The sequence below is a fragment of the Paenarthrobacter sp. 10N417 genome, from assembly GCF_056394745.1.
In genome coordinates this window covers 1-115343 of sequence record NZ_JBFTIL010000018.1, presented here as the reverse complement: position 1 = coordinate 115343, position 115343 = coordinate 1, and the positions used below count along the sequence as shown (strand labels likewise).

The window sequence follows — 115343 nt, the reverse complement described above, 5'->3', positions numbered from 1 at the left end:
CAATCGACGAATGGCTGGACCTGCACGAGCCGGACGTCGTCGCCGTCGAGCGCGTTTTTTCGCAGATGAACGTCAGCACTGTGATGGGCGTGGCCCAAGCCTCGGGCGTTGTCATCGCGGCCGCCGCACGTCGCGGCATTCCCGTCGCCTTGCACACGCCTTCTGAAGTCAAGGCGGCCGTGACCGGAAGCGGTACTGCCAACAAGGACGCTGTCACCAAATTGGTGACCAAAATCCTGCGGCTCGATGCCCCACCCAAGCCCGCCGACGCCGCAGACGCGCTTGCCCTTGCCCTGACGCATGCTTGGCGGGCAGGGAGCGGCATGGGTGGAATCAGCGGGAGTTCGGGCACGGATTCCCTCACCCCGGCTCAGCGGGCCTGGGCGGAAGCGGAAGCGAAAGCGCGCCGCGGGCGGTGATTGTCGGTACCCCTTGCTAGGGTATTCGTAGATATGTTCGGATAGTCCGTTTGGCTGCCATGGATTCATGGCAGCACAGCAGGCAGTACCTCAGGAGCCGGGTCTTGATCAGTTTTCTCCGTGGAACAGTTGCCCACGTTGGCTTGTCGACCGCCGTGATTGACCTCAACGGTGCGGGAATGAGCGTTTTTGCTACACCGCAGACCTTAAGCCACCTAAAAGTAGGGGCCGAGGCCAAGCTCTTCACCTCCATGATCGTCCGTGAAGATTCGCTCACGCTGTTCGGATTTGCCGACGACGACGAACGCGAAGTCTTTGACGTCCTGCTCAGTGTCAGCGGGGTTGGGCCCCGTTTGGCACTGGCCGTACTTGCGGTGCACGAGCCGGAAGCCATTCGGGTGGCGGCTCACACTGGTGACAGCAAGGCGTTCACCAAGGTTCCGGGCATTGGGCCCAAGGTTGCTGGCCGGATTGTCCTTGAACTGGCGGGCAAGCTGGTCCCGCACGGAACCGGTACCGGTACAGCTCCCGCCGCAGCCCCGAACGCGGAATGGAAGCCACAGGTAGTCGCGGCCATGACCAGCTTGGGATGGTCCGAGAAAGACGCCAACGGCAGCATCGACAAAGCCATGGCCGACTCGCCGGAACTCGTAGACGCAGGAAACGTGGCCCAAATACTTCGGGCTACCCTGCGCTGGCTTGGCCAAGACGGGGCACGCGCCGGCAACCGCGTAGGCAGCCGTGGCTGAGCAGTCACTCGTCAGCGGGGGAGAGGAACCGGAAGAGCGGGTCATTGAGGCTGCTCTCCGCCCCAAGAACCTGCACGACTTCGTAGGACAGCATCGGGTCCGCAAGCAACTTGCCTTGGTGCTTGAAGCCTCGAAGATGCGTGGCCGCAGCGCCGATCACGTACTGATGTCCGGACCTCCTGGACTCGGTAAGACCACACTTGCCATGATCATTGCAGCGGAGATGAACGCGCCGCTGCGTATCAGCAGCGGCCCGGCCATCCAGCACGCAGGGGATCTCGCAGCCATCCTTTCCTCGCTCTCGGAGGGCGAGGTCCTGTTCCTTGACGAAATCCACCGCATGTCCAGGCCCGCAGAAGAAATGCTGTACATGGCCATGGAGGACTTCCGCGTGGATATCGTGGTGGGCAAGGGCGCAGGCGCAACTGCAATTCCTCTGGAACTCCCGCCTTTCACGTTGGTAGGTGCCACCACCCGCGCAGGACTTCTTCCGGGCCCCTTGAGGGACCGCTTTGGTTTTACCGGGCACCTTGAGTTCTATTCGGTGGCCGAACTCGAACTTGTCCTCCGCCGTTCTGCCGGGCTTCTGGACCTGAAGGTAAACTCTGCAGGTTTCACCGAGATCGCCGGACGGTCCCGGGGAACACCACGTATAGCCAACCGACTCCTGCGCCGTGTTCGTGACTGGGCGCTCGTTCATGGCATTGAGCAAATCGACGCACGGTCGGCGTCAGCTGCCTTGGATATGTACGAAGTAGACGAGCGTGGCCTGGACAGGCTGGACCGGTCCGTTCTTGAAGCCCTCATTACCAAGTTCAACGGTGGCCCGGTTGGCTTGTCCACCTTGGCGATTGCCGTGGGCGAAGAACCCGAAACGGTGGAGACCGTGGCTGAGCCGTTCTTGGTGCGCGAAGGACTGCTTGGGCGGACACCCCGTGGGCGCATCGCCATGGCACCAGCATGGACACACCTCGGTTATGCTGTGCCGGCGGGCGTATTCGGCCAGGAGACCCTTGCCTTGTTTGACGAGGATGAAAACCACGCTGAAAGCGTAGATACCATCGGTTAACACGCTGTATTCAGCTTTTCCCACTAGACTGGTATGACGCTCGGCACGTTCGAGTCCTTGATCCATGCGCCCGCTTCGCGGTGAAGCGCGTTGCTATGCGGGTTTGGTCCCGTGGCCGCAGGATCTGCCGGGGACGTTGCCGTGAACCAAAACGTAAGTAAAGAACGGAACTTCCCTGTGGATCCAATGACCATATTGCTGTTCGTCATGCTTGGACTCTTTGTCTTCATGATGTTCCGCCGCAACAAGAAGACCCAGCAGCAGCAGGCTGCGATGCAGTCCAAGTTCGCTCCGGGCGTCGATGTCATGACCAGCTTCGGTCTTTTCGGACGCATCGTGTCCATCGATGAAGCTGAGAACAAGGTCGTTATCGAGCTGTCTCCCGGAAACGAAGCTACGGTTCACCGCCAGGCCGTCACCAAGGTGGTCGAAAAGGCTGAAGAGGAAGCCCCTGTTGTTCCGGACGACGCTTCTTCGCTGACCGTTGCCGATGAGACCCCGGCTGCGACTGAGACGCCGGATGAAACCATCGCGCGCCTCAACAAAGAGGACAAGAAGGACAACTAGCACCGTCAGTCGCGGCAACACCGCGCAAGGACACTTCTACGGCAGCGGAAAGCCGCCGGCAGACGCTCACCAGCGTCCGCCGGCGGCTGTCCGGCGATAAAAGGAAGATCGATAATGGCACGGACCGGCCCCAAAAACTCAGCCCGCAGGGTGCTGACTTGGCTTGGAGCAATATTCGTTGTACTCACCGCTGTCCTGGGTGGCGGAGTCATTTCCGGCCATGCAAGCTGGGCTCCCAAACTTGCCTTGGACCTCGAGGGCGGTACCCAGATGATCCTGGCACCGCGGGTAGAGGGTTCCAGCGAGATCACTGAGGAACAGCTCAACCAGGCAGTTGCCATCATCCGGCAGCGTGTAGACGGCTCCGGTGTTGCCGAAGCCGAGATCAGCACCCAGTCGGGGCGCAACGTGGTGGTGAGCCTCCCGGGAACTCCGTCCAAGGAAACCCGTGATCTTATCCAGGCGTCGGCGGACATGAACTTCCGCCCGGTGATCGCTGCGGCTGATCCTGCTGCCGTCCCTGTCGAATCCCGTACACCGGATGACAAGCTGCCCAAGCCCACTGCAGAGCCCACCAACGCGAGCGACACCAACTGGGTGACTCCTGAGATCTACAAGGAATTCGAGGCGCTCGACTGCGTCAACCCTTCCACTGAGAAGCGGGAACGTTCTGATCCGGCGAAGCCTCTGGTGACCTGCGAACCGGCCACGGACAAGACTCCCGCCATCAAGTACATCCTTGGTCCGGTCGAGGTCAAAGGCCAGGACATCAGCTCCTCGTCCTTCTCGCAGGTCCAGGGCGCACAGGGATCGGTGACGAACTCCTGGGGCGTGAACATCACGTTCAACTCCGAGGCAACTGCCAAGTTCAAGGAAGTTACGGAGCGGCTGAACCAGTTCTACACCGCGTCCCTTGCCCAGGGCGGCAACGATCCCAAGGCGCAATTCGCCATTGTCCTTGATGACAAGGTCATCTCAGCACCGAGGTCGCTTGCTGTCATCACTGACGGAAAACCGCAGATCACGGGTAACTTCACCCAGGCCTCAGCAAAAGCACTGTCCGACCAACTCCGCTATGGTGCTTTGCCGATCTCCTTTGAGATCCAGTCCCAGGAACAGATCTCTGCCACGCTCGGTGGCGATCAGCTCCGGCTCGGCCTGCTTGCCGGACTCATCGGCTTGTTGCTGGTGGTTGTGTACTCGCTGTTCCAGTACCGGGCCCTTGGCTTTGTCACCATCGCTTCCCTGGTTGTCGCCGGTGGTTTGACCTACCTTGCCATCGCCATTCTGGGGTGGACTGAAAACTACCGCCTTTCCCTCGCAGGTGTTGCAGGCCTGATCGTGGCCATCGGACAGACGGCCGACTCGTTCATTGTGTACTTCGAACGAATCCGCGATGAACTTCGCGAAGGCCGCGGGCTCGTGTCCGCCGTCGAGAATGGCTGGAAGCGCGCCAAACGGACTGTCCTGGCCTCCAAGGCAGTGAACTTGCTGGCAGCCTTGGTCCTTTATTTTGTGGCTGTAGGCAATGTGCGTGGCTTCGCGTTCACGCTTGGCCTCACGGCTGTGGCTGACCTCATTGTGGTGTTTATGTTCACGCACCCCATGCTGCAGGTCCTTGCCCGCACAAGGTTCTTTGGCGAAGGCCACAGGTTCTCCGGCCTGTCACCTGACCGTCTGGGAGCTGTCCCGCTGTATCGGGGAGCCGGACGTCTTCGCACACCTGCTGAGAAACCGGCTGTTGTCCGTGCACGCAATACAGGTGCCGCGGCTGAAGCGGAACGCCGCATGACCATCGCCGAACGGCGCCTCGCCGAGAAGGGCCAGTTGACCGGTCCTTCCAACGGCACCAAGGAGGAGAAGTAATGACCACGAGCTTCGCAACCTTCGGCAACGAGCTTTACACGGGCAAGCGCTCTTACAACTTTGTTGATTCCAAGAAAATCTGGTTCATCATTGCTGCGGTCGCTGTGGCACTCTCCATCCTGATCCCGGTTTTGAAGGGCGGCTTCAACCTCGGCATCGAGTTCCGTGGCGGCTCCGAGTTCACCGTTTCGAACGTAAAGACCACCGATGCCGGCCTGGGCGAAAAGGCTGTTCATGACGTCGTATCCGGTGCCATTCCCCGCGTTGCGAACGTGGCGGGCAACACCATGCGGATTCAGACGGATCAGCTGACCGATGACGAGACCAACCGCATCAAAGAAGGCCTGACCACCGCTTACGGCGTAACGGACAACGAGGTGACATCAAACTTTGTTGGTCCCACGTGGGGTCAGGATGTCACACGCCAGGCACTCATTGGGCTGGTCGTGTTCGTCGGCCTCGCTGCTGTCCTCATGGCTTTGTATTTCCGGACCTGGAAGATGTCACTCTCTGCCCTGGTGGGCATGCTCGTCACCATGTTCACCACAGCGGGCGTCTACGCCCTGAGTGATTTCGAGGTGACGCCATCGGCCATCATCGGATTCCTGACTGTCCTGAGCTATTCGCTGTATGACACCGTGGTGGTCTTCGACAAGATCCGCGAGAACACGGCGGACATTTCCACCTCCACACGCCGGACCTTCGGTGAAGAGGTCAACCTTGCCGTCAACCAAACCTTGGTCCGCTCCATCAACACCATGATGGTTGCCGTCCTTCCGGTTGCGGCGATCCTCTTCATCGGGGCCGGACTGTTGGGCGCAGGAACGCTGCGGGACCTTTCCCTGGCGTTGTTCGTCGGAATCCTCATCGGAACGGCAGCGACCATCTTCATTGCGGCACCGCTCTACGCCTGGCTGCGCCAGGGCGAGCCGGACCTCGTGAAGCAGGCCAAGAAAGTGGCTCACCGCAGGGCCGAGGCCACTGTTTAGACTATTTCCACTGGGCATTACGTCCTGGAGCAGGACCCCGCTTTACAGCGGGGTCCTTTCTCTTTGACTTGCCGGGGCGTGCGTCATGTGCTGTCCGGTTGCGGAAGCATTCGCCTGCGGGAATAGACTGGAAGAATTAAATAGGTCGTGAGGGGTACTTCTGTGGAAGAACGTGCGACGTCGGCACCACCGACGGGCGGGGAGGACAGTCACCACGGTGTGGCGGTTCCGGCAACAAGCGTGGCTGGACGGACTGCTGGTACGGTTCCAGTCGATACTCCCGGCGTGCGTCCAACTTTTCCGGGTAGGCGGGAGCGCACGCGTTCCCGGCTTGCGCGATTGACCGGCCGGGGGATGGCGCCGTACTCGCCGATTCTGGAACCGCTCCTGCGAACGGTGCGGGCCAACAACCCCAAAGAAGACTTCGACCTCATTCAGCGCGCATTCGCCGTAGCAGAGCGCAGCCACCAAGGGCAGAAGCGCAAGAGTGGTGATCCCTACATCACCCACCCGGTGGCAGTAGCCACCATCCTTGCTGAGCTGGGGATGACAGGAACCACTCTGGCCGCTGCCTTGCTCCATGACACGGTGGAGGACACCCCCTACACCCTGAATGACCTCACCCGCGACTTCGGCCCGGAAGTCGCCATGCTTGTGGACGGCGTGACCAAACTGGACAAGGTCAGTTTCGGTGAAGCAGCCCAGTCGGAGACGGTCCGCAAGATGGTCGTGGCCATGGCCAAGGACATCCGGGTCCTGATGATCAAACTTGCCGATCGGCTCCACAACGCCCGCACATGGCGGTTCGTTTCGGCAGAGTCGTCGTCCCGTAAAGCCCGCGAGACCCTGGAGATCTTCGCTCCCCTGGCACACCGCCTGGGTATGAACACCATTAAGTGGGAGTTGGAGGATCTGTCCTTCGCGGCGCTCTACCCCAAGGTGTACGAGGAAATCGTCCGCATGGTGGGGGACCGCACCCCCGAACGCGAGAAGAGCCTGAGTGTCATCCGCAACCAGATTGCCGATGATCTTCGGACTGCGCGGATCAAGGCGACCATCACCGGCCGGCCCAAGCACTATTACTCGATCTACCAGAAGATGATCGTCCGCGATAAGGACTTTGACGACATCAACGACCTCATGGGCGTTCGCGTCCTGGTTGACTCGGTCCGGGATTGTTACGCGGCACTTGGTACCCTGCACTCGCGATGGAACCCCCTCCCAGGGCGGTTCAAGGACTACATCGCCATGCCGAAGTTCAACATGTACCAGTCCCTGCACACTACGGTCATCGGCCCGGGTGGAAAGCCCGTGGAAATCCAGATCCGTACCCATGAGATGCACCGCCGGGCTGAGTATGGCGTTGCAGCCCACTGGAAGTACAAGGACCAACCCAACCGTACTGCGGTTGGCCCTGGCAGCCCACGCGACGGCGATATGGGCTGGCTGCGGTCCTTGGTGGACTGGCAGCAGGAAACGTCGGACCCGGGCGAATTTCTCGATTCACTGAGGTACGAGATCAACGCACGGGAAGTCTTCGTCTTTACGCCCAAGGGCGAAGTCATGGCCTTGCCTGCCGGATCGACTCCCGTGGACTTCGCCTACGCGGTTCACACCGAAGTGGGTCACCGGACCATCGGAGCCCGCGTTAACGGCAAGCTTGTGCCGCTCAACAGCGAACTGAACCATGGCGACTGGGTCGAGATATTCACCTCAAAGGCGGAGGGCGCGGGTCCAAGCCAGGACTGGCAACACTTCGTCAAGTCAGCGAGGGCCCGGAACAAGATCCGCCAGTGGTTCACCAAGGAACGCCGTGAGGAAGCGATTGACCGCGGCAAGGACATGCTGACGCGGGCAATGCGAAAGCAGAACCTCCCACTTCAGCGACTTATGACGCATGACGCGCTGTCTGCCGTCGCCGAGGACTTCCACTACGTTGACATCTCCGGTCTGTACGCAGGGGTGGGTGACGGCCACACCTCTGCCCAGTCCGTCATGGAGAAGCTCGTAGAACACCTTGGTGGACACGAGACCCCGGATGAGGACCTCGACGAGGTCAGCATCCCCACGCAGGTTGCGAAGTCCAAGTTTTCCGATTCCGGTGTCATCGTTCGCGGCGTGGGAGACGTATGGGTAAAACTGGCCCGGTGCTGTACTCCCGTGCCCCCTGACCCGATCCTTGGATTTGTCACCCGCGGTTCCGGCGTGTCGGTCCATAGGACCGATTGCACCAACGTCTCCGGGTTGCGAGACCAGCCGGACAGGATCGTCGAGGTCGAGTGGGCACCAACACAGTCCAGTGTCTTCCTGGTGGAGATTCAGGTGGAAGCCCTGGACAGGAAGTCACTCTTGTCCGATGTCACGCGTGTCCTGTCTGAAAACCATGTCAACATCCTTGCGGCCTCGGTTCACACGTCAAGCGACAGGGTGGCGATCTCTAAATTTGCCTTCGAAATGGGTGACCCAAAGTATCTGCACCATGTCCTCAGCGCGGTGCGGCGTATCGACGGGGTCTTCGACGTGTATCGCACCACGGGTAACAGGCGCAGGAGCTAGTTCGGGGACATGAGCCGTGCGAGCGTAGCGAGCGCACGCTTCTTGTGGGGAACCCGCGGCGCTGCCTCCACGGCAAGGGTGAGTAAACGAAGCCTGATGCCGAGCTCCGGGTGGTCCAGGAGTCGCCGCAGGGCCGGCAGGGCCTGATCCGACTCGACGTGCAGTGCAATATCCGCTGCTGTTCTCAAGGGGCTGCTGACGAGCATCCCACCAAGGCTTACGACGTCGAGTTGGCCGAGCCGGACCTCATGGAGGTTGCACCCCCGGGCACTGCGCACGCTTGAGATACGATGCTTGGCATCCACCAGGAGTGATAGCCGCTCCGGAGGGCTGGCGCATCCGTAGATCCAGGCCGCGGTAAGCCTGCCCGCGACCACTTTGGTCCGCATCCGGTCCGGGACAGTCAGGGCAGCCGCACGGGCGCGGAGGCGGGGCGTGACTGCAATCCCGGGCGACGCATAGCTCCTTCCGTACAAGGGAAGCAGGATGCCATCCAGCGCCATGCCCTGCAATTCAGGCCAGGTGAAGATGCGGCTGGGTGCGTAGAGCTCGGGAAGAACGGGTTCCTGCAGTTGCGGGGCTGTGACGGGTGGGACCATTCATTGATCATTCCGTGTCCTGGCCGCAACAGTACAGGCCCCGTACCGGGCATGTGGATAACCGGTACAGGGCCTGCAGAAGAAACATGGTTCACCATGAACCCAAAGCTGGGTCAGGCGAGATCGCTCGCTGAGCGCTGGATCTGGTCCAGCCACGCCTGACGTGCTTCGAGAGCTTCACGCGCAGCCTTGATGCGGCGCTGGTCTCCGGCTTTTTCAGCCTTCTCCAGATCCTCCTTGAGCCCGGCAATCGCGGACTCAAGCTGCGACAAAGCGCTGTTGGTGCGGGCCTTGGTCTCCGGATTGCTCCGGCGCCACTTCTCCTCCTCAGCCTCGCGGACTGCGTCCTCCACCTTGCGAAGACCGGCCTCGATGCGGCCCATGTCCGCCCGGGGGACCTTACCGGCATCTTCCCAGCGGTCACGAATGGACTGCAGGGCCTTCTTCGTTGCGTTGAGATCGTTGATCGGCAGCAGCGCCTGGGCCTCAGCTACCAACTGCTCCTTCACTGCAAGGTTGGCCGTGTACTCCTGGTCGATCTGCTCGTTCGCGGCCTGCCGGTTGCTGAAGAACACATCCTGCGCGGCGCGGAAACGGCCCCAGAGCGCGTCGTCATCCTTGCGGCTGGCGCGTGGGGTGGCCTTCCATTGATCCATGAGCCTGCGGTACTCCCCGGCGGCATAGCCCCAGTCAGTGGAAGAGGAAAGCGCCTCAGCCTCTGCGATCAATGCTTCCTTGGCCACCTTGGCCGCAGAATTGTTGCTGTCCAGCTGCGAGAAGTACGCGCGGCGGTGGCGATCGAAGACAGTGCGTGCCGAGCGGAAGCGCTTCCAGAGTGCGTCTTCATTGCTGCGGCCAAGACGGACCCCGCTCTTCTGCGCAGCCTTCCACGTCTCGAAGAGTTCGTTCATTCGCGCACTGGACGTCTTCCATTGGATTTGCGCAGGATCCTGGCCAGCGATGGCCTCTGCCTCCGCCACAATGGCTTCGCGCGCGGCAAGCTCGTTGGCGCGGACGGCCTCATGGGCTGCCTTCTCGGACTTTTCCAGCTCGGCGATCTGCTCGGACAGCGTGTCCAGGCGTGCTTCGGCCGAACGGATGTCGCCCACCATGTTGCGCTCTGCGAGCTGCTCTCGGAGGTGGGTCACTGTTTTCTGCATGTCCGTTGCCGGGGCTTTGGATTCCACGCGGTGTTCCAGCAGGACTATCTGGGCAATGACGTCGTCGAACTTCCGGGCGAAGTAGCCCAGGGCTTCGTCAGGGCTAACACCCGGGTACTGGCCAACGGCAATCTCTTCGCCATCCAAAGTGAGGAATACGTGGCCGTCGCCTTCGGCGCGCCCCCACTTGGCTGCCTCTGCAAGCGAGGCGGCAGACACTGCTGGTGCAGCCGGAACGACGGCGGCAGGAGCCTTGGGGCGGGCCGCGAAGGCAGCAGGGGAAGGAGCGGGACGCGAATCGGCAGGCTTGGTTTCCTCCGCTGCCGGTGCCGCCTCAGCTGCTGGTGCTTCCTCCGCTGCGGGTGCCGCCTCAGCTGCTGGTGCCTCCTCGGCTGCGGGTGCCACTTCGGTTGCTTCTGCCGGTGCTTCGTCGGCCGCAACTGCGGGAGTTTGTTCAGCCGCAGGTGCTGCTTCAGTGCCGTTCGGGCTGTTTGCCTCGACTGCGTCTTGGTTGGCCACTACTGCTGTTTCGTCGGATTTCTGACTGTCTGTCACCGCTAAAAGTCTTTCGCTTGGAGGGACTGCTAAGGTACTGCACCCCGGACCGGGGCCAAAGGCTGGTTACTTCAGAGAAAACGAGTCTATCGTGACAGGTGCCACAGGGGCGCCGTCGGTCGCGTTTTCGCCGGGTTTCAGGCCTGCTGCAGCGATTTTCGTGATCACATCCAAACCACTGGTGACTTTGCCCACCACTGTGTAACCCCCGGCTGTGTCCGCAGGAATTGTTGTGTCCTTATAGACAATGAAGAACTGATGACCGTTGCCATAGGCGTTGTTTCCCGAGCGGGCAACGGCGATTGTTCCAGCCGGGTATGTGTTGTCCGTTGGTGTGTTCTCCAGGGGACCCCAGCGGTAGTTGGGATCGTCTGCGCCGTCTTCGGATTTGGCGCCGCACTGCAGCAGGCCGAATGTCTCGGAGGTTGTAAGGCGGTGGCAGAAGGCTCCGTTGTAGTAACTGGCATCGGTGAGGGACTTGATGACCGCCGCTGCCTGGGGCGCAGCAGTTCCGTTCAATTCCACTCCCACAACGCCGCTGTTCAGGGCGAGCTCGCCGGTGAAGGTTTTACCGGCTGCGGTGTCCGGGCTGGGTATGTCTGCGCTGTTGGAGGCCGAAGGAGAAGCCGACGGGGAGTTCAGTCCGGCCTCTGCGGCGGCGAACTCTGCCTCAGTGGGGTTGGAACTGAAAACTGTCAGTTGCAGCACCACCGCAAGGACCACAGCGGCAGCGCCCGCGCCGATGGCAACAGTGTTGTCGCGTTTGCGCCGCTTGCCCTGTTCCTGCCGCAGGGCACGCTTGGCTTCCATCTGCCGGATGCGGCGTCTCGCTTCGCGGTCATCCCGCGACCTTGTTGCCAAGAGTCCTCCTGATTGTGTCCACGTTCGCCGGCCGCCTGCAGGGACCGGGCATGCTGCATTAGATGTGCACGCGCGGAAAGCATAAACTGGCTGCCGCACATAGTTTATGCATGACCGGCTGGACGCCCGCCCCATAATCGCCGAAAAGGCCTTTAAAGCTGCGGTGCTCATTCCTGAGTCAGCTTTCTTCGAGGAGATTTATCCACCATGGCACGTACCGCCTCCCTGTCCGGATTCCCCGAGTGGCTTCCCCAGGAGCGGTTGGTGGAGCTCCATGTCCTGGACACGCTCCGGAAAACGTTCGAACTGCATGGTTTCTCCTCGATTGAAACGCGTGCTGTTGAAACGGTTGGCCAGTTGCTGCGTAAAGGCGAGATCGACAAAGAGGTCTATGGCCTGAGCCGCCTGCAGGACGACGAAGCTGAAGCATCCAGGTCAACCACCACGGACAAGGCAGACAAAGCCGATCCGAATGCGCTTGCCCTGCACTTCGACCTCACTGTTCCCTTCGCCCGGTACGTCGTGGAGAACGCGGGTTATCTTGCCTTTCCCTTCCGCCGGTACCAGATCCAGAAGGTCTGGCGTGGCGAGCGTCCGCAGGAAGGCCGTGCCCGCGAATTCACCCAGGCAGATATAGATGTGGTGGGCGATGGCGAGTTGCCGTTCCGCTACGACGTTGAAATCGCGTTGGTCATCGCTGAGGCGCTGAGCGCCCTCCCGATTCCGGACTTCCGCCTCCGGATCAACAACCGCAAGCTCGCTGAAGGCTTCTACCGCGGTATTGGCTTGACTGATACGGCCGGAGTCCTGCGGAGCATCGACAAACTGGAAAAGATTGGCGAAGGCAAAGTCGCTGAGCTGCTCAAGAGCGAGCTCGGCGCCTCGGATGAGCAGGCGGCACTGGCGCTCAAGCTTGCCACCATCCGCACGGAGGACACCTCGTTCGTGGATCAGGTACGTGCCCTGGGGGTGACTGATGACCTCCTCGAGGAAGGATTGAGCGAGCTCCAGCAGGTCATTGAGGCTGCGGTCCAGCGCGCGCCCGGCAAGGTGGTCGCTGACCTCAGCATCGCCCGGGGACTGGACTACTACACCGGAACCGTCGTCGAAACTGTCCTGGTAGGCCATGAACAACTGGGTTCGATTTGCTCGGGCGGCCGGTACGACGCCCTGGCCAGCAAGGGAAACCGGAAGTTTCCCGGCGTCGGCTTGTCCATCGGCGTCACCCGCCTGGTCTCGCGGATCCTGAGCCAGGAGCTTGCCACGGCTACCCGGGCAGTGCCGACCGCTGTCCTGGTCGCTTTGAATAACGACGACAGTTGGTCCGCGGCACAGGACGTCGCGGCACAGCTTCGCGGCCGAGGTATTGCGACTGAAGTTGCTGCGAAGGCTGAAAAGTTCGGCAAGCAGATCAAGTTCGCGGATCGTCGCGGAATTCCGTTTGTTTGGTTCACTGACGATGACGGCAAGCACCAGGTCAAGGACATCCGGTCCGGCGCGCAGGTGGACGCTGACCCGGCCAGTTGGTCGCCGTCGGAGGAAGATCTGCACGTCCGGGTCATCACCGCCTGATCCAGGCCAGGTGATTCAGCCGCGGCCGGGGCGGGTAAACTCGGACGGGATCGTCTTTGCAATGATCCCTTGAAAATTCATGCTGAAAGGAATGCTGTGCTGCGCACACATGACCTCGGATCTCTTCGCTCCGAGCACATTGGACAAACCGTTACCCTGGCCGGCTGGGTGGGCCGCCGCCGTGATCACGGTGGCGTTGCATTCGTTGACCTTCGTGACGCTTCCGGTGTCGCCCAGGTGGTTGTCCGTGAAGAAGAGGTCTTCCACGGCCTGCGGAACGAATACGTCCTGCAGGTGACGGGTACCGTCAACAAGCGTCCTGAAGGCAATGAAAACCCTGCGCTTGCTACTGGCGAGATCGAGGTCATGGCGGACAAGGTCATCATCCTGAACACCTCGGACCCCCTGCCGTTCCAAATCGACGAGCACGTCGAGGTTGGCGAGGAAGCGCGCCTTAAGCACCGCTACCTTGACCTTCGCCGCCCTGGCCTGGCCCGGAACCTCCGCCTCCGCTCAGAAGCAAACCGCATCGCCCGCGAGTTGCTGCACCAGCGCGGCTACGTCGAGATTGAGACACCCACGTTGACGCGATCGACGCCGGAAGGCGCCCGCGACTTCGTCGTCCCCGCCAGGCTTGCCCCGGGTTCCTGGTACGCGCTGCCGCAGTCGCCGCAGCTTTTCAAGCAGCTGCTCCAGGTGGGCGGATTCGAAAAGTACTACCAGATTGCCCGCTGCTACCGTGATGAAGATTTCCGCGCGGACCGCCAGCCCGAATTCACCCAGTTGGACATCGAGGCCAGCTTCGTTGACCAGGACGATGTCATCGAGCTCGGTGAAGCGATTGTGAAGGCCCTGTGGCAACTGATCGACGTCGAGGTCCCCACGCCGATCCGACGCATGACGTACCTGGACGCCATGGCAAAGTACGGTTCCGACAAGCCGGACCTGCGCTTCGGCCTGGAGCTGACCGAGCTGACTGAGTTCTTCAAGGACACCAACTTCGGCGTCTTCAAGGCACCTTACGTTGGCGCCGTCGTCATGCCCGGGGGCGCCTCGCAGGCGCGCCGTGCCCTGGATGCCTGGCAGGAATGGGCCAAGCAGCGTGGCGCAAAGGGACTGGCCTACGTTCTTTACAAGGAAGACGGCGAACTCGCCGGCCCCGTGGCAAAGAACCTCACCGACGAAGAGCGGGCAGGCCTGGCCGACGCCGTTGGTGCCAAGCCGGGTGACTGCATTTTCTTCGCCGCCGGCGAGAAGTCCGCATCACGGGCCCTCCTTGGCGCTGCACGTGTTGAAATTGGCCACCGCACTGGTCTGATCGATCCCAAAGACTGGGCTTTCGTATGGATCGTGGACGCGCCGATGTTCGAGCCCGCTGCCGCTGCAGTTGCCTCCGGTGACGTTGCTGTGGGTGCCGGCCAGTGGACAGCCGTGCACCATGCCTTCACCTCTCCCAAGCCGGAGTTCCTTGACACCTTTGACAAGGATCCGGAGTCTGCGCTGTCCTACGCCTACGACATCGTGTGCAACGGCAACGAAATCGGTGGCGGCTCCATCCGTATCCACGAGCGCGAAGTTCAGGAACGCGTCTTCCAGCTCATGGGCCTGGACAAGGAGGACGCCGAGACCAAGTTCGGCTTCCTGTTGGAGGGCTTCAAGTACGGCGCGCCGCCGCACGGCGGCATCGCGCTTGGTTGGGACCGCGTAGTGGCTCTGCTCGCCGGCGTCGAGTCCATCCGCGACGTCATTGCCTTCCCGAAGACCGGCAACGGCTTTGACCCGCTGACCGCCGCTCCTGCCCCCATCACGGCACAGCAGCGAAAGGAAGCCGGCGTCGACTTCAAGCCGGAAACCAAGCCTGCGGCCAAGCCGGAGACCAAGTCCGAATAAGACGGTAGCCAAAGGCTCCCCACTGATGTGGGGGGCCTTTGGTGTTCCTGCAGATGAAAGGTGCCTCGATCTTGGAACAAGCATTCTTGGAAACCCTCATGGATAAGGCGTGGCCGGCAGCAGAGCGCGAAACCCTTGACTCGGGAAGTGCAGGGGAGTGGGTGCTCCGTGCGTCCGATGGGGTCACGCAGAGGGCGAACTCCGTGTGGGCGAAGAACCTGCCCGGGATGCTGCCCGGCGCGCCGGACATGGCAAGCAGTCCGGACCTGGAAAGCATTCCGGACCTGGAAAGCATTCCGGATCTGGAGCGGTCAGTCAGTTCGGCGTCAGCGTGGTACAGGCAGCGGCGTCTCCCGCTCATTTTCCAGATATTCGATGACTCCCGTAGTGCAGGCCTTAACGCCGTCCTGGACGGGCAACGCTTCACCAGGCAGTCCGAAACCCTGATTATGGTCCGGGGCATGGACGTCTTGGAAACCTTGGATGCCGGGCCCCAGGGGGTAGAACTCTCGGACGCGCCCACCGATGAATGGCTTCGCTTGTGGTGGTCCGTGGATGGGCGTGGTGGCCAGGCGGAACTGGAGGTTGCCCGCGCCATTCTTACCGGATGCGAGTCTCTCTACGCGCTGGTGAGGGACAACGACGGCGTACCGGCCGCCGTCGGACGCCTCGCCCTGGTGGACGGCTGGGGAGGCCTCTACAGCATGGCGACCTCGGCCACCCACCGCAGGCGGGGCTACGGAACGATGGTCCTGTCAGCGCTACTGGATCAGGGAGCGGCCCGCAATCTCCGGGGTTTTTGGCTGTTGGTCACTGCATCCAACTGCGGTGCCCAGGCGTTGTATTCGCGGGCCGGGTTCGTGGAACAAGGGAGTTATCTGTATCGGCAGGCTCCCTTGAGGAGGGCGCCTGGAGGCTGCTGAGGATCACCTACGCCGGTGGATCAGTCACCAGGATCCGGATGGAACAAGCATCCGAAGCAGCTTTTGCAAGCGCAGCAGTTTTGGGTTCCTGGACGTCCAGGAAAGCAAGTTGGCTTCGGCTGGCCAGAGCGCGCATGGAGGGTTGCGCCAGAACCAGGTCCACCAAGGCTCTATCCCCGCCGGGTACAAGGTACTCAACACGGTGGCTGGCAAAAATACGCGCGGCGTGTTCCGCCGCGGAGTCCACCAAGGCGTCCGCCTGGTTGGAGCGGCGCCGGGCATACCGTTGTTGGGATTGGCCGCCTGCAGCGGTTCTGGACTGAACGTAGCGGTTACCGCTTTTGGATTCCAGGACCTTGCTTCCGCTCGCCACAGCCACGGCGAAACCGCCCCGACGCACCAGCAGGATACCAAGGCCACGTTCCTGGCCTGCAAGAGCGGCAAGCCGTTCGATGTCAGTGGTGCCCCGGCCTGGACGTCCATCCACCGGCCACGGTGCCTTGAGGAGGGCAGAAGCCCCGTCAGCGGCGCGGAGGAGGATTCCGCCGTCGTCAGTCTCTTCAGTGAGTGGGCCATGGCTGTGGGCAAAGCGATCCACCCAACCGGACAGCCGTGATGCGGGGACAAGGGCCGTGCGGCTGGAGGCCTTCGGCTGCCGTTGTTGCGGGGCGGATGCGCGGCGGTCCACGTCGATGTCTCCTTTGTTGGAACTATGAGTAGCCTATCCATGTGGAAGATCTCTTTGGTGCCGGTGCAAACAACGACGACGAGTCGGAGGATCTGCCTGCCGCCGGGGGAGCGTCCGACGCCGGATGGATGGCGTCCCAGCGGAGCCCCCTCGCAGTTCGGATGCGGCCCCGGACCCTGGATGACGTGGTGGGCCAACAGCATCTGCTGGGTCACGGTTCCCCGCTTCGGCAGCTCGCCGCCGGTGCAGAAGCTGCGGGGCCGGCCGGGCCGAGCTCCGTCATTCTGTGGGGGCCTCCGGGCACCGGGAAGACCACGCTGGCGCATGTCATTGCCCGCGGGCCGGGGCGGAAGTTCGTGGAACTGTCCGCCATTACTGCTGGCGTAAAGGATGTTCGCCGGGTGATGGATGAGGCCTTGACCGCCCGGGACCTGTACAAGAAGACCACTGTCCTGTTCCTTGATGAAATCCACCGATTCAACAAGGCGCAGCAGGATGCACTGTTGCCTGGCGTTGAAAACCGGTGGGTGGTCCTGGTGGCGGCCACCACCGAGAACCCATCGTTCTCGGTGGTATCACCGCTGCTGTCCCGCTCGCTCTTGTTGACGTTGAAGCCACTGACGGATGACGACATCGCAGGGTTGTTACAGCGGGCTGTTGCCGATGCCCGTGGGCTTGCCGGGCGCGTGGAACTCAGTCCGGAGGCTTTGGATCATTTGGTGCGGCTCTCCGGAGGTGACGCCCGAAGGGCGCTCACTGCCTTGGAGGCTGCGGCCGGCGTCGCTTTCGGAGACAGCAATGCCGTCTCAACCGCCGTCGAGGAGGAAGCCGCCGCCGGGACCCACACTGCCGCGGAGACCAATGTCACCGACGACGGCGAACCGGGGCTTGCCGGCGACGGCGCCCCCGACGCTCCTGTACTGGTGGAACTCAGGCACACCGAGCGTGCCCTGGATGCCGCTGCTGTTCGTTATGACCGGGCCGGCGACCAGCACTACGACGTCGCCAGTGCGTTCATCAAGTCCATCAGGGGCTCGGACGTTGATGCCTCCCTTCACTATCTGGCGCGGATGCTGGAGGCGGGGGAGGACCCGAGGTTCGTGGCGCGGCGCATCGTCATCTCCGCTGCGGAAGACATCGGCATGGCCGATCCCACCGCTTTGCAAACAGCTGTGGCAGCCGCGCAGGCCGTCCAGTTGATAGGGATGCCGGAAGGCCGGATTGTCCTGGCGGAAGCTGTCGTCCACCTTGCCACCGCACCCAAGTCGAATGCGGCGTACATGGGCCTGAACAAGGCAGTTGCAGACGTCCGTGCCGGGTTCGGCGGGGGAATCCCCATGCATCTGCGCGACGCGCACTATCCAGGTGCCAAACAATTGGGACACGGCAAGAGCTACAAGTACGCGCATGATGAACCGCATGGGGTGGCAACACAGCAGTACCCGCCGGATGACCTCGTGGGGAAGGACTACTACGAGCCAACAAACAACGGCGCCGAACGCGATATAGCCGCCAGGCTGGAACGGCTCCGGAAGATCATCCGCGGACAGTAGCGTGGTAGGATAGTTGCTTGTCTGGCATGACCCGACGCACAATCCCTTTGAAGATTCCTTCAATGGAGCTGTGCCGCGGGCCAGTAGCAAAAGGCAGCGGTTGGCCGATGCTCTCCCTGATGGAGGCCAGTAACACTGACACACCGCAGTAATTTGGAAGGACACAAGTGGCTAACAACACTCGTGCTCGCCGTACCGCACGCCTTTCGCGTGCACTCGGCATTGCTCTGACCCCCAAGGCCGCCAAGTACATGGAGCGCCGCCCGTACGGCCCCGGTGAGCACGGCCGTGCCCGCAAGAAGCAGGACTCCGACTACGCCGTACGTCTGCGCGAAAAGCAGCGTCTGCGCGCACAGTACGGCATCCGCGAAGCCCAGATGACCCGTGCCTTCGAAGAAGCACGCCGCACCAAGGGCCTCACCGGTGAAAACCTGGTTGAGCTGCTCGAAATGCGTTTGGACGCCCTGGTACTGCGTGCAGGCTTCGCCCGCACCATTGCACAGGCCCGCCAGCTCGTCGTGCACCGCCACATCATGGTTGACGGCATCCGCGTGGACCGCCCGTCCTTCCGCGTTGGCGAAGGCCAGCTCATCCACGTTCACAGCCGCTCCGAGGTCATGGCTCCGTTCCAGGTCGCAGCTGCTGGTGCCCACGCCCTGAACAACGTGCCGGCATACCTGGACGTCAAGCTCGACGCCCTGCAGGCCCGCCTGGTTCGTCGCCCGAAGCGCTCTGAGGTCCCCGTGATCTGCGAAGAGCAGCTCGTCGTCGAATTCTACGCTCGCTAAATTCAAGCAGCGCTTACAAGGAAGCCCGTGGCACACGCCACGGGCTTTCTTTTTGGATAGGGTACTGGGGAGGCCTTGGCCGAAGCCGGATTCCGGCCGTGCAGGGCAGCGCAACAATCTAGGAGATGAATTCTATGTCTGGTGGCGACATCGCCGGCCTGATCGCAGCAGGAGTCTTCGCACTCCTGGTCCTGCTGTTGGCCGTGCCTATCTTGAAGCTCGGTGGCGTCTTTGACGAAGTGCGCACCACCATCCGATCCATCAGCGACGGGGCGACGCCCCTCATGGATGAAGTAACCGCAACGGTTTCCACTACCAACCAGCAACTGAAAAAGGTCGACGGCATCGCCTCGAACGTGTCCGACGCATCGGCGAACATTTCAGCCCTGTCCTCCCTGGTGGCTGCCACTGTTGGTTCGCCGCTGATCAAGGTTGCAGCCTTCAGCTATGGTGTCCGTTCAGCCTTCGCGGGCCGTCGCGCTCCTTCCTCCGGCCGCCGCAGCCGCTGAACCAATTGGAGACCAGGAACACATGAAAAGAATTGTTTGGATGGGCATTGGCGTCGCCATTGGCATTATCGCCTTCCGCAAAGTCACCGAGGCCCAGGCCAGCATCGGCCCGGACGGCCTGAACCGTGCGGTTGGCCGCCTGGCCGATGGCTTGTTCGATTTCGCCGACGCCGTGCGTTCAGGCATGCATGAACGCGAAGAGGACTTGAGGGCCGCGTTGGGCATTACCAGTACGGATAACAACCCCAACGCCGGCCGGCGCTAGCGAACACGGTTCGCTCCCGCGCCCGCAACAGGGCAGAATGGAAAGCTGCGGAAGGGCAACAGCCGGTTCCGCGCACAACGTGTGCAGTGAATTGAGAAGGGTAAGTAATCAGCTAATGAAGTCGCAGGAGATCACCAAACGCTGGGTGGACTTTTTTGTCAGCAAGGGCCACACCGCCGTTCCCTCCGCGTCGCTCGTTTCAAGCGACCCGTCACTTCTCTTCACTGTGGCCGGCATGGTCCCATTCATTCCTTATCTGACCGCGCGCGAAGAGCCTCCCTACAAGCGCGCCACCAGCGTCCAGAAGTGCATCCGCACGGGCGATATCGAGGAAGTCGGCAAGACGGCCCGGCACGGCACGTTTTTCCAGATGTGCGGCAACTTCTCCTTTGGCGACTACTTCAAGGAAGATGCCATCAAGTTCGCCTTCGAGCTACTCACCAAGAGCGTTGACGACGGCGGCTATGGACTTCCGGCCGAGCGCCTTTGGGTGACGGTCTACGAAGAAGACGACGAAGCCAAGGAACTGTGGCTCAAGAACACCGGCATTCCGGCCGAGCGCATCCAGCGCATGGGCAAGGCTGACAACTACTGGTCCACTGGCCAGCCGGGCCCCGCCGGCCCTTGCTCGGAGATCTACTACGACCGCGGCCCTGCCTATGGCATCGAAGGCGGCCCGCTGGCTGACGAGACCCGGTATATCGAAATCTGGAACCTCGTGTTCATGCAGTACCAGATTGAGAACGTCCGCTCCAAGGTGGACTTCGACATCGTCGGCGAACTGCCGCAGAAAAACATCGACACCGGCCTTGGCATGGAGCGGCTCGCGATGATCCTCCAAGGCGTCGAGAACATGTACGAGACCGATCAGGTCCGTCCTGTCATTGACAAGGCTGCTGAGCTGTCCGGCCGTGAGTACACCTCTGCAGAATCCGCCGATGATCCCCACCACACTGACGACGTCCGCATGCGCGTTGTTGCAGACCACATCCGTTCGGCCCTGATGCTCATTGCCGACGGCGTGGCACCGTCCAACGAAGGCCGCGGCTACGTTCTGCGCCGCCTGATCCGCCGTGCTGTTCGCGCCATGCGCTTGCTCGGCGTCGAAAAGGCTTGCCTGCCGGACCTTCTTCCGGCTTCCCGCGACGCCATGAAGGGTGTTTACCCGGTGGTGGAGACCGATTTCGCCCGCATCAGCCGTATTGCCTACGCCGAAGAAAAGGCGTTCCTGCGCACCATTGCTTCTGGTACAGCACGCCTGGAGGATGCAGTGGCCGAATCCAAGGCTGCAGGCGTTCCCTTGTCCGGCGCTGACGCTTTTGCGCTCCATGACACCTACGGCTTCCCCATTGACCTCACTTTGGAAATGGCTGAAGAAGCCGGCCTCAAGGTTGACGAAGCCGGCTTCCGTTCGCTCATGCTTGAACAGCGCCAGCGCGCACAGGCAGATGCCAAAGGCAAGAAGGGCGGCCACGCCGACCTCAGCGCCTACCAGGAAATGCTGGGCCAAGGCGAGACCACCTTTACCGGCTACGACGAGCTTGATGGCGAGTCCAAGGTTCGCGGTATCCTCAGCGCGGGTCAGCGGGTGGCGCACGCCTCCACGGGCGACGAAATCGAAGTGGTCCTCAATGAGACGCCATTCTACGCAGAAGCCGGTGGACAGTCGGCCGATACAGGCCTCATCACCGGCGACGGATTCGTCGTCGAGGTCCTGGACGTCCAGCGCCCGGTAAAGGGCCTCAGCGTCCATAAGGCAATCGTCCGGGAAGGTGAGATCGCCACCGATGCCCTGGTGCGCGCCGCCGTCGATCGTGAACGGCGCCACGCAGCTGAGCAGGCGCACACTGGTACGCATATTGTGCATGCCGCGCTGCACCAGATCCTGGGCCCGGAAGCTACCCAGCGTGGTTCCTACAACAAGGCCGGCTACCTCCGCTTCGACTTCGCCTGGGGTGAGGGCCTGAGTCCCGCCACGCGATCGGAAATTGAAGAGGTTTCCAACATCGCTATCCGGAACAACTACCGGGTGGACACCAAAGTCATGGGACTGGCAGAAGCCAAGGCGCTGGGCGCCATGGCTCTGTTCGGCGAGAACTATGGCAGCGAAGTGCGTGTGGTGGAGATCGACGGCGCGTGGTCCCGCGAGCTTTGTGGTGGCACCCACGTGTCCAATACCTCCCTCATTGGCAGCCTTTCCCTGCTGGGTGAACAGTCCGTCGGCTCGGGAAACCGCCGCGTGGAGGCCTTCGTGGGCTTGGACGCTTTCCGCCACCTGGCCGCTGAGCGAGCACTGGTTACGGAACTCACGGAACTGCTGAAGGTTCCCTCCGGCCAGCTCGCGGACCGCATCTCCAGCACCTTGAACAAGTTGAAGGCAACAGAGAAGGAACTCGACCGCCTTCGCAAGGAGCAGCTGGCCGCAGCGGCCGCCAACCTCGTGGGTACCGCCAAGGACGCCGCGGGTGTGCGGGTTGTAGCCCACGATGCCGGCCAAGTGGGTGGAGCAGACGATCTCCGGAACCTTGCCCTCGATCTCCGCAACCGTCTGGGCTCCGAAGCCGCCACTGTGGCAGTTGCCGGTGTCAGCAATGATCGCCCCGTCATTTTGATTGCCACGAATGAAGCCGCCCGTGAAGCCGGTGTGAAGGCCGGAGCGTTGGTGCGCCTTGCCGCGGGCATCCTCGGTGGTGGCGGCGGTGGCAAGGACGATGTCGCACAAGGTGGCGGCACCGACGCTGGGAAGGTCTCTGAGGCCCTCACAGCGGTGGTGGATGCGATAGCCAAGCGTTAACGGTGAATTCCAGTACGAACAGCGGCGTCTACCCCCAAGGCATCAAGCTGGGGGTAGACGTCGGCACCGTCAGGGTTGGGCTGGCCATTTGCGACCCCGACGAAATCCTGGCCACGCCCTTCAAGACAGTGAGCCGCGACGCCAAGAAGAACTCCGATGTTCGCGTGGTGGTTAAACAGGCTGCGGAGATGCGGGCCGTGCAGATTTTCGTGGGCCTTCCAAAGACCATGAAGGGCGAGGAACGAAGCTCCGCGCAGATGGCAACGGAGTACGCCGAACTGCTGGTGGGCGAGCTTGCCCGCGCCGGTTTGGACGTTCCCGTGAACCTCGTAGATGAGCGTCTTTCCACTGTTACGGCGCACCGGAACCTGCACGAAGCTGGCATGAGCAGCAAGAACCACCGTAAAGTGGTTGATCAGGTTGCCGCTGCTGGAATACTTCAGCACGCGATCGACATGCAAAAAGCCAGAGGAACGGACGTTGGCCGCCGCGTAAATGCACCGGCGCAGTCCGATACATCCAGCAGTGCCCCAACGCTGCAGGCTTCCTCCGGCCCTGAACCAGATTCTTCTACGAGGGGACTGCAACTGTGAGCCCGGTCAACAACGACCCCTCCAGCGGGACCGCCGGCGGCGGCATGCCGCTGACCCGCAAGGAACTGCGGGCGCGGGAACGATTCCTCGCCACCCAGAACCAGAACGTCGTACCCGTTCCCGAAGCGACGCCGGGGGAAGCAGCGCCTTCGGCTGACGTTGAGCCTGAACTGCCCCGCCCGATTCCCGCTGTTCCCAGGCCAGCAGCTGCGCCTGCACCGGTTGTGCCGGAACGCGTTGCGCCTGAACCCGTTGCGCCTGAACCGGTTGCGCCCGAACCCGTGCGGGCGGTCGTGACTCCGCCCGTTCCGGAAGCAGCACCGGCAGTTGCGACGCCGGCTCCCAGTGAACACGTGGATGCCAGTGAACACGTGGATCCTGTGCTTTCGGAAGAGGAGCACCATGACGATGCCCTTCCGGTACCAGCTGTTGCACATGTCTATGCCGGTCATGCCAACGAGGCCCACCATTACGGTGTCCACGAAGGCTCGGTCCACGAAGGCTCTGTCCACGTTGACGATCATGCATTTGCAGAACATGCGCCCGAGTACGCTTACGAAGCCCACGAAGGTCACATGGAGCTCCATGAAGACCTTCATGAAGAGCTACATGACGAGCACCACCACCTCATCGCTCCAGTAGAAGTTACGGCCGCGTCCAAAGCCGCGGCCAAGAAGGCGCGGCGCCGCCGTCGTGTCCTTGCCTTGCTGATCACGCTGGGAGTCTTTGTTGCCGCCATCGCGATCGGCGCGCAATTCCTCAAGCCCCTCCTTGGCATGGACAAAGTCACCGATTACCCCGGTCCGGGCACTGGCTCCGTCAGCATTACGGTGCCGGAAGGGGCCGGCCCCAAGGCTGTGGCAACCGCCTTGGTGGAAAACCACGTCGTGGCAGATGCGGATTCCTTCGTCAAGGAATTCGTGAGCGAGGGCGGTGAACTCTCGCCGGGGGAATTCACCTTCCGTACCGAGATGAAAAACTCCGACGCCGTTGCGGTCCTCGCCAACAAAGACGCTTCCAAGGTGATCTACTTCGCCTTGAGTGCAGGTCTCCGGATCAACGAGTCGTTGGAGGCAATCTCCAAGGGCTCCGGCATTCCCATGGCCCAGCTCAATGGCTTCAACCAGGCGCCCGGACAATTCGGGGTGCCTGCGAAGGCCAAGAACCTGGAGGGCTTCCTCGCTCCGGGAGAGTACCGCTTCCCGCTGGGCACATCGGGTAAGGACATCATCCAGAAGCTGGTATCCAGCACCCTTGACGAGCTCAAGGCCCAAGGAATTACGGATCCGGCCAAGCAGTACGACACCGTAACCATCGCCAGCATCGTCCAGGCAGAGGGCGGCCAGGCCGACTACGGAAACGTCGCCGGCGCAATTTATAACCGGCTCAAGCCCAATAACACCGAGACCAACGGCCTCATCCAGTCAGACGCCACAGTCACCTATGGTCTGGGCAAGAAGTCCTTCCACCTCACGGATGAAGAGAAGGCTGACAAGTCCAACACCTACAACACCTATGCAAACCCAGGGCTGCCGGCCGGTCCGATTGGTTCCCCGGGCAAGACGGCGATCGATGCGGCGGCCAAACCGACGCAAAATGATTACCTGTACTGGGTGACCATCAACCTGGACACCAAGGAGACCAAGTTCTCCAAGACACTGGCCGAACACAGCACTTACGTTGAGCAGTACAACGCATGGTGCCAGGCCAACGCCGGACGGTGCGTGTGAGTCGTCGCGCCGCTGTCCTCGGGCACCCGATCTCACATTCGAAGTCTCCGGCGATGCACACTGCTGCCTATGCCAAGCTCGGTGTGGACATCGAATACTCGGCCATCGACCTGACAGTGGATAGGCTTCCGGCGTTCATGGATTCCCTTCGCGGGGATGGGGCGTGGTGTGGGCTTTCGGTAACCATGCCGTTGAAGTCGGCCATGGTCAGGGAAGTCGACGAGGTTCGTGGCGCTGGCGCCCACTTGGGTGTTATCAACACGGTGGTCTTCGAGAACGACGGCGGATCGGTCCGCCGCGTCGGCTACAACACCGATGTCAAGGGCATCGTGGAGGCAGTACGTTACGCAGGAATCGCTTCTGCACAGCATGCCGCCGTTCTTGGCGGTGGGGGTACCTCAGCTGCCGCCATCGCTGCCATCCACGAGCTCGGAGCTGAACACGTCGACGTTTTCGTTCGCGACACAACACGCGCCGTCGACGCGCAAGCCGCCGCGGCCGCCGTCGGAATTTCCCTGCGGCTCCGCCCCCTCAGTGAGGCGGCTACAGCAGTGGCCGGATCCGGGCTGGTCATCTCCACCTTTCCTCCGCGCGCGGCCGATGCGCTTGCGGAGGAACTCGCTGCCCTGCCAGGAACAGGGGCGGGGGTTTTGCTGGACGTCGCTTATGACCCTTGGCCGAGCCGCCTCGCCGAGGTTTGGCACGGCCATGGGGGAGCGGTGGTTCCCGGACTTGAAATGCTGATGTACCAAGCGGCGGAGCAGATCCGGCAGTTCAGTGGCTGTGACGTTGACGCCTCCGTCATAGATGTGATGTGCGACTCAGTTGGGCTCCCCCGGCGAGTGTTCTAGAGGCCTTACATGGCAGGATTGGTTATATGTTGCGTTGGTTGACTGCCGGTGAATCCCATGGTCCGGCTCTGATCGGAATTGTTGAAGGCGTGCCTGCCGGTGTTGAGCTCACCAGCGGGCAAATCCGTGATGCTTTGGCGCGTCGTCGCCTGGGCTACGGACGTGGCGCCCGCATGAAGTTTGAGCAGGATGAAGTCACGATCCTCGGTGGCGTGCGTCACGGCATCACCCAGGGTGGTCCGGTTGCCATTCAGGTGGGCAACACCGAATGGCCAAAATGGGAGCAGATTATGTCTGCTGATCCAGTGGACCCTGAAGTCCTTGCCGACCAAGCCCGGAACGCCCCGCTGACCCGCCCGCGCCCTGGGCACGCCGATTTCACCGGGATGCAGAAGTACGGCTTTGACGAAGCCCGTCCGGTGCTTGAGCGCGCAAGTGCGCGTGAAACCGCCACCCGTGTTGCTCTCGGTACCGTTGCCGCCCAGTTCCTTAAGCAGCTGGGCGTGGAATTGGTCAGCCACACCGTTTCCATCGCCAGCGTCACCGTACCTGAGGGCAAGGCGTTGCCTCTGCCCAAGGACGTCATCGCCCTTGACGCAGATCCCCTGCGCTGCTTCGACCGCGAAACGTCGGATGCCATGGTGGCCGAGGTGGATGCCGCCCACAAGGAAGGCGAGACCCTTGGAGGCGTGGTTGAGGTCCTTGCCTACGGACTTCCCCCTGGATTGGGCAGTTACGTCCATTGGGACCGCCGCCTCGATTCCCGCCTCGCCGCAGCGCTGATGGGTATTCAGGCCATCAAGGGCGTGGAGGTCGGTGACGGCTTCCTCACCGCTGCCCGCCGTGGTTCTGCAGCGCACGACGAAATCCTCAAGGATGAGAACGGCAAAATCATTCGTCAGACCAACCGTGCCGGCGGCATCGAGGGTGGCATGAGCATCGGCGAAGTTCTGCGCGTCCGCGCCGCCATGAAGCCCATTGCCACAGTTCCCCGTGCGCTGCGAACCATTGATGTCAGCACCGGGGAGCCAGCCAAGGCGCACCACCAGCGTTCGGACGTCTGCGCAGTTCCGGCAGCGGGCGTTGTGGCGGAGGCCATGGTGGCCCTTGTCCTCGCAGAAGCCATTGCCGAGAAATTCGGCGGTGACTCTGTTGCCGAGACCACGCGTAACCTGCAGAGCTACCTGGATAACATTCCGGCAACCTTGGACTCGGTCGGCCGGTAGTGGGCCGCGCTACCCAGGACGGCTGCGCTGGCCGTCCCGTTGTCCTGGTGGGCCCCATGGCAGTTGGCAAGTCTGCGATCGGCCAGCAACTTGCGCAGCAGCTCGGCGTTCCCTTCGTGGACACCGACGCCGTGGTGGTCGCAGCGCACGGCAGCATCGCTGACATTTTTGCTGGTCGGGGAGAACACGCGTTCCGGGAAATTGAAGCCCGGGCGGTGGCGAAGGCCATCGAGGGCGCCAAGCAACAACCAGCGGTGATTTCGCTGGGTGGCGGAGCCGTCCTGGACTCGGGAACCCAGCAATTGCTGGGGGAGTGCACCGTGGTTTACCTGGAATGCGATGCCTCGACTGTTGCGGACCGGATCGCGCGAAACACCGGAAGGCCTTTGCTGCAGGGCGACGCTATGTCCCGATGGGAGGCCCTGTTTGCCACCAGGCGTCCGGTCTATGAGCGTCTTGCAGATATCGTCCTGGACGTCCGTTCGGGATCCGTGGCTGAAATCGGCCTCCAGTTGGAGGAGCGGCTGCGCCAGCATGCAGCCTTGAAAGAGGAAGTTGAAAAGTGAGCAACGAAGCAACTGTCATCAAGGTGACCGGCCAATCAACCGCGGAGAACTACGACGTCGTGGTGGGCCGTGGCCTCCTGCAATCCCTCCCCGCCAAACTTGGCGAGCGGGTTCGGCGCGTGCTTGTCATTCACCCGCGCGCCCTTCGCCTGACCGGGGACACCGTCCGCGATGAGCTCGAAGCTGCTGGCTTTACGGCACTGACAGCCGAGATCCCGGACGCCGAAGAAGGCAAGCACATACAGGTTGCCGCTTTCTGCTGGCAGGTACTGGGACAGAACGACTTCACCCGCTCGGACGCTATTGTTGCCGTCGGTGGCGGCGCTGTGACCGACCTCGCCGGATTCGTTGCAGCCACGTGGCTGCGGGGAGTCAAAGTCATTCACATGCCCACCAGCCTGCTGGGTATGGTGGATGCCTCAGTTGGCGGCAAAACGGGTATCAACACTGCCGAAGGCAAGAACCTGGTGGGATCGTTCCATCCTCCTGCGGCTGTACTGGCGGATCTGGACACGCTCAAGACCTTGCCCAGGAATGAGCTGATTTCCGGAATGGCAGAGGTCATCAAGTGCGGCTTTATCGCCGATCCCGTGATCCTGGACCTCGTTGAAAAGAACACGGACGCAGTGATGGACCCGGAATCGGACGTTGTCCGTGAACTCATCGAGCGTGCCATTGCGGTCAAAGCCAACGTCGTCTCCCAGGACCTCAAGGAATCCGGGCTGCGCGAGATCCTGAATTATGGACACACCCTGGGCCATGCCATTGAACTCGTGGAGCGCTATTCGTGGCGCCATGGCGCGGCCGTGTCGGTAGGCATGATGTTCGCTGCGGAATTGGCCCGGAGCGTTGGACGTCTCTCGGACGCCGACGCCGATCGGCACCGCACCATCCTTGAGAGCCTTGGCCTCCCTATCACCTACCGCAAGGACCGCTGGCAAGGCCTGCTGGACGGGATGCGCCGGGATAAGAAGTCCCGTGGGGACCTCCTGCGCTTTGTTGTCCTGGACGGCGTGGGCAAGCCCGGCATTCTGGACGTCCCGGATACCTCCCTGTTGTTTGCCGCTTACCAGGAGATTGCTTCATGATGACCGCCCTCAGAGAAGGCGTCAGCGACTGGCCAACCGGCGGATTCCCGGGCGTCCGCACGAACCCCGATACTTTGCTGCCCGTCATCGTCAACGAAGACGCATTGGAGTCTGCGTTGGCGGCTTCGGAAGACCCTGCGGACCGGATCATGGCGCTGCTGCTGGAAAACCAGCCCAAGGAAGCGGCGGAACTGCTCGCTGAGGCACGCTACAAGGACCCGGAATCCTTCCGATTGCGGATTTTTGAAGCCGAAGTCCACCGGGCCACCAATCGCCTGGATCGTGCCATCCAACTGTTCCGCCAGCTGCTGCAGGAAGTCCAAGGTACTTCCAAGGAAGCGATCGTCCACCAGTATTTAGGCCGGGCATATTTCGTCAGCGGAAATGCGCTGGCAGCATCCGAGGAGTTCGCCAAGGCACTGGACCTAAGGGTTGCCAAGGCTGCCGATGCCGCACTGATCTACTCCTCTGCGGTGGCCCTCCAGCGGGCCAGGGATGTGCTGGAACTCGCGTCCTGATCCCGGGCGAAACCACCCGTAGGCAAGCCACTGTGCATTTGACGGTAGAATGGTTCTTGGATTTTTGATAAATACGCGCTGGCACGCCTTTTGGCGTGCTGGCTGGCATACCCGGCTGGAAGCTAGAAACCGTAGCTAGAACCAGTGAGAGAAACCAGAGGATACGAGTGGCAACCACAAACGACATCAAGAACGGAACCGTACTGAAGCTCGAGGGCCAGCTCTGGAACATCATTGAGTTCCAGCACGTCAAGCCGGGCAAGGGTGGCGCTTTCGTTCGCACCAAGATGCGCAATGTCATGTCCGGCAAGGTGGTTGACAAGACCTTCAACGCCGGACTGAAGATCGAGACCGCTACGGTTGACCGCCGTGACTACCAGTACCTGTACCAGGATGGCGAAGACTTCGTCTTCATGGACACCCAGGACTACGACCAAATCACCGTTTCCGGTGCCACGGTCGGCGACGCCACAAACTTCATGCTTGAGAACCAGATGGTGAACATCGCCATCCACGAAGGCACGCCGCTGTACATCGAGTTGCCGCCGAGCGTCGTTCTCGAAATCACCTACACCGAGCCCGGCCTCCAGGGCGACCGCTCCTCGGCAGGCACCAAGCCTGCGACCGTGGAAACCGGCTACGAAATCCAGGTTCCGCTGTTCGTGGAGCAGGGTACCAAAGTCAAGGTTGATACCCGCGACGGCAGCTACCTGGGCCGGGTCAACGACTAGTGAGCGCACGCGGTAAAGCCCGTAGCAGGGCACTTGAAGTACTTTTCGAGGCGGAGCAGCGCTCCGTTTCGGCTTTTGACGCGCTCAAGGCGCGTCGGGAGAAGACGGATCTCGTCATCAATCCTTACACGATGGAAATCGTTGAGGGTGTCGTCTCCATGCAGCCAACCATCGATGAGTTCCTGCAGACCTATGCCCAGGGCTGGACACTGGAGCGGATGCCTTCGGTAGACCGCATCATCCTCCGCATTGGCGCTTGGGAACTCCTCTACAACGACGAAGTCCCGGACGGAGTGGCTGTCAGCGAAGCTGTGGCCCTCGCCAAGACGATGTCCACGGACGAATCACCGGCCTTCATCAACGGCTTGCTTGGCCGGCTCCAGAAGCTCAAGCCGTCGCTTCTCGCCTAAGTGCACCGCCGGACCCGCATCCATTCAGGATGCGGGTCCTTCTCTTTAAGCGTGCTCAAGCTCCTAGTGCAGCACAGCCGCCCGAAGCGCTGGAATCGCACGAAGATGGTCAAGTTCATCCTGCTGATGAAGGAGCACATCGCGGCCGGTGAGGATGCGTTGGCGCGTGAACGCCAAGGCCGTGGCACCCTTGATGAATGCGCGCATCTGTGCGGCGCGACCACTGGAGGCCGCCCACCGAAGGGCATGTCGTCTTCCTTGGGATGTTGCCAGCATTTCAACTTCGGCAGGCGTAAACCATCCGGCCCTGGCATATTCGAGGAGCCGCTGGCGCGTGAGTTTGCCTTCGGCAATGCGCAGGAAAATGATGCCGAGGGCCGCGATCAGGAAGATTGGCACCTGCACCACGAAGTAGTCCAGCAGGAAGTCCTGGCCCATGCTGTTCCACCTGTTGTGCAGGAACATGGCCGGCAGGAGGCCGATGACGAAGGCCAGGACTGCATAGCCGGAATGCCACCTCCGGGCGGCGAATCCCATGACGAGGCCGGTTGTTCCCGTGAAAATGGCATGTGCGAAGGGTGACATTACCCCACGCAGGATGAAGATGCGGACAAGGTCCGTGCCGGGCTCCGATGATGACGCGATCTCACGGCCGAAGTAGAGGATGTTCTCCGTGAAAGCGAAGCCGGCGGCGATGGTAAAAGCAAAGACGACACCATCCACGGGGCCATCGAAGTACTTCCGGGCACCAAGGATGAGAAGCAACAGGCCTAGCGACTTGGTGAATTCCTCCACGATGGGAGCCTGGACCGTGGCCATGAAGTATGTGAATGCTTCTTCGCTGGTGGTAGGAGCTGCCAAGGCGAAGAGGGGCTGGATTAACAGGGTTCCGGCAATCGAAACTGCGGCTCCCCACGTGAAAGCGAACCAGAGCAGCCTTTTCGGTTCCGGCTCCCAACGGTCAATGAGCCGTACGGTCAGCAGCACTACCGACAACGGGATCAGGGAGGCGATGAACCCGATCACGAAGCCGGCGATTCCTGTATTGCCCAGCAGGAACGGAACCACCAGGAGAAGGCTGCCGAGGACTAATATGACGCCCGCCAGGAGCAGGGGGAGTGTGCCCGGCGACCGGCGTCCCCGGGATGCCGGTGGAGCCGCCCAGGTCTGCTGGGGAAGGTCGCCGGGGTTCCCGGGGGCTGGTTGGTAGTTTCCGGGATGTACGCGTCCGATCCATGTTGGATTGGCGGCTGGTTCCAGATAGGGCCGCGGGTAGGGCTGGTGTCCGCCGGCGTGCCCAGGATGGTTGCTGCTCATGGCCTAGAGCCTATTCCACAGCCTTGACTGTGAGCTTTAACTCACCGCCTCGTCCGCCGCCCGGTGAGGCTGCCAGTTTGCGCTGTGGTAGTTTTGGAAGGCAAATATTCCTTTTTTAATTCCGTCCCGTGAGGCGGGGAAAGGGGAGACGAGCGAATGACTGAAGTCACCTCAGCGCAGGTTCCGTCGCGGGTTGTTCTCAACCAAGCGGACATTGATCGCGCGCTGACTCGTATCGCCCATGAGATCCTCGAAGCCAACAAAGGTTCCCAGGATCTGGTTCTTTTGGGCATTCCCAGCCGTGGTTATCCCTTGGCCGTGCGGCTCGCCAACAAGATCGCTGCGGCTGACCCCAGCGTCAACGCGGAAACGATCGTCGGGCAACTCGACGTCACCATGTTCCGTGACGATCTTTCACACCAGCCCACCAGGCCGCCCCACCACACACGCCTGCCACTGTCCGGTATCGACAACAAGGTTGTTGTCCTCATTGATGACGTCCTGTATTCGGGCCGCACCATCCGGGCTGCACTTGACGCCTTGGTGGACCTTGGCCGTCCCAGGATTGTCCGCCTGGCCGTCCTGGTGGACAGGGGCCACCGTGAGCTTCCCATCCGTGCGGACCATGTAGGCAAGAACCTACCAACTTCCTCCGCGGAAAAGGTCCGCGTCCACCTCGAGGAAATCGACTCCGTGGACGGCGTTCCGGTCAACGAGGTAGTAATCGAGGCCGGAAAGTGAAGCACCTCCTCTCCACTGAGAACCTCAGCGCTTTCGACGCCATCCGCGTCCTGGATACAGCCGAGGAAATGTCGGCCGTCGGCGACCGCGAGGTCAAGAAGCTCCCCGCCCTCCGTGGCCGTACGGTAGTGAACCTCTTCTTCGAGGACTCCACCCGTACGCGGATCTCCTTCGAAGCTGCAGCAAAGCGGCTTTCAGCCGATGTCATCAACTTCGCCGCCAAAGGATCTTCGGTGTCCAAAGGCGAGTCCCTCAAAGACACTGCGCAGACGCTGGCCGCCATGGGCGCGGACGCGGTGGTCATCCGTCACTGGGCTTCCGGCGCTCCGCACCGGCTTGCCGCTACGGACTGGATCGACGCCGCAGTGATCAACGCAGGCGATGGCACCCACGAACACCCCACACAGGCGCTGTTGGACGCGTTCACCATGCGCCGCCACTGGTCCCAGCTCAAGGGGACGAAATCCACTGGTGCGGACCTTCGAGGCATGCGTGTGGCGATCGTCGGAGATGTCCTGCACTCCCGAGTGGCCCGGTCCAACGTCTGGCTCCTGCGAACGCTGGGTGCCGAGGTCACGTTGGTTGCGCCACCCACACTGCTGCCGATCGGCGTCGAGCACTGGCCTTGCAAGGTCAGCTACAACCTGGACGAAACGCTGGAAGCGGGCGTCGACGCGATGATGATGCTGCGAGTCCAGGGTGAGCGCATGCATGCCTCGTTCTTCCCGTCTACCCGTGAGTACTCACGGCGCTGGGGCTTCGACGACGCACGGCTTCGGGCACTGGATGACCTTGGCATGAAAGACACCATCATCATGCACCCCGGCCCCATGAACCGTGGCCTGGAAATTTCCTCGGCCGCCGCCGATTCGCCCCGCTCAACAGTGCTTGCACAGGTGCGGAACGGTGTTTCAGTGCGCATGGCCGCCCTTTACCTGCTGCTCTCCGGGGATTCCCGCGAAGCAACTGCCGCAACGGCAGCAACCCCCCACTCTGTAAGCCAGCCCACCAAGGAGAGCAACTGATGGCCGAGAACACGTACCTGATCCGCGGGGCCGCCATTCTCGGCGGCGAAGCTGAAGACCTGCTGATCCGCGATGGCATCATCGCCGCCCGGGGCAAGGATCTGCACGACGACGACGCCACAGTGATCGACGGGACGGGCCTGGTTGCCCTCCCCGGCATGGTTGACGTCCACACGCACCTGCGCGAACCCGGCCGCGAAGATGCTGAAACGGTCGAGACCGGCACTCGTGCCGCAGCCCTGGGTGGCTTCACGGCCGTCCACGCCATGGCCAACAGCAACCCCGTTGCTGACACGGCAGGCGTCGTCGAACAGGTCCACAGCCTCGGCCGCGCGTCCGGCTGGGTGGACGTGCGTCCTGTTGGCGCTGTCACGGTTGGCCTGGCCGGTGAACAACTTGCGGAACTGGGTGCGATGGCGGATTCCCGCGCCCAGGTGCGGATGTTCTCCGATGATGGCATCTGCGTGCACGATCCCGTGCTGATGCGCCGCGCGCTGGAGTACGTCAAAGCGTTCGACGGCGTGGTTGCCCAGCACGCGCAGGAACCCCGCCTTACCGCCGGGGCGCAGATGAACGAAGGCGCTGTCTCGGCGGTGCTGGGTCTCGCCGGTTGGCCGGCCGTGGCAGAGGAAAGCATCATCGCCCGCGACGTCCTGCTCACGCAGCATGTGGGTTCCCGCCTCCACGTTTGCCACGTCTCCACCGCTGGATCTGTTGAAATCGTCCGCTGGGCCAAAGCCCGGGGGATCAACGTCACGGCCGAGGTCACGCCCCACCACCTGCTCCTCACCGACGAACTGGTCCGCAGCTACGATCCCGTGTATAAAGTCAACCCGCCGCTGCGTACGGATGCGGACGTCCAGGCGCTCCGTGAAGGCCTGGCTGACGGCACGATCGATGTTGTCGGCACGGACCACGCCCCGCACCCCAGCGAGCACAAGGAATGCGAATGGGCCCAGGCGGCCATGGGCATGACTGGCCTGGAAACGGCATTGTCTGTTGTCCAGGAGACGATGATCGAAACCGGACTCATGACGTGGGCCGACTTCGCCAGGGTCACCTCTTTCACGCCGGCAGTTATCGGCCGCGTGGCGGACCAGGGCCGCCCGTTGGAGGAAGGCGAGCCCGCCAACGTCATCCTGGTGGACCCGGCTGCGCGTTGGACGGTCGACCCCCATAAGATGGCCACCATGGGCCGCAATTCACCGTTCAAGGGCAAAGAGCTGCCCGGATCCGTGGTGGCAACCTTCTTCAAGGGCCACCCAACGGTTCTCAACGGCAAGCTCAACACCCCGTACCGGTACGCCGGAAACTACCCAACCCCGGATGCCGCCGGGGCAGTCAGCGGTAGCTGATGAGCAACCAGACACTCACCGTGCTCATCACGGTGCCGTTGATCATCGTCGTCCTGATGATGATCTGGCTGGGGTGGCGGAACAGGCTCAGGCGACAAGCCGACGTCGAACGCCTCCCCGAGGTGCCGCAGCAGCTGACACCGGCCACGGTAGTAGCGGAGGGCCAGTACGTTGCCACTACCACGGCAGGTGACTGGCTGGACCGGATCGCAGTGCAAGGCCTCGGACTCCGCACCAATGCGGAACTGAGCATCCATACTGAAGGCATCTTGTTCGACCGCTCGGGCGCCGCCCCGGTGTTCATCCCGCGCGCCGCAGTGGCTGACAGCCGCCAAGCAGCCGGCATGGCCGGGAAGTTCGTGGAAAAAGACGGACTCCTGGTCGTCAGCTGGAAGCTGGGCGGCAAGGAACTGGATACCGGATTCCGGACCAGGCATGCAGCCGACAAAGAGCTCCTCCTCGAAGCCATTCAAGAATTGATCTCCGCAGCCCCTCAGGCAGATGCCGATAGTGGAAAGTAATAAAGTGACGGACAGTAAAGCAGCCACCACACCCACCCCCTCCGCAGCAGTACTGGTGCTGGAAGACGGCCGCATGTTCCGCGGCCGCAGCTACGGCGCCCAGGGAACGGCCCTCGGTGAGGCCGTCTTCGCCACCGGAATGACCGGCTACCAGGAGACCATCACCGATCCCTCATATGCCCGCCAGCTCGTGGTGCAGACAGCACCCCACATCGGCAACACGGGCGTCAACAGCGAAGACGCTGAGTCCCGCCGCATCTGGGTGGCAGGGTACATTGTGCGCGACGCTGCCCGCCGCCCCTCCAACTGGCGTTCGGAAGGCAGTCTCGATGATGAACTCGTGGAGCAAGGCATCGTGGGCATCCAGGGCGTCGACACCCGTGCCATCACCCGGCACCTCCGCGAGCACAAGACCATGCGCGCAGGCATCTTCTCGGGCGAGGCCGCCCAGGCATCGGACAAGGAGCTCCTGAACGCCGTGCTGGCAAGCGCCCCCATGGAAGGCGCGGCGCTGGCTGAAGAGGTGTCCATTGATGAGGCGTACGTCGTGGAACCCAAGGACCACGGCTGGGATGGCGAGCCCAGGTTCTCCATCGCCGCCGTCGACCTCGGCATCAAGGCCATGACCCCGGTCCGCTTCGCGGAGCGCGGCGTGCGGGTGCATGTCCTTCCGGCGACGTCCACCCTGGAGGATGTCAACGCGGTCAATCCGGACGGCTTCTTCATGTCCAACGGGCCCGGTGACCCTGCCACCGCAGACCACCAGGTCTCACTCCTGCGCTCGGTTCTGGACGAGAAACTGCCCTACTTCGGCATCTGCTTCGGCAATCAGATCCTGGGCCGTGCCCTCGGCTTTGGAACCTACAAGCTCCGCTACGGCCACCGCGGCATCAACCAGCCGGTGATGGACCGCCGCACCGGCAAGGTTGAAATCACGTCGCAGAACCACGGCTTCGCCGTCGACGCGCCGCTGAACGGTGCCACGATCGCCCCCGAGGAGCGTTACGGCCGCGTGGAAGTCAGCCACGTCTCCTTGAATGACGACGTCGTTGAGGGCCTCGCCTGCCTCGACATCCCCGCGTTCTCGGTCCAGTACCACCCTGAAGCTGCGGCTGGCCCGCACGATGCTGCGTACCTCTTCGACCGCTTTATCGACCTCATGGCCGAAACCAAATCGGCCACCGTCGGCGCCGCCAACTCCACCGAATCCAAGACTGAGGACAAGAAGTAATGCCCAAGCGTACAGATCTCAAGAGCGTCCTTGTCATCGGTTCCGGCCCCATCGTCATCGGCCAGGCAGCCGAGTTCGACTACTCCGGTACCCAGGCTCTCCGCGTCCTCAAGGAGGAAGGCCTCCGCGTCATCCTCGTGAACTCCAACCCGGCCACGATCATGACGGACCCCGAGTTCGCCGACGCGACCTACGTCGAGCCCATCACGCCCGAGGTTGTTGAGAAGATCATCGCCAAGGAACGTCCGGACGCTATCCTGCCCACCTTGGGTGGCCAGACGGCTCTGAACACTGCCATCGCGTTGGACAAGAACGGTGTGCTGGAGAAGTACAACGTGGAACTCATTGGCGCAAACATTGCTGCCATTGAGCTCGGAGAAGACCGCGAGAAGTTCAAGGGCGTCGTTGAGCGTTGTGGCGCCGAGTCGGCCCGCAGCCACATCATTCACAGTATGGACGAAGCCTTCGCTGCGGCCGAAGACCTCGGCTACCCCATGGTGGTCCGCCCGTCCTTCACGATGGGTGGCTTGGGCTCAGGCTTGGCTTACAACGAGGACGACCTCCGCCGCATCGTCGGCCAGGGCCTCCAGTACAGCCCCACCACCGAGGTCCTGCTCGAAGAGAGCATTCTCGGCTGGAAGGAATACGAGCTTGAGATGATGCGCGACAAGAACGACAACGTCGTTGTTGTTTGCTCCATCGAAAACTTCGATCCCGTAGGCGTCCACACCGGTGACTCCATCACGGTTGCTCCGGCGCTGACCCTCACGGACCGCGAGTACCAAAAGCTTCGGGACGTCTCTATCGCTGTTATCCGCGAAGTCGGCGTGGACACCGGTGGCTGCAACATCCAGTTCGCCATCGACCCCGCTACGGGACGCGTCGTGGTTATCGAGATGAACCCGCGCGTATCCCGTTCCTCCGCGCTGGCCTCCAAGGCAACGGGCTTCGCCATTGCCAAGATCGCCACCAAGCTCTCCCTTGGTTACACCCTGGACGAGATCCCGAATGACATCACCCAGAAGACGCCGGCATCGTTTGAACCGACGTTGGACTACGTTGTGGTCAAGGTGCCGCGCTTCGCCTTTGAGAAGTTCCCGGCAGCCGACAACACGCTGACCACCACCATGAAGTCCGTTGGCGAAGCCATGGCCATGGGCCGCAACTTCACCGAAGCCCTGCAGAAGGCCCTCCGCTCATTGGAGCAAAAGGGCTCGCAGCTGGACTTCAGCTCCGTGCCGGAGTACGAGGTTGCCGAGCTCATCGAGAAGGCCAAGCGTCCCACGACGGACCGCCTGCACCAGGTGCAGCGCGCGCTCCTGGGTGGCGCCACGGTGGAAGACCTCTTCGAAGCCACCAAGATCGATCCTTGGTTCCTGGACCAGCTGCAGCTCCTTAACGAGACCGCGCAGGAGATCCGCAAGGCTGGCGTGCTCACCGAGGAAATGCTGCGCAACGCCAAGCGCCATGGTTTCTCCGACGAGCAGATCGGTGCCTTGACGCACAACAATGAGGCAGTGGTCCGCGGCGTCCGCCAGGCCTTGGGTATCCGTCCGGTCTACAAGACGGTGGACACCTGTGCCGCTGAGTTTGCCGCTTACACCCCGTACCACTACTCGTCCTACGACGAGGAAGATGAGGTAGGCCTGCACGCCAAGCCCTCCGTCATCATCCTTGGTTCAGGGCCCAACCGCATTGGCCAGGGCATCGAGTTCGACTACTCCTGCGTCCACGCCTCCATGGCGCTGCGCAAGGCCGGCTACGAGACCGTCATGGTCAACTGCAACCCCGAGACTGTCTCCACCGACTACGACGTTTCCACGCGCCTTTACTTCGAGCCGCTGACCCTTGAGGACGTCCTCGAGGTCATCGCCGCTGAAGAGCGCACCGGTGGCGTCATGGGCGTCTTCGTCCAGCTCGGTGGCCAGACGCCCCTGAAGCTTGCACAGCAGCTTGCCGACGCCGGTGTGCCGATCCTGGGCACCTCTCCTGAGGCGATTGACCTCGCAGAGCACCGTGGCGCCTTCGCCCGTGTCCTGGACGAGGCGGGCCTGACCTCCCCGAAGAACGGGACCGCCGTTTCCTTCGAGGATGCCAAGAAGATCGCTGACGAGATCGGTTATCCCGTGCTTGTCCGTCCGTCCTATGTCCTGGGTGGCCGCGGGATGGAGATCGTCTACGATGAGGCAAACCTCTCCCGCTACATCGCCAACGCCACGGAAATCACCACGGACCACCCGGTGCTGATTGACCGCTTCCTGGAAGACGCGGTCGAAATCGATGTCGATGCCCTCTTCGACGGCACCGACATGTACCTCGGCGGCATCATGGAACACATCGAGGAGGCCGGTATCCACTCCGGAGACTCGGCCTGTGTCCTTCCTCCGATCACACTTGGCAACAACGTGATCGAGCGCGTGCGCACTGCAACGCGGGCCATCGCTGAGGGCGTGGGCGTCCGTGGCCTTATCAACATCCAGTTCGCGCTGGCCTCCGACGTCCTGTACGTCCTTGAAGCGAACCCGCGTGCTTCGCGTACGGTACCGTTCGTTTCCAAGGCCACTGGCGTTCAGATGGCCAAGGCTGCCGCACTGATCGGTACCGGTGTCACCATCAACCAGCTCCGCAGCGCCTACAAGATGCTGCCGGAAACCGGTGACGGTTCCACCTTGCCCCTGGACGCTCCGGTCGCCGTCAAGGAAGCTGTCCTGCCGTTCAGCCGCTTCCGTACTCCGGAGGGCAAGGTTGTCGACTCCCTGCTCGGGCCCGAAATGCGGTCCACGGGCGAAGTCATGGGTATCGACAAGCACTTCGATACCGCATTCGCCAAGAGCCAGGCCGCCGCAAACAACGCGCTGCCCACCGAAGGCAAGATCTTCGTTTCGGTAGCCAACCGCGACAAGCGCTCGGTGATCATGGGCGTCAAGCGCCTCTCGGACCTTGGCTTCGAGATCGTCTCCACGGGTGGCACGGCTGACGTCCTGCGCCGCAACGGCATCCAGGCGACTCCGGTCCGCAAGGTGGCCGAGGGCAGCAGCGCCGAAGGTGAAGGCACTATCGCAGACCTCGTCATTGCCGGCGAGATCGACATGGTGTTCAACACCCCGTCCGGTGGGGAAGCCCGCAGCGATGGCTACGAGCTCCGGGCAGCGGCTACCTCCATCGGCATTCCCTGCATCACCACTGTGGCTGAGTTCAACGCAGCCGTGCAGGCAATTGAGGCACTTCGCACCTACGAGTGGTCGGTCACCAGCCTGCAGGAGCACGCAGCCAACCTGAGCGCATCACAGGCCGCCGTCAATGCCTGACTCTGTTGTTGGGCACGAGGCCCAGGACGCGCAGCAGCCGGACCGGGAGTCATTTGGCTCCCGGCTGGCTGCCGCAATGGCCAGCCGCGGTCCGCTGTGCGTCGGAATCGATCCTCATCCCCAGCTTCTGGCTGACTGGGGACTGAACGACGACGTCGCCGGGCTGGAGCGCTTCTCGCTCAGCGTTGTGGAGGCCGTGGCTTCCCTCGCTGCCGCGGTGAAGCCGCAAGTGGCATTGTACGAACGCCACGGCTCGGCGGGCATGGCTGTCCTGGAGCGGACCCTGGCCGCAGCTGCCGAGGCGGATGTGCTGAGCATCGCCGACGCCAAGCGCGGTGATATCGGGTCCACCATGGCTGCCTACGCAGATGCATGGTTGCGTGACGGTTCAGCCCTGGCCGCAGATTCAGTGACCTTGAGTCCATACTTGGGCTTCGAATCCCTGCGTCCGGCCCTGGACCTTGCTGCGCAAAATGGCAGGGGAGTGTTTGTGCTCGCATTGACATCCAATCCGGAGGGAAAGTCTGTCCAGCACGTTGGCGGAAGCAATTCCGTCGCCCGCGGGATAGTCTCCGCCGCCGCAGCCGAGAACAAGCGCTACACGGGCGTCCTGGGTTCAGTGGGACTTGTTGTGGGCGCCACCATCGGTTCTGCACTCGAAGATCTGGACATCGACCTCGGCCCGGTCCGCGGAGCAATCCTGGCGCCTGGCCTGGGTGCGCAGGGTGCTACGCCCGCGGATCTCCGCTCCACGTTCGGCGCCGCCTATCCCACAGTGCTGGCTACGTCGAGCCGGGGCATCCTTGCCGCCGGTCCAACGAAGGCTGCCTTGCGGGCGGCTACCCAGGAAACACTCGACGGGCTACGAGCGGAATGATTCACTGACGCCTCATTGCGCAACCTGCCGCCTGCCGGTAGGTTCAGGATCAGTTTCGCGTGACGTGAATCACAAATCCGATCTGACAGGGGTTTGGCCGTGGGTCTGAAAGAGCTGACACCGCAGGAGCGTTCCGATGCTTTGGATAAGGCTGCGAAGGCGCGTGCTGTGCGGGCCGCAGCCAAGGAGCGGCTCAAACGCGGTGAACTGAGCATCGCTGAGCTGATCTCTTCAGGCACTACGGATGAAGCCATTGCGCGGATGCGGGTGGTGGAGCTGTTGGAGGCCCTCCCAGGCATAGGACCTGTACGTGCGGCCGGGATCATGGCGGAGATAGGCATCGCCGGATCCCGGCGCATCAGGGGGTTGGGAATTCACCAGGCCCGGGCGCTGGTAGATTTTATGGACACCCAGCAAAGCGTTTGACGCATCTCCCCGAAGGAATCCGTGAGCAAGAAACCTGGACTGACTGTCCTCGCAGGCCCAACTGCTGTTGGCAAGGGAACCGTATCCACCTACATCAGGGACAACTATCCAGAGGTCTGGCTTTCCGTCTCCGCCACCACCCGCGCCGCGCGTCCAGGGGAGAAGGACGGGGTTCACTACTTCTTCAAGTCCGCCGAAGAGTTTGACTCGCTGGTAGCTGATGGCGAACTCCTGGAGTGGGCCGTGGTCCACGGCCAGAACCGGTACGGCACGCTCCGGAGTACCGTGAATGCTGCCATTGCGGAGGGAAAATCGGTACTGCTCGAGATCGATCTTCAGGGCGCACGCCAGGTAAAAGCGGCTGTGCCGGATGCCAAGTTCGTCTTCCTGGCCCCGCCCAGCTGGGAAGAAATGGTGCGCCGGCTTGTGGGTCGCGGCACCGAAACTGCCGAGGAACAGCAGCGCAGGCTGGAAACCGCTAAACTGGAACTTGCTGCTGAACCGGAGTTTGACCACACCGTCATTAATGACGACGTTCGCCGGGCAGCGGACGAGCTTGTTTCACTCATGGGGCTAACCCCGCACGAGCGCTAAAAGCGCTTGCACTTGTCGGCCCGCTAGAATTTGGAGATTTCGTGTCCACGAACCTTGAAGGCATCATCAACCCGCCGATCGATTCGCTGCTTGAGGCTGCCGATTCCAAGTACGGCCTGGTAATCTTCGGCGCCAAGCGTGCCCGCCAGATCAACGCCTACTACGCCCAGCTGCACGAGGGCCTCTTCGAGTACGTCGGTCCCTTGGTAGACACCAAGCTGAATGAGAAGTCATTGTCGATCGCCCTCCGCGAGATCAACGAAGGCCTTCTGGTTTCCACGCCGATCGAGCCCGCAGAATAAAACAGACTGCCTGTTGACGGAGGTCACGTGCGCATAGTCCTCGGAGTCGGGGGAGGGATCGCAGCCTACAAGGTTGCATCGCTCCTCCGGCTTTTTACTGAAGCCGGTCACCACGTGACGGTGATCCCCACCGAAGCAGCAACCCGTTTCGTCGGTGTTGCTACGTGGGAGGCACTCTCCGGAAACCCGGTCAGCAACAGCGTCTTTGACGACGTCGAGAAGGTCAACCATGTCCGTCTGGGCCACGAGGCTGACTTGATCGTCGTCGCACCGGCCACTGCGGACCTCCTGGCAAAGGCAGCCACGGGCCAGGCCGGTGACCTGCTGACCAACACGCTCCTCATGGCTCACGGTCCGGTGCTGTTCGCTCCTGCGATGCACACGGAAATGTGGCAGCATGCTGCAACCCAGGCCAACGTGGAAACCTTGCGGAGTCGTGGCGTCACAGTCCTGGAGCCTGCCAGCGGGCGCCTGACCGGTGCCGATTCCGGCCCGGGCCGCCTGCCCGAACCTGAGGCCATTTTCACGGCCGCCATGGCGTTGGCTGAGGCCACCACGGAGGCGGATTCACCCAAGACTGTGCCGGCAGCACATGCTTCCCTCGCTGGCCGTACGGTGACGATTTCGGCAGGTGGTACCAGGGAAGCATTGGACCCGGTGCGTTTCCTGGGTAACCGTTCGTCAGGGAAACAGGGTGCGGCCTTGGCCGCGGCAGCGTTGGCTGCAGGTGCCACAGTGCGTTTCCTGGCCGCGCATATGGACGTCGAGCCGCCCGCCGGCGTCGAGCTCGTCCGCGTTGAATCAGCCTTGGAACTGCGTGAGGCAGCGCTGAAAGCGGCGGTGGATTCCGACGTCGTAATTATGGCTGCGGCTGTAGCGGATTTCCGTCCCGCAGAGGTTTCGGACACCAAGATCAAAAAGGTCGACGGCGAGGACGCGCCGTTGGTGCGCCTGGTTCGAAACCCGGACATCCTGCATGAACTGGTCGAACGGCGCAACGCCGAGGGTGGCCAGCAGCTGATCGTAGGTTTTGCCGCCGAGACCGGTGATGCCCAAGGCGACGTTCTGGAGCATGCCACGGCGAAACTCAAGCGCAAGGGCTGCGACCTCCTGGTGGTCAACCACGTCGGGGTTGGCCGCGTCTTCGGCCAGGACGACAACTCCGTAGTGATCCTTTCCGGCCATGGTGCCGAACCGCAGTCGGCGTCCGGATCCAAGTCTGACGTCGCTGCGGCCGTTATTGATCGGGTAGGCGCCGAGTTGGCCAGGGTTTTTCCGGCTCCGTAACATCTACCGGCGGTAGCCTCCGCCCCCAATTCTTAGCAAAGGGACACACGGCAGATGCCGCCGCCCCGCAACACAGTAAGGTGGTCGAGTGACTTTACCGCTGCACCATGAACACCATGGCACCCCGTCCAAGCTCCGGCTCTTCACTTCAGAGTCGGTCACTGAAGGGCACCCGGACAAGATCTGCGATCAGATCAGCGATGCCATCCTGGATGGGCTCCTGGCTGCCGATCCTGAATCCCGCGTTGCCGTCGAGACCATGGCCACCACCGGCCTGGTCCACGTGGCCGGTGAGGTAACCACTGACGCTTACGTCGAGATACCGCAGATTGTCCGCGAGACCATTCTTGGCATTGGCTACGATTCTTCCGCCAACGGTTTCGACGGTGCCCGCTGTGGCGTCTCGGTGTCCATCGGGCAGCAGTCCAACGACATCGCCGGCGGCGTCTTCAACTCCCTTGAGGCACGTGAAGGCCGCCAAGAGGACGACTACGATCTCCAAGGTGCCGGCGATCAGGGCATCATGTTCGGCTACGCCAGCGATGAGACTGCGTCCTACATGCCGACGCCCATCTGGCTTGCCCACCGTTTGTCGGAGCGCCTCACCGAGGTCCGCAAGAGCGGCGAACTTGCGTACCTCCGTCCGGATGGCAAAACGCAGGTCACGGTAGGGTACGACGGCGATCGCCCGGTTTCGGTTGAAACGGTAGTGATTTCCAGTCAGCACGCCGAAGATGCGAGCCTGGACCAATTGCGCGCCGACCTCGCGAGCCACGTCATCGATCCCGTTCTGGCCGCATCCAACCTTGACATCTCCCATGTAGCCAACATCCTGAACCCTGCGGGCGCCTTCGTGATCGGCGGCCCGGTTGGCGATGCCGGTCTGACTGGTCGAAAGATTATTGTCGATACCTATGGCGGCTTCTCCCGCCACGGTGGAGGCGCCTTCTCCGGCAAAGACCCGTCCAAGGTAGATCGTTCGGCTGCCTACGCCATGCGCTGGGTTGCCAAGAACGTGGTAGCTGCAGGTCTGGCCAAGCGCGCCGAGATCCAGATTGCCTACGCCATTGGCCAGGCACGTCCGGTGGGAACCTATGTAGAGACCTTCGGCACGGAAACTGTTGACCCGGCCCGCATCAGCGAGGCCATCAACGAGCTCTTCGATCTCCGTCCCCGCGCCATCATTGATGCCTTGGACCTCAAGCGTCCCATTTACACCAAGACGGCGGCTCACGGCCACTTCGGCCGCGACGAGCCCGACTTCACGTGGGAACGCCTGGACCGTGTGGCGGACCTGAAGGAATTCTTCAACGCCTGATCTCCCGCTCATCCGCCTGTGCCAGCGGCGTGTTTGTAACTTTGTCGGTGGCCCATGATTGGCTGGAGCCAGAGAGATGCCCGCAGTGGGTCAATCCCGCTGCGGGCATCCTTCGTTTCTTGCGTGGAAGGCCCGCGCAACTGAGTTGGAGGTGACGAGCATGGCCGGACACGAAGCCCAGCCGTCGCTGCTTCAACCTTCTTTGCTGCAAGGATTCCCGGATAAGTCCCCCGTCAGTGGACCTGCGCTGGCGGCTGAGAATCCGATAGCCCGCGTGGTGCTGGAATCCTCCCTGCCTCACTTGGACAGGCCCTTCGATTACAGCGTGCCCGCTGACCTCTCTGATTCTGCTGTTCCCGGAGTCCGCGTGAAAGTGAAGTTCAACGGCCAGGAGCTTAACGGCTTCGTGCTGGAACGCGTCGATACTTCGGATGCCGGTCACCCGCTGACCCCACTTCACAAAGTAATCTCCACACTGTCGGTCCTGACGCCCCACATCGCTGAGTTGGCTGGAACGGTAGCTGCGCGCTACGCCGGAACCTTGAGCGATGTCCTGCGTACTGCTGTTCCTCCTCGCGTTGCCAAAGTGGAGAAGGAGCTATTCTCCGGAGACGCAGCACGGGATTCGGAGCTTCCGTCAAATGTGCCAGACGCCCATGCCTGGGGTTCCTACTCCAACGGAGCACAGTACCTCCACCACCTGGCCAGTGGCGGATCGCCCAAGGCTGTCCTCACGGCGCTTCAGGGATTCGGCCCTGGGGGTTGGCCTTCGTTGGTTGCCTCAGCGGTTGCGGCAGTTCGGGCATCCGGCCGTGGTGCAGTGGTGGTCGTTCCCGATTACAGGGACCTCGAGCAGCTGGAAGTCGCACTTGCCAAAGTCCTGCCAGCGGGTGACGTCGCGCGGCTGACGGCTGACGACGGTCAAACTCCGCGCTACCGGAGCTTCCTGCGAATCCTCAGTGGCGAAGCGCGTGTAGCCATCGGCACCAGATCCGCCGCTTATGCGCCTGTCCGGGAGTTGGGCCTCGTAGTCTGTTGGGACGACGGTGACGACCTCCACATCGATCAGCGGGCTCCCTATGCGCACACGCGCGAAGTGCTGCTCCTGCGGGCCGAGCAGGAGAACGCAGCCTGCCTGATGGCATCCCACAGCCGCAGCACTGAACTCCAGCGCCTGGTTGAAATGCAATGGGCCGTGCCGATCGAGGCGCCGCGAACGGTCATTCGCTCCACTGTTCCGCGTGTCCTGAACACAGCTGACAGCTTTGAACAGGAACGTGATCCCCTGGCCCGGATTGCACGTTTGCCCGGAGCGGCATGGCGCGCCGCCAAGGAAGGCCTCGAACATGGCCCTGTGCTGGTGCAGGTTGCACGTGCTGGTTACGCGCCCTCTTTGGCTTGCGAGACGTGCCGGGAGCTGGCCCGCTGCAACAACTGCCAAGGACCGCTGGCCATCTCCAGCAGTTCCGCCATGCCGCTTTGCCGCTGGTGTTCCACGCCGGCACCGCAGTGGCGCTGCAACCATTGCAACGGCACGCAGCTGCGACGGGTTGCGGCAGGCGCCGTGCGAACGGCGGAGGAACTAGGGCGGGCTTTTCCTGGAAAAACGGTTATCACCTCGTCGGGGGAGAACATCAAGGCAACGGTGCCTGATGCTCCGGCATTGGTCGTTGCTACAGTTGGCGCCGAACCCGTGGCTCCCCAAGGGTACGCAGCGGCGTTGCTTCTGGATGGCAATTCATTGCTCCGCCGGGAAAACCTGCGGGCCGGTGAGGACACTGTTCGGCGGTGGTTCAACGCTGCGTCCCTGGTCAGACCCGCCAAGCAGGGGGGATTGGTCATCATCACGGCAGACGACACAACCGCTACCGGAGCCCTGCTGCGCTGGGACGCACCGGGCTACGCGTCGCGTGAACTGGCACTCCGGAAGGAACTCCAGCTTCCCCCGGCAGTGCGGGTAGCTTCAGTGACCGGGCCAAGGGCCGACGTCGCGCGCTTTTCCGATACCTTCGAGGCAAGCGTCAAGCTGAAGTCCGGTACAAAGCTCCGTAGCGCCGGACCGGCGCCCGTTCAGTTGTTCTCCGCTGGGCCTCAAGGCTCTGGAAGTGAGGCCGAGGCCGACGTCCGCACTCTGTACTTCATTCCTTACGCAGATGCCGCAGACGCTACCCGTGCCATGCGTGCCGTCAAGGCAGCGAATGCGGCAAAGCGCATAGCCGGCCCGGTTCAGCTGCGGCTGGACGGCGTGGACGTCTTGTAGCGCTTACGAAGCGCCACAACCTCTTCTGCCGCAGCCAGCAACTGCCGGGCGGATTCGTCCCAGTTGAAGTCTCCAGCACGTTCCACGGACCTGCGGGAACGTTCTTGCCACAATCTGTCATCGCCCAACGCCGTGACAGCCGCAGCGAACTCCGAAGGCGACTCGGGGTCAACATAGCTGACCGCATCGGCGCCCACTTCCCGGAAAATCGGAATGTCGCTGGCGATAACAGGAGTTCCCAGTGCCATCGCCTCCACCAGGGGCAAGCCATATCCCTCGGCCCGGGACAAGCTGATGAGTGCAGTCGCCCTGGTCAAAAGCCCTCCATATTCGGCGTCTGTTACACCGTTGTGGAACTGGACCTTGGCCCCGTGGGGGACCATGGCCTCAAGTTCCGCCCGACGCTGGGGAGTAATCCGGCTGAGCAAGTGCAGGGTGTAATCGGGCAGGCCTGCCATTCCCCGAATCATGGTTTCCACGTTCTTATACGGCATGAAAGAACCCATATACAGCAGGGTCTTATCCGCCCCGGCCGAAGGATCGCGGGGCGTCTGGCCGGGCTGTGGGGCATTGCCAACGATCCGCACGGGGCGCCGGGTCAAGGTGTACTTGGCCATCAAAGCCCCCGTGGTCCTGCTGATGGTGGCCACCACGTCGGCCCGGTTCAGCAGTACGCGCTGCGGCCAGAACGCCTTGTGGTACAGCCTCCACAGGAGGCGCACCGGAGCCGGAAGGAATCCCGGGGGAGCGGGGTGTTCGTAGTAGATGAGGTCGTGCAACGTAAGGATCAGGCCGTACTTCCGTCCCCAGGTTCCCATGGTCTGCATCGGGCACACCACCACATCCGCGCCCAAGGAGTTGACCTTGGCGGCAACGAACAGCTCACGAGGGGACAGCGGGCTGTTGACCATCACATAGGGCACGTCGGGAAGCAACGCGAGTTGGCGTTTGTCATTGATGAGCATGGTGACATCCGCAATTTTGGATGTTGCTGCAATGAGGCTTGAACCGTACCGGCTGATGCCATCGTGGTGGTCCGTCCTGGTGAAGCGGGCGTCGATGACAATTTTCACGCGGGGTGTTCCTCCAGGAAGGTGCGGATAGCTGCGGCCGCCGGGGCCGGCGTCTCGTAATGGATCAGATGCCCGACGTCGGGAATCACTTCCAGCGTGGCTTCGGGAAGGCGCTCCATCAGTTTGTGCTGGTTGGGCAAAGTGGCGATCTCGTCTTTTTCGCCGGCGATCAGCAGCACAGGGAGGTTCAACTCCTCGGCGAYGGCCCCCACGGTGCCCGATACGGATGCCTTGAATGACTCCAGCAAGCTCCTTCGATCGGCGAAGGCGCTGAAGTAGGCATCATGCTGGCCATGGATGAAGCGGCGCAGGTTTTTGTCTTTGGTTTTGGCCATCGTGATGCTCATGACCCGGACAATGGCGCGGTTGCGCAGGAGGGCAAGTCCGAGGCGCTTTGGAAGCTTGGCGGACACCTGGTAGTAAAACACCGCGAGCTTGGTCATGATCCCCTTGGGACCTTCCAAAGCGGGTGCAGCGATGGGGTTGATCAGGATCAAGGGATAAATGGCGCCCGGGTTCCGGGCCGCAAAATGACTCGCGACGATGGAGCCAAACGAGTGGCCCAGCAGCACGGTCTTGGGACCCAGGCCCAGCGCGGCCATGAAGCCGGAGATGAAATGTCCGTAACGCTCAACCGAGTGTTCGTCGTCGCGGAAAGGATCTGAACTGCCAAACGCCGGGAGGTCGGGCATGATAATCCGCATGTCCGGAAGCAGGTCCGCTACACGGAGTAATCCATGGTGGTCACCCCTAAAACCGTGAATGACCAAAATCGTGCGGGTATCCTGCGTGTGTTTGACGGGTTCGTATGTCCAATAAGCTACTTTGCTGCCATCGACGTCCACGTCGGAGGCAACGGTACGTCCCGGCAGGGACTTGCTGAAGAACTCAATCGGGGCATCTGCACCTTCAGGGGTGTGCGCGGTGTCCACTTTTTCCATTCGGCGTTCCTAATTCACGTTGTCCGGGTGCGAGCCCGTGCGGTGGTGGCGTTCAAGCGCGGCCATGCCGTCCATGTCTGCTGCCTCGAGTTCGAAGTCGAAAACAGCAAAGTTCTCTTTGATCCGACCAGCGGAGCTGGCTTTCGGAATCACGAGGTTCCCAAGCTGGAGATGCCACCGGATGATGATCTGGGCGGGGGTCCTGCCGTACTTTTCAGCCAAGTCCACGATCGCGGGGTCGGCCAGGACCTGTCCACGGCCCAATGGACTCCATGCTTCGGTTCGGATCCCGAGTTGTTCGTGCAGTGTCCGCAGCCTGGCCTGCTGAAGCCAAGGGTGCAGCTCGATCTGATTAACGGCTGGGACCACTTCGGCTTTCTGCATGAGTTCTTCCAAGTGCCCGGGCTGGAAATTCGAAACTCCTATGGCCCGCACTTTGCCTTCCCTGTAAAGGGTTTCCATGGCTTTATACGTCTCTACGAAGAGGCCTCGGCCGGCACATGGCCAGTGGATGAGGTAAAGGTCCACGTAGTCCAATCCGAGGTTGGCCATCGATGAATCGAAAGCGCGGAGCGTGGAGTCGTAGCCGTGGTCGTCATTCCAGACCTTGGTGGTGACAAAGACGTCTTCCCGCGCCAAGGCGTGCACGGATTCTCCGGAACCGCCCGTGCCGAGGTTTGCCTCGTTGGCGTCGCCGATTGCACCACCAACCGCGCGGCCTACGCCCACTTCATTTTGATACATGGCCGCGGTATCGAAGCGCCGGTAGCCTTCGCCGAGGGCAGTACTCACCAAAGTCTCAGCTTCTTTTGGCGGCACTTTATAGAGCCCGAATCCCAAGCGGTCCATCATCACGCCGTTGTTCAAGGTCAGCCGGGCCGGGAATCTCATAGCAACGACTCTACCCATTCCGCGGCGGAATGCCTCAGGACTGGCCACTGAAACTCACCAAGCGGCGCGCTGAGGCTTCATCAAGGATGAGGTCGGTGGCAAGTCCCGCTGCCAAGGCGCCCTGCAGGCCATTGATTTTGGAGGCGCCGGACACGACGCAAATCCGGCGTCGTACCTGCCGTAACTGTTCATGGCTTGGGCCGGTGGACCGTTCGTTCAGCGTAATGCCGTCAGATGATCCATCACTGCGGAAGAAGACCGTGGCGACGTCGCCCACTACGTCGTCGGCAGCCAACATGTTGAGGTCTCGTTCGTCGAGGTAGCCGCCAGCGTACACATGGCTTGGATAGTCCGAATCTACGGATCCAACACCGAAAATAGCGATGCTCATGCGCGCCTGCAGATCCAGGATGCGTTGAACGCTGCGCTCATTCCACATGGCCGTCTTGGTCGCTGCGTGATCAAAAAACGCGGGCACCGGAAATTGTTCCACCCGCGCTCCATAGGCGCTGCCAAAGCGCCGCATGATGTCGCTCGCATAGGTGATGCCGGTTGTTTGCATGTTCCCGGCGCCGTTGAGTTGGACAACGATGGTGTCGTGCGTGACCTTCCTGGTCAGGTGCCGGCTCACAGCGCTTAGCGTTGCACCCCAGGCAATGCCAATGATGGCATTGGAATCCACCAGGGGTCCTATGGTCCGCGCTGCCTGCATGGCAACGCGGTCCAGCGTCTCCGCCTCGTTCAAGGTGTCCAGCACCGGCACCACGTGGACGTCCACTTTGAATTTGTCGCGAATCTGGCTCTCCAACTCGGGAGCGGTGTCAAACGGGCTGCGGATCTGGACCTGGACCAGACCTGTTTCCCGGGCGGAAGACAACAGCCTGGAGACGGTGGAGCGAGAGGTCCTGAGCTCCCGCGCGATCGCGTCCATGGTCAGGTCCTGCAGGTAATACATTTGTGCGGCCCGGAGGGCATCCGAGTGACGTGAGCGTCCCATCTCATTTCCTTACTGCACGTTTGTGCAAATAGCTTGACTCCATTTTCCACCTTCGCCAGATTAGTGGTGAAAGGTGCAGCGAACGTAACGCCGCGCACAAACCAAGCCCAAGGGAGCAGTTTTGGGACACAACAGGATTTCCGGTACCTCCTCTGATGCGCACAGGCGTGAATCTGTAACCGCCTTGCGGGAGCGGCCTTCGGCGAAAGTACTCATTATCGGTGGCGGTATCAACGGCGTAGGAACCTTCCGGGACCTCGCCCTGCAGGGCATTGACGTCGCGCTCGTGGAGCGTGGGGACTACTGCCAAGGAGCCAGCGGTGCATCGTCGCACATGATCCATGGCGGCATTCGATACCTGGAGAACGGTGAGTTCCGCCTTGTCCAGGAATCAGTGGTGGAGCGCAACCGTCTCCTTCGGATCGCCCCGCACTACGTCAAGCCGCTGCAGACCACCATTCCTATCTTCAGCACCTTCTCGGGAATCCTGTCCGCGCCCATGCGCTTCCTCACCCACAAGCAGGGCAAACCGAACGAACGCGGCGCCTTCCTCATCAAGCTCGGCTTGAGCATGTACGATTTCTTCTCCCGTGACGGCGGCAGCGTCCCCCGGCACCAGTTCCGCGGCAAGGACAAGGCTTTGGCGGAGCTACCCAAGCTGCACCCGGGAATCAAATACGCGGCAACCTATTTTGACGCGTCGGTCCACAACCCTGAGCGGCTCACCCTGGACGTGCTTCAGGATGGCGAGAAGGCCGGGCGCGGCGGTGGCCTCCCTGGCGGGACGGCCCGCGCCAGCAACTACGTCTCACTGGTTTCCATGGGCACCGATGGAGTGCGGCTCCGCGACGAACTGACCGGCAAGGAATTCGATTTCCAGGCCGACGTCATCGTCAACACCACAGGTGCATGGGTAGACCTCACCAACCAAGCCATGGGAGCCGCCAGCCAGTTCATGGGCGGCACCAAGGGCTCGCACATCGTGCTGGACCACCCTGAACTGCTGGCCGCCTGCAATGGCCGGGAGATCTTCTTCGAACACACAGACGGCCGCATCGTCCTCATTTACCCCATGGGGGACCGGGTGTTGGTCGGCACCACGGACGTCGACGCCGACATGTCAGAAGACGCCGTCTGTACAGAATCCGAAATCGACTACTTCTTCGAGCTGATCGGCCACGTCTTCCCGAGCATCACAGTGGATCGTGGCCAGATCGTGTACAGCTTCGCTGGGGTCCGCCCCCTGCCGCGTCACGACGCCACCCAGCCGGGATTCGTCTCAAGGGACTACAGGATCGAGCGCAGCGTCCGCTCCGGCGAAGGTGCCATGGCGACGCCAAGCGGTAAGGCCGCCGTCGTACTCAGCTTGGTGGGTGGCAAATGGACCACCTTCCGGGCGCTTGCCGAACACATGACCAACGACGTCCTGCGCGAGCTGGGTCAGGAACGGAAAGTTTCGACGGCGAAACTCGCCATCGGCGGTGGCGCCGGCTTCCCTGCCACGGAACAAGGCGAGCAGGAGTGGATCAAGAAGCACATGGGGCCGGGCTTGGACGCCGATCGCGTGGCTGGGCTCCTGACCCGGTATGGAACGCGGGCAGAGGCGGTCATCGATTACCTCAACGCCGGACACGACTCGCCCCTTCGTTCCACCCGGGAACTCAGTGTTCGCGAGTTGGCCTTCATGGCTGAGCACGAGCAGATCGGGCACCTCGTGGATGTACTCATCCGACGGACGTCCCTGGCGTTCCGGGGGCTTGTGACCGGCGAGTTGCTGAATGAAATTGCTGCGGCATTGGCTGAACCACTTGTTTGGGATGCCGCTGTCCGTGAGGCTGAAATCCGCCACGCCCAGGAAGTCCTGCAGCGGTTCCACAAGGTTGACGTCCACAGTCTCGTAGCCTGAGGACGACTGCACAAAATGCTGACCGTCCACCTTCTCAGAGGGGACGGAAAACGGGGTAGGTGAGCCCCTTGGGGCCCACTACACCGGGGTGGTTGCGGAAAACGGAACCGTCCCAACAGCCTTTTCAACCCGCGAGGAGGCTGACAACAGAAAAATGAGGAGTCAAAGATGTCTCTTGGAATAGTTTTCCTTTCCGAAGTATTCGGAACCATGATGCTGACCCTGTTGGGTTGTGGCGTCGTGGCCAACGTTGCGCTCAAAGGCACCAAGGGCAACAACGGTGGATTCTTGATGGTGACGTGGGGCTGGGGTATTGCGGTCTTCGCGGGCGTTTTCGTGGCCGCAAAGTCCGGTGCGCACCTGAACCCCGCTGTCACCTTGGGCCTGCTTGTGAAGGGAAGCAAGGAATACGCGCCCGATGTCAGCGTGGACTTCGCGTCCACATTGACGTACTTCGGCGGCGAACTGCTCGGTGCATTCCTGGGCGCCGTTGTTTGCTGGCTCGCTTACAAGCAGCACTTTGATGAGGAGCCGCTGGCAGCCAACAAACTGGGAACGTTCTCCACCGGTCCTGCCATCCGGTCAACCCCGTGGAACCTCATCACCGAAATCATTGGCACGTTCGTCCTGGTCTTCGTCATCCTGACTTTTGGCGGCACCCCCTCGGGCCTTGGGCCGTTGGCTGTGGCGCTGCTCGTGGTCGGTATCGGCGTCTCCATCGGTGGACCGACCGGTTACGCCATCAACCCGGCACGTGACCTGGGTCCCCGAATCGCACACGCCATCCTCCCCATCAAGGGGAAGGGCTCCAGCGACTGGGCCTACTCCTGGATCCCGGTCGTCGGGCCCCTTGTTGGCGGTACCCTTGCCGGCCTCGTGGGCCTCTGGGTGCCGGCCATTATGCCCTCAGTCGCTGGCTGATTCATGGACATGCTGTCCTGAACACATCACTCACACTCATCCGCATACCGTATAGAACCACTGAGACAAGGACGTCACCATGAATCAATACGTCATCGCCATCGACCAGGGCACCACCAGCTCCCGAGCCATCGTCTTTGACCACACGGGCAATATTGTGTCAACGGGACAGATGGAACACGAGCAGATCTTCCCGCAGGCAGGCTGGGTTGAGCACAACCCCGCCGAGATCTGGAACAACACCCGCGAGGTCATTGCCTCCGCCCTGTCCAAGGCGAACCTGACACGGCACGACATCGCCGCCGTCGGTATTACCAACCAGCGCGAAACCGCAGTGGTCTGGGACAAGAACACGGGCGAGGCCGTTTACAACGCCATCGTCTGGCAGGACACGCGCACCCAGCCGATCGTGGACGAGCTTGCCAAGGATGGTGGACCTGAACGGTTCAAACAGAAGGTTGGCCTCCCGCTGGCTACCTACTTCTCCGGGACCAAGATCAAATGGATCCTGGACAACGTCGACGGCGCCCGCGAACGCGCCGAAGCCGGTGACCTGTTGTTTGGAAACACCGACGCCTGGGTTCTCTGGAACCTGACTGGTGGAGTCGACGGCGGCGTGCACGTCACCGATGTCACCAACGCGTCCCGCACTCTGTTCATGGACCTTGAGACGTTGCAATGGGACCAGGAAATCCTTGATGTCTTCGGCGTCCCGGCCTCCATGATGCCCGCCATCAAGTCCTCCTCCGAGGTCTACGGGCACGTCCACACCTCCCAGTTGCTCCGGGAAACTCCAGTGGCCGGCATCCTCGGCGATCAGCAGGCAGCAACGTTCGGCCAGGCAGCATTCCAGGCCGGCGAAGCGAAAAACACCTACGGCACCGGCTGCTTCCTGATCTTCAACACGGGCGAAGAGATCGTCCACTCGAAGAACGGCCTGCTCACCACGCTGGGATACAAGCTGGGCGACAACAAGCCGCACTACGCACTTGAAGGCTCGATCGCCGTCACCGGCTCATTGATCCAGTGGCTTCGTGACAACCTCGGCATGATCAGTTCCGCTCCGGAGGTCGAAGACCTGGCAGCCGCAGTGCAGGACAACGGAGGCGTCTACATCGTCCCGGCTTTCTCCGGCCTGTTCGCTCCGTACTGGAGGGCTGACGCGCGCGGCGCCATAGTTGGCCTCACCCGCTTCGCCAACAAGGGCCACATTGCCCGTGCTGCCCTCGAGGCAACTGCGTTCCAGACCCGCGAGGTCCTGGACGCCGTCAACGCGGACTCGGGCGTTCCCCTTACCGAACTGAAGGTCGACGGCGGCATGGTCGCCAACGAGGCACTCATGCAGTTCCAGGCCGACATCCTCGGTGTACCCGTAGTCCGCCCGAAGGTGGTTGAAACCACGGCACTGGGCGCTGCGTACGCCGCCGGCCTGGCTGTTGGATTCTGGAAGGACCTGGGCGAACTCAGTGCCAACTGGGGCGAGGACAAGCGCTGGGAGCCGCAGTTGCCCGCAGAGGAGCAGGAGCGCCAGTTGCGGCTCTGGAAGAAGGCCGTAACCAAATCCATGGATTGGGTCGACGAAGACGTTAAGTAAGGCCAGCGACATGACGCCTTAGCTGTTATGGGGGCCCCGCCCGCTACGCGGACGCCCGAAGCCGCTCCCGGGCCCCCATAACAGCACGGCGTCATTAAGCCGGCCTTTTGTAAGCAGCCGCTGCGCCGCCAACCATGATTTGTCGGCGAGTGGAAGGATGATCGTGCGCTATTGTAGATCTATGCGTGCGATCCTTCTGCTTAGCTAGCCGCCCGGCAATCAACTGCCGAGCGGCCGCCCCTCCATTGTCGAGGGGCTTTTGTGTGTCCGGGGCTTACCTGGGGGCGCAGCAGGAGGCAATACCGCCATCGAAGAACAGAAGAGGGCAGCAGTGAGCGTTCAGCCGGAGACAGAGACCGGAACAGCACAGACAGCCGCAGCTGGAGCGCCTGAAGAAGGCGTCTACAGCTTCGCCGCGATGGAAGCCAAGTGGCCGCAGGTCTGGGAGGACCTCAAGGTGTTCACCCCGCTTGACGACGGTTCGCGGGAGCGTCGCTACGTGCTGGACATGTTTCCCTACCCCTCCGGTGACCTTCATATGGGCCATGCCGAGGCCTTTGCCATGGGCGATGTCGTCGCACGTTACCTGCGCCAGAAGGGCTTCGATGTCCTGCACCCCATCGGCTGGGATTCTTTCGGCCTTCCCGCTGAGAACGCGGCCATTAAGCGCAACGCCCACCCCAGCGAGTGGACCTACGCCAATATCGATACACAGGCAGCTTCATTCAAGCGCTACGCCATTTCGGCTGACTGGTCCCGGCGCCTGCACACGTCCGATCCCGAGTACTACCGTTGGACCCAGTGGCTGTTCAAGCGCTTCTACGAGCGTGGCTTGGCGTACCGCAAGGACTCGCCCGTCAACTGGTGCCCCAAGGACCTCACCGTCCTCGCGAACGAGCAAGTCGTTAACGGTGCCTGCGAACGCTGTGGCACTCCCGTCACCAAGAAGTCGCTGAACCAGTGGTACTTCAAGATCACCGACTACGCCGACCGCCTGCTCGAGGACATGGACCAGTTGCAGGGCCACTGGCCCGAGCGCGTGCTGGCCATGCAGCGGAACTGGATTGGCCGCTCCGAGGGCGCCCACGTCCGCTTTGTCATCGAAGCTACCCAGGGCCGGGCCGAGCGCGAAGTCACCGTCTTCACCACCCGACCGGACACGCTGTATGGCGCAACCTTCTTCGTTGTCGCGGCCGATGCACATTTGGCCCTTGACCTCGTCACTCCCGAGCATCATGACGAACTCATGGCATACCGGGAAAAGGTCAAGGCCCTCTCCGAGATCGAGCGCCAGTCCACGGAACGCGAGAAGACCGGTGTGTTTACCGGACGCTACGCGATCAATCCGCTCAACGGTGAGAAGCTCCCTGTGTGGGCAGCCGACTACGTTCTGGCCGACTACGGCACCGGAGCCATCATGGCCGTTCCCGCGCACGACCAGCGCGACCTCGATTTCGCCAAGGCTTTCGGCCTGCCCGTTCGCGCCGTGCTGGATACCGGCGATGAAGACCCCGCCGAGACCGGGGTTGCCACCGCGGGAGAAGGAACGCTCAAGAACTCAGGCGACCTGGATGGCCTGCCCAAGTCCGAAGCCATCCCGGCTGCCATCGGCATCCTGGAGAAGCTGGGAACCGGCGAAAAGTTCGTGAACTTCCGCCTGCGTGACTGGCTGTTGAGCCGCCAGCGTTTCTGGGGTACGCCCATTCCGATCATTCACTGTGCCGAATGTGGTGAAGTGCCCGTCCCGGACGACCAACTCCCCGTGAAGCTGCCCGAGAACCTCCGTGGCGAGGCGCTGGCGCCGAAGGGGACCTCCCCGCTGGCTGCCGCCGTCGAATGGGTCAACGTGGAGTGCCCCAACTGTGGCCGCGCAGCCCAGCGCGATACCGACACCATGGACACTTTCGTGGATTCGTCGTGGTACTTCCTGCGTTTCGTTTCGCCGGACTACACCGAAGGTCCCTTTGATCCCGAAAAGATCAACAACTGGATGCCCGTCGGCCAATACGTGGGCGGCGTCGAGCATGCGATCCTGCACCTGCTCTATGCCCGCTTCTTCACCAAGGTCATCAAGGACATCGGCCTGATTGAGGCAAGCGAGCCCTTTAGCGCGCTGCTCAACCAGGGCCAGGTCCTCAACGGTGGCAAGGCCATGAGCAAGTCACTCGGCAATGGCGTGGACCTTGGCGAGCAGTTGGACAAGTTCGGCGTGGACGCCGTACGCCTGACCATGGTCTTCGCCTCCCCGCCGGAGGACGACGTCGACTGGGCTGACGTTTCGCCGTCCGGCTCGGCCAAGTTCCTGGCACGTGCCTGGCGCCTCGGCCAGGACGTTAGCAGCGAGCCCGGCGTCGATCCTGCCACCGGCGACCGCGCCCTGCGAACTGTCACCCACAAGACGATCGCGGATGCGGCTGAACTGCTGGACAACAACAAGTTCAATGTCGTGGTGGCACGCCTCATGGAGTTGGTCAACGCGACGCGAAAGACCATCGACTCCGGAGCAGGCGGAGCAGACCCCGCCGTGCGTGAAGCCGTCGAAGCCGTTGCAGTGATCCTGAGCCTTTTCGCTCCGTACACGGCAGAGGATCTCTGGAACACGCTGGGACATCCTGCCTCAGTGGCCAATGCCGGCTGGCCGAAGCACGACGACGCCCTGCTCGTGCAGGACACCGTCACCGCCGTTGTCCAGGTACAGGGGAAGGTCCGCGACCGGTTGGAAGTATCGCCGGATATCAGCGAGGACGAACTCCGCGAACTCGCACTCTCGTCCGAAAATGTTCAGCGCGCCATGGATGGCCGTGGCATCCGCACGGTGATCGTCCGGGCGCCTAAACTGGTGAACATCGTCCCCGCCTAAACGAGGCACTTGACAAGGCATCAGGGACTTTACGGCCGCCGGCATTGTGCCGGCGGCCGGTCACCTTTGTTGGAGGTTGCGTGCCCGAGCGAGAACCACCTGCCTGGATATGGCTCAAGGAACGGCTGTCCCGCCTCCGGCAGCCCGCGCTTCCGGTTCCAGTCGCCGATGAGGCGCTTCCCGCCGTCGTAAAGACTGCTGTAGTAACAGATTCTGCAGCTGCCCTGCCGGCTGACTGGGTTGCAGCATTTGCTGCGGACGGCCGATTGGCTGTTGTTCCCATGCCTGTCATGGTGGGAAGCGAGATCTATGGTGAGGGCGAAGACGATATCACCGAGACGTTGGCCGTTGCCTTGGCATCGGGTGCATCCGTGAAGACGTCCCGTCCCTCGCCCGGTCAGTTTGAACAGGCATATCGCGCCGCTCAAAGTCGCGGCTTTGAAGCGGTAGTGTCGATCCATATTTCCTCTGAATTGTCAGGAACCGCCGATGCTGCGCGCTTGGCTGCAGCCCGGGTTGATATCCCTGTGGAGGTGCTCGACTCCCGCACCGTCGGCATGGCACAAGGCATGGGTGTGCAGAGCGCGGTAGTGGCAGCGGCCGCTGGCCAGTCCGCAGCTGAAGTTCGTGCTTTCGCGGAGAAGCGCATGGAGCGAACCAAGGTTTATTTCTACGTTCCCAGCCTTGAGCAGCTGAGGCGCGGGGGACGCATTGGAGCGGCAGCATCGCTGCTGGGGACAGTGCTGGCCATCAAGCCAATACTCGCGGTCGACGGCGGCAGGATCGTTCCACTGGAAAAGGTCCGTTCCGCTGTCCGGGCCGTAGCCCGGCTCGAGGAGATTGTAGCCGCTGATGTTGCTTCAAGACCTGCTGGTCAGCAACGATTGGCGGTTCATCATTTTGGTAACCAGTCAGAGGCCGAAGCGTTGGCAGAACGGCTGAGCGATAAATGCCCGAACTGTCCACCCGCGCAGATCAGCGCCCTGCCGGCAGTCCTCGCGGCGCACGCGGGTTTGGGCGTTCTGGCGGTGATCGTGGGGGAGAGCAGTACGCCCACGTGAGCTTATCCACATAGGCAAAGAGCTCCGCTGAGTTCCCATCGCGTCGGTCGTAGGCTCGAATCATGCCACGCTGGAATCGGGATGGATCCCCAGACGCCGCAGCGCTGGCAGCCAGGCGACGCTTTGCCTCTGGACTGAACCCTCCAGAGGGTCCCGCTCCCTTGCTTTCCATCCCTCCGTTGGACCAGGCCGTTCCGGACAAAGTGACTACCGATCTCCTCCATGGTCAAGAGACGATGACGGTGCGGACTCGGTGGCGAACGTCGTGGAGGGTAGCAGTTGCCGTTTTCGTTGTTGGTGCAGCATGCGCAGCCTGGTTCCTTATTCAGGCGACTACGGGCCAGCCCACTATGGAGCCCTTGAGTCAGTCGGTATCGGCCGGAACATTGCCCGAGGGTGGGGAGCCTGAATCGACTCGATCAGCGACGCCGCCACAAGACATGAAGATGCTGTTGGTCCACGTTGCCGGGGCAGTGCAGAAACCCGGTGTCGTTTCGCTTCCCGAGGGAAGCCGGGTCTTTCAGGCGATCGATGCTGCAGGCGGCGCAACTGCCAGCGCTGACCTAAATGGTCTCAACCTCGCAGAAGTAGTCACAGATGGGGCAAAGATCCATGTTCCTGCCGCGGGGGAGGCGTCAGGGGGAGGGACGTCTCAGGAAACCGGACCCGCGAACGGCGCAGGTGGGCCAGCGGAAACCAAGGCCAGCCCGGGATCCGGAGGCACAAAGGTCAACATCAACACTGCCTCCGTGGAAGAACTCGGGACACTGCCAAGGGTGGGTCCGGTGACAGCCCAGCGCATCGTGGACTGGCGCAAAGAGCACGGAGCGTTTGCCTCAGTGGATGAGTTGGATGCCATTGACGGCATCGGGCCCAAGCTTATGGAGTCGCTCCAGGATTTGGTGACGGTGAAGGGTGGCTGAGGATTTAGAGCGCGATCTGTTGCTGAGGCGTCTGGATCTCCGGTTGGTTCCTGCTGTGCTTTTCACGTGGGCCGCTGCACTGGCTGGCAGTGTTCTCACAGCTGCGTGGTCGGCGACTATTGGTGCAGTCCTTGCCGCTGCCGCCAGCGCCTTGCTGTTTCATTCGCGTCTGCGGGCAACCGCGGCTTCACGTGCCAGGACAGTTCCGGCTACTCTCGCCCTGGCCTGCGTACTTGGTGCTGTGGCGGCTGGGCATTGTGCTTTGGCTGCCGGAAAACGGGACCAAGGTCCCCTCGGGGCCGCCGTCGACGCCGACGCCGGTGTGGTCATCCAGGTCCGGGTCACAGGCAGCCCTTCTGCTGTACCGCAGCCCGGGCATTCCGGCAATACCCGATGGTCCGTTCCGGCGAACCTGGTCAGCCTTACCACCGAAGGGAACGTCATTCGCGGTTCTGCCTCTCTTATCGTCATTGGTGACGATGCGTGGCAGGACATACGCCCGGGACAGCGTGTGMGAACAACTGGCACRCTCAAGGARGTTCGGCCCGGACAATCAGAAGCGGCGATTCTCACAGCCTCCACCAAACCGGTTGTGTTGGGCTCTGCCTTCGACCTGCAAGACTCGGCCGCCAAGCTGCGCGAGCAGTTACGCGATGCCGCAAGTTGGTTGCCTCCCGATGCCGCGGGGCTGCTGCCAGGCATGGTGACCGGTGATACCAGCGCTCTTCCGGAGAGCCTGGAAGCGGACATGAAAACGACCGGAATGGTCCATTTGACGGCGGTCAGCGGCGCGAATTGCAGCCTCATTTTGGGCGGCTTCATCCTGCTTGCGAGATGCCTCAGACTGGCGCGTCCTCCCGCCGCCGCCTTTGCGGGATGTGGCCTTGGTGCCTTCGTAGTCTTGGTGGGACCGGAGCCCAGTGTCCTGCGCGCAGCCGTGATGGGATTTGTCGGGATGGCTGCGTTGACGGGCGGGTTGCGGGGAAGACCGCTAACTTTCCTATGCCTGGCTACCGTTGTGCTTCTTTTGCTGGATCCCACGCTTGCCAGCAACTTTGGCTTCCTCCTCTCCGTCCTGGCTACGCTTGGCATCGTGCTGCTTGCCAGCCCTATTGCGTCGTGGTTTCCTGGCACCATTCCCAAATGGCTGGCTGTAGGTGTGTCGGTTCCGCTATCCGCGCAGGTGCTGTGTGGACCGGTCATCGCGGCACTCCAACCGCAGTTCTCGCCGTATGCACTCATTGCAAACGTGATCGCTGGTCCGCTTGTGGCTCCCATAACGATTCTGGGGACTCTTTCCGTGCCGCTCTCCGCGATCCATCCCTTGGCAGCGGCGATTCCGATCGCGCTGGCGGGTGGCTGTGCCAGTGGAGTGGCAGGCATAGCGCGGTTCTTTGCCGGATTACCGGGCGCGGCGCTTCCCTGGGCAGAAGGACCGGCAGGCATCGTTGCCATGTCCATCTCTTCGGTGGTTACCGTACTCGTCGTCTGGACAGCCCTGCATCCTGGCGGCGTGCTTCTGCGGATGAGGGTCCTTCATCACCGGGTGATGGTTGTGTTGGAGCGGCTGGACAACATCGCACGGAGGAAGTAGCGCGCATCATGGATTTCCTGATGCCGCCGCTTGTGGTCCGCTACTTGATGAGTGCCGCTGCTTGATCCATGAGCGCACCTGCAGCGGCGGCACCCGTTGCATCAGCGTTCTGCCCTGACGCTGTAGCGGTAATCAACACTCCGTCCTTCACGGCGTAAGCGATAAACGTGGACTGCGCCCTGCCATCGGGCAGGCTGATGGCTGTCTTGTACGCCGCGGCGTCAGGCACAGAGCTGACGCCCTCCACCGGCTTCGTTGTCATGGTCATTGATTGCCCCGCCATGGAGAGTGTGATGTTCTCGCAGGCTGCTGCTTGGGACTTGTTGTTCTGGACCGTATTGCGCAGTGCGTCTGCGTCCAAACCAGAGGTCAGGGTTACACCCGTCATCACGCCACCGGCAGTGTCAACTGATGCCCCTCCTGCCGTTGTGGATCCGGCAATGGTCTCCGATGAGCCGAGGGCGCCAAGTGCCTTGCATTCCGCGGGCTCAATGGTCATCAAGGCCAGTAGTTCCTTCATCGGGTTCTCCTGGCTGGACAGTTCCTCGCCGGAGACCGTGGTCAGGCTGGTGCCATCAGCCGCCTTGATCTGCTTGACCAAATCCAGTAGTTCCCCGTTGCTGTACTGTTTCGCCTGTGCTGCCTTCTCACTGGGCTGAGCGGAAGCTGTGTCCGGCGACGTTCCAAGGTCTGAGCATGCACCCAGCGCCATTCCAAGGAGTGCTACGACCCCGAGGCCCAGCAGCGATTTCTTGTACATCGGTATCCCCTTACAGGTGCCTGTGGCAGATTTCTTGTGCCCGCTAACACACACCTAGTAGGAAGATTGTTCGAATCGTGCCGCAGGCGGAGGGAAGATCCACACAGCAGCCAGGTGTTCGATGTTGGGAAGAGTCCGACCGCAACAGCAGTGGCACCACGGCCGCGAAGGCATGGCAGACTTGAAGTCTGCAAAAAATCCGCCGGAAGGAACCATCTGTGGCTGCTGCCCAAAACACCCGGGCCAAGAGCGTCGCTGCGAACAACGTCAGCTGGCGGGACGCGACCCCGGCCGCCGTGGTGCTGATCACGGGCCCGGAGGAGTACCTCGGTATCCGGGCCATGGACCGCATCAGATCCCAAGTGCGGACGGCAACTCCGGATGTTGAACTCAGCAGGCTGAACGCTGGCCCCTACGAGGCCGGGTCATTGGCGATGACCGTAACCCCATCTCTGTTCGGCGAGGGAAAGCTCATTGAAGTTGAGGGCCTGGAAGCCATGAATGATGCGTTCCTGGCCGACTCTTTGTCGTACTTGGCCCGTCCCGAACAGGATGTGGTTTTGGTGTTGCGCCATGCCGGTGGTGTTCGCGGGAAGAAGCTGCTTGACGCAGTGAAATCGGCTGGATGGCCTGTGATCGATTGCCAGCCTCTTAAGAAGGACGCGGACAAAACTGCGTTTGTTGTCTCGGAGTTCAAAGCCGGTGGTCGCCGGATTGATGGCGAAGCTGTGCAGGCCCTGGTCAATGCAGTGGGAGCCAATCTGTCCGAGCTCGCGGCCGCTTGCAACCAATTAATTGCTGACGCGACGACAGCCGTGGATGCAGCAACCGTGGAACGTTACTACGGCGGACGCGTCGAGGCAACTGCGTTCAAGGTGGCCGATGCCGCGATGGCGGGCAACGGGCCAGTGGCTTTGTCCACCTTGCGGCATGCCCTGTCTACCGGGGTTGATCCTGTTCCCTTGGTGGCTGCGCTTGCGGCAAAGCTGCGCACGTTGGCCAAGGTTGCCGGAGCCCAAGGATCGTCGGCCCACATCGCGAAAAGCCTGGGTATGCAGCCTTGGCTCGTCGAGCAGGCCCAGCGGGACGTCCGTCGTTGGACCCCCGAGGGCCTCATTCGCTCTATACAGGTTGTCGCCGAGGCCGACGCCCAAGTCAAAGGCCTGTCCCGCGATCCTGTGTATGCCGTTGAACACGCGGTAACCGTTATCGCTACCTCCGCGCGGCGGGGTTAAATCCAGCGACGGGGTTAAACCCAAAAGGCCGGCACCCGTGGGCGCCGGCCTTTTGATCAGCTCAGTCGAACTGGAAAAACCTTAGAGTGCGTTGACCTTCTTGGAGATCGCCGACTTGCGGTTTGCAGCGTTGTTCTTGTGAATAACGCCCTTGCTGACAGCCTTGTCCAGCTTCCGGCTGGCAGCAACAAGTGCAGTTGCAGCAGCATCCTTGTCAGCAGACTCAACGGCGTTGGCAACGACGCGGATGGCCGTCTTCAGCTCGGACTTGACGGCGTTGTTACGCAGGCGAGCCTTCTCGTTGGTGAGGATGCGCTTCTTCTGGGACTTGATATTAGCCACGTATGAACTCTCTTTTTAATGCGGAAATGGTCTAGAGGGTTTTCAGGTTGGCCATCGACTGAGCGGCGTGGGGATGCCTATGGCAGCCAACCATGAGTGGCCGTCGACCTGCACGGACACACAGCTATAAAGGATAGCAGAAAGCCGGGCCCAGTGTGGAACGGTGATTAGCTCCAGCCGTGACGATCCCTCAGGGCCTGGGAAACCTCAAGGAACGCTGGCTTGCCGAGGACTGCACCTTCGCGCCGGATCGCCTGGGGGCTCACCCGGATCACGCGGTCAAGCTTGACTTCGCTGGGGCGCCCTTGACGGTCCCATTGCCCCACCCCAACATCAACGTAATCTCCAGCCCGCCTGCCGTTGTCGTGGTCCTTGGATGTCAGCATGAGGCCCAGGAGCCATTCGCCATCCCTGCCAACCAACAGCACCGGGCGGTCCTTGCCCTGCGAGAAGTCCTCTTCAAAGGGAACCCAGGTCCACACAATTTCACCGGGATCCGGCCGACCATCCGGCTTGGGGGAGTAGTGCAGTTTCGTCACGCCGGTGAAGTCGCCGGGGTAGGCGCCCGGTTGTTGCCCGACGGCGGGTTGCCGGGTTCGCTGCGGAGGGGAACCAGCGGGAGCGTTCTTTCTACCGGTACTGCTGCCGCCGAGCGCCTTGAGGGATCGAAGGATGAGTTTGCCCAGTGGGCGCAAGTCCAAAGCCATGCGGACAACGCTACAGCGATGGTTTGCCAAGCAACGGTGCGCAGCGTTTCAGCGAGTCCGGCTGGAATGTAGTGCTCCGGGAGGAATGCACGGTGAACCAGGAATGTACGGTGAACCGCTGGTTCGTGGGAGACTAGAGGATCAGATGCGCGGCATGTCCCGGCTGGCCTTTGCCCAGCCGGTGGATGTGCCGTGTGAGTGTCGACAGTAAGGATCCTGCGTGTCTCCCATGGCCCGCACCGCACCGGTGCCCGCCGCAACAGATCCGGCCATCATCCGGAACTTCTGCATCATCGCCCACATCGACCACGGTAAGTCCACCTTGGCCGACCGCATGCTGCAGTACACCGGCGTCGTTCAACAGCGCGACATGAAGGCCCAGTATCTGGACCGTATGGATATCGAACGTGAGCGCGGCATCACCATTAAGTCCCAGGCAGCGCGTATGCCGTGGGAACTCGATGGCACCAGCTACGCCCTGAACATGATCGATACTCCCGGCCACGTCGACTTCACCTACGAGGTTTCGCGTTCCCTGGCAGCTTGTGAAGGCGCTGTGCTGCTGGTTGACGCAGCACAGGGGATCGAAGCCCAGACACTTGCCAACCTCTACCTGGCGATGGAGAACAACCTCACCATCATCCCGGTGCTGAACAAGATCGACCTCCCGGCAGCCCAGCCTGAGAAGTATGCGGCGGAACTGGCCAACCTTATTGGCGGAGACCCGGAAGATGTCCTCAAGGTTTCAGGCAAGACCGGAGTAGGCGTGGAAGCGTTGCTGGACAAAATTGTCCGTGACCTCCCGGCTCCCGTGGGCGATGCCAATGCTCCTGCCCGGGCCATGATCTTCGACTCCGTCTATGACACCTACCGCGGCGTGGTCACTTACGTTCGCGTTGTGGACGGCATGCTGCACCCGCGTGAGCGGATCCAGATGATGTCCACGCGCGCCACTCACGAACTCCTGGAAATCGGCGTCAGCTCCCCGGAGCCCACACCTTCCAAGGGCTTGGGTGTGGGCGAGGTCGGCTACTTGATCACCGGAGTTAAGGACGTCCGCCAATCCAAGGTTGGCGATACCGTTACCAACCTCGCCAAGCCGGCGTCGGAGTCGCTCAGCGGCTACGCCGATGCCAAGCCCATGGTTTTCTCGGGTTTGTACCCGCTTGATGGAACTGACTATCCCGTGCTCCGCGATGCCCTCGAGAAGCTGATGCTTAACGACGCCGCTCTGGTCTATGAGCCCGAGACGTCCGCCGCATTGGGCTTTGGCTTCCGTGTTGGTTTCCTGGGTCTGCTCCACCTCGAAATCACCCGTGAGCGTCTTGAGCGCGAGTACAACCTCGATCTCATCTCCACAGCTCCCAACGTGGAGTACGAGGTAACGCTGGAGGACAAGAAGGTGATCCACGTGACCAACCCCAGCGAATATCCCACAGGCAAGATCTCCGAGGTCCGCGAGCCTATGGTCTCAGCCACCATCCTGGCACCGAACGAGTTTGTTGGCGCCATCATGGAGCTGTGCCAGAGCCGCCGCGGCGTTATGGGTGGTATGGACTACCTCTCCGAGGACCGTGTGGAAATCAGGTACCGCCTGCCCTTGGCGGAAATCGTGTTCGACTTCTTCGACATCCTCAAATCCAAGACGCGCGGTTATGGCTCGCTGGACTGGAAGGCCGACGGCGAACAGGTTGCCGACCTCGTTAAGGTGGACATCATGCTCCAGGGCGAGCAGGTGGATGCTTTCAGTGCCATCACCCACCGTGACAAGGCCTACGCCTACGGTGTCATGATGACCGGCAAGCTGCGCGAACTCATCCCGCGTCAGCAATTCGAGGTGCCCATCCAGGCTGCCATCGGATCTCGCATTATTGCCCGCGAGAGCATTCGGGCCATCCGCAAGGACGTTCTTGCCAAGTGCTACGGCGGTGACATCACCCGTAAGCGCAAGCTGCTCGAGAAGCAGAAGGAAGGCAAGAAGCGCATGAAGATGGTGGGCCGCGTTGAAGTGCCTCAGGAAGCTTTCATCGCTGCGCTGACCACCGACGAGTCCAAGGACAAGGCAAAGAAGTAAATGCCCAGCGTCCTCCCTTTGGGCGACCCTGCACCTGCGGACGGTTTGTTGCCTCCGCAGGTGCTGATCGGCGTCGAGCACCGCAAGTTCGGCCTGTACGTGCACATCCCCTTCTGCGCGGTGAGGTGCGGTTATTGCGATTTCAACACCTACACGGCCACCGAGCTGGGTGGTGGGGCGTCGCAGGATGCTTACGCAGGCACGGCTGTCACTGAACTGGCCTTTGCAGCCACCGCCATGGATGCCTCCGGTCTGCCGAAGCGCCCACTGAGCACTGTATTTTTCGGTGGTGGGACACCCACGTTGCTCCCTGCCGAGGACTTGGCTCGTATCCTTCGTGCCGCCGTCGTGCAGTGGGGACTTGAACCGGGCGCCGAGGTGACCACCGAAGCCAACCCCGACTCCGTAACGCCCGAGTCGCTCCAGGTGCTGGCGGATGCAGGCTTTACGCGCGTCTCTTTTGGCATGCAGTCCGCGGTACCGCACGTCCTCAAAGTGCTGGACCGGACCCATACCCCGAGCCGCGTTCCGCTGGTGGTCCAGTGGGCGCGCGAGGCGGGCCTGGCCGTAAGCCTTGACCTCATCTACGGCACGCCGGGAGAGTCGATGGCGGACTGGCAACTGTCCCTTGCGACCGCCCTGTCCTACGAACCCGATCACATCAGCGCCTATGCCCTGATCGTGGAAGACGGCACAAAGCTGGCGGCCCAAATCCGCCGCGGCGAAGTTCCCGGAATTGACGACGACGACCACGCCGCGAAATATGAGCTCGCCGACAAATTGATCTCGGAAGCCGGGCTGACATGGTACGAGGTCAGCAATTGGTCGAAAGCGCCTGAACAGGCCTGCCGTCACAATCTTGCCTATTGGCGGGGCGATGACTGGTGGGGGATCGGTCCGGGCGCTCACTCGCACGTGGGCGGTGTCCGCTGGTGGAACGTCAAGCACCCCACCGCTTACGCCAACCGTCTGGCTGCAGGAGACTCGCCGGCAGCTGGTAGGGAAACCCTTGACGCCGAAACCCGGGAAGTCGAGCGCATCATGCTTGAGGCCCGGCTCGGTACAGGTCTGTCCGTTGATGCGCTGGACAAAGTTGGCCGCCATGCGATGGCAGGACTGATCGCTGAAGAACTCGTGGATCCGGGTGCGGCCTTCAAGGGGCGCCTGGTTCTTACCCTTAAGGGCCGGCTCCTGGCCGACGCCGTGGTGCGCAGGATTCTGCCGGACTAATCGTCTGCAGAATCCTGGAAGCCTTGGACTACTTAATCCAGCGCAGGTTGAGCTTGTAGCGGTGGGGCTGTCCGTGATTGACGCGGATACCAGCCGAGACTGAGAAGCACGTCAGGGCTACCCAGATGCCCGTGGCGATGACTGCAAAGATATTGCCCACGACGGGAAGCAGAACCAGGATATTTGCCAGGACTGCCGCGATGGTCGGAGGAAGCGTGAAGTTCAGTGCTTCCTTGGATTCCTGCGCCGTAAATGGCCCGCGATCACGGAAGATGAGATAGATCAACAGGGACGGCAGGCATCCCAGAATTCCCCCGAAGTGCGCAAGGGTGGCCCACTGCCGGTCTTCGCTTGCCGTCAGTGGGAGTGCGTTTGCGGGCGCGCCATGGTACTGGGGCTGGCCTGCGGCGCTGCCCGGTTCTTCAGGAGCGTTCTCTGCCACGGTGTCTTCCCTTTGCTTTAAAGATGCTGCAGTGTTGCTGTCCCAGAATACTGGGTTCCGGGTCATCCCGGGACCAACGCCCCGTTACGTCCCTGCGAAAAGTGCATTGAGGAAACGTAATTCAGGACAAGACGGTCAGGCAGTGGTGAGGAAATCGATGACTTCCTCTACCCTTCCCAGCAGCGACGCTTCCAAGTCGGCGTAGCTGCGTACCGCACCAAGCAGGCGCTGCCAGCCGAGTCCAATGTCTTCGGCGGTTTCGTGCGGCCAGCCGAACGCGGTCAGTATCCCGGTCTTCCAGTCAGTGCCTCGTGGAACTTCCGGCCACCGCTCAATACCCAGCACTTTTGGCCGGATGGCTTGCCAGACGTCTATATACGGATGGCCGACGATCAGGACGTTTCCGGCGGCTCCGGGCACCGTCATGGCTTCTGCGGCGATGCGTGATTCCTTTGAGCCTGCCACGAGGTGGTCTACCAGGATCCCGAGCCTGCGCCCTGGCCCGGGCGAGAATGCGGCGATAGCTGACTTGAGGTCGTCCACGCCGTGGAGTGGCTCTACGACGATGCCCTCAATGCGGAGGTCGTCGCCCCAGACTTTCTCCACCAGTTCGGCGTCGTGCTTGCCTTCCACCCAAATACGGCTCGCCTTGGCCACCTGTGCACGATGGCCCAGGACCCTGACGGACCCGGATGCCGTTCGACCCGACTGCACAGGCGAACCAGGAGCCTTTGCTGCCGGAGGCATGAGACGGATGGCCTGCCCTTCAAGCAGGAAACCGAACCCGAGTTGGAACGACTTGGTTTTGCCACGCCTGTCCTCAAGGGAGACGATGTGCATTCCCCCCGATTTCTCCACCCGTGTGACTTCGCCCACCCAGCCGGACTGGACGTCTTCAAGGACCATCCCGCGCTGGACGGCTACCTCGGGGAGTTGGCGTTTGGCAGGAGCGGACAGATCCTGCGGGCCCCACGTATCGAAAGCCAAGGACTTCATACCCCTCTGTGCTGGTTGTGCTGGGAATAACTCCCGCGGGCGGTTTCAATGCTAGCAACGTGCTGGCTCATACTAGACTTGTTAGCACTTGGGCATGTTGAGTGCTAAGTGAGTGCTGTTTATCCGTCCCGATAAAGGCCCGGACAGTCGTCAGGAGGTGTTGCAATGAGTGAGCCACGCAAGCTTGAAGTGCTGCGCGCAATCGTTGAGGATTATGTGCATTCCCGTGAGCCTGTTGGATCCAAGGCACTTGTGGAGCGGCACCATCTGGGCGTTTCCAGCGCCACCATCCGGAACGATATGGCTGTGCTGGAAGAAGAAGGCCTCATCGCAGCGCCGCATACCAGCGCAGGCCGCATCCCCACGGACAAGGGCTATCGGCTGTTCGTGGACCGCATCTCGCAGGTCAAACCGTTGTCCGCCGCGGAGCGTCGAGCCATCCACTCGCTCCTTGAAGGGCCGGACGACCTCGATGACATCCTTGAGCGCACGGTCAGGCTACTGTCGCAACTGACCAACCAGGTCGCCGTCGTTCAGTACCCGCACTCCAACCGTGCCCTGGTCCGTCACGTTGAATTTGTCCTCCTGGCGCCAAAGCAGGTGCTCGTGGTGCTCATCGCAGATACAGGAAGCGTTGGCCAGAAGGTCATCGAGGCTGGCTCCGATGTAAGTAATGAGGCGTTGATGGCCCTTCGCTCCCGGTTCCTGGGAAGCATCGCTGGAACCCAGCTGGCACTGCTGCCGCAGGTGTTGCCTTCCGTAGTGGCGCTGTGCCCGCCGGAGCTTCGGGGACTCGCGCAGCATCTTGCCCATGGTCTCCAAGCCCTCAGCGACACCAGCCGCGAAGAGCGCATCGTCATGGCCGGAACAGCCAACCTTGCCCGCTCAAATGTCGATTTCCCGTTGAGTATTGGGCCAGTGCTGGAAGCTCTTGAGGAACAAGTTGTCATGCTTAGGTTGTTGTCCGATATGGGGGATGATCCCCGCGGCGTGACAGTGAGCATCGGGCGCGAGAATCCTTACGATGGCCTGGCCGAGGCCTCGGTCGTGGCAACGGGGTACGGCTCCGGTGCCAAGGTGGGAATCCTCGGACCAACCCGGATGGACTATCCCACCACCATGGCTGCCGTGCGCGCCGTGGCCCGTTACCTTTCCCGCATTCTCGGCGGCTGACGCAAGCCCCGAGGTAAGAATCGCCGTGTAACCGTATAACAAGGAAGAGATACAGACTTTGAGCAGCCACTATGACGTTTTGGGAGTCTCTCCGGAAGCCACCGGGGAAGAGATCAAAAAGGCGTACCGCAAGTTGGCGCGAAAGCTTCACCCGGACGTCAACCCGGGGGAGGATGTCGCGGAGCAGTTCAAGGCCGTGACGCATGCTTACGAAGTGCTGTCCGACCCCCAAAAGCGCCGCGTCTACGATGCCACCGGTAACGAGAATGGCACTGACAACGGCTTTGGTGGCGGCTACTCCGGCCAGGGTTTCGCGTTCCAGGACATCTTCGATACCTTCTTCGGCGGTGGCGGCGGGCACGCTGGTCCGGCCTCCCGTGTGCGCCGGGGCCAGGACGCACTGATCAGTGTCCGCATCGACCTCAAGGACGCCGTGTTTGGTGTCAACAAGAAGCTCGAAGTTGATACGGCTGTCGTCTGCCCCACCTGCGATGGCAGCTGCTGCCGGCCGGGCACACACCCGGAGCGCTGTGACATCTGTGGCGGCAGCGGCCAAGTCCAGCGGGCCGTTCGATCCATCCTGGGCCAAGTCATGACCACGGCGCCGTGTGGTTCCTGTGAGGGCTTCGGTACGGTCATCAAGGATCCCTGCAACGAGTGCAACGGGCAGGGCCGTATCCGCAGCCGGCGTTCCCTCACCATCAAGGTTCCTGCCGGTGTTGCGACAGGTACGCGCATCCAACTCTCCGGACAGGGCGAAGCAGGACCAGCTGGCGGACCTGCGGGCGACCTCTACGTAGAGATCCGCGTCAACAATGACTCCACGTATATCCGCGAAGGCGACGATCTGCACGCAACACTGAGCGTTCCGATGACAGCCGCCGCCTTGGGCACGGAACTGAGCCTGGAAACTTTCGACGGGCCCCAGGAGATTGATGTCAAGGCCGGCACCCAGTCCGGCGAGGTCATCACGCTTCGCGGGTTGGGCGTTACCCACCTCAGGGGCTATGGCCGAGGCGATCTCAAGGTGCACCTGCACGTTGAGACACCGGTCAAGCTGGATCCGGCACAGGAAGAGCTCCTGCAGCAGCTTGCCAAGTTGCGCGGCGAGCAGTTCAGCGAAGGAAAACTCGTGGCCAGCGGCGGCATGTTCGCCAAGCTGCGGGACAAGCTCGGTAACCTGTAGCGGTGAGCAATCCCGTCTTCTTCGCGCCTGCCGGGAGCCTGTCCGGTGTTGAGCCGGGCGCGTTGTTCGTCATCGACGGTGCAGAAGCCCGGCATGCCGTTACCGTGAAGAGGCTCACTGTCGGTGAGGCCGTGGACATTGCCGATGGCGCAGGAGCCCGCCTGACAGGCACGGTCGCAGAGGTTGGACCTGGAAGTTTGTCCGTCACAGCATCCGAGGTGATTTTCGAAGATCAGCCGAACGTGCGTTTGGTGCTGGTCCAAGCGTTGGCCAAGGGTGACCGTGACGAGTTGGCCATTGAAACGGCCACCGAACTGGGCATAGATGCGGTGATTCCTTGGCAGGCTGAGCGATCCATCGTCCGCTGGAAGGGGGATCGCGCTGCCAAGGCCCACGCGAAGTGGCAGTCTGTGGTCACTGCCGCGGCGAAGCAGGCCCGCAGGGCGTGGATACCGGAGGTGCGTCCGATCCTGGATTCCGCGGCTTTGGCAAAGGCTGTTGCCGCCGCGGACCTGGCTGTAATCCTTCACGAGGACGCCAAGAACCCCTTGCGGACCGTCCTGGAAGCGCCGATCGTGGCTCAGGCCGGCGGCCTGGATTCACCACGTGAAGTCCTCTTGATCGTGGGGCCGGAAGGCGGCATCTCGCCACGCGAGGTGACGCGCCTCAGCGACGCCGGGGCGGTCACGGCTCTCTTGGGGCACCACGTCCTGAGGTCTTCGACGGCGGGACCCGCCGCCGTCGTACTCGCCTCCGATGTCTTGGGCCGCTGGTAGGCTGTGTCGCCTTCCAGGCAACGCCAGCTAATGCGCGACGCCGGCTCTAGCCGACGCTGAAAAGTCGCGTATCGGTGGTGGATGTGTCTGCTTGCCCGGAGTCCTGAACCTGGGACACGCGCAATTCGTATTTCCCTGGTTTCAGGGTCGCATTGAAGGAGAAGACGCCGAATTGTCCCGGCTCTCCTGTGGCTTTTGTCTGGCCGGTCAGCAGGCTGGCCTTTTCGCCATTGCCGTTGTCCCGGAGGATCTGCCAGCTGACCGGCTTGGAGCTGTCAGTGCTGCGGCCATTGAACTTGACCACGCCGGCCGGGAGCGAGGTGTCCTCCTGCGGGTCGATGATCCATAGTGGCGCCACCAAGGAAGCGTCCCTTGCCATTGGTTGTCCGAGCCGTACCTGGCCGAAGGCCATGAAATCAGTGTGACCGTCGACCAGGATGACCACTTGGATTTGCTGCCCGGAGTTGATCAGGCCTGACGACGAAGCTGCTGCCGTGGCAGTGTAGACCAGCTGCTGTACAGCCCGTTGCGCCATGCCTGCATCAAGGTTGGAGTTGAAGGCATCCCGGGAAATATCAACGGTGATCACGTTCTTGCCCGAGATGGATGTTGCCAAGCTGCCGGGGTCCTGCCACGGGGTGAAGAAGTCGTGGTCCAACGGCTTTTCGGCCATCATGATGCGCAGCGCAGTGGTGACGGGGTTTCCATCGCCGGAGATGTCCCTGAATTCGCGGTAGAGGTAGACATCTTCCTTGCTCCGCCCAATCCAGTAGACCGGGATCTTCGTGGACGCCTGGGTGGTCTCCAGGGGAGCGTTGCTGGCCGGAGCTTCCTGGACGCTGACTGGCGGCGCACTGGACGTAGTTTGAGTGGGTCCGCCGTTGGCGATACAGCCGGTCAGCAAAAGGACAGCAAGCATCGCAGGCGCTGCGACCGCGGACTTTTTCCGCTTTCGCCCGCCGGGCTGATGGCTTACTGACTGCGCGATGGGGGTTCCTTGCCTTGGTGGCCGGTGGTTCTCGCCGGCCCGTCGAACGCGCGTAGTCTGACTACCCGCTCTGCCAGCTTGGCATATCGTCGACGGCGGCTGGCCGGGTTTGCGGGCACTGGCGGCAACTGAAACAGGATTGATACCCGCTTGATGCCGAGTTGAGACAAAATGTCGCAGTCGAGGGACGACCTCGCGGGGAGGATGCGGGGAGGATGCGGGGAGGATACGGCAGAGGATCCGCGGGCGAACGCCCGAGGTCTGCCGGGCTGGCGTAGGATTGAAGGCATTCCGGCATATGGCCTGGCGGTTGAGCCAGTCCCGTTGTCGAAACGATGGACCAACTGTTATCCGACCGGAGGAGAAGAGGCCGCACGGCCACCACTATGAGTGAATCCCTGAATGGGCGGCTGCGGACCGGAAACGGGAACCCAGCCACCACCGAGTTCCCGCACACCTTACCGGGCACGCGCACGGAAATCGTCACGTTCGACAACTCCGATCAGATGGTTCACTCATTGGGCAGCCATGACGAAGCCTTGCGGTACATCGAGGAGCAGTTCCCGGACGTCAACTTCCACGTTCGCGGCAATGAATTGTCCATGTCCGGTCCGTCCACGGTCATCCCGCGCATCATGCGCCTCCTTGAAGAGGTCCGCGGACTGGTAGCCAGGGGAACGGTCGTTACCCCTGATGTCCTGCAGCAGCTCGTTTCCCTCCTGAGGACACAGTCGGTCCAGAATCCCGTGGATGTCCTTACCCACAACATTCTTTCAAGCCGCGGCAAGACCATCCGGCCCAAGACCTTGAATCAGAAGAACTATGTGGATGCCATAGATGCCAACACAGTGATCTTCGGTATTGGCCCGGCAGGTACTGGCAAAACATACCTCGCCATGGCCAAGGCCGTGCAGGCCCTCCAACTCAAGGAAGTAAGCCGGATCATCCTGACCCGGCCCGCTGTTGAGGCGGGGGAGCGGCTGGGTTTCCTGCCGGGAACGCTGAGCGACAAGATCGATCCCTACCTGCGGCCGCTTTACGATGCCTTGCACGACATGATGGATCCGGAGTCCATTCCCAGGCTGATGGCTGCCGGCACCATTGAAGTCGCACCGTTGGCCTATATGCGTGGACGGACGCTCAATGACGCATTCATCATCCTGGACGAGGCCCAGAACACCACTCCTGAACAGATGAAGATGTTCCTGACCCGCCTCGGATTCGGCTCAAAGATGGTTGTCACAGGAGACGTAACGCAGATCGACCTGCCTTTTGGCTCCACCTCCGGACTGCGGATCGTACGGGAAATCCTCAGTGGGATCGAGGACGTCAATTTCTCCATCCTGGAGGCTGCGGACGTCGTCCGGCACCGTTTGGTTGCAGACATCGTTTCGGCCTACAGCAGGTGGGATGACGCGCACCGTACGGATGGGGCCGCCGGCACACATCACAAACGTGGAGAACGAAAATGAGCATTGAAATCAACAACGAATCCGGCGTGGAGGTGGACGAAGCCCAACTGGTGACGTTGTCGCGGTTCATCTTCGAGCGCCTCTACATCCATCCGCAGGCTGAGCTGTCCATCCTCCTGGTGGATGAACCCGCCATGGAGAAGCTGCACATCGAGCTCATGGACGAACCAGGAGCCACGGATGTGCTCTCGGTGCCCATGGATGAGTTGACGCCGGGCACACCTGACAAGCCCACGCCGCAGGGAATGCTCGGAGACATAGCCATTTGTCCGCAGGTGGCCGAGGTGCAGGCGCGGAACGCCGGACACGCCACCCAGGACGAAATGCTGTTGCTCGCCACGCACGGCATCCTCCACCTGCTTGGTTTCGACCACGCTGAACCGGAGGAAAAGGAAGAGATGTTCGGTTTGCAGCGTGAGTTGCTGTCTGAGTTCCTGGGCAAGGATGCCCCCATGGAGACCATGCAGTGACCTCGCTCATCCTGGTCGGCATGGCGCTGGTTTTCCTCAGTTTCGTCGCCTTGCTGACCGCAGCCGAGGCTGCGTTCAATTTCCTGCCCCGGCACGAAGCTGAACAATCGGTAGTCCGCAGCAAGGGCAAAGCCTTGGGGAGCATCCTCAAGAAGCCGGTCGCTCATATGCGTGCCCTGCGGTTCTGGCGCGTGTGGTTCGAGATGGCGGCAGCGGTCGCCGTCGCTGTCGTCATGCACAGTTTTCTGGACAACGTGTGGCTTGCCGGATTGGCGGCAACCGGCATCATGGCTGTCATCGGATTCGTTTTGGTTGGCGTCTCGCCCCGGCAGCTGGGACGCGCGCATTCGGGCCCCATCGTCCGCTTTACCGCCCCGCTGATCAGGTTCCTCTGCTGGATCCTCGGACCCATTCCCGGCTGGCTTGTCGCGTTGGGGAGCGCAGTCGCGCCCGGCGCCCCCGGCGGTGATGACGCATTTGTCAGCGAGGAAGAATTCCGCGAGTTCGTGGACCGGGCGGCGGAATCGGACATGATCGAAGACAACGAGGCAGAGCTCATCCACTCGGTCTTTGACTTCGGCGATACTTTGGTTCGCTCGGTCATGGTTCCGCGCACGGACATCGTCAGCATCGGGACGGGTTCGGACCTTGAAGCGGCCATGGCACTCTTCCTCCGCTCCGGCTATTCCCGGATACCGGTCATTGGCGAGAACACGGATCAGATCCGCGGCATTCTCTACCTCAAGGACGTTGCCGCGGCGATGCATCGCGGGGAACCCGGACTGCAACCGCACGACGTCGATTCTCTCGCCCGGGACGTTCGGTATGTCCCGGAATCCAAGCCCGTGAGCGACCTCTTGAAGGAACTGCAGAAGGAATCCACCCACGTGGCCATCGTCATCGATGAGTACGGCGGCACCGCCGGCCTGGTGACCTTGGAGGATCTCATCGAAGAAATCGTGGGAGAGATCGTTGACGAGTACGATTCCGCGGCCGAAGAAGCGGTGGACCTGGGCGACGGAACCTACCGTGTCAGTGCCCGCATGAGCATCGATGACCTCGGGGARCTGTTCGATATCGACCTCGAYGACGACGAAGTGGACACCGTTGGCGGCCTSCTKGCCAAGGCTCTCGGCCAGGTTCCGATCGTCGGGAGCTCCGTTGAAGTGAACGGTGTGTCGCTAAAGGCAGATAGGCTTGAGGGTCGCCGAAACCGGGTCAGCCACATCATTGCGGCAGCCATGCCAAAGGAAGACACTGACTTTGAAGACCTTCTCGATGAGGCCGACACAACGCAACAGGGAGTTCCACGTGAGCAAGCAAAATAAGAAATTCGACGCCGATGACGATTTCGGTGGCTTCCACGCCGGATTCTCGGTCCTCGTTGGCCGCCCCAACGCGGGTAAGTCCACGCTGACAAATGCGTTGGTAGGGCAGAAGGTGGCCATTACATCTGCCAAGCCGCAGACCACGCGCCACACGATTCGTGGCATCGTCCATCGCGAGGACGCACAACTGATCCTGGTTGATACACCGGGCCTCCACCGGCCACGTACGCTTCTGGGAAAGCGACTCAACGACCTCGTGGCTGACACGTTGTCCGAGGTGGACGCTATCGGCTTCTGCTTGCCGGCCAACGAAAAAATCGGTCCCGGCGATAAGTACATCGCCGCGCAGCTCGCTGCCGTTGGCCGCAAGCCCATTGTTGCCCTTGTGACGAAAACTGACCTCGTGGACCGTCAGGCCCTGACCGAGCAGCTGCTCGCTGTTGCCGCATTGGGCCGTGAAGTCCTCGGAGAACAAGGCTGGGCGGACATCGTTCCCGTTTCTGCCGCCGACGGTTTCCAGGTATCCACCGTTGCCGACGTACTTATCGGGCATATGCCCTCGTCGCCGCCCCTTTACCCGGATGGTGAGCTGACGGACGAGCCCGAGGCCGTCATGATTGCTGAACTCATCCGTGAAGCCGCACTCGAAGGTGTCCGGGATGAACTTCCCCACTCCCTTGCCGTCGTCGTTGAGGAAATCGTGCCCCGCGAAGGACGTACGGAGGACAACCCGTTGCTGGATGTCCGCGTCAATCTGTACGTGGAGCGGCCTTCGCAGAAAGCCATCATCATTGGTAAGGGTGGCAGCAGGCTGCGTGAGGTCGGAACCAACGCGCGTAAGGGAATCGAGACGCTCCTGGGAACAAGGATCTACCTGGATTTGCATGTCAAGGTTGCCAAAGACTGGCAGCGTGATCCCAAGCAATTGGTGAAACTTGGCTTCTGACCGGCGTCACGGCAACGGCGTGGCCCGGGCTCGATAAGGAACTTCCCAGAATCCGCCACTATGATTGCGGGGATCCACGTGTTTGAGGAAAGGTAACCGAATAGTGCGACGTCGTGACGCCCGCCCGCTGGGCCCCGGCACCGCTGCTCCTGATGCAGCGCGCCATGGGGGGGACCCCGAGGGAACTCCGCGCCACATGAACGCGCCCAAGGGCCTCCCGCTGTGGCTAAAGATTGTTACCGGCCTCGTGTCAGTGGCTCTCGTTGCCGGCGTTGCTTTTGCGGCCTTCTGGTTTATCCGACTACAGACCAACATCACCAAGGCCCCTCTTTCCGCGGCCGAATCGCGCGATAGCAATGATGCGGTAGTCAATGACAAGTCGGACCGACTGCAGATCCTTATCCTCGGGTCGGATACCCGCGATGGGAAAAACTCCCAGTATGGTAACGCGGACGATTCCACGGGCTACGGCCACTCGGATGTCATGATGCTGCTGGACATTTCTGCGGACAATAAACGTGTCAGCGTCATGAGTTTCCCACGTGACCTCCTGGTGGATGTGCCCCAGTGCACGGACCACACCAACAACCAGACGTTCCCCGCGCGGAGCGGCGTGATGATCAACGAAGCCATGGCAGAAGCCGGAATCGGCTGTGCCGTGGACACCATCAACAAGCTCACCGGCCTGGAAATAGATCACTTCATGATGGCCGACTTCAATGCGGTGAAGGAACTGTCCAAGGCTGTGGGCGGAGTGGATGTTTGTGTCAGCGATCCCGTCTTTGATCCCGACTCCCATCTTCGTTTGCCGAAGGGTAACTCCCAGGTTGAAGGCGAGCAGGCCCTGGCATTCCTGCGTACCCGGCATGCCTTTGGAGACGGTGGCGACCTCGGGCGAATCAAGGGCCAGCAGGCATTTCTTTCATCACTGACGCGGAAGCTGAAGGCCGACGGCACGCTCGGCAATCCCCAGAGGCTCCTGCAGATCGCTGACGTCGTCACGCAAAACCTGACCGTCGATGAGGGGTTGGCGTCTGTGCCATCGCTGCTGACCATTGGTGGAAGGCTGAAGGACATTGATGTCTCCAAAGTCGCCTTTGTTGCTGTCCCCACCCAGCCAGCCGCGTTGGACCCCAACCGGTTGGAGCTCGTTGAGCCCCAGGCATCACAGCTTTTTGCGGCCCTTCGCGCAGATCTGGATCTGACAAACCCCGGAGCAACGTCAAGCCCGGCTCCAACAGAGCCTGGGGCCGGTACTCCATCCACGGCGCCTACTACTGCTGCCCCTGCAGTCCCGGCCTACAACAAAGCCATCCAGCCGGTAGCAGTCGCCAACGGCAGCGGGGTTGGGACCAGGGCGCAGGAACTCCTGGCCACCTTGACCGGCAATGGATTTACACAGTCCGTTTCGTATCTGGCCAACCCAGTGGAGAAGACCGTGGTCTACTACGGTCCGGACTTCGCCGACGTTGCTACCGACGTTGCCGCGCTGTTCGGTATCCCTGCGGCACAGGTTCAGCAAGCCAAGGGAGTTTCGGGCGTGCAGCTCTACGTAGGCACGGACTTTGCGACCGGGACAGCCTATGGGGCGGCCTCTGTTCCACCTGATGTAGTCAACCAGACGGCCAAAGAAGCAGTGTGCCAACAGGTGAACCCGCTTTACATCACCCAATAACAGTCATCGCAGCGGTAATTGGCTGCAAAGGCAGGAAAAAGACGAATGGCCGGAACCCGATTCATCCACGGGGTCCGGCCATTCGTCGTAGTGGCTTTACCAGATACTGACCCGGTCCTCAGGTGCCATCCACATCCGGTCTTGATCGTTGACCTGGAAGGTTTCGTGGAAGGCGTCGAGGTTCCGGGCTATGGCATTCGTGCGGAACTCATTGGGGGAGTGTGGATCCGTAGCAAGCCTGCGGATCGCTTCTTCGGTTCGGATCACCTGACGCCAGCCGGCAGCCCAGGACATGAAGAACCGTTGCTGGCCTGTGAAACCGTCCAGGACCTCAGGCTCGGCACCATCGAGGCTGAGCAGGTAGGCCTTATACGCAATGGTGAGGCCGCCCAGGTCACCGATGTTCTCACCCAACGTCAGTTTGCCGTTGACCTTGTGGTCAGGTGCGGCATAGGGGGATAGCGCGTCGAATTGGGCAACCAACTTTGCCGTCCGGGCTTCGAAGGCCGTCCTGTCCTCTTCGGTCCACCAATTGCGGAGGGCTCCGCTTCCGTCGAATTGGGATCCCTGGTCATCGAATCCATGGCCGATTTCATGTCCGATTACAGCACCAATGCCACCGTAGTTCACTGCGTCGTCTGCTTCTGCAGTGAAGAATGGCGGCTGGAGGATGGCGGCGGGGAACACGATTTCGTTCAGCATCGGGTGATAGTAGGCGTTCACTGTCTGTGGCGTCATGAGCCATTTGTCCAAGTCCACCGGCTTGCCGATTTCATCCAGGTGGCGATCGACGTCGGCGTCGTGGGCCCGCTCTACGTTACCCAGGAGGTCATGGGGGTCGATCTCAACAGCGGAGTAGTCTATCCATTTCTCAGGAAAACCAATCTTGGGGCGGAATGCGTCCAGCTTCTTAAGGGCTTCAGCCTTTGTGTCCTCACCCATCCACTCAAGGGAAGAAATGCTGTCCCGGTAGGCCTCGATCAGATTGGCCACGAGGGTCTGCATCCTGGCCTTGTGCCCCTCGGGGAAATGGCGCTCCACATAGATTTGACCCACTGCCTCGCCAAGTGCTGCTTCGACGACGGCCACGCCGCGCTTCCAGCGCTCCTTGTTTTGTGGGGTGCCACTGAGGGTGGTCCCGTAGAAGTCGAAGTTGGTGTCCACAAACTCCGAAGAAAGGTAAGGCGCGGCTGAGCTGAGTACCCTCAGGGTCAGCCATTCCTTCCAGACGGCGAGGGGTTCCGATTCCAGAAGCGCTGCGGCGCCAGCAAAGAAGTCCGGCGTGCTGACCACGATCTCGGCGCGTTTGCCGGCATCGACACGGCCGGCCTCAAACCAGGTATCCAGCAGGGGGAACAGCTTCGCTGCTTCTTCCGCCGTTTTGAGGTTGTACGTCTTTTGGGGATCCCGAAGTGTGACGTTGTCCCAGTGGTGGGACGCGAGGGCCTTTTCCAAGGCAACGATGCGGCCAGCCGCGGCTTCCGCGTCTGCAACTCCGGCGAGGCCGAACAACTTCGCGACGTATTCACCGTAGGAGGCCACAATCGGCGCAAACTTTTCGTCGCGATAGTAGGACTCGTCCGGGAGTCCGAGGCCGCCCTGGCCGATGTACAGAAGAATCCGCTCCGGGTTTCCGGCGTCCGGTGCCGGGTAGATCGAGAACAAACCGGACACGTCGCATCGGAACAGGCGGCCCAGCAACGCCGAAAATTCCTCCACCGAACCCACTGACCGGACTTCCTCCAGTCGCTCCTGCAAGGGTTCGAGTCCCTTCGCCTCTGCCGCAGCCTCATCCATGAAGCTCGCGTAAAGGCCGCCGACCTTCTGTTCGATGCCGGAGGCTGATGCTCCCTTGTTCGCGGCTTCCTCGATGATCGCCTTGACAGCCAATTCTGCCTCGTCCCGCAAAGCGGTGAAGGTGCCTTCCAGCGGGCGGTCGTCAGGGATCGTCGTGCTGTTCAGCCATGCACCGTTGACGTGCTGGTAGAGATCGTCCTGCGGCCGGACGCTGTGATCGATGTTGGAAAGAGTGATCCCCGACTGTGGCACTGTGGCTCCTTGAATGGACGCTGCAGCCGGCGTTGCCACCGTCGCTGCGTCTGCATAGTGGACGTTGCATGAGGTGTTGCAATGTCATCATACGCACCGTGTTACTGTGAACTTGTGCGTGCGGGAATGCTTCTTCTTAGCTGCCGCGGCGAGGCCTGAAAGCTATCTGAAAGCTGGGCCACCCTCGCCGCGGAGTTTAGTTGTGCCCGGCTAAGCTTTCATTTAGATCTTAGAGAAAAGGCCAACACGACATGCGTAATGCACAAAAGCCCTCCGGTATGCCGATTCACCGCTACCTGCCGTTCCAGGACCAGATCACTGTCGAGGTTCCGGATCGTACGTGGCCGGACAAAGTAATCACCAAGGCCCCACGCTGGTGTGCAGTGGACCTGCGCGATGGCAACCAGGCGCTGATCGATCCCATGAGCCCGGCGCGCAAGCTGAAGATGTTCCAGCTGCTGGTCAACATGGGATACAAGGAGATCGAGGTTGGGTTCCCCTCCGCATCCCAGACCGACTTTGATTTCGTTCGGCAGCTGATCGAAGGCGGCCATATTCCGGACGATGTCACCATCCAGGTCCTCACCCAGGCGCGTGAACACCTGATTGAACGGACCTACGAGTCGCTGGTGGGTGCCAAGCAGGCGATCGTGCACCTGTACAACTCCACTTCTGTGCTGCAGCGCCGCGTTGTCTTCAACCAGGACGAGGACGGCATCCTCGATATCGCCCTGCAGGGTGCCCGCCTGTGCAAGAAGTATGAAGAGACGCTGACCGATACCCACATCACGTACGAGTACTCGCCGGAGTCTTTCACCGGAACCGAGCTGGAGTATGCAGCCCGGGTGTGCAATGCGATTGCAGACGTTTTTGAAGCATCAGCCGACAAGCAGGTCATTATCAACTTGCCGGCCACGGTGGAGATGGCAACTCCCAACGTCTACGCGGACTCCATTGAGTGGATGCACCGCAATCTGCATCCCCGTGACGGCATCATCATTTCACTGCACCCGCACAACGATCGCGGTACCGGCGTTGCTGCCGCAGAACTCGGCTACCTGGCTGGAGCAGACCGCATTGAGGGCTGCCTGTTTGGTAACGGGGAGCGCACCGGAAACGTTGACCTCGTCACCCTGGGCCTGAACATGTTTGTCCAGGGCGTGGACCCGATGATCGATTTCTCAGACATCGACGAGATCCGCCGCACGGTTGAGTACTGCAACCAGTTGCCGGTTCCCGAACGTTCGCCCTATGGTGGCGACCTCGTCTTCACTGCCTTTTCCGGATCGCACCAGGACGCCATTAAGAAGGGCTTCGAAGCACTCGAGAAGGATGCTGCCGCAGCAGGCGTACCCGTGGATGATTTCACCTGGCAGGTTCCCTACCTGCCTATTGATCCCAAGGACCTGGGCCGAAGCTATGAAGCTGTCATCCGGGTCAACTCGCAGTCCGGCAAGGGCGGGGTCGCCTACCTGCTGAAGAACGAGCACAATCTCGATCTTCCGCGGCGCGCCCAGATTGAATTCTCCGGAGTTATCCAGCGCCGGACAGATGCTGTTGGCGGGGAGGTCAGCGGTGCGCAGCTTTGGCAGATCTTCCAGGACGAATACCTGCCCTCCGATGAGGAACAAGCCCAGTGGGGCCGGTACTCCCTGGGCAGCGTAAGCACTGAAACGGACGAGTCCGGCGCCATGACCATGAACGCGAACCTGCGGATTGATGGCGTAGAGGTGCGCAGGACCGGGCACGGTAATGGTCCAATCGCCGCGCTGCTGGACATCCTGCACCATGACGGCGTTGATGTTCGTGTGCTCGACTACAGCGAACATGCCCTGTCGGAAGGCGGCAGCGCAAGCGCGGCTGCTTATGTTGAATGCGCGGTAGGAGAACGTGTCCTCTGGGGCGTGGGAATCGAGCCCAGCACCACGACTTCTTCACTGAAAGCACTCATCTCTGCCGTAAACCGGGCAGTTCGGGACGCCCGGGCCTAACGCCTGGACGGTGTGGTGACGGGAAATACCGTCACCACACGGTCTTGTGGTCCTCCTTGGCCACTGGCTTAGTGCGAAGATTAGTTGTGGCCAATCCCTCCTCATTTGCAGCACGGTCCTATCGGGACGATGCCGTTGTGCTCCGCACCCATAAATTGGGCGAGGCAGATCGGATTATTACCCTGCTGACCAAGCACCATGGGCAGGTCCGTGCAGTTGCCAAGGGTGTGCGCAGGACCACCAGTCGTTTCGGCGCCCGCCTGGAACCGTTCATGGTGGCGGACTTGCAGCTCATCTCGGGCCGAACTCTGGATATCGTTACCCAGGCTGTGGCCAAAGGCGCTTATGGGAGCAGCATCGCAGCGGACTATGGCCGTTTTACTGTAGCTGCTGCCATGACAGAGACGGCCGAGAAGCTTACGGACGCGGACGCCGAATCCGGCACCGCCCAGTACAACCTCTTGGTGGGTGCCCTGGCGGCGCTCAGCCGCTCGGACCATGCTCCGGAACTTATTCTGGACTCCTATCTCTTGCGCGCRTTGGCCACTGGCGGGTGGGCGCCGAGCTTTACTGACTGCGCCCGGTGCGGCAGGCCCGGACTCCACACGGCGTTTGCCGCGCCATTGGGGGGTATGGTGTGTAGCGAGTGCCGCCCTCCCGGCTCCCCGGCCCCGGCACCGGAGACCGTGGTGTTGTTGGGAGCCCTCCTGACTGGGGATTGGAGCGTAGCTGACGCCTCGGATTCGCGACATCGACGCGAAGCAGCCGGACTGGTGGCCAGTTACCTGCAATGGCATTTGGAACGCGCCTTGAAATCACTTAAACACGTGGAGCGAAGCTGACTGTGGCACTTGGCAAGAAGAGCAAGACAAGCCGGGCGCGGACTTCGCCCGTAGTGGCCCCTTACGGACATCCTTCAGGTGCCGTTCCGCCCAGCATTCCAAGTGAACTTATTCCGCAGCACGTAGCCATTGTCATGGATGGCAACGGCCGTTGGGCCAACCAGCGGGGATTGCCCCGCATTGAAGGGCACAAGGCCGGTGAGCCTGCACTGTTGGACGTGATGGCCGGAGCCATCGAACTAGGCATCAAGTACGTCAGCGTGTATGCGTTTTCCACGGAGAACTGGCGACGATCCCCGGAGGAAGTCCGCTTCCTGATGGGATTTAACAAGGATGTGCTACGTCGCCAACGGAACCAACTCGATGAATGGGGAGTCCGTATCCGCTGGGCCGGTCGACGGCCGCGCCTCTGGGGTTCGGTGATTCGTGAGCTTGAAGAGGCCGAGGAATTTACCAAGGCCAACGACACCTGCACGTTGACCATGTGTGTTAATTACGGCGGGCGGGCGGAAATCGCCGACGCCGTCTCGGCCATTGCCGAGGACGTTGCCGCCGGGCGGCTMAAGCCGGGATCGGTGACGGAAAAGACCATCCAGAAGTACCTGGACGAGCCAGACCTTCCTGACGTGGATCTCTTCCTCCGCAGCTCCGGCGAGCAGAGGTTGTCAAACTTCCTGCTGTGGCAGTCCGCCTACGCTGAATTCGTCTTCATGGACACCCTGTGGCCTGACGTTGACAGGCGCACGCTCTGGGACGCCGTCGAGATTTACGCCAAGCGGGATCGCCGGTACGGCGGGGCGGTCGACGCAGCGCCAGCCGCGAATTAGCAGGGGTCTGCCACTTCAACATGGTCCTGCTACTTCAATACGGGTAGGACGAAAGCCAGACCGACACGTCACGGTAAGCCTGTTGGCGAATGGTCCTTCGCGACAAGAAGATGTCGTGCAGTGCCCCTGGGTAGCGGAACACAGCCGTTCGCCTGCCCAAGCCCAAGGCGCGCCGGGATGTCTCCTCGACGTCGATCACGGCGTCGGCCCTCATGAGGTCGGCTGTCCATTCGGACTGGATCCTGGTCCGGCCTGATAAAAGGACCAGGACCGGGGCGTCAATGTTCAGTTTTCGCTCCACCGCTTTGTGGCCGGCAAGCACTGCCTTCGTCCAGCCAGCGCGGATGGGGAATGAGGCCCGCGGCCGCCAGACAGAATCCAGCACCCATTCGCCGTGGGCCTGGTTGCTGACGCTCTCCCAGTACGCAGGCATTTCGGGGAACCTGAACGGACGCTTGGGGTCGGTTCGCGCGAAGGGCTCCACCAGATGCATGGCGATGCTGCGAACCAGGCTGCTGCCCTGAAGCTCCAGCCAAGGGGAGTTCAGGACCAGTGACCCGATCCGGCGTGGATGGCGGTCAGCCCACAACGAAGCAATCAGCCCGCCCAGGGAGTGCGCGACCATATGAATGGTCGGTGATGCTGGGTTGTTGGTCCTGGCCACAACATCCCGTTCGATCTCCAGCAAGGCCGCCTCGATATCTTCGTCGTAGACAGCCAGGTCAGTGGTGTATCCGGGTGTCTGACCGGGCAACAGGCTCCGTCCAAATTTCCGAAGATCCAGCGCGTAGAAATGAAAGCCGGACGCCGTCAGGTACTCGGCGAGTTCGGTCTGCAGGAAGTAGTCAGCCCAGCCGTGCAGGTAGAGGACCACCCGCGGCGCCCCCGTGGGATCCATGGACGCCTCACGTCGCTTGCGTTGTGTGAACGAGGATAGAAAATCGAGGATGCCGTGAGGAGTTGGGGCCGTAACTGGCGGGGCATGCCTGACGAGTGTGGCTTTGACCGGTCCTTCCTCGTCAGGGGAGAGGGGAAGTTCCAGACGTTCGTATCCGGTGCCCAGGATGTCCGGTTGCCACAGAGATACCGATTCTTCAGTGGTGGTCATGCGTCCCCTTCCTGCCGTACCTGCGGCAACTCACTTTCCATGTACCCGCGAATCCATCGTGAAAGCCTCGCGTAGGCATCTGCCCTGACCTTGGGTGCGGACAGGAAGACATCATGCAGCCCGCCATCCACTCTCTCCAGGGTCACGCTGCGACCCAAGGCCATGGCACGCAGTGCGATAATGCCCACGTCCAGCACCGCATCCGAACGTCGCATGGACTCCTGCCACACCATTCCGTTGGCGCTGGCAGCCGATGTCAGGACCAGGACCGGGATGTCCAGGTCCAGGCCGCGTGCAACCTGTGAATGGCCGGCCAGGACGGCGCTCAGCCAACCTGCCCTGACGGGAAAGGCCAGGGGAGGCCGGTACTTTTCGTCCAGCGGCCATTCGCCCTCGGCGGTATTGCTGATGCTACGGAAGTAGAACCCACGCTCAGGCAGCCTTAAAACCATCTCGGGCCGGACCCTGGCAATGGGTCCCACCATGACTTGCGCGGCCCGCCTGACAATCGAGCTGCCATGCATTTCGAGCCAAGGGCTGTTCAGTATCAGGTGTTGCACCTGGCCTGGGTGTTTGCTCGTCCACAGTGCTGCAATGAGGCCTCCGGTGGAATGGCCCATCATGGCAACGCCATTCGGGCGAGGTCCCGGGCTTTCGCTGTGGATGACCTCGAGGGCACGGCTGATTTCGGCGTCGTAGTCTCCAAGGTTGGCCACGTAGCCGCCCGGCGAACCTGAAGTCAGGCTCCTTCCATGGTTGTGCATGTCCAATGCATAGAAGTCATAGCCGTGCCTTGCCCAAAACCTGGCGAGTTCCACGTTGAAGAAGTAGTCGCTCCAGCCATGCAGGAACAGCAACGCGCCACGGGTTGCCTCGGCCTCCTGGGTCATCGACTCCGGCCTGTGACGGACCAAGGTTGCCCGCCGCACCACACCGTCAGGTCCTTCCACGTCCAGGGCGCATGACTGGAAGTCCATTCCGAGGATATCCGCCGACCACTCCATGCCTTCAGCTTAGACATCCGCCGCGGCTTCGCGTCCCGCGGACCTGCCTGTGAAAAGGCATCCACCCAGGAAGGTTCCCTCCAGCGCCCTGTACCCATGGATACCGCCTCCGCCGAAGCCCGCCGCTTCACCTGCAGCGTAAAGGCCCGGGATCACTCGGCCTTCCTGATCCAGGACCCTGGATCGGAGGTCAGTCTGCAGCCCTCCCAGACTCTTCCTTGTGAGGACGGACAGCCTGATGGCAATGAGCGGCCCATGGGCAGGATCCGCCAGGCGGTGTGGGGGAGCCACCCTCATCAGTTTGTCAGTGGCAAAACGGCGGGCCGCCCGGATAGCAGCCAGTTGGGGGTCCTTGCCCAGCCCGCTGGACACTTGAAGGTCCCGGGCCCGTACCAGCGCCTCCAAGCGGTCAGCGCTGATCAGTTGATCCCCAGCGAGTGCGTTCATTTTCCCGGCAAGGTCATGGGGCGAGGATCCCTGAATGAAGTCGATGCCTTTGTCCAGGAAACGTTCTATGGGAGTATCGCTGCCTGGTTTCAGTCGGGAAACGAGCAGTGACACGTCCCTCCCGGTCAGGTCCGGGTTCTGCTCGGACCCGGAAAGCGCAAGTTCCTTGAGCGCAATGGTGCGGTTCAGGACGAACCACGAATAACTGTGGCCCGTGGCAACGATGTGGCGAAGCGCGCCAAGGGAATCGAAGCCCGGAAACAGGGGCGCAGGCAATTGGCGCCCTTCGGCATCCAACCACAGGGATGACGGACCGGGCAGGATGCGGATGCCGTGCTTGGGCCAAACGGGGTCGTAGTTGTGGATTCCCTCGGGGTAGTGCCACATGCGGTCACCGTTCACCAACGCTGCACCGATGGATTCGGCAACGGGAAGGAAATCACCATCCACGGAAGCAGGAACCCCGCTGAGCATATCGGCCGGTGCAGCCTTGCCGGGCCATTGCCGGCGCACGGTCTCGTGATTGCCACCGATGCCGCCTGTCGTCACTACGACAGCGCCCGCCGTGGCCTCGAAACCCCCGACGGCGGCTCGCGAGGACGCTTGGCCGCGCACCGCCGTCGATGGTTCCAGTATCTGGCCCGAGACACCCGCCACCCGGCCGGCCGTCGTCGTCAGCGAAGTAGCCCTATGCCGGAAGTGCAGCGATACCCTCCCGGCCTGGACACCTTCCTGCACTTTGGCCAGAAACGGTTCCACAAGGGCAGGGCCTGTTCCCCACGTGACGTGGAATCGGGGAACCGTGTTTCCATGTCCCTGGGGGCCGTAACCCCCGCGTTCTGCCCATTGCACCAAAGGGAAGATGCCGACGTCGAGGCTCTTCAACCAGGCGCGCTTCTCACCGGAGGCAAACTGGACGTAGGCCTCGGCCCACTGCCGCGCCATCGCATCGTGTTCTCGGTCAAAGCCTGCGGAGGCCATCCAGTCCGAGAGCGCCAATTCAGCGCTGTCCCTGACACCGAGCCGGCGTTGCTCGGGGGTGTCAACCATGAACAGGCCCCCGAAGGACCAATGCGCTTGCCCGCCCAGGGATGCCGCTGGTTCCTGGTCCAGGATCGCTACGCGTTTGCCTGCCGCATAGGCAGTTGCAGCGGCTACCAGCCCGGACAAGCCTGCACCTACAACGATGACGTCGGCGAGGATTCGATTCCCATGATCTGCATCACGATCTTGTAGCGGCATGCGTACATGCTAGCCGCAGGCAAGGTCACGGGTTTGGTGTGTTGTCAGTAAACCGGAAAACTAGGACTATGCGTGTTTACCCCACCTTCTTCAAGCTCGCCTTCTCCTGGATGGATGCCGAGAAAGCACACAAGATCGGCTTTCAAGCGATCCGGGCGGCCCACCGCACCGGTGCAGGCCGGGTTCTTGCCAGGATCACAGCTCCGGATTCGTCCCTTCGAACTGAGGCTTTTGGGTTGACGTTCCCTTCTCCCTTCGGTTTGGCGGCCGGCTTCGACAAGGAAGGCCATGGAATCGAAGCGCTGGCCGAACTGGGGTTTGGCCATGTAGAGGTGGGAACCATTACCGGGCAGGCCCAGCCGGGCAACGAAAAGCCGCGTTTGTTCCGGTTGATCGAGGACCGCGCCGTCATCAACCGCATGGGCTTCAACAACGATGGCGCAGCAGCAGTTGCTCCGCGGCTCAAGTCGGCGAAAGCTGCCCTGCAGCGCCTGCATGCCGATGTACGACCCGTGATTGGTGTCAACATCGGTAAGACGAAAGTTGTTGAGCTGGATGAGGCCACGGAAGACTACCTCGTTAGCGCCCGGACCCTCGCTCCCGCCGCCGACTACCTGGTGGTCAACGTCAGTTCGCCCAACACGCCAGGACTACGGCTGCTCCAGAACGTGGAAACTCTGCGGCCTTTGCTCCGGGCCGTAGGGGATGCGGCAGATGAAGCTGCTGGCCGCCATGTTCCGCTCCTGGTCAAGATTGCGCCAGACCTGAGCAACGAGGACATCGACGACGTCGCCCGGCTTGCCCTTGACCTCAAGCTGGACGGCATCATCGCCACCAACACCACCATCGCCCGTGAGGGGCTCACCACTGATGCCGCGAAGGTTGGATCACTGGGAGCGGGCGGGCTTTCAGGTGCCCCGCTGAAGCAGCGATCCCTGGAGGTCTTGCGACGACTCAAGGACGCCGTGGGAGATCAGCTCGTACTCATTGCCGTGGGTGGGGTGGAGTCAGCCCAGGATGTCCAGGACCGTTTGAATGCAGGCGCAACCCTGGTGCAGGGATACACGGCGTTCCTTTACGAGGGCCCGTTCTGGGCATCGCGTATTAACAAGGGCCTGGCGAAGATCCGGAAGCGTAACTCCCGCTAGGCCAGGGCTGCCGATGGTCCAGGGCCTCCATCCAGGAGCCAGGACGAAGGCGACAATACGAAGACCCCGGACCAATGGTCCGGGGTCTTCGTATAAGTAGTGGGTTGGGGCCTCTTCAGCGTGGCGCTAAGCGGGGTACTGGCCGCGCTTGACCTGCGGCTTGGGGAGGCGGAGCTTGCGGAACTGCAGGGCGCGCATACATCCATACCAGACTGATCCACGCTCGACTTCACCGAACTTCTCGCCCAAGCGCTTACGGAGCTTGCGCGAAAGGATGAAAACATCCACAAAGACGGCAAGGAACATGATCCAGAAGCCAATCAGGACATACGTAATCTGTGAACTGCTGGCCGGGATGATCAGGGAGATGACCACGAACAGCAGGGCCCCGAACATCAGGTATTCACCGAGGCTGAACCGGGCATCGACGTAATCCCGAACGAAACGCTTCTGGGGTCCCTTGTCCCTCAGGGGCAGGTACTTTTCGTCACCCGTGTCCAATGCCTGCCGCATCTTCTGCCGCTGGTCCTGAACCGCTACCCGTTCGGCCTCCTTGGAAGCTTTGCGGTCAGTGGGCACCAACGGGCGCTTGCGGGCTGCCTCCTGGTCCTTCCGCTTGGGCGTAGGGGCGCCCTTTCCGACGCCCGGTTCCTGGGCGGCGGCCTGGGCCTGGTCTACTACTGCTTGAGCGCTGGGCTCTTCCTTTTTGCGTCCGAACACCCATACAGAATACCCCGCAGGAAGGTGGCGCAGGTTACGGGCCCACCGTGGTTCGGTGGGCGTGTGGCAGCCTGCCGCGCCTTCCGTCGCCGCTTCTTGGCCAGCTGTAAAGTTTGGGCATGACATCAGCACATGCGGAGACCCCGCAGAATCAGCAACGGAACTCCGGCCACAGCATGGAGGGTCCGTCGTCGAACCAGGTCATCGACTCCAATGGCGTGGCCGCTCTGGCCAAAGCAGTAGATGAATCATTTAGCGCTACCCTCGGCTCGTTAAAGGACCTCGTCGGGATCCCCGGAATCGCGTGGCCCAGTTTCGACCCCGCCGAGCTGGAGGGCAGCGCTGAAGCTGTCGCCTCCTTGGTAAGGGCAACGGGAATGGATGACGTCCGAATTCTTCGCTGCGACAAATTGGATGGAACGCCCGGTGGTCCCGCCGTCGTCGCCCGCCGTCCGGCCCGCGACGGTCAGCCGACGATTCTGTTGTACGCGCACCATGACGTCCAGCCTCCAGGCGATCGAAATCTTTGGGCTTCCGAGCCTTTCATCGCGGAGGAGCGGGAAGGCCGGCTCTATGGTCGTGGCGCTGCTGACGACAAAGCCGGCATCATGGCCCATCTGGCGGCTTACGCCGCTGCTACGAAAGTCCTGGGGGATGAGTTTGGCCTGGGCGTAACCTTCTTCTTTGAAGGCGAAGAAGAAGCGGGTTCACCCACGTTTCGGACATTCCTTGAGGAACATCGCGAGCTTCTCCGCTCCGACGTGATCGTGGTGGCGGACTCCAGCAACTGGAAGGTCGGCATTCCCGCCTTAACTACCAGCCTGCGTGGGCTCGTGGATGGCACCTTCGAAGTCCGTGTGCTGGAGCATGCGGTGCATTCGGGAATGTACGGTGGCCCGGTGCTGGACGCCCCCACCCTGTTGTCCCGTCTCATCGCGACGCTCCACGACGACGAAGGAAACGTCGCCGTGGCGGGCCTGGTGGGAAATGACGACGTTGCGGTTGACCTGACCGAGGCAGAATACCGCGCTGACGCTTCAGTGCTCGACGGCGTCAAACTTGCCGGGAGCGGGACGATCGGCTCGCGTTTGTGGACCAAGCCGGCGTTGTCCATCATCGGCATGGATGTTCCCGCTGTTGCCGTTGCCTCAAATACGCTCATTCCCGCAGCCCGGGCGAAATTCAGCATGCGCCTGGCACCCGGTCAGGATCCTGACGCCGCCATGGAGGCTTTAAGGAACCACGTTCAGTCCCGTGCACCATTCGGTGCAGAAGTAACATTCACGCCGGGGGAGCGAGGAAATGCCTTCGCGACCGATACCTCGTCAGCAGCTGCCAGGGTGGCACTCTGGGCCCTGGGGGAGGCCTGGGGAGTCCAACCAGTGGAAATGGGAATCGGCGGTTCCATCCCGTTCATTGCCGACCTGACCGAGATGTATCCCGATGTCCAGATTCTCGTGACGGGTGTAGAAGATCCGGATTCCCGCGCCCACAGTGCCAACGAATCACTTCACATCGGCGATTTCCGTCATGCTGTGCTGGCCGAGGCGCTGATGCTGGCGCGGCTTAATGTCGAAGGCCTGGACCGGTAAGCAGCGCGTTGGCGTTACGGGGGGACTCTTTCCGTGGGCGGTCGAGCACGCCGGGAACAAGTAATTGCCGTCCGTGGTTACGTCAGAAGTTATAGCTCAGCGTCTGCGCGACGTAGCATGGAGCTATAACCCGTACGTAATTGGGTAAGGGCAGGCTGCGTTCCGGCGCCGCCGCCAGAAGCGTCATAAGAAGGTAGGCCAATGAGCACTGCAACCAACGAAAACAGCACCGGAGCACAGCTCGTCCCCGACGAGGAGCTTCTCACGCATGAGGTCAATCTGACCGATGTCGCGGCAGGCAAGGTCCGTAGCCTCCTCGAACAGGAAGGGCGCACCGATCTGCGGCTGCGCGTTGCAGTCCAGCCGGGCGGCTGCTCCGGCTTGATCTACCAGCTCTACTTCGACGAGCGCCTCCTCGACGGCGACGCCGTCCGCGACTACGACGGCGTTGAGGTCGTAGTCGACAAGATGAGCGTCCCTTACCTGAGTGGGGCCAGCATCGACTTCGAGGACACCATCTCGAAGCAGGGCTTCACCATTGATAACCCGAACGCCGGTGGGTCTTGCGCTTGCGGCGATTCGTTCCACTGACGTGAGCTATCGCCGCATGTCGGCGCCCCTCTGCATGCGTTCCAACGCATTCGGAGCCACGGCGCCGACATGTGCGCGAAAACCGCTTCATAGCGGTAAGCTCTACATCGGGTAGTAAAACTTTTAGTGTGCCCGGTGGCCTTTGGCCTGCCGGGAGACAGCAACAAGAGGAAGGGCCGTCTGTGAGTTCGCAGAACCGAACCGGCAGCCGACGCATAAAGATCACCTCGATCACTGGCTTGGCACTAGCCGGCGCGTTGGTTTTGACCGGATGTTCACCAGAGGTAGAGAAGGGTTGGCTGCCAACTGAGCGCGGCACGACCAACCACACTGACCGGATCATGGACCTCTGGGTCAACTCATGGATCGCCGCCTTGGCAGTCGGTATCATCACGTGGGGCCTTCTGGTCTGGTGCATCATCGCTTACCGCCGCCGCAAGGGCACCATTGGATTCCCGAAGCAGCTCAGCTACAACCTGCCGCTTGAGGTCTTCTACTTGACCATTCCGCTGTTCATGGTGCTGGTGTTCTTCTACTTCACCGACCAGGACCAGCGCGCGATCGATGACCGCTCACAGCCGGCAGACGTCGTCATTGACGTGCGCGGCAAGCAGTGGGCTTGGGACTTCAACTACAAAAAGGGCCAGGTCATCAACGAAGACCTCCACGAGGCCGGCGTTCAGGCTCACCTGACCGGCAACGAGGTCAACAAGGACCTGCTTCCCACGCTGTACTTGCCTGTTGGCAAGTCGGTTGACCTGGAGCTGAACTCCCGCGATGTCATCCACTCTTTCTGGGTCCCGGCCTTCCTGCAGAAGCGGGACATGATCCCCGGCAAGACCAACTACATCAGGTTCACTCCCACCAAGGAGGGCACTTTCGATGGCAAGTGCGCCGAACTCTGCGGTGAATACCACTCCGAAATGCTGTTCCGCGTCAAGGTTGTCTCCGAGTCTGAATTCCAGGACCACATGGACAAGCTTCGCCAGGACGGCAACACGGGCCTGCTCGGTGCGGAATACGACCGCAACCCGGACCTGATCGAAACCAAGTAAGGGGAGCGACGTGGCTACTTACACTCAATCCGCCGGGACCCTAGAGGCTCCCGTAGTTCCTAAATCCAAGGGACGCATAGTCGTCAACTGGATCACCTCCACGGACCACAAGACCATCGGGTACATGTACCTCATTGCGTCCTTCGTGTTCTTCTGCCTCGGCGGCGTCATGGCGCTGCTGATCCGTGCTGAACTGTTCGAACCCGGTATGCAGATCCTGCAGACCAAGGAACAGTACAACCAGATGTTCACGATGCACGGCACCGTGATGCTGCTGATGTTTGCGACACCGCTGTTTGCGGGCTTCACGAACGTCATCATGCCCCTGCAGATTGGCGCCCCCGACGTCGCCTTCCCGCGATTGAACGCGCTGGCCTTCTGGTTCTTCCTCTTCGGCTCCACCATTGCTGTGTCCGGCTTCATCACGCCGCAGGGTGCTGCATCGTTCGGCTGGTTCGCGTATGCGCCACTGTCGAACACCACCTTTACGCCCGGCGTCGGCGGTGACCTGTGGGTCTTCGGCCTCGCACTGTCCGGCTTCGGCACCATCCTTGGTGCCGTCAACTTCATCACCACGATCATCTGCATGCGTGCCCCCGGCATGACCATGTGGCGCATGCCGATCTTCACCTGGAATGCCCTGGTGACGTCCATCCTCGTCCTTATGGCGTTCCCGCCGCTGGCCGCTGCCCTGTTCGCCCTCGGTGCGGACCGCAAATTTGGTGCCCACATCTTCGACCCCGAAAACGGCGGCGCCGTCCTCTGGCAGCACCTCTTCTGGTTCTTCGGCCACCCCGAGGTGTACATCATCGCCCTGCCGTTCTTCGGCATCGTGTCCGAGATTTTCCCGGTCTTCAGCCGGAAGCCGATCTTTGGTTACAAGGGCCTTGTGTACGCAACCATCGCAATTGCGGCGCTGTCCGTCACCGTCTGGGCACACCACATGTATGTGACCGGTTCGGTGCTCCTTCCGTTCTTCGCGTTCATGACCATGTTGATTGCGGTGCCCACCGGCGTGAAATTCTTCAACTGGATCGGTACGCTCTGGCAGGGTTCCATCACCTTCGAGACTCCGATGCTCTGGAGCATCGGCTTCCTGGTGACCTTCCTGTTTGGTGGCCTCACGGGTATTATCCTTGCGTCCCCGCCACTGGACTTCCACGTCTCGGACTCCTACTTCGTGGTGGCACACTTCCACTACGTGGTCTTCGGTACGGTTGTGTTCGCCATGTTCGCCGGCTTCTACTTCTGGTGGCCGAAGTGGACCGGCAAGATGCTGAACGAGCGTCTGGGCAAGATTCACTTCTGGCTTCTATTCCTTGGCTTCCACGGCACCTTCCTGATCCAGCACTGGCTGGGTGTTGAGGGTATGCCCCGCCGCTACGCCGACTACATGCCGCAGGACAACTTCACTTGGATGAACCAGTTCTCCACGATCTCCTCCTTCGTCCTGGGTGCATCCCTGCTGCCGTTCTTCTGGAATGTCTACATCACCTGGCGCAGCAACAAGAAGGTGGAAGTTGATGACCCTTGGGGCTTCGGAGCGTCGCTTGAATGGGCGACTTCCTGCCCGCCGCCGCGCCACAACTTCACATCGCTGCCCCGTATCCGTTCGGAGCGCCCGGCACTGGACCTGCACCACCCTGAGTTGGCCCAGGTCCACACCGCCCAGTCCCCGGACCCCGCAGCAGTGCTGCTAGGCAACGCCGACCAGAAGGACGTTCGCAAGTGAAAATTGAATCGTGGCTCTTTGGAGCAGGAGCATTCTTCTTCATCCCGGTCGCCATCGCCTACGGCTTCCTGACGGAATGGCATGAGTGGGTCGGCGTTCTGGGCATTCTCCTGGTTGGCGGTCTCGTAGGCATGATCGGCGCTTACCTGGGCTTTACTGGCAAGCGAATTGGTATGCGTCCAGAAGACCGCCCTGATGCTGAAATTCACGAGGGCGCGGGTGAACAGGGGCACTTCAGCCCTTGGAGCTGGTGGCCGCTGGTTCTCGGCATTGCATGCGCAAGCGGCTTCCTGGGCCTTGCGGTGGGTTTCTGGATCACCTTCATCGCGGGTGGCATTGCCGTTGTGGCACTGGTCGGCTGGGTCTTCGAATACAGCCGTGGCGACCACGCGCACTAGCAACAAAACAGCATAACGACGACGGGCCCCACCTTTTGGTGGGGCCCGTCGTCGTTGTCTCTATGGGTGGTCGTTGGCCTTTAGATAGTGTCCTGGGCCATTATTGGGGCTTCAGCGGGCGTGAGTGCCCTCCAGCACAGCAGAGAGCCCACGAAGGGCATTGTTGGCGGCGGAGACAGTTTGGCCGTCCTGGAGGCCGTCCAGCGCGACTTCAAGGTGCACCTCGCAGCCATGGCCAAAGTCTTCTGTCATGACTTCCAGGAGGGAGCGTGCGTCTACTGGCGGTCCGTCAGGCTTCCTTATCGTCACTGGCAGGCCTGTCTCAGTTACTGCGCGGACAAATATGGCTGCTGCTCGCGCATGCAGGCCAATCTCTGCTGCGACGAAGGATTTCTGCTCCAGCAAGCCAGCTCCTTTGCTAGGACGGAATATGCGTCCGTGAAATTTGATCCATACAAGCGTAGCCGCTGCTTGGCCTGCTCTCCATATCGAGGACTCCGGCTGGTCTAGACCTGTGCCCTGACTGATCTACCCTTAATGCATGACTCATTTGATGTTGGGCGCTCGTCATGCCTGAAGCCGCGAGTATCGCCGGTGAAATTGACCGGACCAGCAGCACTCCCATTTACATCCAACTCCGTGAGATATTGAGGAGTTTCATAGCCCAGTCATGCCCTCCTGGTTCGTCGTTGCCGTCCGAAAGGGACCTCTCGCTAAGGTTTGGCCTTGCAAGGATGACGGTACGGCAGGCCATTGATGCGCTGGTGGGCGAAGAAGTCATTGAGCGTGTGGTGGGACTGGGCACGTTCGTGAAGAAGCCCAAACTGGATCTTCAAGTGAAGCTGACCTCCTATAGCGAGGAGATGCAACGACGCGGGATGGTTCCGGCTGCCAAGGTGTTGAGTTTCGAACAGATTGCTGCCAGTGCCTTTCTGGCGCGGGAGCTACAGCTCGAGGAAGGCACGCCGTTGGTCCGTTTCAGGCGGTTGCTGTTGGCCGACAACGAACCTATGAGCGTCGACGAGAATTTCATCCCGGCGCACCGTGTCCCCGGACTATTGGATGAGGCGCCGCCCACGTCGCTCTACAACGTCCTCAGCGAACGCTTCGGCCTGGTCATGGAATGGGGAGAGGACATGATTGAGGCAACGGCTGCATCCCCCTCCACGGCAAGGCTGTTGAACGTGGATGTGGGCGCACCCCTGCTGAAGATCCAACGTCATGCCTTCGTGGCCCGCGCAATGGTGGACTACTCTGTTTCGTACTATCGGGCAGATCGCTATAAGCTCATCCATATGGATCGTGCCCTTCCCTGTTTTCAAGCTGGAACTAGTGGCTGAGACTCTTCTGGTCCTCGCTGGCTTCGATGGCCTCGTGGTGGCCATGCGCGTGTGCTGCTTCAAGTTCCGCAGGAGTTGCCGGAGCAACACGGTCTTCAAAGAACCACTTGGAGAGCGCTGCACGCCGCTTTTCCTTGCGGGTTACGACACCGTGTTCGTTCGGCGTCGCGGGCAACGGAACCGGGGATTCGAATCCAACGAGCTTGTAGCGCTTGTACTCGTCCAGGGGAGCGTGTACCTCGATGAACTCACCGTGGGGGAGCCGTACGATGCGGCCGGTCTCACGCCCGTGGAGGGCGATCTCGCGGTCCTTACGCTGCAGAGCGAGTGCGATTCGCTTGGTCACGATGAACGCGAGGATCGGGCCGATGAAGAACAGTGTGCGCAACCAGTACGTGACATCGTTCAGGGATACGTGGAAGTGCGTTGCGATGAGGTCCGAGCCTGCCGCTGCCCACATGACGCAGTACCAAGTGAAGCCTGCAACACCGATCGCGGTACGGGTGGGTGCGTTACGGGGACGGTCAAGGACGTGGTGCTCACGGTTGTCCTTGGTTACCCAGCGTTCGATCCACGGGTACATGAACAGCACGGTGAAGATGATGCCCGCGGGCACGAGTGCCGGCAGCAGGACGTTCAGCGTCAGCGTGTGTCCGAAGATGATGTATTCGAAGTGGAAGTTGTTGATGACGCCAGGCATGAGGCGAAGAGCGCCGTCAACAAATCCGATGTACCAGTCAGGCTGGGTACCGGCGGAAACCGGGGAGGGGTCGTACGGACCGTAGTTCCAGATCGGGTTGATCGTAAAGGCAGCTGCCATAAGGGCCAGGACGCCGAAGACGATGAAGAAGAACCCGCCAGCCTTGGCTGCGTAAACCGGGCCAAGGGGGTAACCGACGACGTTGCCGTCGTTACGTCCCGGGCCGGGGTACTGGGTGTGCTTGTGCACGACAACCATGAACAGGTGAATCACGATCATGAGCAGAATCAGCGCCGGAACCAGAAGGATATGAAGCACATAGAGACGACCAATGATCGCTGTGCCTGGGAATTCTCCGCCGAAGAGGAAGAACGAGATGTAGGTACCAATGACCGGAATGGACTTGATAACGCCATCGATGATGCGCAGACCGTTGCCGGAAAGGAGGTCATCGGGGAGGGAGTAGCCAGTGAAGCCGGCAGCCATGGCCAGAATCAGCAGGACGCCGCCCACTACCCAGTTCATTTCACGCGGCTTGCGGAACGCGCCGGTGAAGAAGACGCGCAGCATGTGGACACCCAGGGAGGCCACGAACAGCAGCGCCGCCCAGTGGTGCACCTGGCGCATGAAGAGGCCACCGCGGACATCGAAGGAGATGTTCAGCGATGAGCTGTAAGCCACGGACATTTCGACGTTGTACAACGGCGTGTAGGAACCCTGGTAGTGGGTTTCAGCCATCGAGGGATCGAAGAAGAAGGTCAGGAAGGTGCCCGACATCAGGAGGATGACGAAGGAATACAGCGCCACCTCACCGAACATGAATGACCAGTGGTCCGGGAAGACCTTGCGTCCGAACTCGCGCAGGATGCCGGAGCCACCTACACGTTCGTCCACGAAATCAGTGAAACGGCCAACTTTGGTCTTCGCTACGAAGGGGGCTTCAGCTGTTGATGAGGCGCTCATGCTCGTCACGCTCCCAGTAACTCGGTCCTACAGGTTCTTTGAAGTCGCTGGTGGCGACGAGGTAGCCTTCTGCGTCAACTGCGATGGGCAGTTGGGGGAGCGGACGGCTGGCCGGTCCAAAGATGACCTTGCATTCCTGCGTGAGGTCGAACGTGGACTGGTGGCACGGGCACAGAAGGTGGTGTGTCTGCTGCTCGTAAAGAGCAACCGGGCAACCAACGTGTGTGCAGATCTTGGAGTAGGCAACAATGCCGTTGTAGCTCCAGTTCTCGCGGCCCTCAGAGGGGTTCAGCGAGTTCGGATCCAGACGCATCAGCAGAACGACGGCCTTGGCCTTTGCGTTCAGTTTGCCCTCGTGAAGTTCGTTGAGGCCTTCGGGAATAACGTGGAAGGCAGAACCGATGGTGACATCCGAAGCCTTGATGGGAGTGCCATCGGGATCGCGCGTCAGTCGTTTGAGCTTGCCACCTTCAGGAGCCCACATGGTGTGTGCGAGCTTGTCATCAGGACGCGGTCCCAGGTCGCCGAAAATAGCGAGAGCAGGAAGCGGGGCAAGGGCAACGGCGCCAAGAAGGGTGTTGCGGATCAGCGGGCGACGCTTAATGCCGGTTTCCTCGACGATGTCGTCGACGATGCGCACCGCAGCCTGGCGATCTTCCTCGTGACGGATAGCGTGGCGCTCTTCCGACACCTCGTGATCCGGCATCAAGGCCTTGGCCCAGTGCACGATGCCGGTGCCGATGCCAAGCATTGCGAACGCCGTACCCAGGCCCAGGAGCAGGTTCTGGGTACGGATGTTTGCAATCGTCGAATCGTCGCCCAAATCGATGGCGAAGTACGCCACCAGGAAGATCAGCGTGCCGATGACAGAGGTGCCAAACAAAATGGCTACCTGACGCTCGGCTCGCTTTGCGGCTACCGGGTCCGTGTCAGCCAGGCGCAAACGATGCGGAGGAAGTCCAGGATCCTGGAACTTCTCCACTTCATTCTGACCAGCCGTAGCTACGGTGCCCGAGTGGTTCGGACTGCCGTCACTATGGTTGCCCATAATTCGCCTCATCCTTCTCTCGTTGTCTCGGCCTGGGCCGAGTTAATTTTCAGTTCGAAACTGCTGACCATGCAGCAGAAGTTTGTTGTTTCGTCCGGACTAGGACGTGCGTGACGTCAGCCAGATGGTGAAGGCGATGATGACGCCCAAGCCGGCAATCCAGACGAAGAGACCTTCAGACACCGGGCCTAGGGCGCCGAGATCGGCACCGCCCGGTGAGCCGTTGGCTTCGATGGTCTTGAGGAAGGTGATGATGTCGCGCTTACCTTCGGGTGAGACGTTCGAATCGTTGAACACAGGCATGTTCTGCGGGCCCGTGGCCATGGCTTCGTAGATGTGCTTTCCTGTGACATCTGCCAGCGCGGGAGCGAACTTGCCGCGAGTCAGGGCGCCACCGGCTGCGGCAGCGTTGTGGCACATGGCGCAGTTGACGCGGAAGAGCTCGCCACCTTTGGCTGCATCTCCCTTTTCGTCAAGGAGGTGTTCTTCCGGAATCGCAGGGCCCGCGCCGAGCGATGCAACGTAAGCGGCCAGCTGGCTGGTCTGCTCCTCGTTGAACTGAACGGGCTTCTTCTGTGCCTGGGGGCCATTCATCTGCATGGGCATGCGGCCGGTGCCAACCTGGAAGTCAACTGCTGCGGCACCCACGCCGACCAGCGAGGGGCCGTCCTTGGTTCCGCTTGCACCCATGCCGTGGCAGGTGGCGCAGTTGGCAGCAAACAACTTGCCGCCTTGCTCTACGTCACTTGCGCTGTAGCTGGTGGTGTCGGCCTTGGCCTGGTTGACAGATGTGGCAACGGCGTACAGCCCACCAGTGAGGAGGAGGCCCATCAGCAGCAGCGCTATGGCTGCCAGTGGGTGACGTCGCTTCTGCGAGAGTGCCTTCACGTGGTGGTTCCTTTATTCGATCCTGCGTCGGCTCCGCGAGCCGCTTCTTGAAATTCTGCCTCTTGTAGAAAAAGAGTCAAAGCCGGGCTACTTCAGGACGTAGATGACCAGGAAGAGGCCAATCCAGACAACGTCCACGAAGTGCCAGTAGTACGAGGTGACGATCGCGGATGTGGCTTCAAAGTGCCCAAACTTCTTGGCTGCAAACGCACGGCCAATGATGAACAGGAACGCGATCAAACCGCCGATGACGTGAAGGCCGTGGAAGCCTGTGGTCATGTAGAAGGCGGAACCGTAGGCGTTGGATGACAGGGAAACGTGCTCTGAGACGAGCATGGCGTATTCCGTGGTCTGTCCGGCTACGAAGAAGGAACCCATGATGAAGGTGAGAACGAACCATTCGCTCATGCCCCAGCGGGTGAACTGCAGGGGTCCGCCGGTGCGGCGCGGTTCAAGGCGCTCAGCGGCGAAAACGCCCATCTGGCACGTGAAGGAACTGGCCACAAGGACGATGGTGTTGACGAGCGCAAACGGGAAGTTGAGCTTGGTCGTCTCCTCGGCCCACATCAATCCTGATGTGGACCGCAGGGTGAAGTACATGGCAAAGAGACCGGCGAAGAACATCAACTCACTGGACAGCCAAACAACGGTTCCAACAGAAACCAGATTGGGGCGGTTCAGCGTCGGGTGCGCCGGGGTACTGGGGGCATGGGTCGCAGATGTCACAAGGACATTATGTCTGTAAAAGTCCAGAGTTCCCAATGCAAACCACCGATTCGGGAGACTTTTTCTACAAAGACGCGAAATCGCGCGGAAAAGTTCCCGGTCCGGTTCACATTGGTCATCGGTGCAGCCCGGTCGATAGCATCAAGGGGTGACTTCTCCGGCATCGGCACCTGCAGCCAGCAATAACTGGCCAGGGCTCATCTCAGCACTGATCAACGGCGACGACCTTGCAGTGGGCAATACTGAGTGGGCCATGAACACGATCATGGCCGGCGAAGCCACTCCCGCGCAGATCGCTGGTTTCCTGGTTGCCCTGCGTGCCAAGGGCGAAACGGTGGAAGAACTGACCGGCCTTGTGGAGGCTATGCTTCAGAATGCCAACCCCATACAGATCTCCGGTGAAAAGCTGGACATCGTGGGAACAGGCGGGGACAGGCTGAACACCGTTAACATCTCCACCATGGCAGCCCTTGTTGCGGCCGGCGCGGGCGCGAAAGTCGTCAAGCACGGAAACCGGGCGGCGTCGTCGACGTCCGGTTCTGCTGATGTATTGGAAGCCTTGGGTGTCCGCCTGGACCTTTCGATTGACCAGGTTGCCCGGAATGCGGAGGAGGCAGGAATCACCTTCTGCTTCGCGCAGGTTTTCCATCCCTCGTTCCGTCATACTGCAGTACCCCGGCGGGAGTTGGCAGTGCCCACGGCCTTTAATTTTCTCGGCCCCATGACGAATCCTGCTCATGTTCAGGCTTCGGCAGTCGGCGTCGCCAACGCCCGGATGGCTCCACTTGTTGCGGGCGTCCTTGCCCGTCGCGGCAGCCGCGGCCTGGTGTTCCGCGGCGACGATGGGCTGGACGAATTGACACCCACGGGGCCATCCACAGTCTGGGAGATAAGGAACGGAACCGTCACAGAACAGGTGTTCTCACCCGCTGAGCTCGGTATCGAACCGTCCACCGTTGCAGATCTGCGGGGCGGGGACGCAGCCGCAAATGCAGTGGTTGTACGTGAAGTCCTTGATGGCAAGACAGGTCCTGTGCGTGATGCTGTCCTCTTGAATGCTGCAGCTGGCCTGGTTTCTGTTGACATGAACGCCGAAGGCGATCTGTTGGAACGGATGCGAGCCGCCTTCATGCTGGCGGCGGAGTCCGTGGACTCAGGTAAGGCCGCTGGTGTCCTGACCAAGTGGATCGCCCTTAGCCAGAGTTCCAAAGACTAGCCACAGCGTCAGCCTCGCAGGCTGTGCTGCCGCCTTGAAGCGGGATCTAGAGGCGTCCTTAAGTCCTATTCGAAGCCGAGGGCAAAGGCCGCGTCGAGATCGTGCTGCGAGTAGGCACGGAAGGCTATGTGGGTAGTGGTGTGGACCACGGAATCCACCTTCGACAGGCGGTCAGCGATGACATCCGCGAGGTCTTCATGCTTGGACACTCTGGCTACAGCGATCAGGTCCCATTCTCCAGTGACGGAATAGACTTCACTGATGCCCTGGATGGCTGAAATCTGCTCGGCGGTTTCCGGAATGCGCGAAGCATCGGTCTTGATCAGGACGAAAGCGGTGATCACGTGGGGCCTTTCCGGAAAACCTTCATTGCGGACGAACTTCAGCCTAGTACATGGGAGATGAAGGGACCCTTTCAGGCTTTGGAATGGCGTTTTCGTGACGCCCGCAGAATTAACGCGAGAATGGCGCGGAAGCCGAGCAGGAAAACGCCCAGGCTGATAAGTGCCACGATGACAAAGGGCAACACCACCGTCTGGCCAGTCACCGCCCTGAGCAGCATGCCGATCATTACCGCACCGATCCAGACGCAAATGCCCGAAGGCCAGAGGGCATAGGGCGCACGCCAAACCCTTGCGACCAGCCAGGCAACGCCCGCACCAGCGAGGAAGGGCCAGGCCGTGACAAAGGCGCCCGTGATGATGTCTCCCCGGGCATGGGCGTCGCGGCCGATCGCGGCGAAGACAAGAATCAACACGAGATCGGCGGCGGCAGCAGGAATCCAGGATCTAAGCGATGAGGGCATGGTCTGACACTATCCGGGCGGAAGTGCGGGCGCGAAGTTGACGTCCCCCAGATTCTCTCTTGCGCTTGATTTCTGCTGCGGCCACGATGACTGGCAGGAACAAAGGACGCACCCCAATTACTGGAGGAGATCATGCGATTCGTTCAAGTAGCCCAGCACGCCGAAGACCTGAAGAGGGCTGCGGCCTTTTACGCTGCATTGCTGGGCGCCGAGCCCAAAGCCTTGTTTGACCCTCCTGAGCTCCTCTTCTTTGACGTGGGCGGCGTGCGGCTTCTCCTGGAGAAAGGGGCGCCGTCGTCCCTGCTCTATTTCGAGGTTGGAGACCTTCACGGCACAGTGGCGGCATTGAGGAGCAAAGGCGTCAAGATCATTTCGGAGCCTCACCTGATCTTCACCCATGAGGATGACCTCCTCGGACCGGCAGATTCCGAGGAATGGATGGCGTTCATTGAGGACAGCGAGGCAAATACGGTAGGCCTGGTCAGCCGGATCAGGACGTCTGGCGACTAACCCTGGCTCAAGGAGTGGCCGCCGATGGCTGGTGCGTACAGCGGATGCGGCGACAGCCGCCGTTGGCGTTGTGTGGGCGAACCCACACGACTAGCCTCGGTCGGGGGACAAGTGGTTCCTCACGATCCTGGAGGACTTGCAGAATGCAGAAGATTTCCACCTGTTTGTGGTTTGACGGCCGCGCGGCTGAGGCGGCGGAGTTCTACACGTCGACATTTGAGGATTCGTCCATCCTGGCATCGATGCCGGGACCAGGCGGACAGGTCCTAACCGTGGACTTCGAGATTGAAGGACGGCAGTTCATGGCTTTGAACGGGGGACCGGCTTTCACCTTCAACGAAGCAGTTTCCCTCGTGGTGAACTGCGATTCGCAGGACGAGGTGGACCAGTACTGGAACGCGCTCTTGGAAGGAGGGGGAGAAGAAAGCCAGTGCGGATGGCTGAAGGACAAGTTTGGCTTGTCGTGGCAGATCGTCCCTGCTGGGATGCAGGGTCTGTTGAATGGTCCGGACCCAGCGGGTTCCCAACGTGCAATGGAAGCCATGTTGAAGATGCGGAAGCTTGATATCAACGTTCTGCAAAAGGCCTACGACGGCGACTGAAAGTTTGGGGGACAGGCGCCATTGGGCGCTGCTAGCATTACCGCACGGTGACGTGCGCACCTATCACAACCATGAGGAGAACTGACTGATGACAACCCGCCTCAACCCATATATCTCGTTCCGCGACAATGCCAGGGACGCAATCAACTTCTACGAGTCCGTCTTTGGCGGAGAACTGACGCTCAGCACTTTTGGCGAATACCAAGCCAGTGAAGACCCCGCCGAAGCGGAGAAGGTCATGCACGCGATGCTGGTGACACCCAACGGCCTGACCTTGATGGCGGCCGACACACCCAATGGAATGGACTACAACCCTGGCAACAACATCTCGGTGTCGCTCAGCGGTCAGTCCGAGGATGAAGCCGAGCTTCGTGGCTACTGGGACAAACTAGCCGACGGCGGCACCGTCACCATGCCGCTGGAAAGCGCACCGTGGGGTGACACCTTCGGGATGTGTGTGGACAAGTTCGGCATAGCTTGGTTGGTCAATATTGCAGGAGCGCAACAACAGGAGCAGTAGCAGTCGCGCGGAATAATCAAACGAACGAATGCCTCGTCCGACTCGTTGGACGAGGCATTCACGTGTCCGGCTTACATAATGCGGCGGCCAGAGGGATCCAGCCGGACGCCAACATGCTTTGGCGTTCGCAAGACGACTGAACGGTCCATGATCTCCACCATGGGCAACTTTTCACCCAGTTGCCGTTCGAGAATGGTCATGTCCTCAAGGCGGCGAAGCCACACCGAGATCACAATCGAATACAGACCGCCTGTGGTGACGACCAGACGCACTTCTCCGAGACCGACCAACCGGCCCCCCACTGCCTCCACCTGCGTGGCTGGGACGCGGAGGAAGTACCAAACGTTTACGGGCCAAGGCGACAATGTACGGGCGATTTCGAGCCGGACAACGATCCGATCCTGGGCCAGGGCCGCGCTTAAAGCGGCTTTCGCACGCGGAGGGCTGATTCCCAACTTTTGGGATATTTCAGTTATCGAGGCTCGACCATCAGAGCGCAGGATCCAAAAAAGTTGCTCTTCCAGATCTGCGGATGCGCCTTTCGCGGCGGGACTTGGTTGAGGTGCTTCGCGCTCTATGAGTTTTACCTCGTCGTCCCGCAAGGAGCGCAAGCGCCAAGCCCGGGCGTCCGCAAGAAGGTTGATACCGGGATGGGTTCTTGTACTGCGAATTCCTTTGACGGCTGGCAAGCGGTCCAAAATGAATCGTCCGAGGGAGGCTTCATCGCGGCTCACGACAGTGATGACCATGTCCCTGCCACCTGCGGTGTGATCCATTGAGAGCACATCCGGATCGGCCGCAAGCTCTTCGGTCACGGTTGCCATGCTGGCAGGCGCGCACTCAACTTCCACCAAGGCAAAGGCGACTTTGGAACCGAGGCCACGGTAGGTCGCTACCCATGCCAGCCCTTCCGCGGAAAGAAAATTCCAGCGCCGGGCCAAGGTGACGGCATCGGCACCAACGGCAGGTGCCAAGGCTGTCCATGGTGCGCGGGGGCGGATTTGAAGGGCATGCAGGAGCCTGAGATCCCGTTCATCAAAGTCGAAATCCTGCATGGAACATCTACTTCCAACAAATTGCCTGCGTTTTGAGTGTGACCAATCACTTGCTGCCTAGATTCTAGGCGTCATCACTCAAACACTCTGGAAGGCAGCCATGCTTGCTCCCGTCCTGCCGTTCGGCCGCGTCCAATCTTCCACGACGGTTCAGCAAGTACAAGTGCTACTGAAACCTGCACAAAGTCAGCAGGGGAGGGGAGTGGGCACACATGCGTTAGTTGCTGGCGAGAGTGACACATACCTGGTTGCTTCCGTGCGCGGGGGAGACTCCGGATCCTACGAGGAACTTTTCCGCCGGCATCAAGTCATTGCCACTTATGTTGCCCGGACTGAATCGGATAATCCAACGGACGCTGACGACGTGGTGTCCGAGGCGTTTGTAGCGATCCTAAAATCGCTGCTTCAGGGCAGTGGACCGGTGGACTCGTTCAGGTCATATCTGTTGACCACCGTTCGGCGTATGTCGCACCGCCGCAATTTGCAGAGCAGGCGAGCAGCGGCGACGCTGAACAGCGCTGCAGGTGAAGTGGTGGTTGGCAATGATGATCCTGTTGTCAAAGACTTCGAGAATACGATCCTTATGCTGGCTTTCCGTTCCTTGCCATCCCGCTGGCAGGCCGTACTTTGGCATGTGGACGTTGAGGGCATGAAGCCGGCTGCAGCGGCACGGGCTATGGAACTGACTCCAAACGCTGTGTCGTCATTGCTCATCAGAGCGCGGGAGGGTCTCCGTCAGGCATACCTGCAGGAACATGTGAAGGGCGCTGCCACCGACCCCTGCGCAGACTTCTCGCGCTATCTAGGCAAATACGTCCGAAGTGCCGTGCGCCAGGCCACCCAGGAGAAAGTGCGCCGCCACTTGGACGACTGCCTCCGTTGCACAGGGGTATTGGCTGAATTACGGGAAGTTCAGTCAGGAATGAAACAGGCCGGGTCGCGTGCTGGATAGGCCTTAGTGGGTGGGTGGGCTCCGCCCCTTAAGGGAGTTGACTCTGGGTCTATCGTCTGGAGACCGCCGTACGGAAGGGAGGAGTCATGCGCAAATTGATCTATGGCATGAATCTGACCCTGGACGGATACCCAACGCCACCCCGGCGGAGAATGAATTCGCGCGCAACTGGCGGGACCCGCCGAAGGTGGTGTTTCTCCTCGACGATCGACAAGGTCGACTGGAACACCCGCCTGGTCAGGCGCGACGCGATCGCCGAGATCGCCCGGCTCAAGCCCGAGGACGGCGGCCCGATGAGAGCCGGTGGCGCAACACTCGCCGCGGCGACCAACTTCGATGAATTGTGATTCGGCTTCGATTTCTTCTCTCTTGCTTGGACTTCGTAAAGAGGCTCGAATCCCGGGGGAAGATGAGCTGCGCTCGTTGGTTGAGGGCTGACATCTCAAGGTATGGGTTCACCACCGCCAGCGAGGCAACGCCGCCGCGACACCGGCGCTTAATGCCACCGCGACGCAGAAAGCCGCTTCTATCTTGGGGCGCTGGTGCCGATGAGCCGAAGAGCGTAGCGTCTTATCAGATAGGGGGTTCGCAGGGAATCCGCTGTGGTGTGCCGTTTGGTTTGATTTATCCCGTGAAGGGTCCGTGATGGCTGGATGGAATGTTGACACTGCTGCAGGACCCTCCGGGCCTGGTTCGGTCACTCTGGTGGAAGGCACCTCGTTCTGTATATCAGCGGCCAACGGCGATATTCAACCCCAGTTTCCACACGGGGTTTTCGTCGAGGACACCCGAATCCTGTCCTGCTGGCATGTGCTCATCAACGGCGCCTCGCTGGAGCCGCTGGGGGCGAAGACGAAGGAACCCTACCGTGCTTTGTTTATCGGGCGGGTCCCGCGGCCAGATGGATACGCGGACAGCCCGCTGATCGTCGAACGCCTCCGCGAAGTCGGTGCCGGCATCCTGGAACAGATTATTGTCCGAAACTACTCGCCGTCCAACGCCGAATGTGTTCTTACCCTTCACGTAGAGGCGGACTTCGCGGACCTCTTCGAAGTGAAAGAGGCACGCATCCAGCGGCGCTGGGAAGAGTCCCGTGAAGTAGCGGGTGAGTCGCTAATTATCAGGGCCGTCTGGCAGGACATTCAGAAGGGTGTTGTGGTGGCCGCCGACGGGGCCGACATAACCTCCGAGGAGCTTGTCTACCGATTCAGTGTTCCCCCRCATGGACAGTGGAGTACCGTGTTAAGCGTCACAGCCTTCGATGGCGGAACCGGCTCCGCCGAACGTTTTATTCGGCCGGATGAAGGCGAAATGTCTCCTCGTGACCGGCGCCGCCAGGAGTGGGTATCCAAGATCCCCGTACTACACGTCAGCAACCCGTCAATCGAACGGACACTCAGGCGCAGCTACGACGACTTGGGCGCTCTGCGCATTCAGGATCCTGACCACCCCAACCGAATCGTAGTGGCTGCTGGCGCCCCATGGTTCATGACTTTGTTTGGCCGGGACTCGCTCTGGGCGTCCCTTATGGCACTGCCCGTTGATCCATCCCTGGCCTTCGGCACCATCCAGACTTTGGCCGACCGTCAGGGCCACGTGACGGATGAGATGAGCGAGGAGGAGCCGGGCAAAATCCTCCACGAGGTCAGGTTTGGCGTATCCAGCGGGCTGGCATTGGGCGGGAAAGCCACCTACTTCGGCAGCGTCGATGCCACACCGCTTTTTGTCGCCCTGTTCGGCGAGGTCAGCCGCTGGGGATTCGCATCAGAAACCATTGCCGGCCTTCTGCCACATGTTGACCGGGCGCTGGACTGGATCCGCCAGTACGGGGACAAGGACGGCGACGGTTTTGTCGAATATTCACGGCTCAATGATCACGGCCTGATCAATCAGGGATGGAAGGACTCGTGGGACGGTATCAACTTCGCCGACGGCCGCATAGCTCAGCCACCTATCGCTTTATGTGAGGTGCAGGCCTACGTCTATGGGGCCTATCTGGGCCGGTCGTGGATAGCTCACGAAGCCGGAGACTTGGACCTTGCGGCCGAGTACCGGGAGCTCGGGGCGCGGCTGAAGAAGCAGTTCAACGAACAGTTCTGGCTTCCTCACCGCGGTTACTACGCTATCGCCTTGGACCGCGACAAACGGCCGGTTGACGCATGTGCTTCCAACATGGGGCAATGCCTTATGTTTGGGATCGTTGACAACGACAAGGCCGCGCTGGTGGCTGACCGGCTGATGTCCCGCGAAATGTTCAGCGGCTGGGGCGTGCGAACGTTGGCCAGCAACATGGGCGCATATAACCCTGCCAGCTATCACAACGGATCAGTTTGGCCCCACGACAACGCGATCATCGCGGCGGGCCTCCTTCGTTACGGCTTTATCGAGCAGGCGCAGCGGATCGCCACAGCGCTGTTCGAGGCGGCGGAGTACTCCGAGGGGCGGTTGCCCGAATTGTTCTGCGGCTTTGGCCGCGATCAATTCGACGAACCCCTCCCATACCCCACGGCATGCTCCCCGCAGGCCTGGGCGGCAACCACGCCAATCCACCTGGTCAAGAGTTTGATGGGTTACCACGTCGACGTCTTGCAAGGCGGGGTTTGGTTGGATCCCGTGCTCCCGAAATCGTATGGCGACCTCCATCTCACCAACGCCCCCCTGGCAAATGGCAGGATCACAATTGATATCTCTGATTCGACCACAGCCGTTCACGGACTGCCCGAGGGCATGATCTTCCACCGCGGAATCCGGCCCCGGGTGACCGACCTGGTGGAGAAGGTCAAACCCCAGCGGTGATCTGGTCTCGGCATGTCATGCCTTCCTATAAGCCCCTCGGGTCCTGAATGGTGCCCCCGTTAGGCGGCCGATGACGTCGGCCTTCGCCCAAATGGAATTTAGGGAATAAAAGGGCCGTTTCCGTAGGTTGCCGGAATACATCGCCGCTGGCTAGTTTGAAGACGCCGGCCGCGTCGTGCTGTTTGGCGAACAGACGGTGAGGTGCCGTAAACGTTGCGATTTTGATGATCCGGGTGATCATCCGACACCTCACCGCTGGAATATAGAGGCAATTAGGACTGCCAGCTACACGGCACGCTCCTCGTGCCCGTTGTATTCGCCCAGAGGGCGGATGAGGGAGTTGGACGACTGCTGTTCCATGATGTGGGCCGTCCAGCCGGTGATACGGCTGGCGACAAACAGGGGAGTGAAGGTCGCGGTGTCGAAGCCCATGAGGTGGTAAGCGGGGCCGGCGGGGTAGTCCACGTTGGGTTTGATGTTCTTGGCCTCGTCCATGGCCTGTTCCAGGCCGTTGTAGAGGCCCAGGAGTTCGGGCCGGCCGTAGTGGGCGATCATCTTGTCCAGGGCCTCTTTCATGATGGGCACCCGGGAGTCGCCCTGCTTGTAGACACGGTGACCGAAGCCCATGACCTTCTTCTTCCGGGCGAGGGCGTCTTCCATCCAGGCCTTCGCGCGGGCGGCTGCTTCCTCGAGGGATTCCTGGGGGCGGATGCCGATTTCGTCGAAGGTGTACATGACCGCTTCGTTCGCGCCGCCGTGCAGCGGGCCTTTGAGCGCGCCGATGGCTCCGGTGACCGCCGAGTGAAGGTCGGAGAGGGTCGAGGCGATGACGCGGGCGGTGAAGGTGGAGGCGTTGAAGGAGTGTTCGGCGTAGAGGATCATCGAGACGTCAAAGGCCTTCACGACTTCCGGGACCTGTTCTTCGCCGAATGTCATCCAGAGGAAATTGGCAGAGTAGCCAAGGTCGTCACGAGGCTCGATGGCGCCCTGCCCATGGCGGCGGCGCTGGTCATAGGCAACCACGGCAGGCATTGCGGCCCACAGGTCAATCGCCTTCTTCATATTGGCCTCAGGAGATGAGTCCTCCGCCAGTTCATGGCGGGCGCCGAGCACCGAGGCCGCGGTGCGGCACACGTCCATCGGGTGGGCGTTCTTGGGCAAGGCGTCGATGATGGCTTGGAGTGTAGGGGCGAGTGCCCGGCCGGCCCGTTCGAGTGCAGTGAACTCCACCAGTTGCTGCTGGGTGGGCAGTTCACCGTTCCAGAGCAGATAGGCGACCTCTTCGAAGCTGCATTTGGCCGTGAGTTGCTGTACCGGGTACCCGCGGAATAACAGTGAATTCGTTTCAGGGTTGACCTTTGAGACGGCGGTGAAGTCCACCACAACGCCGGCCAGGCCCTTTCTAATCTCGGTGTCAGTCATGCTGAACTCCTTTGCAGTGTTTGCTCTAGTGGATGTCTGGAATCTGTATACATAGGCTCTATTTAAATCCAAAGTAAATGCCGAGCAGCCAAATCGGCATCTATGTAAATCAGGCCGGTTCGGCATTCGTTTCGCAAAATTGAGCGCTACAACTTAAGCCTGGTCCTATGGGTCTAATCTGGGCATCCGTCTCATTCCTTATGTCCTTGCCCGCGGTCCAACAGTTCGTGGCCGTGGTGGGGCGCGAACTCATGTCGGTAGTGAAGGCCAATCCAAGGAGATGCGTTGAATTCATCAATGTTGAACGCTTCTAGCTCAATCCGCGCTTTTGGGTAGTGCACCTTATCGGGCGCCCCTGACCCAAAGATAGGCTGATCAGGGCTATTGAAATTAAATCGACGCCACAGCATGGTCTCTTCCCGTCTTGTTGGGGTCACTGAATTGGATAACCAACGGAACATCATGAATCGTTCGTTCGTCTGGGACCTAAAGGTCCTGATTTCCGCTAGAAGGCACGAAGGATGTCTTCGACGCGTTGTTTGGCGTCGCCGAAGAGCATTTGGGAATTGTCCCGGAAGAACAGGGGATTCTGCACGCCGGCGTAGCCGGCGGCCATGGAGCGTTTGAAGACCACAACGTTTCCGGCTTCCCAGACCCGCAGGACGGGCATGCCTGCGATGGGGCTTCCCGGGTCTTCGGCTGCGGCGGGGTTGACGGTGTCGTTTGCGCCGATGACCAGGACCACGGAGGTGGCGCCGAGGTCGTCGTTGATTTCGTCCATTTCCAGGACGATGTCGTAGGGGACTTTTGCTTCGGCGAGGAGGACGTTCATGTGTCCGGGCAGCCGCCCGGCGACGGGGTGGATGCCGAAGCGGACGTTCACGCCGCGTTCGCGGAGTTGGTGGGCGAGTTCGGCGACCGGGTACTGGGCTTGGGCGACGGCCATGCCGTAGCCGGGGGTGATCACGACGGACGAGGCGTTGGTGAGCATTTCCGCGGTGGCCTCTGCGGTGGTTTCGCGGTGCTCGCCGTAGTCCGTATCGGTTTTGTTCGGTGCGGTGATGCCGAAACCGCCGGCGATCACGGAAATGAAGGACCGGTTCATGGCTTTGCACATGATGTAGGACAGGTACGCGCCCGAGGAGCCGACCAGGGCTCCGGTGATGATGAGCAGGTCGTTGTTGAGCAGGAAGCCAGCGGCGGCTGCGGCCCAGCCGGAGTAGCTGTTGAGCATGGACACGACGACGGGCATGTCGCCGCCGCCGATCGAGGCCACCAGGTGCCAGCCCAGCCCGAGGGCGAGCAGGGTGACGATGATGAGGAGCCAGAGCTGGGAGTCGTTGACGTACCAGACGGTCAGGGCGATGAACGCGGCGAGAGCGCCGAGGTTGATCTCGTTCTTGCCCGCCAGCATCAGGGGCGAGGACTTCATCCGGGCGGAGAGTTTCAGGAACGCGACGATCGAGCCGGTAAAGGTCACGGCCCCGATGAAGACGCCGATGAAAACCTCGGCGTGGTGAACATCTTTCAGGGCGCCGGTCAGTTCCGGGGCTTGGAGGTGTCCGTTCCAGCCGACCAGGACCGCGGCGAGGCCCACTGAGCTGTGCAGCAGGGCGATGAGCTCGGGCATCCCGGTCATTTCCACGACCCGGGCCCGCCAGAGCCCGATCGCGCCGCCGATGATGACCGCGGCCAGGAGCAGGCCCAGGCCAGTCAGTGCCTGCCCGGTACCCCAGGCGTCCTGGACGGTCAGCCACACGGTCGCGGCCAGGGCAATAACCATGCCGGTGATGCCGTAGATGACACCTGCCTTGGCTTTCTCGTGCTTGCTCAGCCCGGCGAGGCTGAGGATGAACATCAGGGCCGCGACGATGTACGCCGCCCCTGCGATGGTCTCGGCGGTCAACGGACCGGAGGCGGTGTCAGACACGGTAAGGCTCCTGGTAAGTGTTGCTGCTGCTTCGGCTACGGCGCTCATGAACGGGCCTTCTCACCGCGGGAGAACATGACCAGCATGCGCCGGGTGACGGCGAAGCCACCGAAGATGTTAATGCTGGCCAGCAGGACCGCGATGGCGGCCAGGGCCTGCGTGACAATGTTGTCGGTGGTGACCTGCAGCAGGGCACCGACGACGATGATCCCCGAGATCGCGTTGGTCACCGACATCAACGGGGTGTGCAGGGCATGGTGAACCTTCCCGATGACGTAGAACCCAACCACCACCGAAAGCATCAGCACCGTGAAGTGCTGGGGCAGCGGCGCCGGGGCGACCGCGTTGACCACAAACAATGCTGCGATGCCTGCAGCGAACAGACCTGCCTTGCCACCCGCGCCGAGGCCCTGTTTCTTCTTCGGGGCACTGGTTTCTTCAGCCGCGGTCTGGGTCTGTGCCGTCGGGGCGGCGGAGACCTGGACCGGGGGCGGCGGCCAGGTCTTCTCACCGTCCCGCACCACGGTCACGGAGCGTTGAACGACGTCGTCGAAATCGATCCGCAGGACCCCGTCTTTGTCCGGGGTGAGGAGCTTGAGCAGGTTCAGCAGGTTCGTCCCGTACAGCTGGGAGGCCTGGGCGGGCAGCCGTGAGGGGAGATCGGTGTAGCCCAGGATTACGACCCCGTTGTCCGTGACGATGCGTTCCCCGGCGACGGAGCCTTCGACGTTCCCGCCCTGGCCGGCGGCCATGTCCACGATGACGCTGCCCGGTTTCATGCCCGCGACGTCCCCGGCGGTGAGCAGCTTCGGTGCCGGCCGGCCCGGGATCAGGGCCGTGGTGATGATAATGTCCACCTCCGCCGCCTGCTCGGTGTAGATCTCCGCGGCGCGGGCGTTGTACGCCTCCGACGTTGCTTTGGCGTACCCATCGGAGGATTTCATCTCCTCCTCCACCTCAACCTTGAGGTAAGTACCGCCAATAGACTTCACCTGGTCAGCCACCTCGGGCCGCGGATCGGTCGCGCGCACGATCGCGCCCAGGCTGGAGGCCGCACCGATCGCCGCGAGGCCGGCAACACCGGCGCCAGCGACCAGGACCTTCGCGGGCGGGACCTTGCCCGCCGCGGTGACCTGCCCGGTGAAGAACCGGCCGAATTCGTGGGCGGCTTCAATGACGGCCCGGTACCCGGCAATATTCGCCATCGAACTAAGCACGTCCATCGACTGTGCCCGGGAAATACGCGGCACGGCATCCAACGCCAGCGCAGTGATCGGCCGTTCCGCCAGGGCCTCCACCAACTCCGGCCGCAGGCCCGGGCTAAGGGAGCCGATCAGCGTCGCGCCCTCGGTAAGACGGGCGATCTCTTCCTGAGTGGGCGGGTTCACGCGCAGCACGACGTCGGCACCCCACGCCTCATCCGCACCCACAATCAGTGCGCCGGCCTCTTCGTAGGCTTCATTACGGAACGACGCGCGCTCCCCGGCACCCTTCTCGACCACCACCTCGAAGCCCAGCCCCAGCAACTGCTTCACGGTGGCAGGCGTTGCCGCCACCCTCGTCTCGTGACCCAACTCGGCCACGATGCCAATACGTGTCACTATTTTCTCTTTCTAAGATTTGATGCCGGTAAATGCTGATGCCTCAGCCGACACTGTCAACGTCCCGGAGGTTTGGCTTGGAATTGAAGCCCGTGCCCCAGGACAGGATCGCCACGTGCGGTGCGGGACGAACGGAGGTAGTTGTCGATGAACGTGGTATCGCATCCAACCTCATGGTATCGTATTCATAAGTTTTTGGGTTGTGTGGCTGTCTGGGTTGTTTCGGGCGCTGCGCACGATGAGTTAAGTCGAGGTGGAGTCTTGTCAGCGAGGACGGAAGAGATGTTGAGCGTGCCTTCGGAGGCGGTGGATGTT

Annotated in this window: 102 protein-coding genes and 1 pseudogene (1 of these 103 running past the window's edge); 72 read left to right on the top strand and 31 right to left on the bottom strand. The window is 61.4% G+C overall.

The genetic code is table 11. The features are described 5' to 3' along the window. The 7 genes from ruvC to AC1DCM_RS20025 form a co-directional block, all read left to right on the top strand. On the top strand, window positions 1–419 hold the 3' portion of the coding sequence (ruvC, locus tag AC1DCM_RS20055) for a crossover junction endodeoxyribonuclease RuvC (protein ID WP_431115399.1). Its footprint begins 160 nt before the window's first position; 419 of the gene's 579 nt are visible here — the last part of the coding sequence; the start codon falls outside the window, past its left edge; the stop codon is at window positions 417–419. Between the two features lie 104 nt (window positions 420–523). Further along, window positions 524–1168, top strand: coding sequence for a Holliday junction branch migration protein RuvA (ruvA, locus tag AC1DCM_RS20050; RefSeq protein WP_477519460.1), 645 nt, complete (start codon window positions 524–526; stop codon window positions 1166–1168). Then, window positions 1161–2237, top strand: coding sequence for a Holliday junction branch migration DNA helicase RuvB (gene ruvB / locus AC1DCM_RS20045; protein WP_431115397.1), 1077 nt, complete (start codon window positions 1161–1163; stop codon window positions 2235–2237). Before ruvA ends, ruvB begins: the two co-directional genes overlap by 8 nt. Before the next feature lie 186 nt (window positions 2238–2423). After that, the gene (yajC, locus tag AC1DCM_RS20040; protein ID WP_431120238.1) at window positions 2424–2804 is read left to right on the top strand and encodes a preprotein translocase subunit YajC; all 381 of its coding nucleotides are present in this window, start codon (window positions 2424–2426) and stop codon (window positions 2802–2804) included. A 114-nt stretch (window positions 2805–2918) separates the two neighbouring features. Further along, window positions 2919–4670 (top strand): protein translocase subunit SecD, encoded by a 1752-nt coding sequence (gene secD, locus AC1DCM_RS20035; RefSeq protein WP_431115396.1) that lies wholly within the window; start codon window positions 2919–2921, stop codon window positions 4668–4670. After that, window positions 4670–5659: a protein translocase subunit SecF gene (secF, locus tag AC1DCM_RS20030; RefSeq protein ID WP_442005718.1), complete on the top strand. Its 990-nt coding sequence runs from the start codon at window positions 4670–4672 to the stop codon at window positions 5657–5659. The genes secD and secF overlap by 1 nt, the downstream gene beginning before the upstream one ends. A 162-nt stretch (window positions 5660–5821) precedes the next feature. Then, window positions 5822–8215, top strand: a complete 2394-nt coding sequence (locus AC1DCM_RS20025) for a RelA/SpoT family protein (protein ID WP_477519466.1) — start codon at window positions 5822–5824, stop codon at window positions 8213–8215. Here the strand turns inward: AC1DCM_RS20025 and AC1DCM_RS20020 are convergent. The 3 genes from AC1DCM_RS20020 to AC1DCM_RS20010 form a co-directional block, all read right to left on the bottom strand. After that, complete coding sequence (locus AC1DCM_RS20020) at window positions 8212–8814, bottom strand: hypothetical protein (protein WP_477519459.1); 603 nt, start codon at window positions 8812–8814, stop codon at window positions 8212–8214. The genes AC1DCM_RS20025 and AC1DCM_RS20020 overlap by 4 nt on opposite strands. 113 nt (window positions 8815–8927) lie before the next feature. Continuing rightward, window positions 8928–10529, bottom strand: a complete 1602-nt coding sequence (locus tag AC1DCM_RS20015; protein WP_477519458.1) for a DUF349 domain-containing protein — start codon at window positions 10527–10529, stop codon at window positions 8928–8930. Window positions 10530–10595: 66 nt separating this feature from the next. Next, window positions 10596–11390 carry a peptidylprolyl isomerase gene (locus tag AC1DCM_RS20010; RefSeq protein ID WP_431115392.1) on the bottom strand — a complete coding sequence of 265 codons (795 nt, stop codon included), beginning with the start codon at window positions 11388–11390 and terminating at the stop codon, window positions 10596–10598. Window positions 11391–11597: 207 nt separating this feature from the next. Between AC1DCM_RS20010 and hisS the strand changes: the two genes are divergently transcribed. The 3 genes from hisS to AC1DCM_RS19995 all read left to right on the top strand — a co-directional run bounded on the left by hisS (window position 11598) and on the right by AC1DCM_RS19995 (window position 15775). Then, on the top strand, window positions 11598–12962 hold the full coding sequence (gene hisS / locus AC1DCM_RS20005; RefSeq protein WP_431115391.1) for a histidine--tRNA ligase: 1365 nt from the start codon (window positions 11598–11600) through the stop codon (window positions 12960–12962). A gap of 96 nt (window positions 12963–13058) precedes the next feature. Next, the gene (aspS, locus tag AC1DCM_RS20000; protein WP_477519457.1) at window positions 13059–14852 is read left to right on the top strand and encodes an aspartate--tRNA ligase; all 1794 of its coding nucleotides are present in this window, start codon (window positions 13059–13061) and stop codon (window positions 14850–14852) included. A 68-nt stretch (window positions 14853–14920) separates the two neighbouring features. Further along, window positions 14921–15775: a GNAT family N-acetyltransferase gene (locus AC1DCM_RS19995; RefSeq protein ID WP_477519465.1), complete on the top strand. Its 855-nt coding sequence runs from the start codon at window positions 14921–14923 to the stop codon at window positions 15773–15775. Between the two features lie 7 nt (window positions 15776–15782). On the opposite strand, the gene AC1DCM_RS19990 is transcribed toward AC1DCM_RS19995, so the two are convergent. Continuing rightward, window positions 15783–16463, bottom strand: coding sequence for an acVLRF1 family peptidyl-tRNA hydrolase (locus AC1DCM_RS19990; protein ID WP_477519456.1), 681 nt, complete (start codon window positions 16461–16463; stop codon window positions 15783–15785). A 41-nt stretch (window positions 16464–16504) separates the two neighbouring features. On the opposite strand from AC1DCM_RS19990, the gene AC1DCM_RS19985 reads away from it, so the two are divergent. The 14 genes from AC1DCM_RS19985 to nusB all read left to right on the top strand — a co-directional run bounded on the left by AC1DCM_RS19985 (window position 16505) and on the right by nusB (window position 30085). Next, window positions 16505–18016 (top strand): replication-associated recombination protein A, encoded by a 1512-nt coding sequence (locus tag AC1DCM_RS19985; RefSeq protein ID WP_477519455.1) that lies wholly within the window; start codon window positions 16505–16507, stop codon window positions 18014–18016. A gap of 167 nt (window positions 18017–18183) precedes the next feature. Further along, a complete protein-coding gene (gene rpsD, locus AC1DCM_RS19980; protein ID WP_216925553.1) occupies window positions 18184–18804 on the top strand; it encodes a 30S ribosomal protein S4 in 621 nt (206 codons plus the stop codon). A 134-nt stretch (window positions 18805–18938) separates the two neighbouring features. Then, complete coding sequence (locus AC1DCM_RS19975; RefSeq protein WP_216925653.1) at window positions 18939–19313, top strand: DUF948 domain-containing protein; 375 nt, start codon at window positions 18939–18941, stop codon at window positions 19311–19313. Between the two features lie 22 nt (window positions 19314–19335). Beyond that, the gene (locus AC1DCM_RS19970) at window positions 19336–19578 is read left to right on the top strand and encodes a DUF6167 family protein (protein ID WP_431115388.1); all 243 of its coding nucleotides are present in this window, start codon (window positions 19336–19338) and stop codon (window positions 19576–19578) included. A 115-nt stretch (window positions 19579–19693) separates the two neighbouring features. Beyond that, window positions 19694–22372 (top strand): alanine--tRNA ligase, encoded by a 2679-nt coding sequence (gene alaS / locus AC1DCM_RS19965; RefSeq protein ID WP_477519454.1) that lies wholly within the window; start codon window positions 19694–19696, stop codon window positions 22370–22372. Between the two features lie 2 nt (window positions 22373–22374). Further along, window positions 22375–22965, top strand: a complete 591-nt coding sequence (gene ruvX, locus AC1DCM_RS19960) for a Holliday junction resolvase RuvX (protein WP_431115386.1) — start codon at window positions 22375–22377, stop codon at window positions 22963–22965. Next, window positions 22962–24695 carry an endolytic transglycosylase MltG gene (gene mltG / locus AC1DCM_RS19955; RefSeq protein WP_477519453.1) on the top strand — a complete coding sequence of 578 codons (1734 nt, stop codon included), beginning with the start codon at window positions 22962–22964 and terminating at the stop codon, window positions 24693–24695. The genes ruvX and mltG overlap by 4 nt, the downstream gene beginning before the upstream one ends. Continuing rightward, window positions 24692–25546 (top strand): shikimate dehydrogenase, encoded by an 855-nt coding sequence (locus AC1DCM_RS19950; protein ID WP_431115384.1) that lies wholly within the window; start codon window positions 24692–24694, stop codon window positions 25544–25546. Before mltG ends, AC1DCM_RS19950 begins: the two co-directional genes overlap by 4 nt. A gap of 26 nt (window positions 25547–25572) precedes the next feature. Then, the gene (gene aroC, locus AC1DCM_RS19945) at window positions 25573–26772 is read left to right on the top strand and encodes a chorismate synthase (RefSeq protein ID WP_431115383.1); all 1200 of its coding nucleotides are present in this window, start codon (window positions 25573–25575) and stop codon (window positions 26770–26772) included. Continuing rightward, on the top strand, window positions 26772–27338 hold the full coding sequence (locus AC1DCM_RS19940) for a shikimate kinase (protein WP_431115382.1): 567 nt from the start codon (window positions 26772–26774) through the stop codon (window positions 27336–27338). Before aroC ends, AC1DCM_RS19940 begins: the two co-directional genes overlap by 1 nt. Then, a complete protein-coding gene (aroB, locus tag AC1DCM_RS19935) occupies window positions 27335–28426 on the top strand; it encodes a 3-dehydroquinate synthase (RefSeq protein ID WP_477519452.1) in 1092 nt (363 codons plus the stop codon). Before AC1DCM_RS19940 ends, aroB begins: the two co-directional genes overlap by 4 nt. After that, a complete protein-coding gene (locus AC1DCM_RS19930) occupies window positions 28423–28944 on the top strand; it encodes a tetratricopeptide repeat protein (protein ID WP_442005703.1) in 522 nt (173 codons plus the stop codon). Before aroB ends, AC1DCM_RS19930 begins: the two co-directional genes overlap by 4 nt. A 167-nt stretch (window positions 28945–29111) precedes the next feature. Beyond that, window positions 29112–29675, top strand: a complete 564-nt coding sequence (gene efp / locus AC1DCM_RS19925) for an elongation factor P (protein WP_011774957.1) — start codon at window positions 29112–29114, stop codon at window positions 29673–29675. After that, complete coding sequence (gene nusB / locus AC1DCM_RS19920; RefSeq protein WP_216925562.1) at window positions 29675–30085, top strand: transcription antitermination factor NusB; 411 nt, start codon at window positions 29675–29677, stop codon at window positions 30083–30085. Before efp ends, nusB begins: the two co-directional genes overlap by 1 nt. Window positions 30086–30148: 63 nt before the next feature. Here the strand turns inward: nusB and AC1DCM_RS19915 are convergent, their stop codons facing one another. Next, window positions 30149–31402 carry a PrsW family intramembrane metalloprotease gene (locus AC1DCM_RS19915; RefSeq protein WP_477519451.1) on the bottom strand — a complete coding sequence of 418 codons (1254 nt, stop codon included), beginning with the start codon at window positions 31400–31402 and terminating at the stop codon, window positions 30149–30151. Window positions 31403–31558: 156 nt separating this feature from the next. Here AC1DCM_RS19915 and pyrR point away from each other — a divergent pair, with 156 nt between their 5' ends. From pyrR to AC1DCM_RS19850, 13 genes are all read left to right on the top strand, one after another. Then, entirely contained in the window at window positions 31559–32143 is a 585-nt protein-coding gene (gene pyrR / locus AC1DCM_RS19910) for a bifunctional pyr operon transcriptional regulator/uracil phosphoribosyltransferase PyrR (RefSeq protein WP_431115377.1), read from the top strand. After that, window positions 32140–33168 carry an aspartate carbamoyltransferase catalytic subunit gene (locus AC1DCM_RS19905; RefSeq protein ID WP_477519450.1) on the top strand — a complete coding sequence of 343 codons (1029 nt, stop codon included), beginning with the start codon at window positions 32140–32142 and terminating at the stop codon, window positions 33166–33168. The genes pyrR and AC1DCM_RS19905 overlap by 4 nt, the downstream gene beginning before the upstream one ends. Then, entirely contained in the window at window positions 33168–34523 is a 1356-nt protein-coding gene (locus tag AC1DCM_RS19900; protein ID WP_416416026.1) for a dihydroorotase, read from the top strand. The genes AC1DCM_RS19905 and AC1DCM_RS19900 overlap by 1 nt, the downstream gene beginning before the upstream one ends. Continuing rightward, on the top strand, window positions 34523–35044 hold the full coding sequence (locus AC1DCM_RS19895; protein WP_442017744.1) for a PH-like domain-containing protein: 522 nt from the start codon (window positions 34523–34525) through the stop codon (window positions 35042–35044). Before AC1DCM_RS19900 ends, AC1DCM_RS19895 begins: the two co-directional genes overlap by 1 nt. Continuing rightward, window positions 35025–36275 carry a glutamine-hydrolyzing carbamoyl-phosphate synthase small subunit gene (gene carA, locus AC1DCM_RS19890; protein WP_477519449.1) on the top strand — a complete coding sequence of 417 codons (1251 nt, stop codon included), beginning with the start codon at window positions 35025–35027 and terminating at the stop codon, window positions 36273–36275. Before AC1DCM_RS19895 ends, carA begins: the two co-directional genes overlap by 20 nt. Next, on the top strand, window positions 36275–39583 hold the full coding sequence (gene carB, locus AC1DCM_RS19885) for a carbamoyl-phosphate synthase large subunit (RefSeq protein WP_477519448.1): 3309 nt from the start codon (window positions 36275–36277) through the stop codon (window positions 39581–39583). The genes carA and carB overlap by 1 nt, the downstream gene beginning before the upstream one ends. Beyond that, window positions 39576–40460, top strand: a complete 885-nt coding sequence (gene pyrF / locus AC1DCM_RS19880; protein WP_477519447.1) for an orotidine-5'-phosphate decarboxylase — start codon at window positions 39576–39578, stop codon at window positions 40458–40460. Before carB ends, pyrF begins: the two co-directional genes overlap by 8 nt. A gap of 99 nt (window positions 40461–40559) precedes the next feature. Beyond that, window positions 40560–40886: an integration host factor, actinobacterial type gene (gene mihF, locus AC1DCM_RS19875; protein WP_477519446.1), complete on the top strand. Its 327-nt coding sequence runs from the start codon at window positions 40560–40562 to the stop codon at window positions 40884–40886. A gap of 21 nt (window positions 40887–40907) precedes the next feature. After that, entirely contained in the window at window positions 40908–41480 is a 573-nt protein-coding gene (gene gmk, locus AC1DCM_RS19870) for a guanylate kinase (RefSeq protein ID WP_442017748.1), read from the top strand. Between the two features lie 41 nt (window positions 41481–41521). Continuing rightward, entirely contained in the window at window positions 41522–41782 is a 261-nt protein-coding gene (rpoZ, locus tag AC1DCM_RS19865; protein WP_017197559.1) for a DNA-directed RNA polymerase subunit omega, read from the top strand. Between the two features lie 27 nt (window positions 41783–41809). Then, window positions 41810–43069, top strand: a complete 1260-nt coding sequence (coaBC, locus tag AC1DCM_RS19860; RefSeq protein WP_477519445.1) for a bifunctional phosphopantothenoylcysteine decarboxylase/phosphopantothenate--cysteine ligase CoaBC — start codon at window positions 41810–41812, stop codon at window positions 43067–43069. Between the two features lie 88 nt (window positions 43070–43157). Next, window positions 43158–44387: a methionine adenosyltransferase gene (gene metK, locus AC1DCM_RS19855; RefSeq protein ID WP_216925574.1), complete on the top strand. Its 1230-nt coding sequence runs from the start codon at window positions 43158–43160 to the stop codon at window positions 44385–44387. Window positions 44388–44547: 160 nt separating this feature from the next. Next, on the top strand, window positions 44548–46647 hold the full coding sequence (locus AC1DCM_RS19850; protein WP_477519444.1) for a primosomal protein N': 2100 nt from the start codon (window positions 44548–44550) through the stop codon (window positions 46645–46647). On the opposite strand, the gene AC1DCM_RS19845 is transcribed toward AC1DCM_RS19850, so the two are convergent. The 4 genes from AC1DCM_RS19845 to AC1DCM_RS19830 are packed head-to-tail and all read right to left on the bottom strand — an operon-like array spanning window position 46614 to window position 50549. Then, window positions 46614–47720, bottom strand: a complete 1107-nt coding sequence (locus AC1DCM_RS19845) for a glycosyltransferase family 4 protein (protein WP_477519443.1) — start codon at window positions 47718–47720, stop codon at window positions 46614–46616. The two genes, AC1DCM_RS19850 and AC1DCM_RS19845, sit on opposite strands and share 34 nt — an antisense overlap. Continuing rightward, complete coding sequence (locus AC1DCM_RS19840) at window positions 47717–48661, bottom strand: alpha/beta fold hydrolase (RefSeq protein ID WP_477519442.1); 945 nt, start codon at window positions 48659–48661, stop codon at window positions 47717–47719. Before AC1DCM_RS19840 ends, AC1DCM_RS19845 begins: the two co-directional genes overlap by 4 nt. A gap of 9 nt (window positions 48662–48670) precedes the next feature. After that, complete coding sequence (locus AC1DCM_RS19835; RefSeq protein WP_477519441.1) at window positions 48671–49552, bottom strand: aldo/keto reductase; 882 nt, start codon at window positions 49550–49552, stop codon at window positions 48671–48673. Window positions 49553–49586: 34 nt separating this feature from the next. After that, complete coding sequence (locus tag AC1DCM_RS19830; RefSeq protein ID WP_477519440.1) at window positions 49587–50549, bottom strand: sugar-binding transcriptional regulator; 963 nt, start codon at window positions 50547–50549, stop codon at window positions 49587–49589. A gap of 121 nt (window positions 50550–50670) precedes the next feature. On the opposite strand from AC1DCM_RS19830, the gene AC1DCM_RS19825 reads away from it, so the two are divergent. From AC1DCM_RS19825 to AC1DCM_RS19795, 7 genes are all read left to right on the top strand, one after another. Next, window positions 50671–52455, top strand: coding sequence for a glycerol-3-phosphate dehydrogenase/oxidase (locus AC1DCM_RS19825; protein WP_477519439.1), 1785 nt, complete (start codon window positions 50671–50673; stop codon window positions 52453–52455). A gap of 168 nt (window positions 52456–52623) precedes the next feature. Beyond that, on the top strand, window positions 52624–53376 hold the full coding sequence (locus tag AC1DCM_RS19820) for an MIP/aquaporin family protein (RefSeq protein WP_442005685.1): 753 nt from the start codon (window positions 52624–52626) through the stop codon (window positions 53374–53376). A 79-nt stretch (window positions 53377–53455) separates the two neighbouring features. Then, window positions 53456–54970, top strand: coding sequence for a glycerol kinase GlpK (gene glpK, locus AC1DCM_RS19815; protein ID WP_442017756.1), 1515 nt, complete (start codon window positions 53456–53458; stop codon window positions 54968–54970). Between the two features lie 331 nt (window positions 54971–55301). After that, entirely contained in the window at window positions 55302–57830 is a 2529-nt protein-coding gene (leuS, locus tag AC1DCM_RS19810; protein WP_477519438.1) for a leucine--tRNA ligase, read from the top strand. A gap of 80 nt (window positions 57831–57910) precedes the next feature. Continuing rightward, the gene (locus AC1DCM_RS19805) at window positions 57911–58891 is read left to right on the top strand and encodes a DegV family protein (RefSeq protein WP_477519437.1); all 981 of its coding nucleotides are present in this window, start codon (window positions 57911–57913) and stop codon (window positions 58889–58891) included. A 62-nt stretch (window positions 58892–58953) separates the two neighbouring features. Continuing rightward, window positions 58954–59814 (top strand): helix-hairpin-helix domain-containing protein, encoded by an 861-nt coding sequence (locus tag AC1DCM_RS19800; protein WP_477519436.1) that lies wholly within the window; start codon window positions 58954–58956, stop codon window positions 59812–59814. After that, window positions 59807–61408 (top strand): ComEC/Rec2 family competence protein, encoded by a 1602-nt coding sequence (locus tag AC1DCM_RS19795; RefSeq protein WP_477519435.1) that lies wholly within the window; start codon window positions 59807–59809, stop codon window positions 61406–61408. The genes AC1DCM_RS19800 and AC1DCM_RS19795 overlap by 8 nt, the downstream gene beginning before the upstream one ends. A gap of 40 nt (window positions 61409–61448) precedes the next feature. Here the strand turns inward: AC1DCM_RS19795 and AC1DCM_RS19790 are convergent, their stop codons facing one another. Further along, window positions 61449–62168 (bottom strand): hypothetical protein, encoded by a 720-nt coding sequence (locus AC1DCM_RS19790; protein WP_477519434.1) that lies wholly within the window; start codon window positions 62166–62168, stop codon window positions 61449–61451. A gap of 218 nt (window positions 62169–62386) precedes the next feature. Here AC1DCM_RS19790 and holA point away from each other — a divergent pair, with 218 nt between their 5' ends. After that, window positions 62387–63403 (top strand): DNA polymerase III subunit delta, encoded by a 1017-nt coding sequence (gene holA, locus AC1DCM_RS19785; RefSeq protein WP_477519433.1) that lies wholly within the window; start codon window positions 62387–62389, stop codon window positions 63401–63403. Between the two features lie 81 nt (window positions 63404–63484). Here the strand turns inward: holA and rpsT are convergent, their stop codons facing one another. Further along, window positions 63485–63745 (bottom strand): 30S ribosomal protein S20, encoded by a 261-nt coding sequence (rpsT, locus tag AC1DCM_RS19780; protein WP_442005677.1) that lies wholly within the window; start codon window positions 63743–63745, stop codon window positions 63485–63487. A 167-nt stretch (window positions 63746–63912) separates the two neighbouring features. Beyond that, window positions 63913–64452, bottom strand: coding sequence for a type II toxin-antitoxin system PemK/MazF family toxin (locus AC1DCM_RS19775; RefSeq protein WP_477519432.1), 540 nt, complete (start codon window positions 64450–64452; stop codon window positions 63913–63915). Between the two features lie 220 nt (window positions 64453–64672). Here AC1DCM_RS19775 and lepA point away from each other — a divergent pair, with 220 nt between their 5' ends. Together lepA and hemW are read left to right on the top strand one after the other, a co-directional pair. Continuing rightward, window positions 64673–66526 carry a translation elongation factor 4 gene (lepA, locus tag AC1DCM_RS19770; RefSeq protein ID WP_477519431.1) on the top strand — a complete coding sequence of 618 codons (1854 nt, stop codon included), beginning with the start codon at window positions 64673–64675 and terminating at the stop codon, window positions 66524–66526. Then, window positions 66527–67756: a radical SAM family heme chaperone HemW gene (hemW, locus tag AC1DCM_RS19765; RefSeq protein WP_477519430.1), complete on the top strand. Its 1230-nt coding sequence runs from the start codon at window positions 66527–66529 to the stop codon at window positions 67754–67756. A 28-nt stretch (window positions 67757–67784) separates the two neighbouring features. On the opposite strand, the gene AC1DCM_RS19760 is transcribed toward hemW, so the two are convergent. Both AC1DCM_RS19760 and AC1DCM_RS19755 read right to left on the bottom strand, forming a co-directional pair. After that, window positions 67785–68198 carry a DUF4870 domain-containing protein gene (locus AC1DCM_RS19760; RefSeq protein WP_159699313.1) on the bottom strand — a complete coding sequence of 138 codons (414 nt, stop codon included), beginning with the start codon at window positions 68196–68198 and terminating at the stop codon, window positions 67785–67787. 135 nt (window positions 68199–68333) lie between these two features. Continuing rightward, window positions 68334–69185, bottom strand: coding sequence for a DUF3097 domain-containing protein (locus tag AC1DCM_RS19755; protein WP_442005730.1), 852 nt, complete (start codon window positions 69183–69185; stop codon window positions 68334–68336). A 174-nt stretch (window positions 69186–69359) separates the two neighbouring features. Here AC1DCM_RS19755 and hrcA point away from each other — a divergent pair, with 174 nt between their 5' ends. From hrcA to AC1DCM_RS19740, 3 genes are read left to right on the top strand one after another with little or no spacing between them, the layout of a single operon-like run. Further along, window positions 69360–70367, top strand: coding sequence for a heat-inducible transcriptional repressor HrcA (gene hrcA, locus AC1DCM_RS19750; protein WP_442005673.1), 1008 nt, complete (start codon window positions 69360–69362; stop codon window positions 70365–70367). 58 nt (window positions 70368–70425) lie between these two features. Then, window positions 70426–71553 (top strand): molecular chaperone DnaJ, encoded by a 1128-nt coding sequence (gene dnaJ, locus AC1DCM_RS19745; RefSeq protein ID WP_431115348.1) that lies wholly within the window; start codon window positions 70426–70428, stop codon window positions 71551–71553. Window positions 71554–71555: 2 nt separating this feature from the next. Continuing rightward, complete coding sequence (locus AC1DCM_RS19740) at window positions 71556–72329, top strand: 16S rRNA (uracil(1498)-N(3))-methyltransferase (protein ID WP_477519429.1); 774 nt, start codon at window positions 71556–71558, stop codon at window positions 72327–72329. Window positions 72330–72375: 46 nt separating this feature from the next. Here AC1DCM_RS19740 and AC1DCM_RS19735 read toward each other — a convergent pair whose 3' ends face one another. Then, window positions 72376–73248 (bottom strand): GerMN domain-containing protein, encoded by an 873-nt coding sequence (locus tag AC1DCM_RS19735; RefSeq protein WP_442005671.1) that lies wholly within the window; start codon window positions 73246–73248, stop codon window positions 72376–72378. Between the two features lie 455 nt (window positions 73249–73703). On the opposite strand from AC1DCM_RS19735, the gene AC1DCM_RS19730 reads away from it, so the two are divergent. The 5 genes from AC1DCM_RS19730 to AC1DCM_RS19710 all read left to right on the top strand — a co-directional run bounded on the left by AC1DCM_RS19730 (window position 73704) and on the right by AC1DCM_RS19710 (window position 79208). Further along, window positions 73704–74789: a PhoH family protein gene (locus AC1DCM_RS19730; RefSeq protein WP_442017767.1), complete on the top strand. Its 1086-nt coding sequence runs from the start codon at window positions 73704–73706 to the stop codon at window positions 74787–74789. Beyond that, the gene (ybeY, locus tag AC1DCM_RS19725) at window positions 74786–75259 is read left to right on the top strand and encodes an rRNA maturation RNase YbeY (protein WP_224164448.1); all 474 of its coding nucleotides are present in this window, start codon (window positions 74786–74788) and stop codon (window positions 75257–75259) included. Before AC1DCM_RS19730 ends, ybeY begins: the two co-directional genes overlap by 4 nt. Continuing rightward, a complete protein-coding gene (locus AC1DCM_RS19720) occupies window positions 75256–76587 on the top strand; it encodes a hemolysin family protein (protein WP_477519428.1) in 1332 nt (443 codons plus the stop codon). Before ybeY ends, AC1DCM_RS19720 begins: the two co-directional genes overlap by 4 nt. Next, on the top strand, window positions 76538–77533 hold the full coding sequence (gene era, locus AC1DCM_RS19715) for a GTPase Era (RefSeq protein WP_442005668.1): 996 nt from the start codon (window positions 76538–76540) through the stop codon (window positions 77531–77533). Before AC1DCM_RS19720 ends, era begins: the two co-directional genes overlap by 50 nt. A gap of 196 nt (window positions 77534–77729) precedes the next feature. Continuing rightward, window positions 77730–79208: an LCP family protein gene (locus AC1DCM_RS19710; protein ID WP_477519427.1), complete on the top strand. Its 1479-nt coding sequence runs from the start codon at window positions 77730–77732 to the stop codon at window positions 79206–79208. 96 nt (window positions 79209–79304) lie between these two features. On the opposite strand, the gene AC1DCM_RS19705 is transcribed toward AC1DCM_RS19710, so the two are convergent. Beyond that, a complete protein-coding gene (locus tag AC1DCM_RS19705) occupies window positions 79305–81257 on the bottom strand; it encodes a M13 family metallopeptidase (RefSeq protein WP_442005666.1) in 1953 nt (650 codons plus the stop codon). Between the two features lie 251 nt (window positions 81258–81508). Here AC1DCM_RS19705 and leuA point away from each other — a divergent pair, with 251 nt between their 5' ends. The 3 genes from leuA (at window position 81509) to AC1DCM_RS19690 (ending at window position 84917) form a co-directional block, all read left to right on the top strand. After that, window positions 81509–83248 carry a 2-isopropylmalate synthase gene (gene leuA / locus AC1DCM_RS19700; protein ID WP_477519426.1) on the top strand — a complete coding sequence of 580 codons (1740 nt, stop codon included), beginning with the start codon at window positions 81509–81511 and terminating at the stop codon, window positions 83246–83248. A gap of 86 nt (window positions 83249–83334) precedes the next feature. After that, window positions 83335–84090: a DNA repair protein RecO gene (recO, locus tag AC1DCM_RS19695; protein ID WP_442005664.1), complete on the top strand. Its 756-nt coding sequence runs from the start codon at window positions 83335–83337 to the stop codon at window positions 84088–84090. A gap of 2 nt (window positions 84091–84092) precedes the next feature. Further along, entirely contained in the window at window positions 84093–84917 is an 825-nt protein-coding gene (locus AC1DCM_RS19690; RefSeq protein WP_477519425.1) for an isoprenyl transferase, read from the top strand. Between the two features lie 34 nt (window positions 84918–84951). Here the strand turns inward: AC1DCM_RS19690 and AC1DCM_RS19685 are convergent, their stop codons facing one another. The 3 genes from AC1DCM_RS19685 to AC1DCM_RS19675 are packed head-to-tail and all read right to left on the bottom strand — an operon-like array spanning window position 84952 to window position 88718. After that, a complete protein-coding gene (locus AC1DCM_RS19685; protein WP_442005662.1) occupies window positions 84952–86025 on the bottom strand; it encodes an alpha/beta hydrolase in 1074 nt (357 codons plus the stop codon). After that, window positions 86022–87029 carry an alpha/beta hydrolase gene (locus AC1DCM_RS19680; protein WP_477519424.1) on the bottom strand — a complete coding sequence of 336 codons (1008 nt, stop codon included), beginning with the start codon at window positions 87027–87029 and terminating at the stop codon, window positions 86022–86024. The genes AC1DCM_RS19685 and AC1DCM_RS19680 overlap by 4 nt, the downstream gene beginning before the upstream one ends. A 9-nt stretch (window positions 87030–87038) precedes the next feature. Then, window positions 87039–88718, bottom strand: coding sequence for an FAD-binding dehydrogenase (locus tag AC1DCM_RS19675; protein WP_477519423.1), 1680 nt, complete (start codon window positions 88716–88718; stop codon window positions 87039–87041). Between the two features lie 68 nt (window positions 88719–88786). Here AC1DCM_RS19675 and AC1DCM_RS19670 point away from each other — a divergent pair, with 68 nt between their 5' ends. Further along, entirely contained in the window at window positions 88787–89866 is a 1080-nt protein-coding gene (locus AC1DCM_RS19670) for a quinone-dependent dihydroorotate dehydrogenase (protein WP_477519422.1), read from the top strand. A 126-nt stretch (window positions 89867–89992) separates the two neighbouring features. Here AC1DCM_RS19670 and AC1DCM_RS19665 read toward each other — a convergent pair whose 3' ends face one another. Further along, a complete protein-coding gene (locus AC1DCM_RS19665; RefSeq protein ID WP_442005658.1) occupies window positions 89993–90586 on the bottom strand; it encodes a DUF3043 domain-containing protein in 594 nt (197 codons plus the stop codon). Between the two features lie 119 nt (window positions 90587–90705). Between AC1DCM_RS19665 and AC1DCM_RS19660 the strand changes: the two genes are divergently transcribed. The 5 genes from AC1DCM_RS19660 (at window position 90706) to AC1DCM_RS19640 (ending at window position 95954) form a co-directional block, all read left to right on the top strand. Continuing rightward, window positions 90706–92178, top strand: coding sequence for a M20/M25/M40 family metallo-hydrolase (locus AC1DCM_RS19660; protein WP_477519421.1), 1473 nt, complete (start codon window positions 90706–90708; stop codon window positions 92176–92178). 201 nt (window positions 92179–92379) lie between these two features. Next, window positions 92380–92769, top strand: a complete 390-nt coding sequence (locus AC1DCM_RS19655; protein WP_442005656.1) for a HesB/IscA family protein — start codon at window positions 92380–92382, stop codon at window positions 92767–92769. Between the two features lie 182 nt (window positions 92770–92951). Then, a complete protein-coding gene (gene ctaC, locus AC1DCM_RS19650; RefSeq protein ID WP_442005655.1) occupies window positions 92952–93824 on the top strand; it encodes an aa3-type cytochrome oxidase subunit II in 873 nt (290 codons plus the stop codon). Between the two features lie 10 nt (window positions 93825–93834). Beyond that, complete coding sequence (ctaD, locus tag AC1DCM_RS19645) at window positions 93835–95556, top strand: aa3-type cytochrome oxidase subunit I (protein ID WP_216925611.1); 1722 nt, start codon at window positions 93835–93837, stop codon at window positions 95554–95556. Further along, a complete protein-coding gene (locus tag AC1DCM_RS19640) occupies window positions 95553–95954 on the top strand; it encodes a cytochrome c oxidase subunit 4 (RefSeq protein ID WP_442017777.1) in 402 nt (133 codons plus the stop codon). The genes ctaD and AC1DCM_RS19640 overlap by 4 nt, the downstream gene beginning before the upstream one ends. A gap of 111 nt (window positions 95955–96065) precedes the next feature. Here AC1DCM_RS19640 and AC1DCM_RS19635 read toward each other — a convergent pair whose 3' ends face one another. Beyond that, window positions 96066–96359, bottom strand: a complete 294-nt coding sequence (locus AC1DCM_RS19635; RefSeq protein WP_477519420.1) for an HPr family phosphocarrier protein — start codon at window positions 96357–96359, stop codon at window positions 96066–96068. Window positions 96360–96523: 164 nt separating this feature from the next. Here AC1DCM_RS19635 and AC1DCM_RS19630 point away from each other — a divergent pair, with 164 nt between their 5' ends. Then, window positions 96524–97294, top strand: coding sequence for a GntR family transcriptional regulator (locus AC1DCM_RS19630; RefSeq protein WP_477519419.1), 771 nt, complete (start codon window positions 96524–96526; stop codon window positions 97292–97294). Here the strand turns inward: AC1DCM_RS19630 and qcrB are convergent. The 4 genes from qcrB to ctaE form a co-directional block, all read right to left on the bottom strand. Next, window positions 97284–98957, bottom strand: a complete 1674-nt coding sequence (gene qcrB / locus AC1DCM_RS19625; protein ID WP_442005652.1) for a cytochrome bc1 complex cytochrome b subunit — start codon at window positions 98955–98957, stop codon at window positions 97284–97286. The two genes, AC1DCM_RS19630 and qcrB, sit on opposite strands and share 11 nt — an antisense overlap. Further along, the gene (gene qcrA, locus AC1DCM_RS19620) at window positions 98935–100005 is read right to left on the bottom strand and encodes a cytochrome bc1 complex Rieske iron-sulfur subunit (protein ID WP_216925616.1); all 1071 of its coding nucleotides are present in this window, start codon (window positions 100003–100005) and stop codon (window positions 98935–98937) included. The genes qcrB and qcrA overlap by 23 nt, the downstream gene beginning before the upstream one ends. 99 nt (window positions 100006–100104) lie before the next feature. After that, complete coding sequence (gene qcrC / locus AC1DCM_RS19615) at window positions 100105–100893, bottom strand: cytochrome bc1 complex diheme cytochrome c subunit (protein WP_442005650.1); 789 nt, start codon at window positions 100891–100893, stop codon at window positions 100105–100107. 87 nt (window positions 100894–100980) lie between these two features. Then, window positions 100981–101619 (bottom strand): aa3-type cytochrome oxidase subunit III, encoded by a 639-nt coding sequence (gene ctaE, locus AC1DCM_RS19610; RefSeq protein WP_442005649.1) that lies wholly within the window; start codon window positions 101617–101619, stop codon window positions 100981–100983. 148 nt (window positions 101620–101767) lie between these two features. Between ctaE and trpD the strand changes: the two genes are divergently transcribed. Next, window positions 101768–102835: an anthranilate phosphoribosyltransferase gene (trpD, locus tag AC1DCM_RS19605; protein WP_477519418.1), complete on the top strand. Its 1068-nt coding sequence runs from the start codon at window positions 101768–101770 to the stop codon at window positions 102833–102835. Window positions 102836–102900: 65 nt separating this feature from the next. Here trpD and AC1DCM_RS19600 read toward each other — a convergent pair whose 3' ends face one another. Together AC1DCM_RS19600 and AC1DCM_RS19595 are read right to left on the bottom strand one after the other, a co-directional pair. After that, a complete protein-coding gene (locus AC1DCM_RS19600) occupies window positions 102901–103179 on the bottom strand; it encodes an Lrp/AsnC family transcriptional regulator (protein WP_223932953.1) in 279 nt (92 codons plus the stop codon). A gap of 71 nt (window positions 103180–103250) precedes the next feature. Next, on the bottom strand, window positions 103251–103640 hold the full coding sequence (locus AC1DCM_RS19595) for a DUF3054 domain-containing protein (RefSeq protein WP_442017783.1): 390 nt from the start codon (window positions 103638–103640) through the stop codon (window positions 103251–103253). Window positions 103641–103772: 132 nt separating this feature from the next. Here AC1DCM_RS19595 and AC1DCM_RS19590 point away from each other — a divergent pair, with 132 nt between their 5' ends. The 3 genes from AC1DCM_RS19590 to AC1DCM_RS19580 all read left to right on the top strand — a co-directional run bounded on the left by AC1DCM_RS19590 (window position 103773) and on the right by AC1DCM_RS19580 (window position 105272). Beyond that, window positions 103773–104150: a VOC family protein gene (locus AC1DCM_RS19590; RefSeq protein ID WP_477519417.1), complete on the top strand. Its 378-nt coding sequence runs from the start codon at window positions 103773–103775 to the stop codon at window positions 104148–104150. Between the two features lie 143 nt (window positions 104151–104293). Next, window positions 104294–104752, top strand: coding sequence for a VOC family protein (locus AC1DCM_RS19585; protein WP_477519416.1), 459 nt, complete (start codon window positions 104294–104296; stop codon window positions 104750–104752). 88 nt (window positions 104753–104840) lie between these two features. Further along, window positions 104841–105272: a VOC family protein gene (locus tag AC1DCM_RS19580; RefSeq protein WP_431115320.1), complete on the top strand. Its 432-nt coding sequence runs from the start codon at window positions 104841–104843 to the stop codon at window positions 105270–105272. 71 nt (window positions 105273–105343) lie between these two features. Here AC1DCM_RS19580 and AC1DCM_RS19575 read toward each other — a convergent pair whose 3' ends face one another. Then, window positions 105344–106327: an Lrp/AsnC ligand binding domain-containing protein gene (locus AC1DCM_RS19575; RefSeq protein ID WP_477519415.1), complete on the bottom strand. Its 984-nt coding sequence runs from the start codon at window positions 106325–106327 to the stop codon at window positions 105344–105346. Window positions 106328–106529: 202 nt separating this feature from the next. Here AC1DCM_RS19575 and AC1DCM_RS19570 point away from each other — a divergent pair, with 202 nt between their 5' ends. The 3 genes and pseudogenes from AC1DCM_RS19570 (at window position 106530) to AC1DCM_RS19560 (ending at window position 110075) form a co-directional block, all read left to right on the top strand. After that, entirely contained in the window at window positions 106530–107279 is a 750-nt protein-coding gene (locus tag AC1DCM_RS19570) for an RNA polymerase sigma factor (RefSeq protein WP_477519414.1), read from the top strand. 130 nt (window positions 107280–107409) lie between these two features. Beyond that, window positions 107410–107605 (top strand): annotated as a pseudogene (locus AC1DCM_RS19565) (dihydrofolate reductase family protein); the annotation flags it as partial. A 319-nt stretch (window positions 107606–107924) separates the two neighbouring features. Further along, entirely contained in the window at window positions 107925–110075 is a 2151-nt protein-coding gene (locus AC1DCM_RS19560) for an amylo-alpha-1,6-glucosidase (RefSeq protein WP_477519413.1), read from the top strand. Between the two features lie 285 nt (window positions 110076–110360). Here AC1DCM_RS19560 and AC1DCM_RS19555 read toward each other — a convergent pair whose 3' ends face one another. From AC1DCM_RS19555 to AC1DCM_RS19545, 3 genes are all read right to left on the bottom strand, one after another. Continuing rightward, window positions 110361–111497: a bifunctional 2-methylcitrate synthase/citrate synthase gene (locus AC1DCM_RS19555; RefSeq protein ID WP_477519412.1), complete on the bottom strand. Its 1137-nt coding sequence runs from the start codon at window positions 111495–111497 to the stop codon at window positions 110361–110363. Between the two features lie 505 nt (window positions 111498–112002). Further along, window positions 112003–113475, bottom strand: a complete 1473-nt coding sequence (gene pntB / locus AC1DCM_RS19550) for a Re/Si-specific NAD(P)(+) transhydrogenase subunit beta (RefSeq protein ID WP_477519411.1) — start codon at window positions 113473–113475, stop codon at window positions 112003–112005. Continuing rightward, entirely contained in the window at window positions 113472–115028 is a 1557-nt protein-coding gene (locus AC1DCM_RS19545) for a Re/Si-specific NAD(P)(+) transhydrogenase subunit alpha (protein WP_477519410.1), read from the bottom strand. The genes pntB and AC1DCM_RS19545 overlap by 4 nt, the downstream gene beginning before the upstream one ends. Between the last annotated feature and the right edge of the window lie 315 nt (window positions 115029–115343).

Excerpts from the sequence above, each read along its gene's own strand:
- yajC (WP_431120238.1), top strand. The coding sequence starts at position 2,424 with ATGACCATATTGCTGTTCGTCATGCTTGGACTCTTTGTCTTCATGATG.
- secD (WP_431115396.1), top strand. The coding sequence starts at position 2,919 with ATGGCACGGACCGGCCCCAAAAACTCAGCCCGCAGGGTGCTGACTTGG.
- secF (WP_442005718.1), top strand. The coding sequence starts at position 4,670 with ATGACCACGAGCTTCGCAACCTTCGGCAACGAGCTTTACACGGGCAAG.
- AC1DCM_RS20020 (WP_477519459.1), bottom strand. The coding sequence starts at position 8,814 with ATGGTCCCACCCGTCACAGCCCCGCAACTGCAGGAACCCGTTCTTCCC.
- hisS (WP_431115391.1), top strand. The coding sequence starts at position 11,598 with ATGGCACGTACCGCCTCCCTGTCCGGATTCCCCGAGTGGCTTCCCCAG.
- AC1DCM_RS19975 (WP_216925653.1), top strand. The coding sequence starts at position 18,939 with ATGTCTGGTGGCGACATCGCCGGCCTGATCGCAGCAGGAGTCTTCGCA.
- AC1DCM_RS19970 (WP_431115388.1), top strand. The coding sequence starts at position 19,336 with ATGAAAAGAATTGTTTGGATGGGCATTGGCGTCGCCATTGGCATTATC.
- alaS (WP_477519454.1), top strand. The coding sequence starts at position 19,694 with ATGAAGTCGCAGGAGATCACCAAACGCTGGGTGGACTTTTTTGTCAGC.
- aroC (WP_431115383.1), top strand. The coding sequence starts at position 25,573 with ATGTTGCGTTGGTTGACTGCCGGTGAATCCCATGGTCCGGCTCTGATC.
- AC1DCM_RS19930 (WP_442005703.1), top strand. The coding sequence starts at position 28,423 with ATGATGACCGCCCTCAGAGAAGGCGTCAGCGACTGGCCAACCGGCGGA.
- AC1DCM_RS19915 (WP_477519451.1), bottom strand. The coding sequence starts at position 31,402 with ATGAGCAGCAACCATCCTGGGCACGCCGGCGGACACCAGCCCTACCCG.
- pyrR (WP_431115377.1), top strand. The coding sequence starts at position 31,559 with ATGACTGAAGTCACCTCAGCGCAGGTTCCGTCGCGGGTTGTTCTCAAC.
- AC1DCM_RS19900 (WP_416416026.1), top strand. The coding sequence starts at position 33,168 with ATGGCCGAGAACACGTACCTGATCCGCGGGGCCGCCATTCTCGGCGGC.
- AC1DCM_RS19895 (WP_442017744.1), top strand. The coding sequence starts at position 34,523 with ATGAGCAACCAGACACTCACCGTGCTCATCACGGTGCCGTTGATCATC.
- carA (WP_477519449.1), top strand. The coding sequence starts at position 35,025 with ATGCCGATAGTGGAAAGTAATAAAGTGACGGACAGTAAAGCAGCCACC.
- carB (WP_477519448.1), top strand. The coding sequence starts at position 36,275 with ATGCCCAAGCGTACAGATCTCAAGAGCGTCCTTGTCATCGGTTCCGGC.
- pyrF (WP_477519447.1), top strand. The coding sequence starts at position 39,576 with ATGCCTGACTCTGTTGTTGGGCACGAGGCCCAGGACGCGCAGCAGCCG.
- AC1DCM_RS19850 (WP_477519444.1), top strand. The coding sequence starts at position 44,548 with ATGGCCGGACACGAAGCCCAGCCGTCGCTGCTTCAACCTTCTTTGCTG.
- AC1DCM_RS19835 (WP_477519441.1), bottom strand. The coding sequence starts at position 49,552 with ATGAGATTCCCGGCCCGGCTGACCTTGAACAACGGCGTGATGATGGAC.
- AC1DCM_RS19830 (WP_477519440.1), bottom strand. The coding sequence starts at position 50,549 with ATGGGACGCTCACGTCACTCGGATGCCCTCCGGGCCGCACAAATGTAT.
- AC1DCM_RS19820 (WP_442005685.1), top strand. The coding sequence starts at position 52,624 with ATGTCTCTTGGAATAGTTTTCCTTTCCGAAGTATTCGGAACCATGATG.
- glpK (WP_442017756.1), top strand. The coding sequence starts at position 53,456 with ATGAATCAATACGTCATCGCCATCGACCAGGGCACCACCAGCTCCCGA.
- AC1DCM_RS19800 (WP_477519436.1), top strand. The coding sequence starts at position 58,954 with ATGCCACGCTGGAATCGGGATGGATCCCCAGACGCCGCAGCGCTGGCA.
- AC1DCM_RS19790 (WP_477519434.1), bottom strand. The coding sequence starts at position 62,168 with ATGTACAAGAAATCGCTGCTGGGCCTCGGGGTCGTAGCACTCCTTGGA.
- AC1DCM_RS19775 (WP_477519432.1), bottom strand. The coding sequence starts at position 64,452 with ATGGCTTTGGACTTGCGCCCACTGGGCAAACTCATCCTTCGATCCCTC.
- hemW (WP_477519430.1), top strand. The coding sequence starts at position 66,527 with ATGCCCAGCGTCCTCCCTTTGGGCGACCCTGCACCTGCGGACGGTTTG.
- hrcA (WP_442005673.1), top strand. The coding sequence starts at position 69,360 with ATGAGTGAGCCACGCAAGCTTGAAGTGCTGCGCGCAATCGTTGAGGAT.
- AC1DCM_RS19735 (WP_442005671.1), bottom strand. The coding sequence starts at position 73,248 with ATGCTTGCTGTCCTTTTGCTGACCGGCTGTATCGCCAACGGCGGACCC.
- AC1DCM_RS19730 (WP_442017767.1), top strand. The coding sequence starts at position 73,704 with ATGAGTGAATCCCTGAATGGGCGGCTGCGGACCGGAAACGGGAACCCA.
- ybeY (WP_224164448.1), top strand. The coding sequence starts at position 74,786 with ATGAGCATTGAAATCAACAACGAATCCGGCGTGGAGGTGGACGAAGCC.
- era (WP_442005668.1), top strand. The coding sequence starts at position 76,538 with ATGAGGCCGACACAACGCAACAGGGAGTTCCACGTGAGCAAGCAAAAT.
- AC1DCM_RS19710 (WP_477519427.1), top strand. The coding sequence starts at position 77,730 with ATGAACGCGCCCAAGGGCCTCCCGCTGTGGCTAAAGATTGTTACCGGC.
- leuA (WP_477519426.1), top strand. The coding sequence starts at position 81,509 with ATGCGTAATGCACAAAAGCCCTCCGGTATGCCGATTCACCGCTACCTG.
- AC1DCM_RS19685 (WP_442005662.1), bottom strand. The coding sequence starts at position 86,025 with ATGACCACCACTGAAGAATCGGTATCTCTGTGGCAACCGGACATCCTG.
- AC1DCM_RS19680 (WP_477519424.1), bottom strand. The coding sequence starts at position 87,029 with ATGGAGTGGTCGGCGGATATCCTCGGAATGGACTTCCAGTCATGCGCC.
- AC1DCM_RS19675 (WP_477519423.1), bottom strand. The coding sequence starts at position 88,718 with ATGCCGCTACAAGATCGTGATGCAGATCATGGGAATCGAATCCTCGCC.
- AC1DCM_RS19670 (WP_477519422.1), top strand. The coding sequence starts at position 88,787 with ATGCGTGTTTACCCCACCTTCTTCAAGCTCGCCTTCTCCTGGATGGAT.
- AC1DCM_RS19660 (WP_477519421.1), top strand. The coding sequence starts at position 90,706 with ATGACATCAGCACATGCGGAGACCCCGCAGAATCAGCAACGGAACTCC.
- AC1DCM_RS19655 (WP_442005656.1), top strand. The coding sequence starts at position 92,380 with ATGAGCACTGCAACCAACGAAAACAGCACCGGAGCACAGCTCGTCCCC.
- AC1DCM_RS19630 (WP_477519419.1), top strand. The coding sequence starts at position 96,524 with ATGCCTGAAGCCGCGAGTATCGCCGGTGAAATTGACCGGACCAGCAGC.
- qcrB (WP_442005652.1), bottom strand. The coding sequence starts at position 98,957 with ATGAGCGCCTCATCAACAGCTGAAGCCCCCTTCGTAGCGAAGACCAAA.
- qcrA (WP_216925616.1), bottom strand. The coding sequence starts at position 100,005 with ATGGGCAACCATAGTGACGGCAGTCCGAACCACTCGGGCACCGTAGCT.
- AC1DCM_RS19595 (WP_442017783.1), bottom strand. The coding sequence starts at position 103,640 with ATGCCCTCATCGCTTAGATCCTGGATTCCTGCTGCCGCCGCCGATCTC.
- AC1DCM_RS19590 (WP_477519417.1), top strand. The coding sequence starts at position 103,773 with ATGCGATTCGTTCAAGTAGCCCAGCACGCCGAAGACCTGAAGAGGGCT.
- AC1DCM_RS19585 (WP_477519416.1), top strand. The coding sequence starts at position 104,294 with ATGCAGAAGATTTCCACCTGTTTGTGGTTTGACGGCCGCGCGGCTGAG.
- AC1DCM_RS19580 (WP_431115320.1), top strand. The coding sequence starts at position 104,841 with ATGACAACCCGCCTCAACCCATATATCTCGTTCCGCGACAATGCCAGG.
- AC1DCM_RS19575 (WP_477519415.1), bottom strand. The coding sequence starts at position 106,327 with ATGCAGGATTTCGACTTTGATGAACGGGATCTCAGGCTCCTGCATGCC.
- AC1DCM_RS19555 (WP_477519412.1), bottom strand. The coding sequence starts at position 111,497 with ATGACTGACACCGAGATTAGAAAGGGCCTGGCCGGCGTTGTGGTGGAC.
- pntB (WP_477519411.1), bottom strand. The coding sequence starts at position 113,475 with ATGAGCGCCGTAGCCGAAGCAGCAGCAACACTTACCAGGAGCCTTACC.